We start from the raw sequence: 104,051 nt of genomic DNA on the forward strand, positions 1-104,051 counted from the left end.
CTGTTTCGTCGCCATGGTCGCATCACCTGACCAGGTCGCGCTCGCCGTTGCCATCCAGAGCGCTGTTCCCGTCCTCAGTGGCGTCATCTGCTTACCTTTCATCCTTCCGATTGGGTTCGGCGGCTTCAGGTCCGTGACGCTTTCGACGATTGGAATGCAGCTGCGCAATGGCTGGAGGGGATGCCTCTTCTTAGCCGTGGAGACTGCCCTCGTAACCCTCCCTGTCGCCCTTGTCGGGCATTTCGAAGGTTATGTCGCAGCCGGACAATATTCTGTCGCCGAAAAATTCCTATTAGCCGCGCGGATATTTTTCAAGTTGCTTATGGATACATTCCTACCGAGGGTTTCATACTACGCTCATTTCGACCCTGCTGCCGGGATACGACTGATAAGGAGATCATTATTCACCGTAGCAGGCGGAACGGCGATGAGTGTTGGAATGTTCTTTGTTGCTCCATATATAATATTGATTCTCTTCGGAGATGAATTTTCAGGGGCGATACCTATCGTGCGCGCAATGGCCATTATACCATTGCTAATGAACATAAATACATTCACATCAAATATATTCATGTTTAGCTACGGATATGAAAATGAATGGGCCGCTCTTAACGCATCCGGTCTACTAGTATTCCTGGTGGCCGCATATTTTTTGTCTTTCGTCATGCCGGAGCAAGCCATCGTTTACGCCTTGGTGGCGAAGGAAGTCGTCGTGCTCGTGGTTTCAGCCGGCTTCTTTCTGATTGGCGGAGCGGCCGTCCTTCGCACGGCGGCGGCTTGCGACGCAGGCCGGGTGCGAGGATATCCCCCGGCCTGCCAATCCGCGCCGTTGGAGCACGAGGCCGATCAGTTCCGGTCGTAGGAGAGTCTGCATGTTCGCCACCGATCAATTTGTCGTTCAGCCATCCGGGCCGCCTCACCAGCCGATCCCACCCAAGGATCGCGACGAGCTGACCGCGAAAGACATCTTGAGATTTGTTCGACGCAGTTGGCGCCTTTGCCTCCTCTGGATGGTTGTGAGCCTTGGTGTCGGCGGCGCATATACAGTCCTTTCGCCTGGATACTACACCGCCTATGCAACGATCCTCCTTTCATCTCCGCCCGCTCCGCAACCGGGCGAAGCTCAGGCGGATGAGCGGGTCTATGTAGAGAGCCAGATACAGGTCATTCAGTCGGACGAGGTCGTCGGACGCGTTGTTGACCACACTGGCTTAGCGGAAGACGAAGAGTTTGTGACGGATGACAGCTTGCGCACCCGGATCTCCAGCTATGTGCGGGGCCAATTGGCGTCTCTCTTCGGCACCGAACTGCCGACGGCGGAGCCAAATATTAGGCATGAGGCGATGGACCTTGTGAGGCGCGCATTTTCCGTTCTTCAGATGGGTTCCTCCACCGCCGTCGAGATCGGGGTCACCTCTTCCGATCCTCAGTTCTCGGCCATGCTCGCGAACGCGATCGCCGACGGTTACATCGGAAATCAACGCGAACGCCGGCAGGCGGCTCGCGCGGAAGAAACATCTGATCTGAACAAGCGGCTGGTTGAACTTCGGGAAAAGGCGTTTGTGACCGAACCGCCGACGAAACTTCCATCGGACCCTAAATCTGCGGAGAGGGCAAGAGTCCTTATCCGCGAGCAGCAGAGTGCGGCCGAGGTTTATCGCTCGCTTTACAATACCCTTCTGCAGCGGACCCACTCCGATTTTAGCCCCTCGTCGCTGATCCCGAGCGCAAGGGTCATCACGGCCGCGGAACCGCCTCGCCAACGCAGTTGGCCGCCAACGGTCCTGATGGTAGCGCTCTCCGTTATGGCCGGTGGGGTTGCCGGCGTTGGTCACGCATTGATCAGGCAAGTAATGAACCACCGCCTGATAACGGTCGAGGATGTGCACAGGTCGACCGGCCTTGATCGGATTGTAGGGATCCGCAGAATTCCCCGTCGCAGGTGGAATGTTGTGGGGCCATGCGAGCAGTGTTTGCAGCGCGTCTACTCAAAGGGCGCTCCCGAGCTTTACAGCTCGCTGAGCAAGATTGCCAGCCGTATGCGCGGAGTTCAGGGCCACCAAGGCGGATTTGTAATCGGCGTTGCTTCACCCCTCGCCAAGTCCGGAAGCTCCACGGTGGCGGCTCATCTCGCAAGGGTCATTGCCGCGACCGGGCAAAAGACACTGCTCGTTGATGCCAATTGGCAAAAGCCATCAATGGACAAGCCAATGCTGAACGCGGAGCCAGGTCGCAAGCTCGCCAGAGCGTTTGCCACCATTCCCGCGGATCAGGAAGGGCTGGAAGTTCTGGTTCTCAGGCCCACGGGGTCAGTCCCCGAGTTGAATGCCTCGCTCTCCATCTCCGCTGCACTCCAGCATCTGCAGCAAGAATACAGTTGTATAGTGGTTGATTTTCACAGCACCGACCACACCGCTGATCTGGAAGCGGCCATGGGCGTCATCAGCGAGGTCCTCCTGGTGCTGCAGGCACGCCGCACTTTCGCGGATCACCTCGAGGGAATCCTGCGCATCATCCCTGCAGAGAAACTCTCGGCAGTAATTTTGACCAGGATGAACCGTGCGGCTTTCAGTCCTAACCGCGAATACAGGCCATGACCTCGCCAGCGACATTGTCACGCAGGAAGGGTTCAAAGCCGGTCGACCTCGTTTGCAGCCATTCCCCTGACGTGCTCGACTACACCCTCTTTCTCTCCGGCATTTGGCTGGCCTGCGCCCTCGCAATATCCCTGCGCCTGCTTGGCCTTTTCTTCATAGTGGTCCCGGTCGGTGTCTGTCTGGCCTATGCCTTGCTGCGGCAGACGGTGCCGCCTCGTCTGCTCGCGGTCTACACCGCCTTCTGCCTCTTCATTGCCCTGCTGTCCAGATACAGGCTGATGCCGGATTCCTGGCAGGTTCACTTCCTTCAAGAAGCAGTCACAAGGCAAATTGTCCCGATTGTAGGATTCTTCGCCGTCGCATGGGCGTCCAAGGCTTATTTCCGCCGCAGGCTGATGAGCGGCAATGCCTTTTTTGGTGCACCCGTTTTCCTGTTCCTGTCTCTCGTTGTCGCGCCGGCGGTGATGTTTCAGCAGGACGTGCAATATCCGCGCGCATCTGGGCAAGCCGCGATAGTGATTCTTTATGGTGCGCTGATCAACAACATGGTCATTGCCGTGTTTTTCATTGCAGGCGGTATTTTTCTGACGAACGACTGGCGCCGATACGGCGGCATTTTGCTCCTTTTGGGAATAGCCCTCGCCAGCCCCTTGGCTCAGTTCAAGGTGCTTGCGGTCACGATGATCGTCATTCTAATTGGCGTGCCCGGCCGGTTGATGGCCGCAGCTTTGGCGACCGCACTGACTTCGGCTTATGCCCTCGGGCTCAACTTCATACCTCATACCTTTGCTCTGGACCCGAACTCCGGGATCCGACTCGCGTTCATTTCGGACACACTCGTATCCGTTGCGGATACATACGGGTTTGGCATCGGATTTGGGAAGGAATCTGTCCGATGGCGATACGAGTTTCCCGGATTCGAGGATATTACCTTTCTTCCCGACACCCATAATATTACGCATGCCAGAATGCTTGAGATACTCTCGACAGGAATTCACAATTCGTTCTTTCAAGCCATATTGCGGACGGGGATCATTGGTTTCATTTTGATCGTGTCTGCCATTTTGGTGGCCTTCCCGCCAAATCGATTGCCACGCGGTGTTCGCAATCATGCGTCCACGGTCTTCATGACGATTTTCCTCGCCATGTTCGTCAATCCGGCCCTGGAGAGCCCTCTACAGATTGTGGGAATTGCTTTCTCATACGGCTATTTGATTGCGCTTCGCGCCAGCGTTCCGGCCTTGGCCGTGGAACTTCCTCCAGTTGAACCGGATCGAACGCAGCATGGCGCTTGTTCATACATTGGAACGAACATGGATGCGGCCCACCCGACATAGGCGGGCTATCAGTCTCGGTAGAAAGGGATCGCGTTATAGGATTTTGGCGCAGCTGGAGCAGGAGAGCCGTCCACTGATGTGCCTGCTCATGCGGCGCCGCCGTGCCGGTTCCATGAGGAGTGCCTCGAAAGAGCCAGCGAACAGCCATTTTGCCTCGGCCTCGGCCATGCCTCCTCTGGTAGCATAGGGCCGTCCATTGCGCAGGTTCGCCCGCGCCGGAGAAACCCGTGCTACGTCGCCCGTAGAGATACGGGGGCAACCCCGTTAGGTGACCCATGAAGCTGTTGACATTCGTGTTGTCGGCGCTGTCGATGACCATGGCTTCGACCCGCCTCGCTTCGTTCGCTGGCGCTGTCGCTCTGATTCCGACAGCGGCACTTGCCGGCTACACGCTACAGCCCGGAGATACGCTGGAGATATGGGTCCCCGGTATTCCGGATTTCAGGCAGCGATTGCTGATCGGAGTGGACGGCGAGGTGAATTTGGCGCTGGTTGGAGCGGTTCAAGTCAGTGGCCTTTCCATTCAACGAGCGCAGGAACTAATCGCTGGCAGTCTCGCCAGCAAACAGTATCGGTGGGGGGCCGCGGACGGCCGTGAAATCACCCAGTTGATCCAGACCGACCAGGTCTTCGTTTCGGTTGCCGAATACCGGCCCATCTATGTTTATGGTGATGTGGCCAAGCCTGGAGAGTACATCTTCCGGCCGGGTACGACCGTCCGACAGGCTGTGGCGGTTGCCGGTGGCTACAGCGATACCCAGGTTCGGATCGCCAATCCGCTCATGGAAGCGGCCGATTTCGGTTCCGAGTACAAAGCCCTATGGGCGCAATTTGCAACGGAACAGGCTCGCATTTGGCGCCTTCGCACCGAACTCGGCGAACAAGTCGAATATGTCGAGAACGGGCAGGTGCCTGAGGCGCTTGCCGAACGATTGAAGCAAACGGCAACGGCGCATATCGAAGCTCGTCTGTCAGACAGTGAAAAGGACAAGGAGCTTCTGCGACGTGCTGTGAAGGACACCAGCCTGCAGCTGGGCCTCCTGTCTGAAAAGAAGAAGAAGGACGAAGAGGGAAGCCAGGCCGACACCGAAGATTACGAGAGCGTCAGGACGCTGTTTCAGAAGGGCCTGGCGCCGACCACGCGCCTATCTGAAGCCCGTCGAGCGGTGCTTATGTCCTCAACCCAACTGCTCGACACGATCGTCCAGGCATCGAACATCGAGCGCCAGCGCGGCGAATATGTCAGACAGTTGAACAAGATCGACAGTGAACGACAAATCGCGGCCTTGGGAGAGCTACAGGAGGCCTATATGAATCTGGCCCAGATATCGGCGCGTCTTGAGGGTACTGCGCAGAAGCTGGCGCTTACGGGTCAAGGGCAATCCACCTTGCTGCCAGCCGCGGGTCGGCCCGAGATCTCAGTCCATAGGAAGCGAGAGCAGGGCGCCGAGACGCTCCCCGCCAGCGAAGATCTCGGGCTTGCGCCCGGCGACGTTGTGGAGGTCGTTTTGCCAAAGGCCGACTTTTCCGGAGCCGTCGCGTCGTCGCCCCGGCCGTCCGGGGTGCCGAATTGAGATTCGGACGGGGCGGGACTGCAATGCGCGTCTTAATGGTTCATAATTTCTACCAGATAAGAGCCGGAGAGGACAGCGTGGTTCGGGAGGAGCTCGCGTGCCTCAAGCAGAACGGAATCGACGTCGAGCTGTTCTCCGCCACAAATGACGATATCGTGCGCATCGCGCGGAGGATTTCTACCGCCCTGGGGGTTATCTACAACCCTCATTCCCGGCGGGCCCTGTCCCGAAAATTGGCGGAATTTTCACCGGATATCGTCCATATCCACAATTTCTTTCCTCTCCTGAGCCCCTCCATCCTGGATGCGTGCCGCGAGGCCGGCGTGCCATCAGTAATGACCTTGCACAATTTCAGGATTCTCTGTCCCAGCGCCTTGCTTTATCCCGATGAGAGGCTTCGGGAGCGAAGTCTGCGCCACGCCTGCTGGTGGACTGTTCCGAAGAAGGTCTACAGGAATTCCCTGGCGGGCACGCTCGCCCTTGCCGCAATGGTCGAGTTTCACAAGAGAGCCGGCACCTGGTCCCGCAAGGTCGACCGCTTCATTGCCCTTACCGACTGGGCCAGGCGCAAGCTTGTGGAAGGCGGCCTGCCGGCCGAACGTATTGTCGTCAAGCCGAATGCGGTTGCCAGGCCGCCGACCTTCGGTGACCTTCGTCGCAACGGAGGGCTGTTCGTCGGACGACTGGATGAACACCACAAGGGAGTGGCCACGCTGCTCGAGGCGTGGAAGGAGATCGACTATCCGCTGCGGATTATCGGCGACGGGCCGTTAGCTCCGCTCGTCGAGCAATCTGCGGGCGGGCGCGTGGAATATCTCGGGCGTCAGTCACGCGAGACGGTGCTGAAGGAGATGCAGGCTGCAGCATTCCTGCTCTTTCCGTCGAAAGGGTATGAATTGTTTCCCATGACCGTCATTGAGGCCTTCGCAAGCCGGCTGCCGGTCATCTGCTCGGAGCTGCCGTGGATCAAAGGGGTCGTGGAGCCAGACGTCACCGGCCTTGTCGTTCCTGTCGGCAATGCCGGCGCGTTGGCCGATCAGGTGCGCTGGGCGCTTTCAAACCGATCTGCCTTGGAGGAAGTGGCAGGCCGGGCCTATGCCGCCTATCAGGAGCAGTACACGCCCAAAGCAAACTTCAATCGGTTGATGGCCATCTATGAACCCCTGGTCAGGCGCCCTATCCGGGCTGCGGCCGCCCGCAGGCACCTATTTGTGAGGGTTTGAATGCGCATTGTCTTGACCCGGCGCGAACCTTTGGATTCGCCTGATGGTGTGAGCATCTTCATTGTGGCACTTGCCCAGGCGTTGCTCGAACTGGGCCACCAAGTGCAGATCGTGGTCGGCACCTTCGAAAGCCGCGCAAAATTCCAGCGACTTCTTTCGCCTCGCCTCGAGTTGCCGATAATCGGATTGAGCCGCACGCCGTTGGCCGGACCGGCCTCAGTCGCGGCATGGCTGCGGGCGATCGGTATCATCGATCGGTTCCGGCCGGACCTTGTGCTCCACAGCGAGGCGATGCCGCTACCGCTGCCTGGCACGATCGTCCAGATCGTTCACGATCTCGAGAGGCGGAAAGGGGCGCTCGCGCCAGCATGGCGAGCCATTCGACGCTCCAGCATGCGGCGCTGCCATTACGTCGTCGCCTCAACGACCGAGCTTCAGGAGGAACTGGTGCGAGATCTTGGGCTGCCAAGCGACCAAATCCTGAAAATTCCCAAATGCATTGATCGCCAGTCATATGCGTCTCGTGGGATGTCAGACCGCGAGCGGGCAATCCTCCATGCCGGCACCTCGCCCTACAAAGTGCCGGAGGCGACGATCCGGGCATTCGGCGCCCTCAACGATGCATCCGTAACGCTATACGTGACGGGTGACATCACAGGCCCGGTGCGAGAGGCGGTCGATGCTCTTCCTGAACCGATAAGGGAGCACGTTGTCCTTCTCGGCATGGCAGAGGGAGCACGCGTTCGCGAGCTACACAGCCGCGTTCGCGTCGCCGCTTTCCCCACGCGTTATACGGTTCCTGTCGCCTCAGCAACGGTGATGGAGGCGATCGCCAGCGGCACACCCGTCGTCGGGACCTCAAGGCTCAGCCGGGATCTCCTCGCGGATGGCGTGAATGGGGCAGTTGTCGAACCACAGCCCGAGGTGATGGCCGCAACACTAAAGGCGGTGCTGGACGATGATGACCTTTGGTCGCGCTTGTCGGCAGGTGCCCGCCAGTGGGTGGGACGGTTCGATGCACAGGGAGTCGCAAAGCAATATCTCGAGCTTGCGGATCTCTACGGACATGGGAGATGACAAATGGACTGCCGAGCCGCGGCAGCATTCAGGGCTCGCAGATTCTCGGCGGCTTCGTCGGGCACCTTGGACCCTCTCTGAAAGCTTCTTACGATTGGGGAATGCGATGATCATCGGCTACTGTCGTATCAACACCTTCGAACCCGCTGCCAGACTGGAGGCGCAAAAGCTTTATCTTGCCCGCTTGGGAGCCGAGAACTACTTCTGCGAGAAGACTAGCATATTCGGCTCGACGCCGGAGCTGGAGAGGGCGATCGAATGTGCCAGGAAAGGAGACGTGATTGCGGTCACGAAGCCGTACCGTCTTGCGCGCACAACCCGCGAAGTGCTGGCGCTCATCGAAAGGCTTGGCAGCAGGGATGTCGGTCTTCGCATCGTCGACACACCTATCGATACGAGCACGACGACGGGACGCATGATTCTTGCATCAGCGCCTCTCTGGACGCTTGGGATGTCGCCGTCGCGGTCAATGCTGTCAGACCTGCTGCTCTTTTGGCGTCGTCGTCGGTAACTCGGATTCGACGCACCAGCGCACTCTCTGCTCACTGCCAGTTGAAGGCGAGCCGTAATGCCGGTCTGGGATCAAATGGCTTGCGCTCGATGGACCAACCGGCATGGACGGCCGCCCTTTGCCAGATGATGTTGCGGGGATTGGCGAGCGCGTAGACGCAGCAGTCCCTAACACTGTGCTTTTCAGCGCCTTCTGATATCCGGGTATGGAACGACAGGCCGTTGGATGTCGGGGCGTCCCTGCCGTCCCGTGGCTCATTGTAGGTGTCCCGGGTGCGGCAGCGGTTGAACGCGCAACCGCCACTGCCGACCTTACCCTGGGGAACAGCCGAGAAGGCGCCGTTGCCCTGTTGAACGGCATCGACGTCATCGACCCGACAATTGAAGCTCCCCTCCAGCATGACGCCAACGCCTGTGGGGCTGTTGTTGTAGAAGACGAGTCCACGTCGAATTGTACAGCGGTCCGAGTGAAAGGCGGAAATGTTGTCCTCGGTCCAGGAGGTGGGACCGTTCTCGGCCGAGAATTCTTCCAGGCTCGTATCCGGCGATTGGTGGAACTGCACATTCTGTCCACGGGGGAACGGCCCGCGCGCGTCGTGGAGTTCGAGGAAGCTCATCTGGGTGCCTGGACAGTCGAAGATATAGATGTTGGAGGAGCCGCGGGACGCCTTGACACGGATGATGATCGCATCGGGGCAGCTTTCCAGCTCTATGTTGTTGCGGTTCTGGCTTGGTCCGGTCCCCGAGGGGGGAACGCCGACATGATCGATCTCGAGATCCTGCAAGCGTATTCCGGCGGCTCCGCGGGCGTATATCCCGCTGCCCATGGCATGACGAATGCGGCAGCTGCGGACGATGACGCCCTGATGGAGTGCTGTGATCCCGTTGCCATAGGGGGCGTAAATGTCAAGATTTTCAATGATCTGCCCATCCGCGCGCGTGTGCACGGGTCCGCTTGGACGCGGAAGGGAGACGGCACCCCCGAACCAATTATCGCCCGATCGCCCCTGAGCCAGAGCCACCGCTGCACTAACGGCACCCGAGGCAGGCAGCGCTAGCAGCCCGGCAAGCACACGGCGCCGATTAAGGCGCCGGGGTTCAAGAGACTGCCGGCCGCGCAACATGAAATCTACCAGCCCGCCCAGTTCGGGTGCCAAACGTCGACTCGGCTTGTCTGAAGACGTCGAGGTGGCCAACGCGATGCAGATAAAACCTACCTCTCGGCAAGTCGGCTTCTTCGGTCAGGTTGTCGTCAGGCATCTCCATTTTCTCCCTATGCGCCAGCGGCGCAGGTTCCTGAAGAATGCACATCGGCGGCAGGCTTATGCACGCACAGCACTCCGCACACCATCTCTCCATTCTGCCCGCCGCGAAAGCCCTTCATAAGGCTTAACTCCGATGGGCAAAGTGCCATCGGCCAGATTCCCTGCCATTCTCTGAAGCTGGTAATAAGCGGAGCGCGAAGCGATGTCGGTTGAGGCGGACGTCTTTGACTATGTGATCGTCGGAGCCGGGGCGGGAGGTTGCGTCTTGGCCAATCGTCTGGCGGCTGACGGGACCAATATGGTCTGCCTGCTCGAGGCGGGCCCGGCCGACAGCAGCATCCTTCTCCACATTCCGGCGGGACTCTACAAGACATCCTCGAATCCGAAATATGCCTGGCAGTTCGACACGGAGCCTAGTCCGGGGACGGCCAACCGTTCTATTCCGATGTCGCAGGGCAAGACACTAGGCGGTTCGACCGCAATTAACGGGATGAACTACAACCGCGGTGCGGCTGCGGACTTCGACGAGTGGGCCCACCAGGGCAATCGAGGCTGGGGCTACGCCGAAGTGCTGTCCTATTTCAAGAGAACCGAGCGGAGGCTTGGGGCATGCGATCCCTTCTACCGCGGGACGGACGGACTGCTTCCAGTGACAGATTGCGATTGGCGACATCCACTATGTGATGCATTCATCGAGGCCGCGGTCAATGCCGGCATCCCGCGTAATCCCGACTACAATGCAGCAAGCCAGGCCGGTGTCGGCTACTATCAGCGCTATATCGAGAACGGATGGCGCGTGAGCGCAGCGCGGGCTTTCCTACGGCCGATCGCCAGAAAGAAGAACTTGGACGTCCGCACGAACGCACAGGCCACTGCCGTCCTGTTCGAGGGAAAGCGTGCCATCGGCGTTCGATATGGACGAGGAGGGCGGGGTCATCCCACGAGCTGTGTGAAGGCCCGTCGAGAGGTGATCCTCTCCGCTGGCGCGGCGAACTCACCAAAGCTGCTGCAGCTGTCAGGCGTGGGTGCTGCGAGTATGCTCTCCGGCCTTGGAATTCCGGTTGTGCACGAATTGGCCGGTGTCGGTGCAAATGTTCAGGACCACTACATAGTCCACCTGATCGCCCGGGTGGAGGGCATCGAAACGGTCAGCGGGCACGGCTTCGCCCTCCTGCGCGAGGCAGCGAAATGGATGCTGGGCCGCCCGAACTTTCTCGCGGTCAGCCCGTCGCTCGTCTACGGGTTCGCGAACTCGCGGGATGTTCACTCCACCCCCGATATCCAGCTTGACCTTGCCCTGGGCAATTATGCCGATCACGGCGGCGCGCGGCGGTTGCCGGTCATCAAGCTTGGCTATTATCAGTTGCGGCCGAAGAGTATCGGACACGTTCGGGCGGTCTCGGCAGATCCCTCTCAAGCTCCGCTGATCCAGCCCAACTATCTCGCCGATGATCAGGACCGACAGGTCGTTATCAACGGCATGAAGACTGTGCAACAGCTGTTTCGGGCCCCCGAGCTCAGGCGCTACAACTGCACGGAAGAGCTTCCCGGCCCGAAAATAACGGACGACGCCGACCGGCTGCAGTTTGCCCGCGAAACCGGGCTGACAGCCTATCATTTGTGCGGATCGTGCCGGATGGGCCCATCCACTAGTGTTGAATCTGTCGTGGACGACCAGTTGCGGGTCCACGGCCTCCAGGGCCTGCGGGTCGTTGATGCTTCCATCATGCCCTCCGTTCCCTCGGCCAACACTTCGGCCGCTGTCTTTATGATCGCGGAAAAGGCAGCAGACATGATCCTGGGTCGGCAACCCGTCCCGGCACTGGAGCACTATGCGCCTGCGGCGGCCGAATAGTTGAACGTCGAATGACAAGTGCCGGGAGAATTCCTTGAAGAGACGTACACTGGTTGCCTCTGAATTCAATGCGAAGGACCGGGCTCACTTTGCGTCGGCGTACGAGTTTTGCCGCATCGTTGCGGAATGCGAGGACGCCGATCTGATCGCCCCTGGCATCGACAACTACCTGACGAGACGCTTTCACGCCATCTTGCCAAAGCACGACCCTCACAACGTCCAGCGTGACTTCAATAGACTGACAAACGCGTTTCGCAAAGGGCTGGGGTTAATGAATGCGCCTAGCATTGAACATGTTCGGCTCACGCAAGATTATGACCTTTTCTTCTTCGTCGCCTGGAGTCCGCAAAGCCTTGTAGAATTGTCTCGGATCCACGACTGGCGCCGCCGATGCAAGGTTGCTGTCGCGTATCTGTTCGAGCTCTGGTCGAGCACTCTCGAAGAGGACCGCCGATATCTGAAGCTCCTGGACCAGTTCGATCACGTGTTCCTGTTGCACAGCGCGTGCATACCGCGCCTGCCTCAATACACCCGCACGCCCTGTTCCTTTCTTGCGACGGCTGTCGACGGCCTCATTGCAACGCCGTATCTATCGCCGGTCAAACGCGTGATCGACGTATACTCGATCGGCAACCGAGCCGCGAAGATACACGCACAGCTTCTGAAGCTGGCCGAAGAGCGGGACCTGTTCTATCTCTACGACACGCTCGCAAGCACAGATTCCCGGGTGAGGGCTTGGCATGAGCATCGTTTGCTGCTCGCCAATATCATCAGGCGCACACGCTATTTCATGGCTTTCAGTCCAGCGACGCTTGCAAACTCCAAGGCCGTCACGGTTGCCGGCGAGCAGGTGCTGCCTGCCCGTCTTTTCGAAGGGGCCGCGGGGGGCGCCGTCATGCTTGGGACCGCGCCGCAATGCGCCGAATTCGGCGCGCACTTCGACTGGCCAGACGCCGTGATCGAGGTATCACCGGACTCGAGCCATATCGCAGACGTAATTGGCGAACTCGACGCAAACCCCCGCCGTACGGAATTGTTGCGCAGGACAAGTACGATCCGTTGCCTGGAGATGCACGATTGGGTCTACCGTTGGGATCACATCCTAGCCACGATCGGCATGGAGCCGCTCCCGCGCCTCCACGTTCGCAAGCTCCAGCTGCGACGGATCGCCGCCGATGCTATGGCGCTCGCCTAGGCGATCAGGCCCGAAAATGAGACCCGGTTTCGGGTTCGGCGCTCAGCGGTGCCCAAACAAAGAGAAAGGGCGGCAGTTCGAACCGGTCGCTTCCGTCGGAGCGTCCGCCGCTCCAGGCCTGCACGCGAGAGCATATCATTTCGAGGTACTCGAAAGGCTAACAGGCGCCGGAACCGGGCAAGGAAGGTCAGTGTGTCCGCCGGCTCTACCCTTTGGGGTTAGAGCTTATGCCGAATTGGATTCGCGCAGTGTCGCTGCCATTCTCTGGCCATTCCCCCTGCTACCGCAGCCACCGCAATCGAACTTCGCGTGAAGGGGCAATGATCGCAGGCGACGGGTGCCACGTCACTCTGGGCACTCCGGTGGTTTTCAGCAGAGGAGGGGGTCGTCGCGATGTTGGTCGATGAATGCGGTTTCGAACGCAGGTGAACGTCATGGCACTTCTTCATGAAGGCCCCCGTGCGGGCGCCACGTCAAACGCACCGCGGTGGAACGTGCCCCTCAAGGTCAATGTTCTTCTGCAGTCGTTTCCGCTGATCGAGGCAATGTCCGTCGTGCTGCTCAGCATCGTCTCGGGAATGGTATATGGTCTTGTGAGTTTCGGACATTTCGCTGAGTACGGCCGGAACTTCGGGCTCGGTGTTGTTGTAGCCGCCCTTTTTTCGACTTCCGCATATGCGCGCGGCCTGTATCTGAGTTCCGAGCCGCGGTCGCTGGCCTCTCAGTTCAAAGAGGTCGTGCTGATCTGGACGGCGGTCTTTCTTTGCCTGTCGGTTGTGGCGCTTGCACTCAAAGTGGGAGACATGTTTTCGCGCCAAGCCGTCATGCTGTTCTTCGTGACGGGACTTGGCGGCATCATCTTTGTGCGCTTGGGCGCCGGACGGCTGTTTGCCTCCTTGACCAGGTCGGACATGCTTGCCAAACCGCAAGTAGTGATCGTAACGCAATCGGACGTGCGCGTGCCAAGTGGTGTTGTCGAGGCAATCGAGGCTTCCGGATGCCAGGTCTGCCAAACGATTACATTGCCGGCTGCATCCGGCGAGGGCTCGCTCCTTGAGTGTATGGATAAGCTCATTGAACATGTGCGTCGGCGTTCTGTCGACGAGATAGTCCTTGCTGTCAGTTGGGCTGACATATCCCTGATTGAGAAAATCACGGCCCACCTTTGCGTGGTCGCGGTACCCGTAAGGCTCCTTCCGGACCACGTCGTTAGCGCGCTCTTGAAGCGACCTGTCGTCAACCTGGGGGGGACGAGGGCGATAGAATTGCAAAGCGCGCCCCTGACGGCGCCTCAGCTCCTGATGAAGCGGCTCTTCGATCTTGTGCTGACCACTGGCGCCCTCCCATTTCTTCTGCCCCCTTTGGCCGTTGTAGCGGCCCTGATTGCGCTCGAATCCAGGGCGCCGGTGCTCTTCTGTCAGCGTCGGGCCGGGTTCAATGGCCGCACGTTCAAGATCTATAAGTTCCGAACGATGACGATCCTGGAGGACGGGCCCGTTGTCCCTCAAGCCTGCAGGGGCGATCCCCGCGTCACCCGCGTTGGGCGCATATTGAGAAGGTTCAGTATCGACGAGATTCCACAGCTATGGAACGTGCTGAAGGGCGACATGTCGTTGGTAGGCCCACGGCCGCACGCGCTCGCGCATGACAGCGAATACAGCCAGATCATCTCTCTCTATCCGGCTCGGCACAAGGTGAAGCCGGGGCTCACCGGCTGGGCACAAATAAATGGCTGGCGCGGCGCGACGCCTGATGTCTACATGATGATCAAGCGTGTCGAACACGATATGTGGTACGTCAACAACTGGTCGGTCTGGCTCGACCTAAAGATCCTGCTTCTGACCATCCCCCGCATCTTGACGGGGCGAAACGCCGTCTAGCCCAACTTTGCCGATTCGAGACCGCTGGGAGGCGATTTTGTGTGGCAAGTGATTGATTTGCAAGCAGTGGCGGCTGGCCGACGACCCGTCGAGTAACTGCCAAGCGACACCTCACTCGGAAAAAGCGAACCTCTTGTTCGACGTTATCAATTGAATACGACTTTGGGTGAGGCTCGACACCATGAGAGGTGCGGCTCTACTACAAAAGGCGCTGTTACAGAACAACTGAATGCAAGCGATGGTCAGTGCGAAAAACAGCGACCGCTCAATGCATAACCTGCGACTTCAAGCAAAAGTGCCCGCACGGCAACGCGTTGGCAAGTTACCGCTTTGGGAGCGGAGGGGGAATGCTATGACTCGAACGATTGAAGAAAGATCGTGTCTCTCTGGTCGTGAGTTCCACTCGAATCGAACGATCTCCACGCCCAGACAAACGAGGATGGCGGCTTCTGTGAGCCCGCAACAAACCCGAACCACTGACCGAACCGCGGGGCCTCCCCTTGTCGAGTATGCTACGGCGAGGTTAGTTCCCCAAGGTCGGCTTGCATGCATCAAAGGGCAAAATATCCTGCTCAGTTCAACGCAGGGGGTAGTCTTTGCGCTCAATGACACTGCGGCGGATATCTGGCGCTCGCTTGAAGAAGGCGTGCCGATCCAGGCTATCTTGGGCGAGATGGCAGCCCGTGGCGTTGATAGGCAAGAGGCCTATGGCTATGTCGAGGCTGCCCTTCAAGACTGGGAACGGCTCGGCCTAATCCAGCCTGCTCCACCGCCGTGCCCAACCGCAGCTCATCACCATATCTGCCAAGTCGTTGCTGTTCCAGGCGTGTGTGCGCGCATACTGTATCCGGCTGCCGTCGCCTTTCCGGCCGCGACCGTATTTGAGCATCTCGAAGTTCGAAACAGGGCCGTCGACGTCCTATTCCATCTGGTTGAGCGTGGGCAGCGGATCCACCTGTTCCGGGATGGCCACTGGACTGATTCCTGTGGTCGAGACGAGATACCCATTATGGTCAAAGGGCAATTGCTGGCCGAAGTGCTTGGGCACAGCGAATATGAACTCGCCCTGCATGCGGCAGCGCTGTTCAAGAACGGCTGCGCGCTCCTCCTTTGTGGTAACCCTGGCTCGGGCAAGACGACGCTGACCTTGGCGCTGGTTCAGGCGGGGTTTGGCTTCGCGGCAGACGATGTGACACTTCTCGACTCGGCCGGACAAGGTATCGGCCTTGCTTTTGCGCCTGCAGTCAAATCGGGATCATGGTCCATTCTCGGACATTATTTCCCCGAACTCGGCAGGTCTCCGGTATACCGGCGCCCCGATCGCAGGCGCGTGCGTTTTCTTGTGCCTAAGGATCATGTCCCTCCCGTTCCCCGGCCAGTGGGCTGGGTGGTCTTGCTCTGTCGGACGCAGGATGCCAAACCTTCCCTGCGGGTGATTGACCCGACCGACATCCTGGCTGGCTTGCTGAACGGCGCCTTTGCCCGGAATAAAGAGCTAAGCAGCACCGCGTTCGACGTTCTTTGCCAAGTCATCCGATCGGCACAGGGCTTTTGCCTGACCTATGCCAAATTGGATGACGCGTTGGAACTGCTGAAGGCGGCGTGCCGATGAAGCCCACCGGGGATGCGCTCGAGGCCCTAATCGCGGGACTTAACGGCCGCCTGGTGGTAACGGCCGACTGGCTGTCGGTGATTGCACTCGCCAACCACACTCTGCTTACGCCCGTTTTGTTCGCCAGTCTTGCGCACACGGGCCAGCTTGACCACCTCCCCGAAGACGTGGGCCAGTATCTTCAGTTCATTTACCGCTGCAACCGGGACCGCAATTTGCGCTTGCGCTGGCAGCTGAATGAAGCCGTTGCTGCCCTCAATCAGGGGGGCATCGTTCCGGTCCTGCTCAAAGGGGCCGTTCCCTTGTTCCTTTCGTCGAGCGGCAGGGTTCCCGACAGAATCATGAGCGATCTCGACTTCGCTGTGGAAACGACCAAAGAAGGGGCTGCCCGGGCTTGTCTTGCCAAGCTTGGCTACGCCGAAGTGACGATCGCCGGTGGCATGGCGCGCCCGCAAGATGTCGGTCTCCTGGAGCTCCGGCCGTACCGGGAGATTGACCGCGAGCCCCCGAGGCTTGCACGCCGTCACGGCCTTAGGGCGAAAATCCCCGCCCCACAGTCGAGGGCCCTCCACTGGATCATGCATGATCTCATCAAAGAGGCGGACTACTGGCGCGGAAGGACCGACTTTCGCCACCTTTATGATCTGGCGCGGCTGGTGGAACAGCATAAGCTGGATTGGGCGGTGCTCCGAACATCCTTGCCCGATCAGAGCGCGCGGAATGCGTTCGATACTCAACTCTTGGCCTTGAGTCACTTCTTTGGCGTCAGAGCACCGGCGCAATATGTGCGGCGTCCATTGGTTCGCTTTCAACACTGGCGGCGCGTCTTCCCCTTGTACCATCCCATCCTCGGCGTTCCATTGCGCCTGGTCGGCAATTCGCTGTGGGGTATGTGGCGACTCCTACATGGCGATGGCTTGGGCGGACGGAGTCCGCTCGACTTTGGACGCCGCGCAACCAGCATCCTCCTTGACGGCGATCTCGGGTCAAAAGTGTAGTAATACTTAATTTCCTGAACTGTATCTTGATGGCGCCTTGTCTTCCCGAAAGGCATATGCCAAATTAGAGCGTTGGAGTTGTTACTCAAGGATGGGAGTACATTCGATGAAGAGCGGGAAGTGTTCCAAAGGAAAGACAGGCAACCATGCCCCGGAGGAACAGGCGCGTCGTGAATTTTTAAAGAATGCCGGGCGTTTTGCTGTTGTAACACCTCCCTCCATTGCTCTGTTGCTTGGCACGAGCTTAAACTCGCAAGCTATTGCCGCATCGCATGGCGCACGTCCCGGGAACGGATGGGGCGACACGAACCACGTCCACTCTGGTCCTCCTGGCCGCAATCCTTAGAATGGTTGCTTTGGTCGTTCTGACCGTTCCGCGTCTCTGCGGTCTATCCTGATCCCGTCTAAGAAAGGGTCGACCGCAAGGATGTCAGCAGCGCATGCCGAGACTGAACGCGTCCGTTAGAGGTTGCTCAAGTAGGACAGCACGGTCCGCGCGCCGGTCGCAACGATCACCTCCGCCGGCATGCCGGGCCTAAGTTTCTCGCGGACCTGTTCGGGGAACTGAGAGACCTGCACGGAAACCTTTCATTCGTAGTAGGGCTCACGCGTTTCGACCGGCGGCTCTTCGCCGGACGGTCAGAGTGTCGTCATCAGGGGATGATCTCCATCAAGGTTTCGCCGGCGCGAACCGACGGCTCCTATCGTGTGTACCTTACCGACAACGCTCCCGGTCCGCGGTGCGCGTTCCGTCGGTTGGGCACGTCATCTGCACGTGCAGCTTTTCGCCAGCTTCGGCGAGCTTGGCGACTTGTCTCGGCAGTCGTGACCAGTTGCTGCCGGCGCTCGTCGGCCCGAACGTAGCGCCGGCGCCCGACCAGCGACGCCGCAAACAGGGCGCCCCGCAGATTTCCTGGTTAATAGCCAGGTAGGCACCGACTCCCATAATGGCCGTCTGAATGGGCCATGCGCAGAAACTTGGACATCGCAAGAAGGGTGCCGCCGCGCTTGCCCGCGCTGACGGAGTAACCGAGCCCTTCCTCGGGGATACCGGTGCACCATGACCGTAGCAGCGGGCCTATCCCGAGCCGCCGGCGCTACCGTCGGCCGTTCCCAAAGCGGCCTGACGGCATGCTACGAACGGCTCGCGATGGCGCAAGATGTCGACGAGAGAGCCGAAGTACGATCGGGTAGGCTGCCGTGGAAAAGGCGGGGCTGTGGGCTCTGGTTGCCCGCGCATCTGCCTTCCTGCTGGTTAGGAGAGGGACAGCCCGCCAGGCGGTCAATTGTAGGTTGGCCGATAGACGGGTGCTCCCGCGGCGCAACCGGACGCGTTTGACTGGAGAGAAGCAAGCACCGGTTTCCTGCGGCTATAAGGCTTGCCGCGGCGCATGCCGAATCGGCGGCTCCTCGCAGTGACGATGGAGCTGTTCCCGACCCGCTACGCAGATCTGGGCCTTTAGCGATCCGACCGGATCGTAATGCCCGCATGGATACCGGAACTGCACGAACTTGTCTCAGTGCCGAGGCGTCCGCTGCTTCAAGGATCAGGGTATCCGTTCGATGAGAAGCCAAGTCGCGCAATCGCGACGCCGGCGACCCAGGCGCCGGCAATGACCCAGTCGACACGTCATAGCCCTCGTGCAGCTCCAGGATGAAATCGTGAACGCCGGTGAAAGATGCCCGCACCACGGGCATAACCGGATCGGCGAGCATCGGTCCGCACGGACAACTACGGAAAGCTCACAACTCGAGTCTGTTCCATCCCGACGACATCGGGATGGAAGTCCATACCGGGCTCCCCTTTTGGTACGCTGACCTTCGGTTCGGGATCATGGCTTTGAGGTACTGTGATCCAGTCCTTATTTGGCCAGGGCAGCCCCTCGCCGGATGTTAGTTCCCCTCGCAGTCCTTCAGGTCACATAGAACGAGGCTGCGGTAAGCGACAGATGTGGGGAAAGGGTGGCGAACTGCGTTTGAGATGCGCCGCCGGCTCCGTCACTGTCGAAAGAGACCGCCCCGGTTTCACTGTTGTAGATGATATGATCGGAGCTGTCATGCGCGGCTGCACCAACAAAGAAAGCTTTGAACGGAAGCCCTCCCGACTGAAGCCCGGCAAAAACGGTATCGCTGAGATGGAACGTATCCTGGGAGCGCTTGAAGTCGGTGATCTTGTCGACATTGCCGGCTCCAAGAGCCGTATTGAACGAGAAGGCATCGTGGCCTCCGTAACCGGTCAAGGCGTCGGCGCCGAGCCCGCCGTTGATGACATTGTTGCCGGCATTTCCCTCGATGGTCTGGGCGAACTCGTTGCCGGTGAAGCTCATCGATTTCGTGCCGGACGGGTCGTTGGTGGCGAGATGCTCGATCTCCGAGCCGGCCGAAAGCGCATAGTTCACCGAGGCGATTACACTGTCGTCGCCGCCGCCCACTGCCTCAACCGCCTTCTCGCTGGCATTATCGACATAGTAAGTGTCGTTGCCGCCATAGCCGATCATCGCGTGGCCGCTGGTGCCATGCAATACATCGGCGCCGCTGGTGCCGTACAAGGTGCCATCGCTGGTGTTGCCGGAAGGAGGGATAGTCCCGGTTGCAGACGCAGTATCGGTCCCGGTCGAGCCAGTGGTCGGGGGAGTGACGCTCGCGCCCGTGACCGTGTCGGTCGAGCTATCCCCTGCGTAGTCCCAGGTGAACTGGTTATCGACGTGTGCCACTGGGGTGGCGGTGGGATCCTCGTGCACATCGGCTACGACGGCCTTTGACGCGTCCCAAATGATGTTGTTGGGATTGCCAGGGTTGGTGTAGCTCGAGTTCAGGACGCTGACCCCGCCGGAGCTTACATTCCAGATCAGTCCATTCGACGAGGGAAGCCCGCGGCCTTGATCCTCATCGATACCGTCGAACGACCTCGTGTGATCGAAGGTCACATCGCTCGCGTAGGAAGAAAACGCGCCATTGCCCTGATGGATGGCATCAACGTGATCCACCCTGCCGCCGGTCGATCCGTTCTCGAACATAACGGCCACGCCGGTCTGAGAGTTGTTACCGTCGATCACCCCATTTGAGATCGTCGTATTCGGGCTGCCGTATACCGAGACGATGTCCTCAGGATGCGAACTGCCGGCGTCGTTTACGGCATAGAAGTCGGTTAGCGAACTATTGCCCGAGTTGTTGAACTGGACGAACTGACCGCGCGGCATTGGGCCGTGGAAGTCGTAGCCATCGACGTGTGAAAGATTCGCGCCGGGCGAGTTCACGAGATAGATGCCAGTCGAGCCTTCCCGCACCGTGGTGTTATGAACGGTCAGGTTCGAGGCGTTTTCTGCGTTGATGTTGTTGATGTTCGGGCTCGTCTCGGGGTCGATTCCCGCCGGCGGGTCGGCGTTGATCACCTCGGTGTTCTCGATCGTGACGCCGTTTGCGCCCGATACCATCACCCCGTCACCTTCGACGTGATGAATAAGACAATTGCGCAGGATGACATTGTCGTGCGTAATCGTGACCGCGTCCCCGTTGGTGACGTAGATGTCAAGATTTTCAATCACCTGGCCATCATACTCCGAATGGATCGGTGTGGTGGTGTAGGTAAGACCCGCCGACGTGGAAGCGGTGGAAATGGGAGCCTCGGTCGTCATGTGTTTCTCCAGTTAAACATTAATAACGCAAGTATCTCGAAGGACATTCATCGACAATAAACGAGTAATCTATCGTCTTAACGAAAATTCGGGAAATACAACCAGGAATTTCATTTGGAGATATAATGCTAACATTCATGACCATAATACGGCGCGGATAAGGCTATACTGAGACTCTCCCGGGCGATCGGCGCTGCGTTCAAGCTTGCGCCTACCTCGAATTGCAGATGTCGCCTAGTATCTCGGATCACGTGTGACCTTACCCCCGAGGAGCACAGCTCGAAACAGGTGATCTACGATGGCTAGCCTGAACTCGGCTACAATTACCGAATGACCCACCTGCACGCTGCCATCGGCGTGAGCAACTGCAACGGCTTCCCGCAATCGTCACGCGGGCGGGGGCAGCTTGCGCGCGATTTGGTGAGCGCCTTCGCGACATCGCCGAACTGGAAACGCCTGCCGAGCCTTGCTGGATTCGCAGCAACTGGCGAAGCTACTGTGTGAAATTCGCCCACTGGTTCGACCAGCGGGGCCGTCTGCCCCGGAAGGGCGCGGCGTTTGCCCTATTGCGATACCGAGGCGACGCGGCAGCACCTCGCCGAGATCAGTCGGAGCGCCGACGACGGCGCATGCGGTGCTGATCCTGATCAGGCCCGATCGCATGTGACGCGGAAACTCAAGGTGCCGGACAACATCACCCTGATGTTCATGCCGCCCGCTCACCGGAACTCAAACGTGCGGCAATTCATAATAAGGGGCTCTCCAACCGTATATTCAAGGACTACGACGAGATCCTCAATCATTGCTGCGCCGCAAGGAACAAGCTCCTCGACCAGCCATGGAAGATCATGTCCATCGGACTGCGCGAATGGGCCGCATCGGTCATGATCACCGCTCGTTGGTTTTATGAGCAGCCGTTTGGCGCGCCAATCTTTGCCATTGGAGTTTGGCAAAGGTCCTTCGTTCGAACGTTTGGGCCGGTAACGTCAATTTTCCAACTCGGGAGAACCTGAGGGCAACGCCCTGTGAGCCGACTATGACAATGTGGTTTTTGGCGGCAGCAAAATGTGCGAGACCGTGCCGTCTAGGGGACAATTTTGATATGCGCCCGGGCGGCGTGCTGCCGCCAATCTGACAGCAACTGGGACAGGCTCGATGATCGGAATTGAGAAGCGCGAGCGCAATGCGACTTCCTGCACGGCAAGCGGTCCGCCACCGATGACGATTGCCTCTGCCGCACCCTCCGAGATAGCAGCCTAACACGCGCGAACCAGGCCCGCTTCAAGGCGGACGGGATCCATTAGTCCGACAACGTCGCCTCGTGTAAGTCGCTCGCCGGTAAGAGAGCCTCGTAACCATATTTGGCCACCCGCTCATGAATAGCCAAGACCAGGCCTGGTGTAGTCGTCACGACCGAGAATCGGAGACCGTCGCTTGCCGCTTCGATGATTCCTGCCTCGGCGATCCCGGCAACCGGAATGCACGACTTTAGGCGCAACTGGGTCCATTCCAGGATCCCCGGCGCCGTGGTTCTGCGCCGTCATCTGCTACGTGCACGACCTGATTTACGGCTTGACGCGTCAGATGAATTAGGATGCGAATCGACCAAGCCGTCAGTCTTGGCAATCGTATCGAGGTAACCATAGCGGAACGGGCCGTCTCATGTTTTTCTTTCATCGGCCCGCGGGAAACCAAGCCCGGTTAATCCTCGCGGCCGCGCAATCCTTTGCCACGATGGGCTGAGTCGGTGAAACCACGAGCTCGGGTTCTTGACCAAAAGCCCCAGGTGGAAGATTCGGGATACGCCTCGATGATGCTGCCCTACGCCTAAAGAGGGTATTTTGGTGTACGGTTTTCCTGGCGTAAGGTTAAAAAAGAAACTGTGCGGTTGGCGCGTGGAGCACCTAATCGACGCGTGTATCCCAATCGCGCCGGGTGAGAAGCGATGATGACAAGGCAATCTTTCATAACCGTGCTTGTCGGGCCAAGCGAGTTACTTCGAGAAGGTGTTAGTCGAATCCTGAATGAAGAAGATTTTCGTGTTCTTTTCTCTACGGCTTCTGTTAACGACCTTCTGCAAAAGCCGCTACCGCATCACCGGTCGATCTTGCTAATCATAGAGATCGGCGGTGCTGATGCGGAAGCTGAATTCGCGCAGATTGCTGAGTTTAAGGCGATTTACCCAGCCAGCCATGTCGTTGCGCTAGCTGATCACTGTCGCACGACCGATATAGTCTCAGCTTTTCATGCGGGGGCTGACGGGTATCTGACAAAGATCGCTGCTTACGACACCTTCATCAAAGCCCTCGAATTGGTTATGCTTGGGCAAACGGTACTACCTGCGGAAAACTCGACGGTTATTCAAGATATAAGGCAAGTTTCGAAAGATGAACCGATAGCTGATGAGTTACCAAAGGTGGAAGGTAAAGTGGAGAGTGGCGATCAAGACCTGGTAATTTTGTCAAATCGCGAGAACTGTATTTTGCGCCGTTTGATCCAAGGGGAGTCAAACAAAGCCATCGCGCGCGAAATCAACATTGCCGAAGCTACGGTGAAGGTACACGTCAAAGCCATACTTCGAAAGATTCGGGTCCGCAACCGAACACAGGCTGCAGTTTGGGCGATGAATCATGGTATGCTTACTCCACCGTCTGGCAACGGCGCGCCGGGGAACGATACGGTGGTACCTCAGCAATCTCACGATCGGCATGATCTACTTGAAGCAAAAAATGCATACCTCGTTTTCGACAATGGTCCTCCTATATGACCTGCGACAGATCTTCGTTCTGGCTGGTGCATTCACTTGCCGAAGCCTCGTTCCCGATCAAGAACGCATGGGCTCAAATCATTCCGGGCGATGGCCGAAGAACCGGTGGAAACCGCATCACAGGGGCGTATCGCTTAGATCCGGGTGTTTTTACCCGTTGTCCTCTCTCTGGCTCAACAGCGGTGGATCCCGAATTAGATCGCCTCAAACGGTTTGAACTCTGTGCGTGATTGAGAAAAATCACAAGGATGACGGATCTTTGCTGCCATTTTGAATTCGAAGGGATTTTTCATTAAATGGGCCAGAAAAAAACTGTTTCTGGTTTGTCGTTCAGCGAAACCCGGATAAGAACGGTTGAAGGCGGAGAATCCGGCCTCCTGGTTCGGAAGTGCGACCAACTGGTGGCGGTCCTTACCCAGATCGACGAGGAAGCCTACTCCACTAAAGGGCAATGGTTCCTCGAATAAAGGCAATGGTTCCTCGAAACGGGATTCGGGCTGCTGAGCAGGCAGCACAAGATTTTCGATACGATCGAGGTCTGGCTAGACAGCAGTTCAGCTGCCGATTCTAATTTTATTGGCAGCAGTCGAATGCGGCCGCGGGACTCACGCAAGTTGGGGCAGTGTTACGCTTGGGCTCACTCCTCAGCCAGAGTTCCTTCTGCGAGAAGATCGTTGACCTTGCAGGCGACTTCCGTGCGGTTGGTCGCCTTTAGTTTCTTCATGATATTGCGGATGTGGACCTTCACCGTGCTTTCGCGCAAATTCAGTTCGTAGGCGATCATCTTGTTCGCCTTGCCGCGCCGGAGCGCTTGCGCAACCTCGGCCTGCCTAAGCGTGAACATGCCTGCCAAAAGCTGCGTGTCGCGGCTGCCCGAATCTATCAGGTGCCGCATGGCAAAGACACTGCTCGCCGGCACGAAGATGCCTCCCGCTGCCGCCAGGTTGATAGCCTCGACGCAGACATCGATTCCAACGGAGGTCGGAATGTAACCGCGTGCACCGCATTCGAGAGCGGCCAGTATCTGGGCAAGGTCTTCGGTGGCGGCCAGGACGATCACAGGGACTGATTTGAACTCGCACGAAATATGCCTGATCTCGTCGGCAATGCCACGATCGGTGACCTTCCGACTGCCAAGGTTGAAGAGTATGGCTGCAAGGGGAGGGGCCGAGCTCTTTCTGACGCGCCATTCCTCGATGGAACCCAAGGCGGCGACATCCATGCCGAGTTCGTGGTCCACGAGAGCCGATGCGAGACACTCGCGGTCTAGAGCCCTTCCGTCCAAGATGAGGAGACATTCCCTGCCTGTCTGCCCATGGACGACTCCGGTTCCGCCGGACGGAATTTCTGACTGATTGGCCGAATTATAATTGTGCAGTCCTGCGGTGGCACCCATGTCAATACTCCCTCTTTCCCACACAAGCCGCCTTGCGCTGGCCGACATGATTTCCGCATTCTCTCGCAGTGAAAGTCTGGTACTGCGCGTTTTGAAGGGTCGAGACTCGATTACCCCATTTGCGTCGTTTTCAGTTCCCTAACCCCAGCGATACCCAGCGTGGGTAAGTGTAGGGGTTATTTATAAGCAGTCTCTAACATAGGTTGCTTTTTTCGTAATTTTCAGGGAACCGATGCCATGCTGGTGCCTCCGGCGATTCAGGTAGACCAAAACTCCTGAAGGTGCCGTTGACATGGTCTGGGCACAGCAGCACGCCGTCCTCGGCGCGCCGTGTTACCTTCGGCAATGATGATGTCGCTGTGACGCACTTTGCCCAGCACGAACGGGGTTGCGTTCCGCTCGGCCCAACCTTCGACCGCCTCGGGCCGGATACGGCTGTCCTCGAGACAGCAAGCCCCGCCAGATGTCCCGCGCACCCGCCAACGACAGCCCCCGAAAATGTCTCCTGGACCTGCTCCGGCGACGGCGAACGGTCGTTTTTCAGCGGAAATTGATCGTCCATGCGCTGCCTTAAAGAGAGATAGCCACTACCTGAGATACTCGCCATCGAATCCGGCCATTTCGACCAGCTTCTTGCGGTTGATCACTTCTACATAGCCTGACTTGAAAGAGACGAGATCGGCCTTGCGGAGCTCCCTTAACGTTCGGTTGACGTGAACCGCGGTCATTCCGAGGATGTCGGCTAGTTCATGCTGGGCAAGGGGACACGCATATTTTCCATGGGCCGACAGCCCAACCATGGAGAGCCTCTCCTCCAACTCGAGCAGGAAATGGGCGGTGCGCCTCATCGCGTTCCGCCGCCCGGTACCCATGAGATGTTCGGCAAGGATGGCGTTCAGGCGCGCCAGGGAGCGGGCGATCTTCTTTCCCATTCGGCCTTCCGACAGGATGGCCTCGTCCAGTTCCTTACTGGAAATTTCATAAACAGCGAGCTCGGTTATTGACGCCAGCGACGCAAGATAGGGTCCGTTCAAGCCACGGAAACCGACGACATCCCCCTTGAGGGGAGTGTCTATGATCTGCCGCTCTCCGTCCGGCAGTGCGTGATAAAGTATGGCCCAGCCCGATTTAATAATGAAAATCTCACCGTTGTCGTCCTCCTGGCGGCATATCACCGAATGGGGTTTATAGGTTTTTGCGGTAACACCGAGAAAATCGTTGTTCCCCCACTCGTTCTTCGACAACGTTCCCCCTATGGGATGCGAGCACATGAACTCCAATAGTGTCTGCATGAAGAATCGCGAACTTGCTTCTGTTCCACACGACTTGCAATAGTTTCTCCCGAACAAATCGACAGAAGGACCTCTTACCCTAGGGGAGGGGTGGCATACTGTCCTCGTCTGTTTGAATGAGGTAAACTGCGTTTAACTTGAAGGGGTTCAGTGGCGGTGAACTCTCCGTGCAGCCGGACAACAGGCCCGGGAACGCTAATCGCATTGCGGTCCCAACACTGTGGCTTGGCTATGGAACGCAAAGGCTGACCCGCGATGCGGATGACAATTAAAGATCGAGCAAAACGTCGCCTTGGGGGCGGCTGCAGCACGCCAGGACGTAGCCTGCCGATTTGTCGTCCAATGTCAGCCCGCCCAGGTCATCCATGACGACTTCGCCGGACAGCTTGGCGATCCGGCACGTACCGCAAATTCCTTGCTGGCAAGCGGTGGGGACGTAAACGCCACATTGGCGGGCCGCTTCCAGCAGGGTCTCTCCGGTCGCGCATTGGTGCGCAATGCCTGAACGCGCGAAGCGGACCGAAGACGAAACCTTTGAAGCCAATACCGAACGCGAAACGTTGCCGCCTCCGAAGCTCTCCTCATGATACTGCGAAGGGGCGAGGCCGATTGCGCCGAGGCAGCCGCGCGCCGCCTTCATGTAGGATTCCGGCCCACAGGCGAAAACCGTGCGGCTGTGGAGATCGGGAACCAAGGTCAGCAGCATCTCACTGTTAATTCGCCCGGTTGGACCCGCCCAGGCCGGGTCTTCCTGAGTGCAAATGCAAGTCACTTGAACATTGGAAAAGCGAGCGGCAAGTGCGTCCAGTTCTAGCCGAAAGATGATGTCGTCCGGCGTTCTCGCACTGTGAATGAAGCGGATATCCTGGTCGGCTGCGCGGTCGGTAAGTGCGCGCAGCATCGACATGACGGGAGTTATCCCGCTGCCACCTGAAAGGAAGAGGGACTTTGCGTGCGGCAGATCGTCGAGATTGAACGAGCCGAGCGGCCCTTCGATCTCGATTCCATCGCCCGGCCTCAAATTGTCATGGAGCCAATTCGAAACGAGCCCGCCCGGCGTCCGTTTAACGGTGATCTGCAGGTCGAGCGGTCGCGTCGGCGGTGACGAAACAGAGTAGGAGCGCGTCACCGCGGCACTGTCGATCGTAAGGTGCACCACAACGTACTGGCCAGCGCTGAAGCAGAACATCCGATCTGAAGCGGGTGTGAGAACGAATGTTTTCACATCGTGCGTTTCCTCAATCACGCGCCGGCAGAGCACAAGCTGCGGCGTGGTCTGTGCCCACTGCCGATGACGCTTTGTTGGGGCGAAGCCGGGGGCTCCTAGGGCCGCGTGTGCATTCATCATTGAACTCGGGTTTGAAGTCGAGCCAAGATGCCATTTCAAAACCCGCTGAACAGCCGCGCAATCCCACCTTTATGATCGGCAATTTCGATTAAACTTCCAGTGACATTACGGCCACCTGGAGAGCTCGGATGCCTTTGCGAATAATGGGTTCGTGTTTGCGGCGCGCGAGTATCGCGGTGTGGACTGCCTGATGCAGCGTCGGCGCTCCCTCGACCAGGAACGATGGGAGCTCGGCAGTGAACCTGCGCGCATCGTCGCTACGCATATAGCAGGTGCCGCCGGTTCGTCGGAGCATGATTTCCGCCAGAGTTTCCGATCCCGTCGAAAGCCGGCAGATCGCCAGCTCGGCCAGCAGCTCTGCGTGCGTCTTTTCCAGCACGGCGGTGTAGCCCGGGCGAATGTAGGTTTCAGGGTCGACGTCGGACAGCGTTCTGGCAGCCGTCGAAACCATTACATATTCCTCGACCATCAGATGTTCGTAGGCGATCTCAGGCAGATAGCGAGGCGCATAAAGCACGGCGATATCCAGATTTCCCATGCTTAGATCGCTGACCATCTGGTTCGAATAATCCGACTCGACATGGATCGAGGATTTGGGAAGCGCCTGGCACAGTGTCTCGACCCATCCTGGCAGCACCGAGCGGGTCATGCCCACCTGTGCGGCGATGCGCAACGTGCCCTCGAAACGGTTGAACGCTCGCACATCGTGTCGAGCTTGCGACCAGGTCGACAGCAGGGATCTGGCATAGGCTTCGAACCGCCGCCCGGCGGCCGTCGGCTCAGCGCCGGCGCGCCCGCGCAGAAAGAGCTCGGACCCGATCGCGCTCTCCAGATTCTTGATGCGGGTGCTGATCGTCGACTGGGTCAACCCCAACCGGTCGGCGGTACGATTGAAGTTTCGCGACTCGATGATGTCGAGAAAGGTTTCGATGTGATCTAGCTGCACGTGACCTCCCGATCGAAAAAGTCGATCATATTGCGCAGGATCATAAGCTTGATCAAACAATACTCAAGGCGGAAGCTGCACGCGGTGAAATCGGCCGGCAGATCGGCCAGGCTGAAGCTACGGAGCTGATCAACGTGTTCATAGTCGACTGCGATTGTCACAATTACTGGTCAAGCGCGACCGTATTGGAGCCTTACCTTTCCGGCCTATGGAAGGACATGTTCGTCGAAGGCGAGAAGACAGGTCCCGTTGGCGCCTTCCCGCATGGCCATCGTCCCTGGTTTCATCCGCAGGACTTCTCCCGCAAGGACGTCCGTCCGAAAACGGAAGTCGACAACTATTTCATCATGAAAGACAAGCACCTCGACAAGTACAAGGTCGATGTGGCGATCCTGACCGGCGATGAGCCGATCGAGGCTTCTACCCTCGCCAATCCCTATTATGCCAGCGCGCTCGTCAGCGCCTACAATGATTACCAGATCGACCAGTGGCTGCCGAAGGACGACCGCTTCATGGGCTCGATCATCATCGCGCCACAGGATCCGAAGCTCGCGGCGGCCGAGATACGCCGCCTGGGCAATCATCCGCGCATGGTTCAAGTTCTTGCCTCGCAAGGCTCCGTCAAGCCCTATGGCGATCCGTTTTACCATCCAATCTACGAAGCCTGTGCCGAAGTGGGGCTGCCCTTTGCCATTCATCTGGGCGGCCATGGCGGCGTGAATTCGACCGCGATTGCTCCGGCCCCGACGACATTTTTCTGGGAAACCCATGCCATCCTGCACATGTCGGCGATTTCACATGTCGCGAGCATGATTGCGCATGGCGTCTTTGAAAAATGGCCGGACCTCTACTTCGTGGTCATCGAATGCGGTGTCGCCTGGGTGCCGTCGGTACTGTGGCGCCTTGACGCCGATTACAAAGCGCTGCGCAAAGAGACGCCATGGCTGAAGATGCTGCCGTCGGAATATTGCCGGCGCAACATCCGCTTTTCCACGCAGCCGCTGGAGCAGCCCGCAAACCTCCAGCATCTCTGGTCCACTCTCGAGGCGATGGACGGCGAAAACACGCTGATGTTTGCCTCCGACTATCCGCATTGGGATTACGACGACGCCAACACGCTGCAAATCCCTCCCGCCTGGAAGAGCAAGATCATGGGCCTGAATGCGCTGGAGGTCTACAAGCGCATTCCCCGCGCGCAAGCGGCGAATGCCGCCTGAGGAAGCAGACGATGCCCGAGAAGACATACATTTGCCGCGTCGACGAGATCGAAACAGGGTCTCCCTTCATCGCCAAGATCCGCAGCCTTTCGGTCGGCGTCTTTCGCGTCGGAGACTCATTCCACGCGCTGCTGAACGTTTGTCCGCACCGCGGCGCTCCGCTTTGCGAGGGGCCGCAATGCGGAACAACTGCACCGGTCGAAGAGGCGCAATTCATCTATCACCGCGAAAACGAGATCGTGCGCTGCGCCTGGCATGGCTGGGAATTCGACATCAAATCAGGCGCGGCCCTGGTCGATCCGTCCGTTCGCGCGCGCACATTTCCAGTCACCGTCGAGGCGGGCAGCATCTATGTGACAGCCTGATCGGGGTGCGGATTTGCGCGGTCAGAAGAAAGGGTGATCGCGGCTGAAGAGCAGATTTCTTCACAGGTGCTTGACGAACAATAACGCGGAAAATCCGCAATGGGAGAGTCAAATGTCAGAATCTGAATACAAGCTTGGTATCGCTCAAAGCCACATTGGCCGCGGCAAGATTTCCCGTCGCGACTTCATTCATCTTGGGCTGGCCGCTGGGCTGACGCTCACCGCCGCGGACAAGCTCTTCGTCAGCACGGCCCGGGCCGAACCGCTGCAGGGCGGCTTTGCGAAGCTCGGCATGGCACATGGCGCAACGACGGATTCGATCGATCCGGCCGGTTACCTGGACACATTCACACAAACCGCGTTCTCGGGCTCGATGTCCAACAGCCTCACCGAGGTCGACGCGAAAGGCAACGTCCAGCCGGACCTGGCCGAGAGCTTTGAATCATCCGATGGCGCCAAAACCTGGGTCTTCAAGCTGCGCAAGGGCGCAACCTTCCACAACGGCAAGAATGTGACGGCGGACGATGTCGTGACTTCGCTGCGCTATCATATGGGCGACGAAACCAAATCGGCAGCGAAGCCGCTGCTTGAGCCCGTCGCCAGCGTCAAGGCGGACGGCCCGGAGACGGTTGTCTTCACGTTGAAGAGCGGCAATGCCGATTTCCCTTACATCATGAGTGACTACCATCTGGTCATCATGCCGGCCAAGGACGGCAAGGCGGATTGGGGATCCGGCGTTCGCACCGGTGCTTTCGTGCTCGAGAATTTCCAGCCCGGTGTATCGGCCAAGCTCAAGCGCAATCCGAACTACTTCAAGAACGGCAAGCCCTATCTCGACGAGGTGGAGTTCATCGCCATCACTGATCTCGCCGCTCGCATGGCCGCGCTATCGACAGGGGAGGTGGACTATATTGGCCGCGCCGACCTCAAGACCCTCGGCATGTTGAAACGCAACCCCAAGGTGGAGATCGTCGAGGTCACCGGCTATGGCCACTATACCTTGCCGATGAATGTCACGATGGCGCCGTTCGACAATCCGGACGTCCGAATGGCTTTGAAATGGGCGATCAACCGTCAGGAGATCGTCGATAAGATCTTTCTCGGCCACGCCACTGTGGCCAACGACAACCCGATCGCGCCAGCGATCAAATTCGCTACGAATCCGCAGCCGCAGCACAGTTTCGATCCGGAAAAAGCCAAGCATTATCTGAAAAAGGCCGGGATGGAAAAACTAAAGGTGGACCTCTCGGTCGCCGATGCCGCCTTTGCCGGCGCGGTGGACGCGGCTGCGCTCATCCGCGAGACGGCAGCCCAGTGCGGCGTCGACGTAAACGTCGTGCGTGAGGCCGAGGACGCCTATTGGGACAATGTCTGGCTCAAGAAACCTTGGTGCGCTTCCTATTGGAGCGGTCGCGCGACGGCCGACTGGATGTTCACGCAAGCTTTCGCCGCAGACTCCAGCTGGAACGAGTCGTTCTGGAAAAATCCCCGCTTCAATGAGTTGCTTGCCCAAGCGCGCGCTGAGACGGACGAGGCAAAGCGGGCGGCAATGTATGCCGAGATGCAGCAGCTGACCCATGATGATGGGGGCAGCATCGTGCTGGTCTTCAACAATTTCGTCAGCGCCAAATCCAATAAGCTCGCACATGGCGAAGTGGCGCCGAACTGGGAGAACGATGGATTGAAGATGGCCGAACGCTGGTGGATCGCCACTGCGTGAGAGTGCGGGCCGGACGCGCGACGGTTGCGAGGGTCCGGTTCGTCTCGGCGTGCCCTGCCGGGTGGGGCAGGGCAGCGGCGGCAACGGGAAACGCGTGCAAATGAACCCCGTCGCAAGAACGGTTCTGCAGCGCCTTGGCCTCGGCCTGGTCACGCTGTTCATCGTGTCCATCATTATCTTCTCGGCGATTGCAATGCTGCCGGGCGACTTCGCCAAGGCGACGCTCGGGCAATCCGCGACACCCGAAACGGTCGCCGCCTTCCAGCGAGAAATTGGTATCGACCGTCCGCCCGTCGAGCGCTACCTCGTCTGGGTCGGGCAGATGCTCCAGGGTGATTTCGGCTCTTCGTTCGCGAGCCGCACCGGATATCGGCGCACCGTCGCCGAGATCATCGCGCCACGCCTCTACAATACGATGTTCCTCGCGTCGATGACCGCGCTGATCGCAGTTCCGCTGGCCCTGGGACTTGGCATCCTCGCTGCGCTCTACCGCAATGGCTGGTTCGACCGGCTGGTGAACGCAGTGACGCTGACAACCATTTCGTTCCCGGAGTTTTTCGTCGCCTATATGCTTGCCTATCTCGTCATCTCGCGCGACACGTTCATCGGATCCGAGTTCGCACAATCCCTACCGCACTGGCTCGCAGTGTCACTGAACTGGATACTCAACGCAGTTCCCAAGTTCCCGACATTGTCGAATGTGAACGACCAGACCCCGTTCTGGGAGCATGTCTGGAGAGTGGCCTTGCCGGCGACCACGCTTACGCTCGTCATCGTGGCGCACATGATGAGAATGACACGAGCGGCGATCATCAACATGCTGGCAAGCCCCTACATCGACATGGCGCGTCTCAAGGGAATGTCGCCCATCGCCATCGTACTCAGGCATGCCTTGCCCAACGCATGGGCTCCGATCGTCACGGTGGTGGCGTTCAATCTTGCTTATCTCGTCGTCGGAGTGGTCGTTGTCGAAGTGGTGTTCGTCTATCCCGGCATCGGTCAGCTGATGGTTGACGCGGTCAAATCAAGGGATGTTCCGGTTGTCCAGGCTTGCGCCTTGATTTTTGCGGCGACCTATATCCTCCTCAATCTGACCGCCGATATCATTTCCATCGCCACCAATCCCAGGCTCTTGCATCCACGATGACCAGCTACGAACCCCTCACTCAGGTTCACAGGCTGAGGCGCTCGCGCGCCACCCGGGCCAAAACGGCGCTGAAGAAGGCACCCTTCAGTGCCTGGTTCGGCATCCTTGTGATCATCGGCTATGTCATCGTTGCGGTCTTCGCGCACTGGATCGCCCCATACGGCGAAACACAGGTCTTCAGCGAAGCCTTCGCACCGTGGAGCCAGCAGTTCAAACTGGGAACCGACCAGCTCGGCCGCGATATGCTCACACGCTTGATTTACGGTGCGCGCAACACCATCGGTATCGCTGTGGCGACCACGCTGCTGTCCTTCGCGGTCGGCGTCTCCCTCGGCCTTCTAGCCGCATTGTATAGGGGATGGCTCGACCAGATACTGTCGCGTGCGGTGGACGTGTTGATGTCGATCCCAAGCCTGATCTTCGCCCTGGTGCTGCTTTCGATCTTCGGCTCGTCGATCACCAGCCTGATAATCATCATAGCGCTGCTCGATTCCACCCGCGTCTTTCGGCTCGCGCGCGCCGTCGGGCTTAACGTGGCAGTGATGGAATATGTCGAAGTGGCGCGATTGCGCGGCGAAGGCCCGAAATGGATCATCGCCAAGGAAATCCTTCCCAACGTGATGCCGCCGCTGGTCGCGGAGTTCGGCTTGCGATTTTGCTTCGTATTTCTCACGATCGCGGCACTGTCCTTCCTGGGCGTCGGTATTCAGCCGCCGACCGCTGATTGGGGGTCGATGGTGCGCGAGAATGCGACCCTGATCACCTACGGTGATGTCACGCCTCTGCTGCCGGCCGGCGCCATCGCTCTCCTCACGGTCTCCGTGAATTTCGTCGTCGACTGGTTCCTGCACGCAACAAGCGGGTTGCGCGATGAAAGGTAGCGATCCGGCCTCGCGCGAAAAAGGCAAGGATCTGCTTCAGATCCGCAATCTGCATGTGGAGGGTTTCTCGGACGAGCGGTGGCATCCCATTGTCCGCGGGGTCGATCTGTCGCTGAAGCGGGGGGAGGTTCTTGGCCTGATCGGCGAGTCAGGCGCCGGCAAGTCCACCATTGGCCTCGCCGCGATGGGTTACGCCAAGCCGGGCTGCCGTATTACACAGGGCTCGATCTTGTTCGACGGGATCGATCTTCTGGCACTCAGCGAAACAGGGCGGCGTCGCCTCCGAGGCTCCCGTATCGCCTATGTCGCGCAAAGCGCCGCAGCCTCTTTCAATCCGGCCCACCGGCTCCTCGACCAGACTGTCGAAACTGTGGTGGCGCATGGGATTGCCAGCCGAGAGAAAGCGAACCGGAGTGCCGTCGATCTTTATCGGCGTCTTCAGCTTCCAGATCCCGAGACCATCGGCTTTCGCTATCCTCATCAGGTTTCCGGCGGACAGTTGCAACGGGCAATGACCGCAATGGCAATGGCTTGCCGTCCGGACCTCATCGTCTTCGACGAGCCAACGACGGCGCTCGATGTGACGACGCAGGTCGAAGTTCTCGCCTCCATTCGCAACATCGTGGAGGAATTCAACACCGCTGCAATCTATGTGACGCATGATCTGGCGGTGGTGGCGCAAATGGCGGATCGCATCATGGTTTTGCGCGATGGACTTACCGTGGAGGAGGCAGAAACGCGCCAGATGCTCGCTTCGCCCAGCCAGGAATATACCAAAACGCTCTGGGCCGTGCGCAAGCTCGCCAAGCCCGAAGTTCCGGCTGATGAATATCTGCTTACCATAGACAAGGTCACCGCGGCTTACGCGCGGACGGTCAAGGTGCTCCAGGATGTTTCCATCAAAGTTCCGCGTGGAAGAACAGTGGCTGTGGTCGGCGAATCCGGTTCCGGGAAATCGACGCTCGCGCGCGTCGTTACCGGCCTGTTGCCGCCGCTTTCGGGGTCAATTTCCTTTGCCGGCCAGGCCCTTTCCAAGACCCTGAAGACGCGCCCAAAAGAGGTACTGCGTCGCATACAGATGATTTATCAAATGCCCGACAACGCGCTAAATCCGCGCCAGACGGTCGAAGAAGTCATAGCTCGGCCGCTTGAATTCTATCTTGGCCTCAAGGGAGCGCAGCGGGATCGGCGGATCGGCGAACTCATACACATGGTCGAGATGAGCGAAACTTACCTGGATCGTCTGCCGGCCGAACTGTCGGGGGGCCAGAAGCAGCGCGTTTGCATCGCCCGGGCGTTGGCCGCCGATCCGGAACTCATCATCTGCGACGAAATCACATCCGCCCTCGACCAGATAGTGCAGGAGGAAATCCTGAAGCTCTTGATGCGGCTTCAGCGCGAGCTCGCCATGAGCTACATTTTCATCACCCATGACATTGCCACCGTGCGGGCGATCGCCGACGAGATTGTGGTCATGCACCAAGGGAAAGTCGTTGAGCAGGGGTTAAAGAGCGAAATTCTCACGCCGCCGCATCCCCCCTATACTGAACGGCTTTTATCCTCCGTGCCGGAGATGGATCCGGACTGGCTCACAAAGCTGCTGGCCAGCCGAAGGATGTGATCGTCCGGCAGAGTGTTCTACGGTTTACAGTCTCGCGGAAGGCGCTCGGCCAAACCGCACTTGATCGCAAACGGACAGCGCGTATCGCCCCGTCCATGGGGGGACAGGTGCCCTTTGCCGCCGTTCGATTTTCTGAGAGCATGACTCGGTACGCGCAAACCGGGAGCCGATATTCCATGCCCACAAGAACCCATGCCAGTGAAGCGCGCCGTTGGTTTGCCGAAGACCTGCGTGTCGCGTCACCCGTCTTGCACAATCCTGCGGTCATCGAGGCCTTCGCAAAGATTCCGCGCGAACACTACCTTGGCAACGGACCATGGCGCATCCATTCGCGATTGCAAATCGGGGCGGTCCACACGAGCCCTTCAGCCGCAGTTCATGAGATTTACCACGACGTTCTGGTCTTGCTTGACGAAAAACGCGGACTAAACAGCGGCTTGCCGTCGCTTTGGGCATTGGTTTTCGACCATCTGAATATCACTCCCGGCCAGACCGTCCTTCAGGTGGGCGCAGGTGTCGGCTATTTCACCGCCATCCTCGCTGAACTGACGGGTTCTCAAGGACGCGTGATCGCCTATGAGATCGACGAAGAACTAGCCCGGCGCGCGCAAAGCAATCTTGCTCATTATGCGCATGTCGAAGTGACGTCCGGTGATGCAACGCAGGCGATTGATCTGCCAGACCTCAATGTCGTGGTCGCCTTTGCCGGAGTGACGCATGTGCCGGAACGGTGGCTTTCAAATTTGTCCGACGCTGGCCGGATGGCATTGCCGTTCACAGGTGAAGACCGACGAGGTTTCATGATGCTTCTGGAAAGGGCTGGCGATACGTTTCCCGTACGATCACTTGTGCCATGCGGGTTTTACCCCTGCAGCGGAGCCAGGCGCAGTGACGAAGAAAAGGCCTTGATGGACGCCCTCAAGGCTGCGCGAGGCAAGGTCACCCGTCTCGCGCAATATCACCGAGGGCGACCAAAAAATGGCCTCGAGAACGCTTGGTTGGTGACCGACACATACTGGATTTCGAAAGCCTAGTTTGATGTCGATTGCGTGTCACCGTCGTGGCGTGCGGCACGGCTTTGCACGAGCGCTCTATGCGGTCGGAAGCAGTCCGAAACATCATTGCGTCCGAAATTTCCCCGATCCGCGCGTGGGGATCGCAGCCGCGGTCCTGGCCGGCTGCAGCGCAGGCTTCCTCTTGTCCGAAGACGGACTGGAACCTTCCCGTACAGCACGATCCGCCGCCGAGACGTCTCCGACCAGCGACGCAAGCTCAGTCTCGTCGAGCGTCTCGGTCTCGAGCAGCCTGCGTGCCGCCCTTTCCAGCACGTCGCGCCGCTCGGTGAGCAGGCTGACGGTTCGTTCGAACGCGGCCGCCACAATGTCGCGTATTTCCGTGTCGATGGCATCGGCGGCGGCTTCGCCGTAATCGTGCTCGCGCGGGCCGCCGGCGAGCGGGTTGGGGCTCAGGAACGAGCGTGGGTCCTTTTCCAGCGCCACGTGCCCGAGTTTTGCCGACATGCCGTAACGCGTCACCATGGCGCGCGCTATGTCGGTCACCTTGGCGAGATCATCGGCGGCTCCGGTGGACAGATGGCCGAATACGATCCATTCGGCCGCCCTGCCGCCGAGCAGCACCGCCATCTTGTTGTCCAGCTCCTCGCGTGTCATCAGGAAGCGGTCCTCGGTCGGACGCTGGATGGTGTAGCCGAGCGCGCCGACGCCGCGTGGTATGATCGACACCTTGTGCACCGGATCGACGCCAGGCAGTGCCATGGCTACCAGCGCATGACCCATTTCATGATAGGCGACGATCTCGCGCTCCTTCGGGTTCAGGAGCCGGTTGCGTTTCTCCAGTCCCGCGACGATGCGCTCGACCGCATTGTTGAAATCCTCCATCGTTACTGCATCCGCCTTGCGGCGCGTGGCGAGCAACGTCGCCTCGTTCACGAGATTGGCCAGGTCGGCACCGGTGAACCCGGGCGTCAGCGCGGCGACCTTTTCCGCATCGACATCGGTCGCCAGCTTGGCCTTGCTCATATGCACCTGCAGGATCTTGATGCGACCCTGTTTGTCCGGCCGGTCGACGAGCACCTGGCGGTCGAAACGGCCGGCGCGCAGAAGTGCCGGATCGAGGATTTCAGGACGGTTCGTCGCGGCCAGCAGCACGACGCCGATCTGTGGATCGAAACCGTCGAGTTCGACCAGAAGCTGGTTGAGCGTCTGCTCCTTCTCGTCGTGGCCGCCGACCATGGTCCCGCGGGCGCGGCCAAGCGCGTCGAGCTCGTCGATAAAGATAATCGCGGGAGCCTTGGACCGCGCCTGTTCGAAAAGATCGCGCACGCGCGCGGCCCCGACCCCCACGAACATCTCCACGAACTCCGAACCGGAAATCGAGAAGAACGGAACCTTGGCTTGCCCCGCGACGGCCTTGGCGAGCAGGGTCTTGCCCGTGCCCGGCGGGCCGACCAGCAGCACGCCTTTGGGCATTCGGCCTCCAAGGCGGCCGTATTCGCCCGGGTTCTTGAGAAAATCCACAATCTCCTGCAACTCGGCCTTGGCCTCGTCGACCCCCGCCACATCGTCGAACGTCACCCCGGTGTTGGCTTCGACATAGATTCTGGCCTTGCTCCTGCCAATTTGCATCAAACCTCCGACGCCGCCGTCCATGCGTCTTAGAAGCAGCATCCACAGCCCAAAGAAGACGAGCACCGGCACGACCCAGGAAAGCAGGTCGCTCAGCAAGGTGCTTTCGACCTGGCCGGTCACCGTGACACCATGTTGCTGCAGGTCACGGGCGAGGTTCGGCTCGACGCGTGTGGTGATGAATAGCGGCCTGCCGTCTTGCGGCTCCTTGAAGCGGCCCTGGATGAAGCGGTCCGAAACCTGCACCTCGGCGATTTTGCCGGCGTTCAGCAGGGTCTCGAACTGGCTGTACGGTATCTGGGCGACGTGCTGCGTCGTGGCATAGATGTACTGGACGACCATCACGCCCACGAACGCAGCGATCCAGTACCAGATATTGAACTGCGTCTTTCTGTTGCTCATGTCCATGGCAGCCTCCAGAGGGAAACGGATATAGGTCGCCCAGCCCGCGCGGCATCGGTGTAGACAGGGTCCGGCGCAAAAAAGTGGGGGCTCAGACCAGCCGGCGACGATAATGGGTCAGTCATTGTCCTTTCCTGTGCGGCATGCCCGGCGAACCCGTCATGCCGTTTTCCTCCGCCGGATAGACCCCCTTCAGAACGTCGTTGAAATGATGGCTGACGGCCGCATTGCACTCGCAGGCAAGCGAGCGCAGTCCTTCTGGACTGCGTACCGCAAGCCGGGAGCGCCGGGTTTCGATGACGCCGCGCTGCCGCAGGTCGCGAATGACCCGGCTCAGATAGGAGCGGCCTACTCCCAGCATTGTTGCAAGCTGTTCCTGTGTCACCGCCAGGTCTTCGGCTCCCGTCCGTTCCGTTGCGGCCAGAAGCCATCTCGCCGTGCGCTGTTCGATCGAATGCGCTGCGCTGCAGGCGACGGATTGGAATACCTGCGCCATCAGGCAATCAGCGTAGCGGGCAAACAGGTGTCGCAATGTCAAGGAACGCAATTTGGCCTCTTCGAGATGGTGCAGGTCGATCCTGAAGAATGAACCGCCGAGTTGAACTTCGGCCCGTGCATACGCCGGAAGTCTGCCTTGGCTGACGATGCCGCCGACCGCTCCTTCACGTCCGATGAGCGCAGTCTCGATCGCTCGCCCGTCGCTCAGCACGACGCGGTAGGAGACCAGGGCCGATCCGCGCGGGAAATAGGCGTAGCGGACTGCATCGCCTGGCTCGTGCAGCAAGGTCCCGGCGGGCGCCGACCATTGTTCGAGCCTCCGTTGCAGGATCTCCCAGTCCTCAGCTCTGAGGGCCCGAAGCAGGTTGTTTCCGATCGGGTCCGATCGTTTTCGAGGGTTCTCCATCGCACTCCTCTTCCCCAAAGGGCGGCATTTACAACGACCGGCGCGGAGAAATGTTCACAAGTGCGCAGACGAGGCGGGCGCAGCTATCTACAAATTGCACAGGGGCGCTGATCCAGGCCTCACCGAGCGCGAGCCGCGGGTGCATCGGCTTCCAGGCAGACCGACGGCTGCTCAGGGAAGAAAAATGCCGGCGACTGGATTCCGTGGCGTGGCGCTCGCGCACGCCGAAAACTGCAACTCCCTGCAGCAAGGCGTGAACATGAGCGTCAGTCATCGGTCCAATCCAGGGGCCAACGGCCTGCTTCGCCTGTATGTCGCCGGCGATGCGCCGGGCGCCCGTCGGGCGCTGGAAAGCCGTCTGAAAATAGTGGAGGAGTTGGGCGGCAGTATCGAAATCCAGGTCGTCGACGTCCTCGCGCATCCTGAAGAGGCGGAAAGGGCCGGCATTCTAGCGACGCCGACGCTCTCGGATGAGTCAACCACCCCTCCACGCCGGCTGATTGGCGACATCAGCAACATCGCTCAGGTTCTCGACTATTTCGGTTATCGCAAGAAGGACAGTGGCTATGACCACAGCTGAAGAGATCCTCATCGATCCCGTGCTCGAACGCGTCAGGACCGGTATCGAGGCTTTCGACGATCTTGTGATGGGCGGCCTGCCGCGCGGGCGCACCACTATCGTCGGAGGCACGCCCGGCAGTGGCAAGACTGTATTTGCGACGCAGTTTCTGGCCCACGGCATCACCGTGCTCGACGAGCCCGGCGTCTTCGTCACGTTCGAGGAATCGCCGGTCGAGATCGAGGTCAACATGGCCAGCTTCGGCTGGGACATCCGCCGTTGGCGGGAGACCAACAAGCTGGTCTTCGTCGACGCCAGCCCGCGTGACCACGACCAGATGATTATCGGCAATTTCGATTTGTCAGGCTTGCTGACGCGTGTCCTGCACGCTGCGCGAAACGCCGCGGCGAAGCGCATCGTGCTGGATTCCGTCACCCAGCTCTTCGACCACTTCGTGGCGGAGCAGACGTCGGTGCGTCGGGAGCTCCTTCGCATCGCGACAGCGCTAAAAAGGGAAGGTTTGACGGTGCTGATGACGGCCGAACGCAACAGCGAGTATGGCGAGATCTCCCGCCACCGAATCGAGGAGTTCGTTGCCGACAATGTCGTGATCCTGCGCAACGCGCTCGACCGCGAGCGGCGCAGGCGCACGATCGAAGTTCTCAAAATGCGGGGCAGCCGCCACGTCGAGGGCGAGGTGCCGATCACGCTTGTGGTGAAGCAAGGCATAGTGGCGGTGCCGCTGTCCTCATTGCGGCTCGAGCAGCAATCGAGCACGAAACGGGTGACGAGCGGCACTCCGGAACTCGACAGGATGTGTGGCGGTGGATTCTTCCGCGACAGCGTCACCCTCGTCAGCGGTGCGACGGGCACCGGAAAGACGCTGCTGGTGACAAACTTTCTGGCAGGCGGCGCAGCGGCTGGCGAACGTGCCTTGCTGGTGGGCTACGAGGAGAGCCGCGGCCAGCTATTCCGCAATGCGCGCGGCTGGGGCGTCGATTTCCAGGCCATGGAGGCGGATGGCCGGCTGAAGGTCGTTTGCATTTACCCCGAAGCGCAGAACCTGCCAGACCACCTCTTGATGGTCCGCGAACTCGTTGAGGAGTTCAAACCTGACCGGATCGCTATCGACAGCCTGTCGGCATTGGAACGGATCGCGCCGGAGAACGGCTTCCGGGAATTCCTGATCAGTCTCACTTCCTTCATCAAGAAACACGAGATCGCTGGCCTTTGCACGGCCACCAACAAGTCGCTCGTCGGCGGCCAGAGTGCCAGCGAACAGCATATTTCAACCCTCACGGACTCGATCATCCTGTTGCGGTACATCCAGGAAGGGGATTTCATGCATCGCGGGATCATGGTGCTGAAAATGCGCGGCAGCGAGCATGACAAGCAGATTCGGCGGTTCACAATCGACGGAGCCGGCATGCATCTCGGTCAGCCCTTCGACGGCGCACCCGATGTGTTCGGCGACTTCGCCGCGTCCTCGGCGTGAGGAGCGTTGAGATGGCGCGCGGCGCAGCCGAAATCTCCGACCAATACGGCGACGCAAGTCTGACGGGCATCAGCCAGCTCGACTTTCGACGGCTGATCGAAACCACGGCCGACGGGGTTCTCGTCGTCGATCTGTCGGGAACGGTGCTTTATGCAAATCCGGCGGCCGCCGCGATCTTCGGTTATCCGGCTGCCGATCTCGTCCATATTCCCCTCGGGCGGCCGGTCATATCGGGTGAAACCACGGAAATCACCGTCCACAGACCCAATCGAGCACCAGCCGAAGTGGAAATGCGGACGGTTGAGCTTAGCTGGGACGGTAGGCCGGCGCTGCTTGCCAGCCTTCGCGACGTGTCCGCGCAACGCGCGCAGCAGGAGCGTCGACGTCAATCGCAGAAGCTCGAAGCGATCGGCCGGCTCGCTGCCGGCATCGTTCACGACATCAACAATCTGCTCGCGGTGTTCGAATCGGGGCTGCGACTGCTTCAGAAGCAGCTGCGCGAGGATCCTGCCAATCCGAACACGGCGGTGCTGATCGAAGAGTTGCTCAAACGAACGCAAAACGGCGGTGCGCTCACGCAGCAATTGCTCGCGTTCTCTCGCGGACAGTCGCTGTATCCGGAGACGATCGATCTGAATGGACGAATCGAAGCCGTCACGATGCTGTTGGAGCGGACGCTGGGGAACGGGATCCGCATCAGCCTTGAGCTGGATCCGGCACTTGGCCCTGTCGTCGTCGACGCCAATCAGCTCGACGTTGCCATCCTGAACCTGGCTGTGAATGCCAAGGACGCGATGGCTGGCAGGGGCATGCTGGCTATCGAGACCAGCGATACTCCCGGCGACATCGACGACGCGCCCGCTCTGGGAGCCTCTTTCGTTCGGGTCACGGTCAGCGATACGGGGTGCGGGATGAGCAAGGAGGTTCTGGCCCAGGTGTTCGAGCCGTTCTTTACCACCAAGGCCGATGGCCGGGGAACCGGACTTGGGCTTAGCCAGGTCTACGGCTTCATCAAGCAGTCCGGGGGGCATGTTCGGATCGAGAGTGCGGTCGGCGAGGGAACAAGCGTTCATCTCTTTCTTCCCCGCGCGCCAAGCACAGGAAATGACGAGCTGCAAATGCAGAGCGAGATCCGGCTCAATACACGTTGGTGAAAAAGCGGCCTGGGCTTCGGCTGCCGATGTGCCTGGCCGCAATGTCTACCATGGAAGACCGCATCCATGGCGCTTGAAAAAAGCGGGCCCGGAAACCCGGGCCCGCCGGAGATGCTGGTCAGGCCGTTGAAAGCGGACGATGCCGAAGAACCAGAGGCTTCCGGCAGCCAAGGCCGCCACGATGACACCCACGATCACATGTACCCACATGGCCGTTGCCAGGGCCGAAAAACCGAGGGCCCAAGGCGAGATCAGCGTCCACAGCCCAACCACCAGGTTTGCCCATTCCTCGTAGGCATGGAAAGCAACCAGGGCACCCACGGCGATCAGGGCAATCACCGCACCGGCGATCCAGGCATTCCAGGCCGCATAGGTTTCAGCCGCAAATCCGAGATACCAAGGCGACAGTACCAGCGCTATGCCGGCGATCACATTGACGATATCGATCACCGGACGATTTTCAGTTTTCAGCCATTTCTCCATTGTTCATCCTCCTTTCCTGACATGGTCAGTGCACCGCCCTCTGAGCGAAGGCGGGTGCGGCGGCCAGGGATTGCCCTTCGCCGCGAAGCTTTCTTCGTTGGCCGGGCCGAACCCGGCCATCGCGCGGAACCGAACCGGCCAGAACGAAGGGCTTGACCTCGTCGGGCTGGAAGCGGTTGCCGGCGATCTCGCGCAGGGCAAGTTCGACGGGCGCCGTCACTTTGTCGGTCAGGCGAGGCTCGGCACCCCGGCTGAGCGCACGAGCCCGTCCCGCCGCGGCGACGGCCAGTGCGAAACGGTTCGGCACGGTATTTTCACAGTCGAGCACGATCAGCGGATCCATGACGCCACCTCACATTGCCTTCTGCTTCTGTTCAGGAATGGAAACGGCCAAGTTCGCTGCCGTAGCTGGCTCCAGTGCGAGCAGTGCCAATTCCACTTCGTCGAGCCGCGTCGGACGCGCGTTTTCAGGCATCCCCTCAGCCGTCGCGAGATCTACCAGATACTCGTTCCACGCCCAGTTGCGCAGGATGGCGCGTTTCTCGTCGGCTGTCAGAAGAGGATCGACGACCACTTCCATTGGCGATGCATAAAGCGCCTCCGGGTCCGTCAGCGCCGGTCCATAATGCGGCGCCTGCGAAACCCCGCCGTAGCTGCTCTGCAGCAAGGCCCACTGGAGGCGGTTCCAGACAACGTTTGCGCCGACCTGCAGCCGCTGTTCCGTATGTGAAGATCCGACATCGGATTCTTCGGCCGCCGCGCTTCCTTGAACCGTGTAGGCAAGCCCTTGGCGTTCGGCATAGTCGATGGCAGCCTGAACCGTCGGAAAATCGAGCTCGACCTGGGTCAGCGTGTCACCGCTTCCGGTGTAGCCCATCAACGGTTCGATCACCGGCGCAGTACGCCGCTGGAACGCCAGACGCCAGCCTTTCGGCCGCGCACGGCCCGAGGTCATGACTGAGCGGCAAGGCTTGTAGATCCGCGCCACCGCATCATACGGGAACTCGGATCTACCGAATGACAGCGCTCGCCCGCGGTTGTCGTTTGCCGGTTCGAGATTTTCTACGACTGGTGTGACTTCTCTTTCTTGCTTCTGCATCATTCATCCCTCCCATTTTGGCGAAGGATGCGCCGGAGGCAGCGGCTGCCGCCTCCGACTTGCTCCATGCGTCAGTGCGTGATCGGGATGCGCTTCACCTTGGACTGCGCGTTCGGATTCTTCGGCAGCGTCAGGGTCAGGACGCCATTGGCAAAGGACGCCTTGACCTTGTCATCCTCGACCTCGTAGCCGAGGGGTATGCGCCGCTCGAAGCGACCGTAGAAGCGTTCGGAGTAGTCCTTCTCGTCGGTCTCCGACCGCTTTTCGCCACGCAGGGTCAGCACGTCTTCGTCGAGCAGGACTTCGATGTCCTTCTCTTCCATGCCGGGGACCTCGGCGGTGACGCGAAGCTCATTGTCCGACTCCGAAATCTCCACCTTCGGCCAGCCGCTATCGAAAGGCGAAAGCTGCCCCATGGTAGTAGGCAAGCGCGTCTCGAAGCTCCTCAACATATCGTCAAAGAGCCTGTTTACCTCGCGGTGAAGCGAAAGGAAGGGATCGCCACCGCTATAGATGCTCGGGGCCTGGTTGTTGTTGCGGCCCCACGGGATAAGGTCACGCATGTTCATCTTCATTCACCTCCACGTTCAACCGTGCGGCACCGGACGATTGCCGGTGCCTGTCGCTTCTGATTTGACTTCAGGCTGCGTTCTTTTCGGCTTCGATCTGCCGCGGCGCTGCTTTTGCCGTGCTGCCGGCGATGGCGATCCGGCGCGGTTTCATCTCTTCGGGAAGCTCGCGCTTGAGATCGATATTCAGCAGCCCGTTGTCCAGGCTGGCGCCGACGACCTTCACATGGTCGGCCAGTTCGAACTGACGCTCGAAGGCGCGCCCGGCAATGCCGCGATAGAGATACTGGCCGTTATCGTCGCCAGATTGCGACCCGCTCACAACCAGCAGGTTAGGCTGATGAGTGATGGTCAACTGATCCTGCGAGAAGCCGGCGACCGCCATGGTGATGCGATAGTCGTCCTCACCAGTCTTGGCGATGTCGTAGGGCGGCCAATTGTCTATCGCAGTGACACGGCTCGCATTTTCGAGCATGTTGAAAATGCGATCGAAGCCGATGCTGGACCGGAACAGAGGGGTAAAATCGAGGTTTGTCCTCATAGCCACATCCTCCTTTGAGCAACATGGATACAAGAAGACGCCAAGAGAGCCTTGACGCCTCCTGGACTTACGCCGGCCCCATCTGGCGACCGGCTATTATTGATCTAGAACAGCGTCTTACGCGTTCAAGAGGGGGTAGGAAAATTTTCAGGCGAGATCCGGATATATAGACGAATGGGCGGGGAGAAGCAGCAATGCCGCTGGCGAGTTCCTCGCCAGCGGTCCCTCGGCGAGGGGCGGCGTTTCGCTCAAAGTCAATCGACCGATGCTGTGAAACCGGCGATGCTGTCGACCCCACGACCGCGACCGGCGCCGGGAAGCTCCTCAATTGATCCAATTGGCGCAACGCATCCATGATGGCGTCGAAGCTGACCGGTTCGGTGGCTCCCGGCGGCATACGCAGCGCCGGCACTGATTCCACCGCACAGGCATCCGATGCCCATGACGAAAGGATCGCACGCTTCTCCTGGGCGTCCAGCGTCACGTCGGCCAGCACGTCCTGGGGACGCTCGAAATGCCGTGCCGGATGGAGCAACCGGTCAAGAAAAACATCAGGGCCTTCGTGCCCGATCGGGGGAAAACTCGTCGAAATGGTTCGTTCCATCGATGGTCCTCCGCTTCGAATAGTCTCCTCTGTTGACCTCATTTTGGTGGTTCTCGCGATTTCCACCAGCTGAAATTTTGGAGAGTTTCGACCAAATTTCAATGGCCCCGCAAGGCCACATCTTCTCAGTTCAGCCCGCCATCAACATTTTTTCGAGCCGGTGAAACAATCGGCGTGAATCTCAGTTCTTGCGTCTGGGATAGCAGCGCTAAGGCGGTCGGCAGGAGAACCAATCATGTCTTACATTTCCTCCAGGAAGCGACTGTGCATCGGCCTCGTCGCAGGAGTTTTGATGCTCTCGGCTGGCGGCTTTGCTCCCGTTTCAGCACAGGAAATCCCGAACGACTTCAGCGCAATCGTGCGTCAGAAGCTGCCGGCCGTGGTCGCGATCACGACCAGGCAGATCATCCAGGACCAAACGATGCTCGACGATTTTCTCAATCCCTTCGACAGCCGCGGGCCTGCCCAGCCGCAGGTGCGAGAAGCTCTTGGCTCCGGCTTCGTGATCAGTCCCGAGGGCTACATCGTCACCAACAATCATGTCGTGGCCGACTCCACCGAAATCCATGTCGTATTCTCCGACAAGGAGACTTCGCCGGCGCGACTGGTGGGCCGCGATCCGGCAACGGACATCGCGGTGCTGAAGATCGATCCACGCCCCAACATGACGACCACGGCCTGGGGTGACTCTGACGCAATGCAGCCGGGTGCCTGGACCATCGCGATTGGCAGTCCCTTCGGGCTCGGGGGAACCGTTACCGTCGGTGTTCTGTCGGCCCGCTCGCGCGACATCCAGGCCGGCCCTTACGACGATTTCCTCCAGACGGACGCCTCGATCAATAGAGGCAATTCCGGCGGCCCGCTGTTTAACGCGCGCGGCGAAGTGATCGGCGTCAACACGGCCATCGTCTCGCCGTCAGGCGGCAGCATCGGCATCGGCTTTGCGGTGCCGTCCCGAACTGCACGGAGCATCGCCGATCAGCTGATCCGCACCGGCCGGATCGAGCGCGGTTTCATCGGGGTGCGTCTCCAGGAGGTGACCCCGTCGCTTGCCGAGGCGCTTGGAATATCGGGCATCAAGGGAGCGCTGGTCGCCTCGGTCGAGCCCGGCAGTCCGGCGGAGAAGGCAGGTTTGCAATCGGGCGATGTGATCACCCGGTTCAACGGCAAGGACATCCAGGGCGTCCATGACTTGACGCTGGCGGCAGCGAACGAAAAGCCAGGATCGAAGGCGACGCTGACAAGGAACCGCGGCGGCTCCCAGCAGGAGGTGGAGCTGACCGTCGGCCAACGCAAGGACGAGGAGGTACAGACCGGTGCCGTTCCGAGTCCGGAAGCCGCGGACCAACGCCTCGGACTGTCGCTCAGCCCCATTCCGGACGAAGCGCGCCAGCAACTCGGTCTCCCGCCGGGTAGCACCGGCGTGTTTATCCAGGAAGTGGCGCCAAATAGCCTCGCCGCCGAGAACGGCCTTCGGCCTGGCGACGTCATCGTCTCGGCCAACAACCGCAACGTGACGCAGCCATCGGATGTTCAGCAAGAGTGGACGAAATCCCGTCAGCAGAAAAAGCCCATCTTGTTCCGCATCGAAAGGCAGGGACAATCGCTTTTCGTCGCGGTGGCCGCCTCCTGACGCGGCACCGCGTTAGATTAGGCGCACAGACGACGAAATGGCCTTGATGGCCACCGTCACGGCTGCCCGCTGCAAGATTACCGGTCGCGCGCACCATCATCGAGGGCGACCAGCCAAATGGCGCGAGAATGCCTGGCCGATGACCGACGCATGCTGGATCGAAAGCCTGGCGATCGATATCAATCTCGCGTGACGCCGCCATAGGGTGTGGCACGCATTGAAGGGCGTTCCACGAAGAATCTATACCATTGTTTCAGTCGCGGCCTTCGCTGCAAGAAGTCACGGGACACCCCTCAAGGAGCCTTCGGGGGAACGTAATCAACCTTCGGACTTGCCAGCCTGTAACTTTCTGACCAGGTCGATCAGCTGATCCAGATCCGCACGTGTAAGCGCAAGCATCTCGGCAGGGGGCTTGTGATATTCCCTTGTCAATTCCTCAATGGTTGCAGCACCCTTGGTCGTAAGCTTGACAAGTTTGACACGGCGATCCCTTGGCGACGGAACCCGCTCGGCGAGCCCCGCCTGCTCCAACCGGTCGACCAGCCAGGTCGCCGTCGAAGGGTCGCAGTGCCATTGAGCGGCCAATGCGCCGATCGGCTTGCCCGCATCTTTGTCGAGGGTGAAGAGGGCGCGCGAGTCGTTGGGCGTCAGGCCCAATTTCTGCTGGATCGCCAACCGGTCCGGCGCGGACCGCATCAGGAAATCAAACATCAGGCGCCAGGCCTCGGCGGCGTGCTGCAAGCGATCTTTGCCCGGTCCCATTCCACGCTCCTTCGTGTCTTGACACATACTTGGACCAATCATATGAGTTTATCAATCAAAATATTTTGTTGATCAAAGCAATGAGAGGAGATCCGAGATGACCAACACCACGGTTCTCGTCGTCGGAGGCGGCCTGAACGGTCTGACGGCGGCTGCCCTATTGGCTCACAACGACATTGCGTGCGTCCTCGTCGAGCGCCATCGCGACACGTCAATCCAGTACAAATTTGCCGGCATTTCCCCGCGCAGCATGGAGGTCTTCCGGAGCCTCGGCCTCGAGGATGAGATTCGTGCAAATCGGACGGGGGACCAGCAGGCAGGCGCTATTGCGCGCGCCAGGAATCTCGCCGATCCGCAGGTTCAATGGGGCGGACCGGCGTGGCCGGATGCAAGTGCCCTCAGTCCCACGCAACCGGCGACGTGTGATCAGCACGTCCTGGAACCGATTCTGCGCCGCTACGCCGAGCGGAACGGTGCAGACGTGCGTTTCAGCACGGAGCTGGTGACTTTCGATCAGGACGAGACCGTCGTCCGCGCGGAAATTCGCGATATCGCGACCGGCGCAAAGGACGCCATCTCAGCCGACTATCTGGTCGTCGCCGACGGTGCGAACGGTTCGCTGCGAGAGAGGCTGGAGATCAGCCGCAGCGGGGCAGGCGGCCTTCAGCATTGGATGAATGTCATCTTCGACACAGATATGCCTCCAACGATAGGCGGCAAGCGCTTCACGTCGTGCTTCGTGACGGACCTCAACGGGACCTTCACGCCCAGGGAGGGTGGACGATGGCTTCTGGCGCTCCAGTACTTTCCCGAAAAGGGCGAGAAACTCGAAGATTTCGACGAAGCCAAGTGCAGGGAACTGATCATACGAGGTGCGGGCCGGTCGGACATCACGACGAGGCTTGTCGATGCGCGCTCCTGGGAGGTGGCCGCGTTGACTGCGCGCCAATTCCGCCGAGGCCGCGCGTTTCTTGTGGGGGATGCCGCACATGTGATGCCCCCAACAGGCGCTTTCGGTGGCAATTCAGGTATCCACGACGCCCATAACCTTGCCTGGAAGCTTGCGATGGTAGCACGCGGGCATGCCGATCCCTCGTTGCTGGATAGCTATGACATGGAGCGCCGGCCGGTTATAGAGGCTACTTTGGCGCAAGCGCTCGCCCGCCTGCAGAAATGGTTCGACGATCCGTCGAAGCGGTTGCCTCCTCCTGTTGCGATCGTCGAGGATTACGACGTGGTATTTGGCCAACGCTACACTGCAGGCATCGTGGCTCCGGAATCCACGCCGGACCATCACCCGTTCCAAAAATCCACGGAGCTGTCGGGCCGCCCCGGCACGCGTTTACCGCATTTCGCGGTCGAGTGCGCCGGGTCAGCGGATTTCGAGTCTCGATTTGTGCGATCGCGACCTTCTTCTCCTCTGCGCCGATGAAGCATGGTGTCAGGCCGCTGACGCCGTAAGCCAGCGCCTCGGAATGACGCTGACCTGCCACGCCTTGGGTGCCAATGGGGATCTGATTGACTTGGACCATCGGTGGCCTTCCGCGCTTGAGGTTGAAAGCGGCGGTGCTGTCTTGGTCAGGCCGGACGGCTTCGTCGCGTGGCGGTCAACGCACGGTGTGCCTGATCCCGTACAGGTGCTGACCGAAACACTTGACGGGTTCGGTTTCCGCGCGCGGGCACACGAATACCATCCGTGAGCGGCGCGGATGCCTCCTGCGTTCCGATGCCTAGGGCGCACGTGGCCAGCGCACGGAGGCCGGCGGCTACGACTTCCTTGCCGATCCCATCTCCTGCGGCGATCCTGTAGCTTCGCATGGTCCGGTTCTCCTTGTGGCGCTAAACTCCGATAGATCAGTTGGCCTTGGCAGACCGAATGTCGCTGTTATCGTAAATGGTCAGTCAAACCGTTCAGCAGGAGCAGCAACAGCCCAGCGACGATAGCCGCGGCAGCATCGTCCAGCATGATGCCGGCCCCACCCCTTACCTTGTCATGCATGACACGGATGGGCCAAGGCTTGACGACGTCGAAAAACCGGAAAGCAAGGAAGCCTGCTGCCCACCAGAGTGGGTCGAGTGGCAACATGGAAAGTGTCACGGCGGCGCCGAAGGTCTCATCGATGACGACGATCTGCGGGTCCTCCGTCCCGGTACGGGAGATGACATGCGATGACGCCCATACGCCGACGACGAACAGGGCCGCATACGCAAGCACGGTCAGCCAAGGCGATGCAGTTATCAGAGCTGCCGCAACAGCCACTCCAACCACTGCGCCGGCCGTGCCCGGCCATATTGGAGATAATCCCGCGCCGACAGAGGTCGCGAGCAGATAGGCAAACTTGGGCAGAAATTTATGCATCGAGTTTCGGCCGGCTTCCGACGGAGGGCGAGCAGTCATAGTCACATCGTTCGGGTGCGACCGCCAGACCGGCCGATTTGCTCCGTCAGCTTGGCGAGCACCTTGATCCGCCGGCCGCATTCGCCAAAAGAAATCGCTGTTGCGGCGAGTTGAGAATGTTGCTGAGGCCGGTCTCGGCCCGCTTTGACCAATTGGAACGGTCGCGACGGTGGAACAAACGCGCAAATTGCTGGTAAACCTCGGTGAAACGCCATCATCAGAGGAGCCGCCATGATCGCCGGTCTCATGAAAAGTCGCATCGACCCACTATGGGAGCAGGCCGCTTCTCCCCTGATCGGGATCGGCATGACGCCGAACCAGGTTACGGCCAGCGGACTCGTGCTCGTCGCTTTGTCCTCGGCGGCCTACGTCTACCACCATTCAAGCCTTGTCTTTGGCCTTTGCCTGGCGTTTGCTTTCACCTTCGATGCGCTGGACGGTGCGGTCGCCCGCCGGACAAACATGAGCACCAAGGCTGGTGGCTATTTCGATGCCCTCGTCGACCGTTATCAGGAATTGGCTGTCTTTGCGGCTATCGGCTGGGTCGCCGATCTGTGGGCGATCGCAATGTTCGCGTTCGCCGGCGGGATACTCACGAGTTACGCCAAGGCACGGACGGCGCTGGAAATTCCCGTAGAAAACCATGGTTGGCCGGATTTCTTCGAGCGGATGGAACGTCTGGTGTTCATTTGCGTGCTGCTCGCGGCGGACGGAGTCGCGACCGCCATAGGCGCGGCTTCGCCCTGGATTCTGGCGGGTGGGTTCGGGCTGTACGCAGTGCTGGCCAACGCCACAGCGCTGCAACGGATCAGTCGCGCATTCGCGATGCTGAAACGAGCCGACGGGAAGCAGCCGTGAGACCGCAAGAACGCTTGCGCTCAGCCTCATGTGAGGCTACATAATGCTTCACATGAATGGGAAGCCGAGATGTTAGCATTTGGAAATATAGCCGACGTGCTGGGGCTGTCGCCTAAGGAAACGGCTGCACGGTCGCCATTCGGGCTGATGGCTCGAATTGAAGGCGGATTGCCCATCGGCGCGCTCGAACGCGTCTCACAATTGCTGGCACCGGCCGATGCCCAATTCAAATACCGCCTCGTTCCAAAGGCAACCTATGAACGTCGCAAGAGGGGCGCTCTTCGACTGTCTTCGGAAGAGGGCATGCGGGTGGCACGGGTGGCTCGTGTATGGGACTTGGCCCTCGACGTCTGGAAGATCGAAGATGAGGCTCGTGAATTTCTATTTCGACCTCATCCCATGCTGGAAGACCGGCGCCCGATCGAAATGGTCATCCAAAACGAGATCGGCGCCGAGCTGGTGATCGATATCCTTGCAGGCCTGAAATACGGCACTGCCGCTTGACGGCGCAGATACTCGATCGGACGCTGCTGTGCTTCAGGATCGGCGATCCTGCCGGCGTCTATCCGATCTTTGACGCAACGGGCTCGACGATCGCGCCCGGCCGCTGGAACACGCCTGGCAGCCCGGTGATATACACCAGCGAGCACTATTCGACAGCGTTGCTGGAAAAGCTGGTGCACGGCAGCGGGAGACTGGCGCCCAACCAGCACTACGTCCAGATCATGGTTCCGCGCGGGCTAAGCTACGAGATATTTTCGCAGCCGTCGCTGCCGGGGTGGGACATGATGCCGGCAAAGGTGAGCAAGGAATTCGGCGAGACGTGGTATGTCGAGCGCCGCAGCGCGATCTTGATCGTGCCAAGCGTCGTGGCTCGCCTCGACAACAACGTGTTGATCAATCCGGCCCATCCGGAGTTTGTCTCGATCACAGCCAGCCTGCATCAACCCGTATATTGGGACAGTCGCCTGTTCGGCTCCTGAGCTGGTCAGGAGGGGTAGGTTCCTGCCTGCTGCGTCGATTGCTCAAACTCGTCAGCGCCAGCCCAAGCCAGGGGCGACATGGGTCAGGATCGTCTCGATGACGTGGGCATTGTAATCGACGCCGAGCTGGTTGGGGACGGTAAGCAGCAGCGTATCGGCCTCGGCGACGGCTTCGTCGCCCTTTAGTTGCTCGATCAGGACGTCCGGTTCGGCGGCATAGGAGCGGCCGAACACGGCGCGTCTGTCCGCCTCGATGTAACCGAACTGATCTCCGCTTTGGTTGCCGCCGAAATATGCCCGGTCGCGATCGTCGACCAGACCAAAAATGCTCCGGCTGACCGACACCCGCGGCTCGCGCGTATGCCCGGCCGCCTTCCAGGCCTCACGAAAAGCCCGGATCTGTTCGGCCTGCTGGATGTGAAACGGCTTTCCGCCTTCGTCGAATTTTAGCGTGGAGCTCTGCAGGTTCATCCCCAATTTCGCAGCCCATTCTGCGGTGGCGTTTGTGGCGGCGCCCCACCAGATGCGCCCGCGCAGGCCCTCCGAGTGCGGCTCGACGCGAAGCAGGCCAGGCGGGTTGGGAAACATCGGCCGCGGGTTGGGCTGCGCAAAGCCTTTGCCCAGCAACACTTCGAGCAGCACTCCGGTGTGTCTGCGGGCCATGTCGGCATCGCTCTCGCCCTCTTGCGGGGCGTAGCCGAAGTAGCGCCATCCCTCGATCACCTGCTCCGGCGAGCCGCGGCTGATGCCCAGCTGCAGACGCCCTCCGGCGATTAGATCGGCGGCGCCGGCGTCCTCGGCCATATAGAGCGGGTTCTCGTAACGCATGTCGATCACCGCCGTGCCGATCTCAATTCGGCTGGTCTTCGCCGCAACCGCTGCCAGCAGCGGGAAGGGCGAGGCGAGCTGGCGCGCGAAGTGATGCACGCGGAAATAGGCGCCGTCCGCACCTAGCTCCTCGGCCGCGACGGCCAGCTCGATGGACTGCAAAAGCGCATCGGATGCGGTCCGCGTCTGCGATTGCGGCGAGGGCGTCCAGTGCCCGAACGAGAGGAAACCAATCTTCTTCATGAAACAGCCAGCCTAGAGGGAAGACAGGCGCAGACTATGCTTCGGCTTAGAGCAAAGCATCCCAAAAATTCTCCCCTGACGGCAATCTTCAAAGCCGCTCCGGCCGATTTGGGAGAGGGGGCCAGGGGTGCAGAAGGCCAATGTGCGACCGCAAAATGACGGATGGATACGGGTCCAGCGGTTGAAATCCAAGACGACAGGTAATACCTTGTTGATTATTGCTATTACCGAGGTTCGAACATGACCACCAAAGTCACTGCCAAGGGACAGGTGACCATTCCAAAGCCGGTCCGCGAACTGCTTGGGATCGTCCCGGGCAGCAGAGTCGACTTCCGCCGCGCCGATGACGGCAATGTCGTGATTACGCGCAGTGACAAGAAGCAGCCCGCGAGCCGTTTCGCGAAATTGCGGGGCCATGCCGGCAAGGGTCTCGATACCGACGCGATCATGGCACTGACGCGTGGCGACGTGTGACGCTGGTCGACACCAACGTTCTGCTCGATCTTGTCACCAATGATCCGAGCTGGGCGGATTGGTCGATCGCCCAGCTTGAGGCGCAAAGCCTGAATGGGCCGCTGTTGATCAACGATGCTGTTTACGCCGAGTTGGCCGTCCGATACGGGCGCATCGAGGATCTCGACGCGTTTCTTGACAAGGCTGGTCTCGAAATCGCTTCGATGCCACGGGCAGCACTGTTCCTCGCGGGGAAGGTCTTTACCCAATACAGGAGATCGGGCGGATTGCGCTCCGGCGTGCTGCCCGATTTTTTCATCGGCGCCCACGCCGCCGTCAATGGGCTGCCGCTGCTCACTCGCGATGTTGGTCGCTATCGTACCTCTTCCATCGCTCAAGCTGATCGCACCGAACTCGTGAATAGCCCGCCGAATAAGGGTCCGCTAGGAAGGTGCCGCGAACGCGAGGACTATCGCGACGAGGATCAACAGCGGCCCCATCCATTTAGAATGGCTTCCAAAGTTGGTCCATCATGCCTGCTGTTGGCCGGGGCGAGCTTGAGAGGGGTCCGGGAAAAATCCGAAGCCGACGCCAGCCATCCACAACCCGGCGCAGAACATGATGAACTCGTCGATGTAATCCGCGACCACGCTTCGAAACTTTCGAATTTATGCCGCCGCTACATGCGCCGAATTCGAGCCGATATAGTTACGGATCGTTTCGATGATCCGGTCCTGGTCGGCCTCGCTCAGATAGGGATGCATCGGCAGGCACAGGATGCGCTTCGGCAGCTCTTCCGAAACGGCAAGGCCGGTCGGCGTGCGCGGATAATCGCGATAGGCAATCTGGCTGTGCAGCGGTTTCACATAATAGATGACCGACGGAATGCCCTTTTCACCGAGATGTGCCTTGAGCCCGTCACGTTTCGGCGTTTCGATGGCGTATTGCGCCCAGGCCGAGCGGCCCGCGCCCAGATTGCGCGCCGCCTTGACGACATCGCCTAGACCTTCGGCATAGCGAGTGGCGACCGCTTGCCGCGCCACCATCTCGTCCTCGAGGATGGCCAGCTTCTCGATCAGGATCGCCGCCTGCAGCGTGTCGAGCCGCGAGTTGATGCCGACGCGGACATTGTCGTACTGCGTTTCGCCCTTGCCATGAAAAGCAAACGAGCGCAGCTGTTCGGCCAGCGCATCGTCATTGGTGAACATCGCGCCGCCATCGCCATAGCAGCCGAGCGGCTTTGCCGGATAGAAGCTGGTCGAGCCGACGGTGCCGAACGAGCCGCACATCTTGCCGTCGGCCGAGCCGCCGGTCGCCTGCGCCGCATCCTCGATGACCATCAGGCCTTCGCGATCGGCGATGGCCATGATCGCCTCGTAATCAGCGGCGAGGCCGAACAGGTCGACGGGAATGATTGCCTTCGGTCTCAGCCGGCCCTCCGCCTTAATCATGGCGATTGCCGCCTCGAGGCTGGCGATGTCGACATTGTAGCTGTCGGCATCGACATCGACGAAGACCGGTTCGGCCTTGGTCAGCGCCACCACTTCGGCCGTGGCGGCAAAAGTGAAGCTTGGCACGAACACCGCATCGCCCGGGCCGATGTCGGCGGCAAACAGCGGCAGCAGCAGCGCATCGGTACCGTTGGCGCAAGCGACCACATGCTTGGTGCCGATATAGGCGGCGAGCTTGTTTTCGAATTCGGTGACCTGAGGTCCGAGAATATAGCGGCCCTCATCGACAACCCGGTCGATTGCCGCTTTCAGCCTGTCGCGGATGCGTTCGCGCTGCGCGCCAAGATCGATGAACTGCATGTCGGCCTCAAACGGTTTTAGCGAGATAACCGGCCGCTGGTAGCAGACTTGGCCCGGCCGAGAAAGCCGCAGGGCAAAACCCTGAATTGCTCAAGTGTCGCAGCCTGTTACCTCTTATTTCCGATCTGCCCTCTTAAACGCGGGGAAATCCGGGCTTCGGCCGGCTCGATATGGACTTTCACAGCCGCCCCGCCGGTCGGCGAAACATAAAGTGATCGCGGCGGCCAGGTCCGTGAGCGTGTTGCCAGCCGGTCAGGCGAGTTCATGCCGCCATGGCGGATTGGCGCCGGCCCGCGATACCGTCACCGCCGCGGCCTTGGCGCCGAGCGTCAGCGCCTTTTGGATGGCGTCTTCCGGCAAACTGGCGACTGCCGTCTTCGAGAGCAAACCCTGTTCGTGCAACGAGGCAAGAATGCCGGCATTGAATGTGTCGCCGGCGCCGACCGTATCGACCACCTCGACCTTGTCCGGCACGACCATGACCCGGTGTTGGCGGCTATAACCGACCGCGCCCTCGCTGCCATGGGTGACGACAATCAGCTTCGGACCGCGGTCCAGCCAGTTGCGGACGACGTCCTCATGCGCGCCGGCTTCGCCGAACCAGTTCAGATCCTCGTCCGACAGTTTCACGATGTCGGCCATCGCCATCATGTTGCGGATACGCCTGAGATGCCTAGCCTTGTCCGGAATGAAGTTTGGCCGGATGTTGGGGTCAAGCATCATCACGCGGCGCTCATGCTCGCGTCGCATGAACTCCTCATAGGCCGACCCGGCCGGTTCCGAGATCAGGCTGATGGCGCCGAACAGCATCGCCTCGATCTCGCTGCCGAGTTCCGGCAGCTCCTCGATGGTCAGCATGCGCCCGGCGGTGTTCTCGTCGTAGAAGGTGTAGGTCGCCTGGCCGTTGGTGAGGCGCACGAAGGCGAGCGTGGTTGGCCGCGGCGAGGTGTGCGCATAGGTGGAACTGACTTTGCTGGCTCCCAGCGCCTCCCTGAGCTGGCCCCCGAACAGATCGGACGACAGGCCGGAGAAGAAGGCAGCGGGCGCGCCGAGCCGGCCAAGCGCAATTGCCGAGTTGAAGACGGCACCGCCGACATAAGGCGCAAAAGCCGGCTCGCCCTCCGTCGTGGTCCGCGGCAGCATGTCGATCAGGGCTTCGCCACAGCAGAGGATCATGAAGTCTTGCTTTCCGGCGGATAGATCACGCCCTTGCGAATGATGATGTTGGCATAAAGCCGCGGCTCGCTCGTCGCGACGATTGCGTGCGCGGCCTTGACCCGTGCATAGAAGTCGGCGCCGGCAAGAGCAACCACCTTGCGGCCCGGCGCACGCCTGGCGCAGATCGCTTCCATCTCGTGGTGAACCGGGTCGGCGAGTAGGGGATCGCCTTTGGCCGAGGCGCGAAACAACGCCTGCGGCACGGCGTCGTCTACAGGCAACACGCTCAATATGGCATCGAGCACCGGTACGAGATGATGACCGTCGGCGCGGATCAACCGTTGCGCCTGCTGCTCGGCCGGGTAATTGCCGTCGACCAGGGCAATCTCGTCGCCATGGCCCATGGCGCGCAATATCGCCAGAAGCTCCGGGCCGAGCAGCGCCGGGATGCCGATCAGCATGCTCAGAAGCTCCGGGAAATCGTGGTCGAGCCGATGAGGAAGCGCTCCGATAACGGCAGGCTGGCGCCACCCAGCGCCCGCGCATGGATGCCGACCGTTCCCTCGCGAACGGCCGGGAGCCTCAGGCCCTCGCCGTCGATCCGGCCGATGGCGTGGATGACGGCATCGACAAGCCGCCTGCGCACGGCGAGCGGCATCCATCCGTCGATCACCGCCGCTTCGAAATCGATGACGGAGGACGCCGAAACGATGGCATAGGCGAGCGCCTGCGAGGCGCTGGCGAGCCAGTCGTCGAGCTCGGCGCCGATCTCGCCCCAGTCTTCCGGTGATGTCCACAGATGCGAGGCATCGACGCCGCGGCCGTTGAGCGCCTTTTCCAGCATGGCGATCGACGCCACGTCGATCAACTGCGTCGGCTTGCCGTCCGGCCCGGGCACCGGCATCGAGCCCAGCGCGCCGGCATTGCCCGTCGGGCCGCCAAACAACCGGCCGTTCAGCACGATGCCGCCTCCGGCAAAGGCGCCGATATAGAAATAGACGAAATCGCGTGCCGCACCCGCCGCGTGGCCAAACACGAGCTCGGCACCGCAGGCCGAGGTGGCGTCGTTCTGCAGATAGACTGGAAATTCGCATTGCGCCTGGATGTCGGCGCGGATGTCGCGATGGCGCCATTCGTCCATGATTTCGCGCGGTGCGCCCGCAGTGTCGGCCCAGTTCCACAATTCGAACGGCATGGCAATGCCAAGCCCGGCAATGCGCTTGTCCTGCGCCGGGGTGAGTTCGCCGCGCATCTTCTTCATGCCGCTTGTGACGAATTCCACCGTCTCGCGCGGCGCCGGATAGCGGTAGGAATGCTGCAGCATCGAGCGCACATTGCCGAGGAAATCGATCAGCACCAGCTCGGCGCTGCGGCGGCCGATCTTCAGGCCGATGAAATAGGCGCCATCGGGATTGAGCGCCATAGGTATCGAGGGCTGGCCGATCTTGCCGCGCAACGGCGCCTGGCGGACGAGCAGGTCGTCCTCTTCCAGCTCGCGCATGATGACTGACACTGTCTGCGCCGAGAGGCCGGTCATACGTGCAATGTCGGATTTGGCCAGGCTGCCGTGCTGGCGCACCAGCGATAGCACTAGCCGCTCATTGTGGTCCCGCATGCCGCTTTGATTGGTGCCGCGGTGCAGGCGGCTTTCGGCCGCATCGGGCGAGCCGTGCCTCGTAATGCCGGTCTCCACCCTGTTCCTCCCGTCGTTTCCCCTCAACGCTTTTGGTCTAGAGTGAGTGAACAATCCTGCGTTGTCAATAATAAATAAGAGTGATTTAATTATTGACACTGCTGGCGGACTGGTGTCTCTTGAGATCGGCGCCGACACTGGGAGATTTCGTCGGACGCGCTGCAGATGCCGGTTGGCCGGCATCCTAAATGGTTCCATGGGAGGAAAATCGTGACCACGTCAAAACTGTTGAAATCCACCGTGTTTGCCGCGGCCGGACTGAGCCTGATGGCCTTTGCGTCGACGGCATCGGCCGCCGGTGTCGGCGCCTGCTTGATCACCAAGACCGACACCAATCCCTTCTTCGTCAAGATGAAGGAAGGTGCGACGGCCAAGGCCAAGGAGCTTGGCGTCGATCTCAAGACTTACGCCGGCAAGATCGACGGCGACAGCGAGAGCCAGGTGGCTGCAATCGAGAGCTGTATCGCCGACGGCGCCAAGGGTATCCTCATAACCGCGTCCGACACCAAGGGCATCGTGCCGACCGTGAAGAAGGCGCGGGACGCCGGGCTGTTGGTGATCGCGCTCGACACCCCGCTTGATCCGATCGATGCGGCTGACGCGACCTTCGCGACGGACAATCTGGAAGCCGGCAAGCTGATCGGCGCATGGGCCGCCGCGACGCTTGGCGATAAGGCCAAGGATGCCAAGATCGGCTTCCTCGACCTGACGCCGTCGCAGCCCACGGTGGATGTGCTGCGCGACCAAGGTTTCATGATGGGCTACGGCATAGACGTGAAGGACCCCAACAAGATCGGCGACGAGGACGATGCGCGCATCGTTGGCCACGACGTGACGAACGGCAATGAGGAGGGTGGCCGCAAGGCGATGGAGAACCTTCTGCAGAAGGATAACACCATCAACGTCATCCACACCATCAATGAGCCCGCAGCTGTCGGCGCCTACCAGGCGCTCAAGGCCGTCGGTCTCGAAAGCCAGGTGCTGATCGTCTCGGTCGACGGTGGCTGCCCCGGCGTGAAATCGGTGGCCGAAGGCGTGATCGGCGCTACCTCGCAGCAATATCCGCTGCAAATGGCGGCGCTCGGCATCGAGGCGATCGCCACTTTCGCCAAGGACGGGACGAAGCCGAAGCCGACCGAAGGCAAGAACTTCTTCGATACCGGCGTCAACCTTGTCACCGACAAGCCCGCCAACGGTGTGAAGTCCATCGACACCAAGGAAGGCCTCGCCAAGTGCTGGGGCTGAGCCTGGCCTGACCGGCAACAGATCGCGATCGGCCGGGGGCTTGATCCCCGGCCGCTCAGGGTGGACGATGTGCCGATCTAAACGCCAATAGTCCCGGCGGCAGACCGGAAGGCGTGGACGGCGTCGGCGGTTGGCCGAAGCCCAGGGGAGGAAACATGGCTCAAGCACAAGAATTCGAAAAGGTTCTGTCGAGCAGCGACACAAGCGTCGCCGCATTCGACGAGCATAAATCGGCTGTCAAGCGTGCCCAGCATTTTCTGCATTCCACGCCGGCCGCGGTGCCGCTTATCGTGCTGGTTCTGGCGATCATTATTTTTGGCCTCACCATCGGCGGGCGTTTCTTTTCATCCTATACGCTGACACTGATCCTTCAGCAGATCGCCATTGTCGGCATTCTGGGCGCTGCGCAGACGCTGGTGATCCTGACCGCCGGCATCGACCTGTCGATTGGCGTGATCATGGTGATTTCGGCTGTGATCATGGGCAATTGCGCGGTCAGCTACGGTATGCCGGCCGTGCTCGCGGTAACGATCGGGCTTCTCGCCGGTGGCGCGTGCGGCCTGCTCAACGGGGTGCTGGTCGCCTACATGAAGCTGCCGCCCTTCATCGTGACGCTCGGCACCTGGAACATCGTCATGGCCACCAACTTCATCTATTCGGCCAATGAGACGATCCGCGACACCGACGTCGACGTCCAGGCGCCTCTGCTGCACCTGTTTGCCTTGAGCTTTAAGGTCGGAACGGCCGTGCTGACGCTTGGCGTCATTGCTATGGTCGTTCTCGTGTTGGTCCTCTGGTACGTGCTCAACCACACCGCATGGGGCCGCCATGTCTACGCGGTTGGCGACGATCAGGAGGCTGCGAAACTGTCGGGCATCCAGACGAAGAAGGTGCTGATGACGGTCTATGCCCTTGCCGGGCTGATCGCCGCCTTCGCAGCCTGGGTCTCGATCGGCCGCAATGGCTCGATCTCTCCTTCCGCCGCCGTGACCGACTACAATCTTCAGGCCATCACCGCGACGGTGATCGGCGGAATTTCGCTGTTCGGCGGGCGCGGCTCCATCCTCGGCACGCTGTTCGGCGCCATGATCGTCGGCGTCGTCTCGATGGGCCTCAACATGCTGGGCGCGGATCCGCAGTGGAAGGTGCTGCTCACCGGCGTGCTGATCATCGGCGCCGTGGCGATCGATCAATGGATCAGAAAGGTTTCGGCATAGCCATGACCCAGGAACCCATCCTCATCGCACGAGGTCTGGTCAAACGCTACGGTCGCGTCACCGCCCTCGACAATGCCGATTTCGACCTCTATCCGGGCGAAATCCTTGCCGTCATTGGCGACAATGGCGCCGGCAAGTCGTCGCTTATCAAGGCGATTTCCGGCGCGGTCGTGCCCGACGAAGGTGAGATACGACTGGAAGGCAAGCCCGTCGCCTTCAAATCGCCGATGGAGGCCCGCGAGGCCGGCATCGAGACAGTCTATCAGAACCTGGCCCTGTCACCGGCCCTGTCTATCGCCGACAACATGTTTCTCGGCCGGGAGATTCGCAAGCCGGGGTTCCTCGGCGAATGGCTGCGCATGCTCGACCGCCCGGCGATGGAAAAGCGCGCCCGCGACAAGCTCACCGAGCTTGGCCTGATGACCATCCAGAACATCAGCCAGGCGGTGGAAACGCTTTCCGGCGGCCAGCGTCAGGGTGTGGCGGTGGCGCGGGCCGCTGCCTTCGGCAGCCGCGTGGTAATCATGGATGAGCCGACGGCGGCACTTGGCGTCAAGGAGAGCCGCCGCGTGCTCGAATTGATCCTCGACGTGAAGAAGCGGGGCCTGCCGATCGTTTTGATTTCACACAATATGCCGCATGTCTTCGAGGTGGCGGACCGCATCCACATTCACCGGCTCGGCCGTCGCCTCTGCGTTATCGATCCGAAGCAGTATACCATGTCCGACGCCGTCGCCTTCATGACCGGCGCCAAGGTGCCGCCGGAAGCGGCGCTGGCGGCTTGAGCAAGAACTTGAGCCCATCGCCGAGGGGCCCAAATGCGTTGTTTCCAAATGCCAAATTGCCGCAGGGCAACCCGGCTTGCGGTCACCTGAATCGATTGAACATCCGGTGGGATGCACTAGCATTGGCAGAGATGGTGAAAGCCGTATGATCCTGGCAACGTCACGAGAGGCAGCATGACGCGCGCGATGACAACCGAAGCTCCTCTGCCCACGCTCGAAAACCCGGATCCCAAGACGCTCGCCGAGGAAGTCTTGCAGGCGCTCAAATACAGGGTTGGCAAGGGCACCAACGTTGCAACCCAGTACGATTGGCTCACCGCCTCGATCAAGGTTGTGCGCGACCGCATCGTCGATCACTGGATGCAGGCGACCCAAGAGGCCTACGCCCAGCAGGAAAAGCGCGTCTACTACCTGTCACTGGAATTCCTCATCGGCCGCCTGATGCGCGATGCCTTCTCCAATCTCGGCCTGATGGACAACATGTGCGAGGCGCTGTCGTCGCTTGGCGTCGACCTCGACATCATTGCAGCGCTCGAACCCGACGCTGCCCTTGGCAATGGCGGTCTTGGCCGGCTCGCCGCCTGCTTCATGGAAAGCATGGCGACCGTCAATATACCCGCGCATGGCTACGGCATCCGCTACGCCAACGGCATGTTCCGGCAGGAGATCCATGACGGCTGGCAGGTGGAGCTGCCCGAGACATGGCTCGACCACGGCAACCCGTGGGAATTCGAGCGCCGCGAACGTTCCTTCGAGGTCGGCTTCGGCGGCTCGGTGGAATCGATCACCTCGAAGGACGGCAGGCTTGAGCGCCACGTCTGGAAACCGACCGAGCACGTTCTGGCCGTTGCTTACGACACGCCGGTTGTCGGCTGGCGCGCCAACCGCGTCAACACGCTGCGTCTGTGGTCCGGCATGCCGGTCGACCCGATCCTGCTCGACAAGTTCAACGCCGGCGATCACATCGGCGCGCTCGCCGAAAGCAACAAGGCCGATGCGTTGTCGCGCGTCCTTTACCCGGCCGATTCCCACAAGGCGGGCCAGGAGCTGCGGCTCAGGCAGGAGTATTTCTTCTCCACCGCCTCGCTGCAGGACATCGTCCAGCGTCATCTCAGCCAGTATGGCGACCTGCAATCGCTGCCCGACAAGGCGGCGATCCATCTCAACGACACCCATCCGGCCATCGCCGTCCCCGAGTTGATGCGCCTGTTGATGGATGTCCACGGCATGGATTTCGACCAGGCCTGGAGCATCACCAAGCGCACCTTCGGCTACACCAACCACACGCTGCTTCCCGAAGCGCTGGAAAGCTGGCCCGTGCCGCTATTCGAGCGGCTATTGCCGCGCCACATGCAGATCGTCTACGCCATCAACGCCGAGGTGCTGCTCGAGGCGCGCGCTTCCGACCAGTTCTCGGACGAGCAGATCAGCCGCATCTCGCTGATCCAGGAAAATGGCGATCGCCGCGTGCGTATGGGCAATCTGGCCTTTGTCGGCTCGCACTCGATCAACGGCGTGTCGGCACTGCATACGGAATTGATGAAGGAGACGGTGTTTGCCGACCTCCATAGGCTGTACCCGGATCGCATCAACAACAAGACCAACGGGATCACACCGCGGCGCTGGCTGATACAGTGCAATCCCGGCCTCACTGCACTCACCCGCGAGGCGATTGGCGACGGCTTCCTCGACGACATCGACGAGATAAAGCGGCTTGATCCTTTCGCCGAGGACGCCGCCTTCCGCGACAAGTTCGCCGCCGTCAAACGGGCGAACAAGACGAGGCTTGCCAATCTCGTTGCCGACCGGCTCGGCATCAAGGTGGACCCCTCGGCGCTTTTCGACATCCAGGTCAAGCGCATCCACGAATACAAGCGCCAGCTCTTGAACATTCTCGAAGCGGTCGCGCTTTACGACCAGATCCGCTCGCATCCGGAGCGCGACTGGATGCCCCGGGTCAAATTCTTCGGCGGCAAGGCGGCGCCCAGCTATCACAACGCCAAGCTGATCATCAAACTTGCCAACGACGTCGCCCGGGTCATCAACCGCGACCCCGCGGTGCGCGGTTTGCTGAAAGTGGTGTTCGTGCCGAACTACAATGTCAGCCTTGCCGAGATCATGATGCCGGCCGCCGATCTTTCGGAGCAGATATCGACCGCCGGCATGGAAGCGTCCGGCACCGGCAACATGAAGTTCGCGCTGAATGGCGCGCTGACCATCGGCACGCTCGACGGCGCCAATGTCGAGATCAAGGAATGCGTCGGCGACGACAACATCTTCATCTTCGGCCTGACCACCGATGAGGTCGCCGAGCGGCGCAACAATGGTTATGATCCGCGCGCCGTAATCGAGGGATCGCCTGAATTGGCGCAGGCGCTTGCCGCGGTTTCATCCGGGGTCTTTTCACCTGGCGATCCGGACCGTTATCGCGACCTGATCAACGGTCTCTACCAGAGCGACTGGTTCATGGTCGCCGCGGATTTCGATGCCTACGCCGCCACTCAGCGCGACGTCGATGCCGTTTGGCGCAACAGCCCGGACTGGTACGCCCGAGCCATCCGCAACGTCGCGCGCGTCGGCTGGTTCTCGTCCGACCGGACGATCCGCCAATATGCGAAAGACATCTGGCACGTGCCCGCCTGATGTGATTGCATGAGACCAGGAACAATGTGGCCCTAGTGGAGTGATTTGACCTTCGCATCCCTTGGAAGGTCGGGCGGCCTGCGACTGTCGAATTCAAAACTTCACTAGAAACACACACTTGGTGCCCGGGGAAGGACACTGCCTGATGAGCAAGCCGCGCGCGACCCTTGCGACAAGCGGGCCGGACGGACTGGCGCCAGCCGGCGATGTCGCGGCGATTGTCGCCGGCACGCACGGCGACCCGTTTGCCGTGCTTGGCGTGCATGAGGCGGGGAAGGGCTTTGTCGCCCGCTGCTTCGTCCCTCATGCCGAGTTCGTCACCGCCTACACGCTGACCGGCAAGAAGGCCGGCGAGCTGTCGAGACGCGACGATCGCGGTTTCTTCGAAGGCAAACTGTCGCTGCGCAAACGCCAGCCGCTGCGCTATCATGCCAGGAATTCCGGTGGTGACTGGTGGCTGACCGATCCATATTCCTTCGGCCCCGTGCTCGGCCCGCTGGACGATTATTACATCGCCGAAGGATCGCATCTCAGGCTGTTCGACAAGCTCGGCGCCCATCTCATCGACCATGAAGGTGCATCGGGCGTACATTTCGCCGTATGGGCGCCCAATGCAAGGCGCGTCTCGGTGGTCGGCGACTTCAACGAGTGGGACGGCCGCAGGCATACGATGCGCGTCCGCCGCGACACCGGCATCTGGGAGCTGTTCATTCCCGACATCGGCGCTGGCCGCCCGTATAAGTATGAAATCATCGGGCCGAATGGCGTGAGATTGCCGCTCAAGGCCGATCCGTTCGCCTTCAAGTCCGAACTGCGCCCGGCCACCGCCTCGGTGACGGCGCTGCCGCCGGCGCATGAATGGGGCGACGAGGCGCACCGGAACTATTGGCGCAATGCCGACCACAGGCGCGAAGCCGTATCGATCTACGAGGTCCATGCCGGGTCATGGCGGCTTCACGACGACGGCAGCTTCCTATCGTGGGACGAGCTCGCCGACAGGCTGATCCCTTACGTGGTCGAGACCGGTTTTACCCACATCGAATTCATGCCGATCTCCGAACACCCTTATGACCCGTCCTGGGGCTACCAGACGACGGGTCTCTATGCGCCGACTGCCCGCTTTGGCGATCCGGACGGTTTTGCCCGCTTCGTCGACGGCGCCCACCGTGCAGGCATCGGTGTCATCCTCGACTGGGTGCCGGCGCATTTCCCGGTCGACGAGCACGGGCTGGCAAAGTTCGACGGCACCGCGCTCTATGAGCATGCCGATCCGCGCAAGGGCTTCCATCCCGACTGGAACACCGCGATCTATAATTTCGGGCGCCGCGAAGTGATTTCGTTCCTGGTCAACAATGCGCTGTTCTGGGCAGAGAAATATCACGTCGACGGACTGCGCGTCGACGCGGTCGCCTCGATGCTTTATCTCGATTATTCGCGCAAGGCCGGTGAATGGATTCCCAACGAGAAGGGCGGGCGCGAGAACCTCGAAGCGGTCAGCTTCCTGCAGCGTATGAACAAGGAGGTCTACGGCCATCATCCGGGTGTGATGACCATCGCAGAGGAATCGACCTCGTGGCCGAAAGTCTCGCAGCCGGTGCATGAAGGCGGACTGGGCTTCGGCTTCAAGTGGAACATGGGCTTCATGCATGATACTTTGGAGTATTTCTCCAAGGAGCCGATCTTCCGCAAGCATCACCACAATGACATCACCTTCGGCCTGGTCTACGCTTTCAGCGAGAATTTCGTGCTGCCGCTGTCCCATGACGAGGTGGTGCACGGCAAAGGCACGCTGCTCAACAAGATGGCCGGCGACGACTGGCAGAAATTCGCGACGCTGCGCGCCTACTACGCCTTCATGTGGGGTTATCCCGGCAAGAAGCTATTGTTCATGGGCCAGGAGTTCGCGCAGCGCCGCGAGTGGAGCGAGGCGCGCGCGCTCGACTGGAACCTGCTCGATTTCCGGCTCCACCGCGGCGTCTGGCAGACGGTGCGCGACCTTAACTATCTCTATCGCTCGCGCCCGGCGCTGCATGCCCGTGACTGCGAGCCCGAGGGCTTTTCCTGGCTGATCGTCGATGACAGCGCGAACTCGGTATTTGCCTGGCTGCGCAGCGCGGCGGGCGGCAATCCGGTCGCCGTCATTTCCAACTTCACGCCGGTGCCGCGCGAGAATTACCGTGTGCCGTTGCCGCAGGCCGGAAAATGGCGCGAGATCATCAACACCGATGCCACGGATTATGGCGGTTCCGGCAAGGGCAATAGCGGGGTCGTCGAGGCTCAGGCGGAAGGAGGAGGCATTTCGGCGAAGATGCTTTTGCCGCCGCTGTCAACGATCATGCTCGAATTCGTCCCGGACTGAGCTATGTCTGGAGCATCTAACCTGGGAGGATAGGAATGGCTGAAATAAAGCGAACACAGCCGCTAGCACGCGACGCCATGGCTTATGTGCTGGCCGGGGGCCGTGGCAGCCGGCTCAAGGAACTGACCGACCGTCGCGCCAAGCCGGCGGTCTATTTCGGCGGCAAGACCCGCATCATCGACTTCGCGCTATCCAATGCGCTCAATTCCGGTATCCGCCGCCTCGGCGTCGCCACCCAGTACAAGGCGCATTCGCTGATCCGCCACCTGCAGCGCGGCTGGAACTTCCTGCGGCCCGAACGTAACGAGAGTTTCGACATCCTGCCGGCCAGCCAGCGTGTGTCGGAAACGCAATGGTATGAGGGCACCGCCGACGCCGTTTACCAGAACATCGACATCATCGAGGCCTATGGCCCCGAATACATGGTCATCCTGGCCGGCGACCACGTCTATAAGATGGACTACGAAATGATGCTGCGCCAGCATGTCGAGGCCGGCGCCGACGTCACCGTCGGCTGCCTCGAAGTGCCGCGCATGGAAGCGACCGGCTTCGGCGTCATGCATGTCGACGCCAAGGACACCATCATCTCCTTCATCGAAAAGCCAGCCGATCCGCCGGGCATTCCCGACAAGCCGGATTTTGCGCTGGCCTCGATGGGCATCTATGTGTTCAAGACCAAGTTCCTGATGGAGCAATTGCGTCGCGATGCGGCGGAGCCTGGCTCGAGCCGCGACTTCGGCAAGGACATCATCCCCTACATCGTCGAGCACGGAAAGGCGATCGCGCATCGCTTCGCCAAATCCTGCGTTCGCTCGACCGCCGAGAACGAGGCCTATTGGCGCGACGTCGGCACGGTCGACGCTTATTGGGAAGCCAACATCGACCTGACCGACATCACGCCGGAACTCGACCTTTACGACCGCGACTGGCCGATCTGGACTTACGCCGAGTTGAAGCCGCCGGCAAAATTCGTGCATGACGAGGATGGCCGCCGCGGGTCGGCTGTGTCGTCTCTCGTGTCGGGCGATTGCATCGTTTCGGGCGCTTCGCTGAAGCGAAGCCTGATCTTCACCGGCGCGCGCATCAATTCCTATTCGACGCTGGAGGAAGTCGTCATGCTGCCCGACGTCCATGTCGGCCGCAACGCCAGGCTGAAGCGCGTGGTCATCGATCACGGCGTCACGATCCCCGAGGGTCTGGTGGTCGGTGAGGATCCCGATCTCGACGCCAAGCGCTTCCGCGTTTCGGAAAAAGGTATCTGCCTCGTCACGCAGGACATGATCAACAGGCTGGGATCGTAGTGCATGCAGGTTCTGTCGGTGGCGCCCGAGATCTTTCCGCTGGTCAAGACCGGCGGGCTCGCCGACGTAACCGGCGCCTTGCCCGTGGCATTGGCCGGCAAGGACGTCACCATGCGCACGCTCGTCCCCGGCTATCCTCAGGTGATGGGCGCCTTCAGGAAAAAGAAGGCGGTTCAGCAATATCCATTGCTGCAGGGCGGCAAGGCTTCGGTGCATGCCGTCCAGATCGCCGGGCTCGACCTGTTCGTGCTTGACGCGCCGCATCTTTTCGACCGTCCCGGCGGCCCATACGGCAACGCGACCGGCGCCGACTGGCCGGACAACTGGCGCCGGTTCGCGGCCTTGAGCCAGGTAGGCGGTGATATTGCCGGCGGCGCGATCTCGGGCTACCTGCCCGATATCGTCCATGCCCATGACTGGCAGTCGGCAATGACGCTCGCCTACATGCGCTACGGCAAGGCGGTCGGCACGCCGTCGATGATCACCGTGCACAACCTCGCTTTCCAGGGCCAGTTCGGCGCCGGCATTTTTGGCGAGCTTGGCCTGCCGGCAGCGGCGATGGCTCTCGACGGCGTCGAATATTATGGCGGCGTCGGCTTCCTCAAGGCCGGTCTGCAGGCGGCGTGGGCGATCACCACGGTCAGCCCGACCTATGCGCAGGAAATCCGCTTGCCCGAATTCGGCATGGGCCTCGACGGCCTGATCAACATGCGCTCCGTCGATCTCCATGGCATCGTCAACGGCATCGATACCGAGATCTGGAACCCGGAAACCGACAAGCATCTGGTCTCCAACTACACGGCAAAGACGCTTAAGGCGCGAATGCCCAACAAGGCCGCGGTCGAGGACCGTTTCAGCCTCGATCGCGATGACACCCCGATCGTCTGCGTCGTCAGCCGGCTGACCTGGCAAAAGGGCATGGACATATTGGCGGCTGCCGTCGACGGGATCGTTGCCAGGGGTGCGCGCCTGGCTATCCTAGGGTCCGGCGACGCCGGCCTCGAAGGCGCGCTGCTTGCCGCCGCCGCCCGCCATCGCGGTCGCATCGGCGTCGTCGTCGGCTATGACGAGGGGCTCTCCCACATCATGCAGGGCGGCTGCGACGCCATCATCATCCCGTCGCGCTTCGAACCTTGCGGGCTGACGCAGCTTTACGGCCTGCGCTATGGCTGCGTGCCGATCGTCGCGCGCACCGGCGGCCTTGCCGACACGGTCATCGATGCCAACGAAGCCGCCATCTCTGCCGGCGTGGCGACCGGTTTCCAGTTCGCGCCCGCGGATGCCGGCGCCTTGCTGCACGCCGTCCGCCGCCTTGTCGAGGCGCATGCCAATCCCGCGGTGTGGGCGTCCATGCAGCGGCAAGGCATGAAGGCCGACGTGTCGTGGGACACAAGCGCCGAAAAATATGTCCAACTCTATCGCTTGCTGCTTTCGAAAAGGGCTGCCTGACTGATGATCCGCACCGTCGCCACCAAACCCTATCCCGACCAGAAGCCCGGCACCTCCGGGCTGCGCAAGAAAGTCCCGGTGTTCCAGCAGGAGCACTATGCCGAGAACTTCATCCAGTCGATCTTCGACGCGCTGGACGGATTAGATGGCAAAACCCTGGTGATCGGCGGCGACGGCCGCTTCTATAACCGCGAGGTCATCCAGAAGGCCATCGCCATGGCCGCGGCAAACGGCTTCGGCAAGGTGATGGTCGGGCAGGGCGGCATCTTGTCGACGCCGGCCGCTTCGCATGTCATCCGCAAATACAAGACCTTCGGCGGCATCATCCTGTCGGCCAGCCACAATCCGGGTGGCCCACATGAGGATTTCGGGATCAAGTACAATGCCGGCAATGGCGGCCCGGCGCCGGAAAAGCTGACCGACGCGATCTTCGAAAAAACCAAGGCGATCTCGAGCTTCAAGATCGCCGATATCGGGCCGGTCGACATCGACACGATCGGCACGGTCAAGGCGGCTGACATGACCGTCGAAATCATCGATCCGGTCGCCGACTATGCCGAACTGATGGAAAGCCTGTTCGATTTCGACGCCTTGCGGGCGCTGTTCAAATCAGGCTTCCGCATGCGCTTCGACGCCATGCATGCGGTGACCGGCCCCTACGCCAAGGAGATCCTCGAAAACCGGCTCGGTGCGCCCAACGGCACCGCCCGCAATTTTATCCCGCTGCCGGATTTCGGCGGCCACCATCCCGATCCCAATCTTGTGCATGCAAAACACCTCTATGACGAGATGATGGGCCCGGCTGCGCCAGACTTTGGCGCTGCCTCCGACGGCGATGGCGACCGCAACCTGATCATCGGCAAGGGCATTTTCATCACCCCGTCGGATTCGCTGGCCATGCTCGCCGCCAACGCCCATCTGGCGCCGGGCTACAAGGCCGGGCTGAAAGGCATCGCCCGTTCGATGCCGACTAGCGGTGCTGCCGACCGGGTCGCGGAAAAGCTCGGTATCGGCATCTACGAGACGCCGACCGGCTGGAAGTTTTTCGGCAATCTGCTCGATGCCGGCATGGCAACAATCTGCGGCGAGGAAAGTGCCGGGACCGGCTCCAACCATGTCCGCGAAAAGGACGGCCTGTGGGCCGTGCTTTTGTGGCTCAACATCCTTGCCGTGCGCGGCGAAAGCGCCAGGCAGATCGTCACCCAGCATTGGGCGGCCTATGGCCGTAACTACTACTCGCGCCACGACTATGAAGAGGTCGAGACCGACCGTGCCAACGCGCTTGTCGGCGAGCTGCGCGCCAAGCTTGGCTCGCTGCCTGGCACCAGCGTGCGCGGCATGACCATCGCCAGCGCCGATGATTTCGCCTATCACGATCCGGTCGACGGCTCGGTCAGCAGGAACCAGGGCATCAGGGTGTTGTTCGAAGGCGGCTCGCGCGTCGTCTTCCGCCTGTCCGGCACCGGCACCTCGGGCGCGACGCTACGTCTTTACGTCGAGCGCTACGAGCCGGACAAGAACCGCCACGACCTCGACACGCAGGAGGCGCTTGCCGATCTGATTGCGGCGGCGGACGACATTGCCGGGATTCGCAGCCATACAGGCCGCGCCAAGCCGAGCGTCATCACCTGATGTCGTCTGGAATATCCACCGGCTATCGTCCGCGATTTGGCGGGCTTGCCGGGGAGGGCGGCATTCGCTTCGCCGCGTGGTCCTCGTCGGCTCGGCGCATCTGCGTCTCGATTTTCGACGAACACGGCAACCGCGAAGTCGACCGGCTGGAACTCCAGTCGGAAGGCGAGGGCGTCCACGCACTTTTTGTTGCCGGTCTCGCCGCCGGCACCCGATACGGGTTCCGTGCCGATGGCGACTACGCGCCGGAACAGGGGCTCTGGTTCGATCCCGACAAGCTGCTGGCCGATCCCTATGCCGTCGAGATCGACAGGCCCTATGCCTATGACGGCCGGCTGGCCGCGCGCCGGGGCGAGGGGCCCGACACGGCGTCGCTGATGCCGAAGACAATTGCCGGCGCCTTGCCGCAACCCTTGCTCGCCTTGCCGCCGCTGTTTCGGCCTGGCGGCCTTATTTACGAAGTGCCGGTACGCGCCTTCACAAAGCTGCATTCTGACATTCCCGAGAAGCAACGCGGCACCATTGCAGCCCTCGCTCACCCTCTTGTTGTCGAGCATCTGCAAAAACTCGGCGTCGCAGCCGTTGAGTTGATGCCGGTGACCGCATCAATCGACGAGCGGCATTTGCCGCCGCTCGGTCTGCGCAACGCCTGGGGTTATAATCCCGTGACCTTCATGACGCTCGATCCGCGACTGGCGCCTGGCGGTCTGGCCGAGTTGCGCGGAACGGTCGCCGCGCTGCGCGAGGTCGGCATCGGCACCATTCTCGACCTGGTGTTCAATCACACGGGCGAAAGCGACCGGCTCGGCCCGACATTGTCGCTGCGCGGGCTCGACAACCGCGCCTACTACCGGCACGAGACCGACGGCGCTCTGGTCAATGACACCGGAACCGGCAATACGGTCGCCTGCGATCATCCGGTCGTCCGGGAAATAGTCCTCGACACGCTTCGCCACTTTGTCCAGCGCGCCGGTGTCGACGGGTTCCGCTTCGACCTAGCGCCGATCCTTGGCCGCGTGGACGGCGTTTTCGACGCCGATGCGCCGCTGCTGAACGCCATTCGCAACGACCCTGTTCTTGCCGACCGGGTGCTGATAGCCGAGCCCTGGGACATCGGACCGGATGGCTATCAGCTCGGCAATTTTCCGCCGCCGTTCCTCGAATGGAACGACAGATACCGTGACGATATCCGCCGCTTCTGGCGCGGCGACGACGGCATGATCGGTGCGCTGGCGACGCGGCTTGCCGGTTCGTCCGACGTCTTTGCCAAAGCAGGCCAGACAACGAGCCGCAGCGTCAACTTCATCGCCGCGCATGACGGCATGACACTGGCCGATAGCGTTGCCTATGCGCACAAGCACAACGACGCCAATGGCGAACAGAACCGCGATGGCCACGACGACAACCTGTCCTGGAACAATGGACTCGAGGGCGAGACCGGCGACCAGTCAATCGTTACGGCCCGTTTCGATGACCAGCGCGCGCTGCTGGCGACGCTCTTTGCCTCGCGCGGCACGATCATGCTGACGGCCGGCGACGAGTTCGGCCGCACGCAGCGCGGCAACAACAACGCCTACGCGCAGGACAATGACATCACCTGGCTCGACTGGGCCGGGCGCGACCAGGCGCTCGAGCGGTACACCGCTCTGCTCGCCAAGATGCGTCGTGCCGTGCCGGCGCTTTTGGACACAAGCTTTCTCGCCGGAGAACCGCCTGCGGGGTCGGAAATCCCAGATGTAGCCTGGCTGACTGAAACCGGCGTGCCGCTTGACGAGGCAGCCTGGCACGACGTTAGGCGGCATCGGCTGGTCATGGTTCTCGGTGGCGATGAGGACAGTCGCCTTGCGGTGGTCATCAATGGCGACCGCCGGGCCTGCATGTTCACGCTGCCGGAACGGACGGGTTTTCATTGGCGCCCAGCCATCGAACCGGATGCTGCCGATATCTCACGGCCGGTGCCTGGGCGAACGGTCATGTTCATCATCGAACGCAGGACCGCGCAGGCGGGCGCAGAGGAGAGCCATGATGGCTGACAATGCCGAATGGTGGCGCGGCTGCGTCATCTACCAGATCTACCCGCGCTCCTTCCAGGATACGACAGGCGACGGCAGCGGCGATCTCAGCGGCGTCACCTCGAGGCTGGCCCATGTCGCATCGCTCGGTGTCGACGCCGTTTGGCTGTCGCCTTTCTTCAAGTCGCCAATGGCCGATATGGGTTACGACGTTTCGGATTACTGCGCCGTCGATCCGATGTTTGGCACATCAGAGGATTTCGACGCGCTGATTGAAGAGGCGCACCGGCTCGGCCTGAAGGTGATCATCGACCAGGTCTTGTCGCATTCGTCGGATCGGCACGAATGGTTCGTCGAAAGCCGCGCGAGCCGCGACAACCCCAGGGCCGACTGGTACGTCTGGGCCGATGCGAAGCCCGACGGCACCGCGCCCAACAACTGGCTGTCGCTTTTCGGCGGTCCGGGCTGGGAATGGGACGCAACGCGCAGGCAATATTACCTGCATAATTTCCTCGCCTCGCAGCCAGACCTGAATTTCCACAATCCGCAGGTGCAGGACGCCTTGCTGGAAACGGTGCGGTTCTGGCTCGAGCGCGGCGTCGACGGCTTCCGGCTGGATACGGTCAACTATTATGTCCACGACCGCTGGCTGCGCAGCAACCCGCCTTTGGCGGAAAGCGTCGCCGGCACCAATACCGCAATCAGCACCTATCTCTATCAGGAGCATCTGTTCGACAAAAGCCAGCCGGAAAACCTTGCCTTCCTCAGGCGCTTCCGGGCCTTGCTTGACGAATATGAAGGCCGCGCCGCGGTCGGCGAGATTGGCGACGAAACCCGTTCGTTGCAGACACTCGCCGCCTATACCGGCGGCGGCGACAAGCTCCAGATGTGCTACACCTTCGACCTGCTCGGCGCGCAATTCTCGGCCGCGCATGTGCGCGGCAGCGTTGAGGCCTTCGAGGCCGCCGTTTCCGACGGCTGGGTTTGCTGGGCATTCTCCAACCACGATGTCGTGCGCCATGTCAGCCGCTGGACAAGGCCGGGCGGCGATCCGGACAGGGTGGCGAAATTCTCGATCGTGCTGCTTTCCTGCTTGCGCGGATCGATCTGCCTCTACCAGGGCGAGGAGCTCGGGCTGGAGGAGGCCGAACTGGCGTTCGAGGATTTGCGCGATCCTTTCGGCATCCGCTTCTGGCCGGCAATCAAGGGGCGGGATGGGTGCCGAACACCGATGGTCTGGGAGGCTGGCGCCGACAATGCCGGCTTTTCAACTGGCAAGCCGTGGCTTCCGGTCCCGGCAAGCCATCGCGCCCGGACGGTCGACCTCCAGGACGGCGAACAAACCTCCGTCCTGGCGAGCTACCGGGCGATGCTGGCCTTGCGCAAGCGGCACCCGGCGCTGGTTCGAGGCTCGATCCTGTTCCTCGATGCCGAAGGCGATGTCCTTGCTTTCATTCGCGAAGGCGGTGACGAAAAGCTGCTCTGCGTCTTCAATTTCGCCGACGAGCCGGCCGGCTGGCAATTGCCGCCGGATCTGGAAGCGATAGAGCCGATAGATCTTGGCGGTGCTGACGGGGTCTTGCAGCAAAGAACTCTGTCGCTGCCGCCGCTCGGCTGCTTCCTCGGCCGGATCGGCTGATCTCTATTTCATCATCTCATTGAACGAGCACGGATCGGCCACAAGTCGCGCCGACAACCCGCACATCGGCCTCGCCGACATGCACGCCAAGCGCCGCAAGCACGTTGTAGACCAGTGCGTCGACAGGCGCGGTCACGCCGTTCAGAACCGTCAACACCGCCGGCTTAACCGTTCCGAGCAGCGCCGTCACGTCCAGCCCGAGGCCCAGTGCATTGACCGAGAGCGAGAGGCCGCTGACCACCGATGTCGTGAGCGATTGCGTCAGGTTTTTTGTGGCAACGGTTTTTATCGTCTTGTTGGCGATATCGGTGCTGTCGAACGTCAATTTGGCCGGATCGTTATTGGTGATGGCAAGTGATGAAGAACCCTTCACATCGAGCAGATTGAGGGTGAGCAGCAGAAGCTTTACGCTTACCTGTGCAATCGTGGCATCGGAGAACGATTGCGGATTGCTGAAATCGGCGAACGCCGATGGATTGTTGTCGGCGTCGCTGGCGGCAAGGTGCAGCGAGGCCACGCCAGGCTGCGCGGCGATCGAGACCTTGATGCTATCCGGCCGGCCCGTCGGGCAGTTGATGTCGGATAGCTTGGCTTCCGCATAGGCGACTTCGACATGCAGCGGCAGGTTGACGGACAGCAGACTGATTCCGCCGCCGAGATTGGAATTGCCGATGCCCACTGTGGTGACCAGCTTGATTCGCGTCTGCGCGGTGCGCACCACAGTGCCTTTTTCCCCGACGGCCAGCCAGGGCGAGTATTGCATCGGTTCGCCGATGGCGATGGCAAGCGTGGTGGAGGTAAGTCCCGGAATGGTGGCGCCGAGATCGACCTGGACCTGATTCGAGCCATTGGCCAGCGCCGCAGCGGCGCCGAGCATACCCATCGCGCTTGCGTCGACGGAAAAGCCGGGAGACTTTTGTCCGAGGCCGAGTCTGCCGATGGAGCCAAGATCGACAAGATGATTGAGCGGTATCTTGACCGTGCTGGTGGCCCGGGACGCGATCGTCTGCAGCACAAGTTTGCTGGCGCTGCCCGACCCGGACGCATTGGCCATGGCGGTGGCGATCTGGCCTACCGTCGCTTTTGACGCCAGCACGTCGGAATAGCTGACACCTGTCAGTTGCAACTGCACGGCAAGGGCATCGATGAACGAAAGCACGTTGACGTCGGCCGAGATCAGCGCGTTGTAATCCATGACGCTGAGCGAAATGTTGCCGCCTAACAACTTGCTGAGAAGCGCGTTGAGGATGCCGCCATTGACGCTGAGCAGCCTGGACCCGACCGAGAACATCGCTTGCGGGGTCATGCTGGCAATGGCTTCGGTGCCGACAACCGGAGTAGGGATGAGCGAACTGGCGAAATACCGGGCAGGGATTTTGCGCAGAGTGACGCGAACGGCGTTGTAAGGCGTTTTACCGGCTTCGAAGCGCTTGTCGACACCGACAGACGATGCGGCTGAGTATCGGCCGCCGGTGACCGACACGACGGTTTTGCCGACGGTGGGAACGATTGTGTGACCTGGCTTTTGAACAATGATGCCGGGCATTCGGTTGTCACTGAGCGTGGTTACTGCCGCGGCCTCCATATTGTTGATGTTCGATGCCGCGGTGATCGCCGCCAGATCGGTTATCGCCTGGGCTTCCCTGCGCTCCGTGTAGATCGAACCTTCGTCGACAGCGAAGGCCGCCAGCCCCAGCGCGAATGGCGCTATCAGCGCCGTCATAACGGCAAAGTTCGCCTTCTTGTCGCCAACCATGGAGCGAGCGACCCGCCCGATGGCTCTCAGCAAGAACTGCGACATTTCAGATGCCTCCAATCCTGATGGTCGACCTGCGTGAGATCGTGGTTTGCGGCATCGCAAGGCTGGGCAACAGGTTCCAGATCGGCAGATTGCTGGCATCGTACTGGATCGACACGACGAACTGATTTCCGTCGGCGGTGCTGTCCGTTGCCTGATAGGTCAGCTTGCCGGAATCGACGAACGGTATCCACTGGCATTATTTTTAACGAAACCCGCCACCAGCGCTTGGCGCTCGGTTTGGTTCAATCCGGCAATTGCGGTACGGGCGGCATCGGCGGCGATCTGCTGCAAGGAGTTGCTTGCACCAAAATAGATACCGTATGCAACCATTCCGAGTAGGAGAAGGATGAAAATCGGCGAAAGCAGAGCAAATTCGACGGCAGAAGTTCCAGATTTTTCCCCAATCAGGCGTAGCTTTGTCCTTAATCGGCGTATGTTTTTAGCTGCTAATGAGACAGTTTTACTGTCTGTATTGTCCATTGCCCTTGTCCACGGAACTTAGGAGAGATGTGCCGAACCCGTCCAAATATGTAACCCATGGTTGACTAAGAACTAATTAATACATTCCCGCAAAACTGAACCGATCCGCCAGATTATCTCCACCGACGAGCATTTTCTGGGCGAGGAAACGTGGCCAAGCTCATGGTTTCGATCATTGATTGGCCGCTCGCAAACCGGCTGCCCCTCCGCCTTACTTTGGGTGACCCCGAGAGTCTGTTGAAATAAAAAATCTCCACGTTACTGTTTGGGCACCAGCTGCCGGAAAGGGAACCGGCTGCGCGCTCGAAAGGAACCAGCCAATCGGTTTCGGGGCGTCAACACTTAGAGACGTGGCTGAAGGGCGACGTCATTAGGGAGAACTCCATGCTGAAACATGTGCTGAAGGCGACGGTACTCGCCACGACCATGGTCTTGGCCGCCGGTACGTTCTACACGCCGGCTTTCGCCGAAACCGTCTACAACCGCGGAGCCGCCGCCGAAGCGGAGACGCTCGATCCGCACAAGACCTCGACGGTCTACGAAGCCGATATCATACGCGACCTGTTCCAGGGCCTCGTCATGCATGACCAGAAGACGAACCTCATTCCGGGCGCAGCCGAAAGCTGGACGGTGTCCGACGACGGCACGGTCTACACCTTCAAACTGCGCAAGGACGGCCTCTGGTCGGATGGCAGCCCGGTGAAGGCGGACGACTTCGTTTATTCGTTCCGTCGGCTGGAAGATCCGGCCACCGCTGCGGAATACGCTTCCATGCTCTATCCAGTAAAGGGTGCCGAGGACGTCAACACCAAGAAGGGCAAGCCGGAGGATATGGGCGTCAAGGCGATCGACGCAAATACCCTCGAAGTCACCCTCAAGGCGCCAACGCCTTACTTCCTGGAGATGCTGACCCATCAGGCGACCTATCCAGTTAACAAGGCGTCTATCGAAAAGCTTGGCGCCGACTGGATCAAGGCCGGCAAGCTGGTCTCCAACGGGGCCTTTACAGCGGCGGAGTGGATTCCCAACGACCATCTCAAGCTGGTCAAGAATCCGAAATTCTGGGACGCCGCCAGCGTCAAGTTAGACGTGGTCAATTACATCCCGACCGAGGATCGCTCGTCTGCGATGAAGCGCTTCGAGGCCGGCGAATTCGACAGTTACGGTGATTTGCCGACTGAACAGCTCGCCGATCTCAAGACCAAATTCGGCGACCAGGTCCGTGTCGGGCCATATCTCGGCACCTACTATTATGCGATCAAGACCGACAAGGCGCCGTGGGACAATGTCGAACTGCGCAACGCCATCTCGATGGCGATCGATCGCGACTTTCTCGCCGAAAAAGTCTGGCAGAATTCGATGCTGCCCGGCTATTCGATGGTGCCTCCGGGCATCGAGGGCTACACGCCGGCACTGGCCAAATACGCTGACATGCCGCAGATCGACCGCGAGGATGAAGCCAAGAAAATCCTGGAGAAGCTCGGCTATACGCCCGAGCATCCGTTGAAGATGCAGATCCGCTACAACACCTCGGAAAACCACAAGAACACCGCTGTCGCCATCCAGGAACAGCTGAAGCCGCTTGGCGTCGAGGTCACGCTGCTCAACACGGATACCAAGACCCACTACTCCTTCCTTGAGCAGAAGGGCGACTATGATGTGGCGCGTGCCGCCTGGATCGCCGACTACAAGGATCCGGAAACCTTCCTCGGCATCACCCGCAAGGCCAGCGGCAACAACTATTCGAGCTACGTCAGCCCGAAATACGAAGAGGCCATGGACAAGGCCGCCGCCGCCGGCGGCAAGCCCGAAGAGCGCATGAAGGAACTCGCCAAGGCCGAGCGCATCCTCGTCGACGATGTCGGCAACATCCCGCTCCTCTACTATAGCTATCACGACATCGTTTCCTCGAAACTGCACGGCTTCGACGACAATGTGATGGACATCCATCCGTCCCGCTTCATCAGCAAGGATTGATCCACTAGCTTGGCCGCCGCGCAGCTCAATGCGCGGCGGTGCTGGTTTGCCATCGCATCGGCCCGGGAACCGGATTCGATTTTCGACAATGTCGGTGCGAAGAGTTGAAGGCTAGAGCGCAAACGTCCAGCTGGACGCGCGCTGCTCTGGATCAAGCGGGGCACCGATGCTGCGTTACGTCTTCCGGCGGCTGCTGACCGCCATCCCGACGCTGTTCGTCATCGTGACTGTGGCGTTCTTCCTGATACGCGTCGCCCCTGGAGGCCCGTTCAACCAGGAGCGGGGCCTGAGCCCTGAGATCAGGGCCAATCTTGAAGCCCAGTACGGCCTCAACGACCCACTCTGGTTGCAATATGCCCACTATCTGGGGAGCCTTTTGCGCGGCAATTTCGGTCCGAGCTACAACATGCCGGATTTTACGGTTACCGAGCTGTTTGCCAAGGGCCTGCCCATTTCGATTCAGATCGGTGCCTCGGCGCTGATCCTGGCGCTGTTGCTCGGCAGCATCCTCGGCACCGTTGCCGCGCTTAACCAGAACAGGCTCGCCGACTACTCGGTTATTGCGCTGGCGAGCGCCGGCAGCACTATCCCGACTTTCGTCACCGCCCCGGTGATCCAGCTTTTATTCGGGCTGACATGGAGGCTGCTGCCGATCGGCGGCTGGGGAGACGGCGCCCTCCTCAACAAAGTCGGCCCGGTTCTCACGCTGGCCTTGCCGCAAATCGCTATCGTTGCCCGCCTGATGCGCGGCTCGATGATCGAATCGCTGCGCTCTCACCACATCCGCACCGCCCGCGCGCTTGGCCTGTCGGATTGGTCCGTGGTGGTCAAACACGCGCTGCGCGGCGCCATCCTGCCGATCGTCTCCTTCACCGGCCCCGCGGCGGCAGCACTGCTCACCGGATCGGTCATCGTCGAGACCATCTTCGCCATTCCCGGCGTCGGCCGCTATTTCGTCGACGCCGCGCTCAACCGTGACTATACGCTGGTCATGGGGACAGTGGTGGTCATCGCGCTCTTCACCATCGTGTTCAATCTGATCGTCGATATCATGTACGCGTTCGTCGACCCGAGGGTCCGTTATGACTGATATCGCAATCACCGCTCCTGCAATGATCGGCCGTTCCCTGTGGGGCGATGCCTGGGCGCGCCTGAAGGGCAATCGCGCCGCGATGTTCAGCCTCTATTATCTTGCCTTCATTGCCGTCATCAGCGTGTTCGGGCCTTATTTCGCGCCGCACCAATACACCACCATCTATGCCGACTATGTCCGCACGCCGCCGAGCTTCTCCGCCTATCCGAAGAAAGGCATGATCGAAGGCGCGCTAAACGACGCGATCAAGCGCATGCGCGCCGAAATCAAGGACTGGCGGCAGGAGGGCAGTCGTGTGTTCGTTACCGTCAGATCGTCCAAGCCGATCGACGACCGCAACATTCGCTACCTCGACCGTTCCGATGCGTTCGATGACACAAAGATCGAGGGCAAATCGCCCGACGGTCTCGAAATGACGTTGAGCGCTTCGATCAGGCAGCAGTATTTCCTGTTTGGCACCGACAATACCGGCCGCGATCTCCTATCGCGAACGCTGATGGCCGGGCGCATTTCGCTGGCCATCGGTCTGCTCGCCGGCGTGGTAGCGGGCGTCATCGGCGTGCTCTATGGCGCTACTGCCGGATTTGCCGGCGGCAAGATCGACGAGGTGATGATGCGCATCGTCGACGTGCTCTATTCCTTGCCGTTCATCTTCTTCGTCATCATGTTGGTGGTGTTCTTCGGCAGGAATTTCGTGCTGATGTTCCTGGCCGTTGGCGCGGTGCTGTGGCTTGACATGGCGCGCATCGTGCGTGGACAGGCGCTGTCGATCCGCCGGCAGGAATATGTCCAGGCGGCAGAGGCGATGGGCGTCGGCCAGCGCGGCATTCTGCTGCGCCATGTAATCCCCAATTTGCTCGGGCCGGTGGTGATCTACATGACGCTGCTGGTGCCGCAGGTCATCATCCTGGAGAGTTTCTTGTCGTTCCTCGGGCTCGGTGTCCAGGAGCCGATGACCAGCTGGGGCGTGCTGATCTCGACCGGTGCCCACAACATCGGCAGCGCCAATTGGCTGCTTTTGTTCCCGGCCTTCTTTCTCGTCTCGACGCTGTTCGCGCTGAATTTCGTGGGCGATGGCCTGCGCGACGCGCTCGACCCCAGGGATCGTTGAGATATGCCTGCTCCCGAAACGATCCTCAGCGTGAAGAACCTTCGCGTCCGCTTCCGCACCCTCGATGGCGCGGTGGAAGCGGTGAAGGGGATCAACATCGACGTCAGGTCGGGCGAGACGGTCGCCGTCGTCGGCGAATCCGGCTCAGGCAAGAGCCAGACGATGATGGCGGCGATGAGCCTGCTCGCCTCGAACGGCGAAGCCACCGGCACAGTCGATTATCGCGGCCGCAATCTTTTGACCTTGAGCAAGCCCGAGCTCAACAAGATCCGCGGCCGCAAGATCAGCATGATCTTCCAGGAGCCGATGACGTCGCTAGACCCGCTCTATTCGATCGGCAACCAGCTGATCGAGCCGATCCGCAAGCATCGTGGGCTTGGCGCCGCCGCGGCACGCGAAGAGGCACTCAAACTGCTGCGGCTGGTCCATATTCCCGATCCGGAGCGGCGGATGAGATCCTACCCCCACGAGTTGTCGGGCGGTCAGCGCCAGCGCGTCATGATCGCCATGGCGCTGGCCAACGACCCCGATATATTGATCGCCGACGAGCCGACGACGGCGCTCGACGTGACCATCCAGGCGCAGATCCTCATGCTGCTCGCCGAACTTCAGCGCAAGCTCGGCATGGCGATCGTCTTCATCACTCACGATCTCGGCATCGTCAGGCGCTTTGCCGATCGGGTCTACGTGATGCGTTATGGCGAGGTGGTCGAGGAGGGCGAGGCGGAAGCAATCTTCGTCAATCCGCAGGATGCCTACACCAAGATGCTGCTTGCCGCCGAGCCGACCGGCACCAAGGCGCCGCCGCCTCCGAATGCCCCCGTCCTGCTCGAAGGCAGGAACGTCGAAGTGACGTTCAAGATCGGCGGCGGTTTTCTTGGCGGCGAGCCGCTGCTGCTGCGCGCCGTCGATCGCATTTCGATACGGCTCAAGCGCAACCAGACCATCGGCATCGTCGGCGAATCCGGCTCGGGAAAATCGACGCTCGGCCGCGCCTTGCTGCGGCTCCTGCCCAGCGACGGCATCATCCGGCTTGGCGACCGCGACATTTCCCACGCTGACCGCCAGGCGATGCGGCCGCTGCGGCGCGAATTACAGCTGGTTTTCCAGGATCCATTCGGCTCGCTGTCGCCACGCATGACCGTCGGCCAGATCATCACCGAGGGGCTTCTGGTCCACGAGCCCAATCTGTCGGGCAGGCAGCGTGATCTCCGCGCGGTCGATGCCTTGCTCGAGGTCGGGCTCGACCCGAACACGCGCAACCGTTATCCGCACGAATTCTCCGGCGGCCAGCGGCAGCGCATCGCCATTGCTCGCGCCATGATCCTCAAGCCGAAAGTGGTGGTGCTGGACGAGCCGACCTCGGCGCTGGACCGCTCCGTGCAGAAGCAGATCGTCGAATTGCTGCGCAAGCTGCAGGCCGATCACGAACTGTCCTATCTGTTCATCAGCCACGATCTCGCCGTCGTGCGCGCCATGGCCGACTACATCATCGTCATGAAGCAGGGCAAGATCGTCGAGGAGGGACCGGCCGAGGCGATCTTCAGCAATCCGCAGGCAACCTACACGCAGACACTGATGGCCGCGGCCATCGACGTCACGCGGTTCCGCCTGAGCGCATAGCGCAATTGGTCAGAACTGCGGCGGATGGTGGTTGTTTCGGGAACAAAACAGCTAAGCCGCTGTTTTTTCTGGTCGGAGTGGCAGGATTTGAACCTGCGACCCCATCGTCCCGAACGATGTGCGCTACCAGGCTGCGCTACACTCCGTGACCAGACCGCGGGCTTATAGCCGCCGCGTTTGGTTACTGCAAGCGCCAATGGCAGCGCTTCTATCGCATTTCTTTCGCTTTCGCCGCCACGTCATACAGGTTTCAGTTTCCTGTCGCACAAACACGGCTTAAAGGGCTTCTGGGTAACCGTCCACTTGCCTCGAAGCACCTGATTCAGCAGCCTGGAGTTTGCAGCCTTGTCGATGAAGATCGTTAGCGATGTCAGACCAAATACTTTTGAGTTTGAAACCTCGGCGTTGATCAAGCCATCGGGGTTTCGCGAATATGATGCGCGCTGGTGGTTTGGCCATCCCGGCTCGAACGAGCCGCCGGAACTCAATCTGATCGGCGTCCAGGCGCTCGGCATGGGGCTCGGCACGCTGATCCGCCGCCTGGGTGCCGGACCCGACATCGTCACCGGTCACGATTTCCGCTCTTATTCGCTTGCCATCAAATTGGCGCTGGTTTCCGGGCTGATGGCGGCCGGCGCACGGGTCAAGGATGTCGGGCTGGCGCTGTCGCCAATGGCTTATTTCGCCCAGTTCGCGCTCGACACGCCGTCCGTCGCCATGGTCACTGCCTCGCATAACGAGAATGGCTGGACCGGCGTCAAGATGGGCGCGGCGCGCCCGCTGACTTTTGGTCCGGAGGAGATGAGCGCGTTGAAGGCGATCGTGCTGTCCGGCGATTTCGATGTTGTCGGTGGCGGCTCCTATGATTTCGTTGCGGACTTCCGCAGAACCTACCTTGACGATCTGACCGCGGGAAAGCGTATTTCGAGGAAGCTCAAGGTGGTGGCCGCCTGCGGCAACGGCACCGCCGGGGCTTTCGCTCCCGAGGCACTGGAAAGGATCGGCTGCGAGGTGATCCCGCTCGACGTCGAGCTCGATCATACGTTTCCCAATTACAATCCCAACCCCGAAGACATGCAGATGCTGCACGCCATTCGCGACAAGGTGTTGGAGACGGGCGCCGATGTCGGGCTCGGTTTCGACGGCGACGGCGATCGCTGCGGCGTGGTCGACAATGAAGGCAACGAGATCTTCGCGGACAAGGTCGGCGTCATGCTGGCGCGCGACATCTCGCACCTCTATCCCGGCTCGACCTTCGTCGTCGACGTCAAATCGACCGGATTGTTCATGACCGACAAGGTGTTGCGGGGAAATGGCGCGGTCACCGATTATTGGAAAACCGGTCACTCCTATATCAAACGGCGCGTCGCCGAACTCGGCGCTGCCGCCGGTTTCGAGAAATCGGGCCATTTCTTCTTCAATCCGCCGATCGGCCGCGGCTATGACGATGGCCTGGTCACGGCCATCGCCATATGCCAGATGCTGGATCGCAGCCCGCAAAGCAGCATGGCCGATCTCTACCGCGATCTGCCGCTGACCTTCGGCACGCCGACCATGTCGCCACACTGCGCCGACGAGCTCAAATACGGCGTCGTCGAGCGGGTCGTAGGCGATTTTCGCAAGATGAAGGACGAGGGTACGGTCTTCGCCGGCCAGAAGATCGCCGAACTGATCACCGTCAACGGCGTCAGGGTCGTGGCGGAGGATGGTACCTGGGGACTGGTGCGGGCATCATCGAACAAGCCGGAGCTTGTGGTGGTGGTCGAAAGCCCTGTATCGTCCGAACGGCGCCGGCAGATGTTCGAAGCCGTCGATGCGGTGCTGCGGCGCAGCCCTGAAGTCGGCGCCTACAATCAGACCTTTTGAGCGGGGCTTGTTTTCATGACCCAACGGATCGTCAGTTTTGTGATGAGCGGCGGCGTCGGCTCGCGGCTGTGGCCGCTGTCGCGCGAGGACAATCCCAAGCAGTTCCATGATTTCTCGGGCGACGGCTCGATGCTGGCCAAGACGCTGCGCCGGCTGACCGCGCGGCCGGAGGGCGAAACGCCGGTTTTCCTGATTGCGTCCGAAAGACATGCCGACCGCGTTCATGCCGATATTGCCGGTCACGAGCTTTCCGGCGGCGGTCCGCTGTTCGAGCCGACCGGACGCAACACTGCCGCGGCCGTCGCTTTGGCAAGCCTGCGCACGCTTTCGGAATTCGGCGACAGCCTGGTGCTGGTGGTGCCATCCGACCATGAGATCGCGACGCCACAGCAATTCTGGCGGAGCATCGAGGCCGGCACGGCGGCCGCGCGCCAAGGCAGGCTGGTGGTGTTCGGCATCAAGCCTGCCCAACCCGAGACCGGTTATGGCTACATCGAGGTGGCGGGCGAGCGCGATGGCATCTGCGATGTCTCGCGTTTCGTCGAAAAACCCGATCTCGCCACGGCGCAGAGCTATCTCGAGGCCGGCAATTTCTACTGGAACACCGGCATCTTCCTTTTTCGCGCCAGTGCCATGCGCGACGCGTTCATGGCCTTCCAGCCCGACATCTGGAGCGCCACGGAGACTGCCTACCAGGCTGCGACATCGGACCTTTCCGGCCTCTACATGCCTCTGGAGCTCTATGCCGCCATCCCGTCGACATCGATCGACTATGCGATCATGGAGCGCGCCAGCGGCATCGCCATGGTGCCGGCCGGCTTTCGCTGGAACGATCTCGGCTCCTGGCAATCGCTGCTCGACGTCGGCCCCTCCGACACGCTGGGCAATGTCATTGTCGGCGATGTCGTCGCCATCGATTGCGAGAACTCCTATATCCGCAGCGATGGCCGCCTGCTGTCGGCCATTGGTCTGAAGGACGTCGCCATCGTGTCGACCGCCGACGCCACTTTCGTCGCGCCGGTCAGCCACAGCCAGAACGTCAAGAAGATCGTCGAGCAGCTCGAAAAGAGCGGCCGCCTGGAGACCAGGTTCACACCCGCCGACGACCGCGTCATCGAAAGCGGCGCCTGGCAGCGCCGCGTGCACCATTGGCTGTTCGAGGAGACGGTGCCGCTGTGGTCGACGGTCGGCGTTGACGAGCGCCATGGCGGGTTCCACGAGGCGCTCGGCTTCGATGCCGCCCCGCTGATGAAACCCAAGCGCATGCGCACGCAGGCCAGGCAGATCTACGCCTTCGCCGTCGCCAAGGCGCGCGGCTGGAACGGCCCGGCCGATCGGCTGATCAGCCACGGCCTCGAATTCATGGCCAGGCACGGACGTACCGACGACGGCGGCTGGGTGCGCACGCTCAACATCGACGGCACCGTCGCCGACGCAGCCGAGGATGCTTACGACCATTCCTGCGTGCTCCTGGCGCTGGCGCATGCCCATATGTGCGGCAACCCCGATGCGTTGCGGCTCGGCGAGGAGACTTTTGCGTTCATCGACGCGCATCTCGAGGACGAGCGCCTGACCGGCTTCCGCGAGACCTCCAGCGGCGAGGGCGAGCGCCGCTCCAACCCGCACATGCATCTGCTCGAGGCGTTCTTGGCCTGGCATCATGCGACCGGCGAGCGCGCCTATCTTCGCCGCGCCGCGCGCATCGTCGATCTGTTTCGCAGCCATTTCTTCGACCCGGAAAGCTGGACGCTGGGTGAGTATTTCGACCATGAATGGCGTCCGTCCCCTGGCGAGAAGGGCACGTGGACCGAACCGGGCCATCATTTCGAATGGGCCTCGCTGCTGGTCGACTTCGCCGGCCGCAGCGGCCAGAGCGGCTTGACCGGACTCGCCCGGAAGCTTTACGCGTCGGCGATTGCCAATGGCCTGAACCGCGCAACGGGCCTCGCCTACGGCGCCGTCTCGCGGCAAGGACTTCCGCTAGACCGCGTCTCGCGCAGCTGGCCACAGGCCGAAGCGATCAAGGCAGCGATCGCGCTGGACGGTTCGGGCGGTCCCGACCTGAAGCCGGAGATCGAAGCCAGGGTCGGCCGGCTGTTCCGCTGGCACATCAATCCCGCACCGCTCGGCCTGTGGATCGACCGCATCGACGAGCGTGGCCGTTCGCTGGCAAACGAAGTGCCGGCCAGCATCTTCTACCATCTGGTCTGCGCGCTGACGCAGTATCTGGATGGTACGGCCCGCAAGGATCAGTACGGGCTCACCACATCCCCGGTCTCGACATAGACCGACTTCAGCTGCGAATAGAGCGCCAGTGCGGCGAGCGAATTCTCGCGGCCGATGCCGGACTGCTTGAAGCCGCCGAACGGGATTTCGACCGGCGTCAGATTGTAAGCGTTGATCCAGCAGGTGCCGGCCTGCAGTTCAGCGATGACACGATGGGCGCGTGCCAGGTCGTGTGTGAACACGCCGGCGGCGAGGCCGAATTCGGTGTCGTTGGCGCGCTCAATCACCTCGTCCTCGCTGTCGAATTTCAGCACGCTCATGACTGGCCCGAAAATCTCCTCGCGGGCGATGCGCATCGTGTCGGTGACACCGGTGAACACCGTCGGCTCGACGAAGAAGCCGCCCTCGAAGCCCTGCAGCGAAGGCATGTTGCCGCCGCAGGCGAGCACCGCGCCATCCTGCTTGCCAGCCTCGATATAGGAGATGACCTTGTCGTGCTGCGCCTTCGAGACCAGCGGTCCCATCTGCGTGTCCGGATCGAGCGGATCGCCGATGCGGATCTTCTTGGTCCGTTCGGTCAGCCTCTCGACGAAACGGTCATGGATGCTGCTCTGCACGAAGACCCGCGTGCCGTTGGAGCAGATCTGGCCGGTCGAATAGAAATTGCCGAGCATCGCGCCGCCGATGGCATTTTCGAGGTCGGCGTCTTCGAAGACGATCAGCGGCGACTTGCCGCCGAGCTCCATCGTCGCGTGCTTCATCTTCGAGCCGGCCAGCGACAGCACCTTGCGGCCGGTCGGCACGGAGCCAGTCACCGAGACCTTGGCGACGACCTCATGGCCGACAAGGCCGGCGCCAACATCGCCCAAACCCTGCACGACGTTGAACAGGCCGTCTGGCAGCCCGGCTTCGGTGTAGATTTCGGCGAGCGCCAGCGCTGACAGCGGCGTGTTTTCCGAGGGCTTGAACACCATCGCATTGCCCATGGCGAGGGCGGGTGCGGATTTCCAGCCGGCGATCTGGATCGGGTAGTTCCAGGCGCCGATGCCGACGCAGACGCCGAGCGCCTCGCGCCTGGTATAGGCAAAGGGTCCGCCGAGATCGACGGCCTCGCCATTAAAGGCGACGACCGCACCGCCGAAATATTCGAGGCAGTCGGCCGCCGACGGGGCGTCCGCAACCAGCGTCTCCTGGATCGGCTTACCGGTATCCAGCGTCTCGATGCGTGCCAGATCGGCATTGCGCGCGCGCAAAATGTCGGCGGCACGGCGCAGGATGCGGCCGCGTTCGACCGGCTTCAGCCGCGCCCAAGCCGGTTGTGCCGCCCGCGCTGCCTCGATCGCGAGTTCCAGCACGTTGGGTGTCGCCGAGCGCAGCCTGGCAATGGTCTCGCCGGTCGCAGGATAGATGACCGGCAGCGGCGTGCCGCGCTCGTCGTCGATATAGCGGCCGTTGACATAGTGCGATGCCGTTGGCTGGGCGCGCATGTCTGTTCTCCGAATCGTCGTGTAGCGGCATGCGGAATATGCGTCCGCCGGATCATGGCCTATCTGTCCGACACCTGCCAGCGCGGATTGATCCATGGTTCCTGGTTGGACGGCGCCAACGGCGTGCGGCCGAGAATGTGGTCGGCAGCCTTCTCGCCGGTCATGATCGACGGCGCGTTGAGATTGCCGTTGGTGACACGCGGGAAGATCGAGGAATCGGCGACCCGCAGCCCTTCGACGCCAATGACGCGGCATCCCGGATCGACGACGCTCATCGCATCGTCGGCACGGCCCATCTTGCAGGTGCCGCAAGGGTGGTAGGCGCTTTCGGCGTGGTCGCGAATGAAGGCGTCGAGCTCCTCATCCGATTGCACGTGCGAGCCCGGCGACAGTTCCTTGCCGCGGTAGGGATCGAAGGCCGCTTGCCCGAAGATCTCGCGGGTCAGCCGGATGCAATGGCGGAACTCCGTCCAGTCGTCGGGATGCGACATGTAGTTGAAGCGGATCACCGGCTTCGATTTGGGATCGGGCGAGCGCAGCGTGACCGAACCTCGCGACTTCGACCGCATCGGCCCGACATGCGCCTGGAAGCCATGCGCCTTGGCCGCCGCCTTGCCGTCATAGCGGACCGCGGCCGGGATGAAGTGATACTGGATATCGGGATAGTCGACGCCGGCGCGCGAGCGCACGAAGGCGGCCGCCTCGAAATGATTGGTGGCGCCGAGGCCGGACTTGAAGAACAGCCATTGTGCCCCGATCAGCGCTTTCGAGAACGGGTTCAAGACGGAGTTCAGCGTGATCGGCTTTGTCGATTCCTGCTGGATGTAGAGCTCCATATGATCCTGCAGATTGCGGCCGACACCCGGCCGGTCGGCGATCACCGGAATACCGTTCTCCCTAAGGTGCTGGCCGGGGCCGATGCCGGACAGCATCAGGATCTTGGGCGAGTTGATCGAGGACGCAGCCACGATCACCTCACGCCGCGCTCTGACCACCTGAATCCGTTTGCGCACTTCGATCTCGACGCCGGTGGCGCGCTGATTCTCGATGATTACCCGCCGGGCGAAAGCTTTGACCAGGTTGACATTTTTCCGCCTCAGCGCCGGCCTGAGATAGGCGCTCGCCGCCGACCAGCGGCGACCTCCGCGAATGGTCTGCTCCATCGGCCCAAAGCCTTCCTGCTTCGCGCCGTTATAGTCGTCGGTCAGCTCAAAGCCGGCCTGACGGCCTGCCTCGACGAAGGCGCCGTAGAGTGGGTTCGTTCTCGAGCCGCGCTGCACAGTCAGCGGGCCGCCATGGCCGCGCCAGCCATCCTCGCCGCCGGTGCTATCCTCCATGCGCTTGAAATAGGGGAGCACGTCGGCAAAGCCCCAGCCGGCCGCGCCCTGTTCGGCCCAATGGTCGAAGTCGTGGGCATGGCCGCGCACATAGACCATGCCGTTGATCGATGACGAGCCGCCGATCACCTTGCCGCGCGGCGTCGCCAGCACGCGGCCGCCGAGATGCGGCTCCGGCTCGCTGGCAAAGCCCCAGTCGTAGAGGCTCATATTGAGCGGGATCGACAGCGCCGACGGCATCTGGATCAGCGGCCCGATATCGCTGCCGCCATATTCGATGACGATCACCGAATGCTTGCCGTCCTCCGACAGCCGGTAGGCCATGGCCGAACCGGCCGAGCCGGAGCCGATAATGACGAAATCCGCTTCAAGCATGATCATGTGCGCCCGTGGTTCATATGCGCAATGAAATCGGCGAGTGAGACGTTGCCGCCGGTTGCTAATACGAGAACGGTCTTGCCGGTCACGTCGACCTTACCGCCGAGCAACGCCGCCAGCGAAGCAGCGCCGGATGGTTCGAGCACCAGCTTCATCCGCTCGAAGGCGATGCGCATGGCGCGGCGCACCGAAGCATCGTCGACGGTGACGCCGCGGACGCCGGCGGCCTTCACCGCTGCGAACGGCGCGTCGCCGGGCCGCCGCGACATCAGCCCGTCGCAGATCGATTTCGGCCCGATCGGCATGGTTTCGATGGCGCCATGCGCCAGCGACGAGCCCATGCCATCAAAACCTTCCGGCTCGACCCCGATGATCTTCGTGGCTGGCGACAGGTAGTGGAAGGCCAGCGAAACACCGCCGATCAGGCCGCCGCCGCCGACCGAGCAGAACAAGAGATCGGCCTCGGTTTGCCTGGCGGCGAGCTGGTCAAGCGCCTCCAGCCCCGCACCGGCCTGGCCGGCTACTATCTCCGGATCGTCGAACGGGTGCAGCAGCGCCAGGCCTTCGCCCGCGGCGATCTCGCGCGCCTTGGCGGCGGCGACTTCCTCACGCGCGCGCTCGCCATGGTCGGTCAGCACGACACGGGCGCCATAGCCCGACGTGGCACCGCGTTTGGCGGCTGGCGCGTCGATCGGCATGACGATGGTGACGGGAATGCCAAGCGCCTGGCCTGCCGCCGCCAGCCCTTGCGCGAAATTGCCGGAGGAGTAGGCGACGACGCCCTTTTTGGCTTCATCGGGCGACAGCCGCTTGAGCCGCCAATAGGCGCCGCGCACCTTGAATGATCCGGCCCATTGCAGCGACTCGGCCTTGACGAAGACGCGGGCGGCGCCGGTCTCGCGCGCGAGTGCCGCTGATTCCAGCAACGGCGTGATCTGCGTCGCCTTGGAGGTGACGGCATAGGCCTGCCTGAGATGGTCGAGCGAGGGGACGAGACTATCTGCCATCATTCGCCTCGCGGAAAGCGCTTCTGCTCTTCGAGCAGGTCGAGGTTCATGTGGTTTCGCATGTAGCGCTCCGATGCTTTCTGCAGCGGCTGGAATTCCCAGGGGTAATGGGTGCCGTTGCGCAGCGCCGGGTAGACCACCCAGCGGCGTGCCTGGCTGGCACGCACCGCTGCGTCGAAGGCCGCCATGTCCCAGCGCGCCCGCACCTTGTCGGTGAAAGCAGCCACCAAAGCCGCATTGGCCGGATCGGCGGCGAGGTTGGTCAATTCCAGCGGATCCGATTCAAGATCAAACAGTTGCGGCGGATCGATCTCGCAATGGACGAATTTGTAGCGGCCCTCGCGGATCGCCACCATCGGCGCATTGGAGCCTTCGGCCGCATATTCCATCAGCACCGGCGCGGAGCGTTTCTTTCCGTTCAGCAGCGGCAGCAGCGACTGGCCGTCGGTCCACGGCGCAATCGCGCTGATGTCGATGCCGGCGAGCTCGCAAAGCGTCGGCGTCACGTCGAGGTTGGAGACCGGCGTCTCGATCAGCCCGGCGGCGATGCCCTTGCCGGCGATCATCAGCGGCACCCGCGCCGAACCTTCGAAAAAGCACATCTTGAACCACAGGCCGCGCTCGCCAAGCATGTCGCCATGGTCCGAGCAGAACAGGATGACCGTGTCGTCGAGCATGTGCGTGCGCTCGAGCACCGACAGCAATTCGCCGAGCTTGTCGTCCAGATATGAGATGTTGGCGAAATAGCCGCGCCGCGCGCGGCGGATCTGCTCCGTGGTGATGGCGAACCTGTCATAGTCGCTGGCGCGGTAGAGCCGCTGCGAATGCGGATCCTGCTCGTCGTAGGGGATGAAGCCGACCTCGGGCTCGAGCGCCGGGCAATCCTCGTAGAGGTCCCAGTAACGCCGCCGTGCGACGTATGGATCGTGCGGATGGGTAAAGGAAACCGTCAAGCACCAGGGCCGATGTGCGGCATCGTCGGAGACGCGGGCAAAATCGTAAAGCTTCTGCATTGCATGGAAGGCGACCTCGTCGTCATATTCCAGCTGGTTGGTGATCTCGGCAGTACCGGCACCGCTCACCGAGCCGAGATTGTGATACCACCAGTCGATGCGCTCGCCGGGTTTGCGATAGTCGGGCGTCCAGCCGAAATCGGCCGGATAGATGTCGGTGGTCAGCCGCTCCTCGAAACCGTGCAACTGGTCCGGCCCGACGAAATGCATCTTGCCGGAGAGGCAGGTGTGATAACCTGCGGCGCGCAGATGATGGGCAAAGGTCGGGATCGAAGACGCGAATTCGGCGGCGTTGTCGTAGACCCCGGTGCGTGACGGCAACTGGCCACTCATGAATGCGGCCCGGCCCGGCGCGCAGAGCGGCGAGGCGGTGTAATTGTTGCAAAAACGCGCCGAACGCGCGGCGAGCGCCTTCAGATGCGGCGCGTGCAGGAAGTCCGCCGGCCCATCCGGGAACAGCGTGCCGTTGAGCTGATCGACCATCACGAGCAGGATGTTGGGTCGCTTGGATGTCACTGCTTCTGCCGTCCGCTGAGCTTCGTTTCGAGATAGTCCTCGACCAGTGCAATCGCGGTCGCGGCATCGGGGACGCCGTCCTTCAGCGCGCGCCTGATATAGAGCCCGTCGATCAGCGCCGCCGTCGCTTCGGCGACCCGGTCGGCCTCGCTTCTCGGCAGGATGCCGGTCAGCCCGCTGAGCAGATTGGAATGCAGCCGCCGCGCATAGACCTTGAGCAGCCGGCGAAGTGCTGCCGATTTCTGCGCCTCGACATAGAAGGCGAGCCAGGCGGCGATCGTTTCGGGCTGGAACTGGATGTCGGAGAAATTGACCGCGACCACTGCCGAGACGCGCTGCCGCGCTGTGCCGGCCGCGCGAAGTACACGGCGCGTGTCGGCGGTGAGCTCGCTCAGGATGTGCCGCATCGTCGCCAACAGCAATTCGTCCTTGGCGCCGAAATAATGGTGGGCAAGCGCCGAGGACACGCCGGCGCGCCCGGCGATTTCCGACATCGTCACATCAAGCGAGCCGCGTTCGCCGATCGCCGAGATCGTTGCGTCGATGAGCGCCCTGCGGCGCAACGGTTCCATTCCGAGTTTCGGCATTCCTGCTCCGGCCTGTTGGGAGAAGATTATTTTTTATTGACGCATCAATCAATAAAAATCCGGCCTGATTTGCTGGCAAAAACCAGGCACTATGACCAGATATCAAGATCAAGCGATTGTGCGGGTCTGGCCCCTTCACGAAGCCGGCGGGACGGTTCATGCTTGAACAATGCTGAAGCGCGCCGCAGTATCGCGTAGCCCGGATCCACAGGATGGAGATCGCCATGACAGCATGCATAGTCGGTTGGGCGCATTCGCGCTTCGGCAAGCTCGAAGGCGAGACGCTAGAGGGCCTGATCACCAAGGTGGCGATCGAGGCGCTCGATCATGCCGGCATCGGTCCGGATGACGTCGACGAGATCGTGCTCGGCCACTTCAACGCCGGGTTTTCCGCCCAGGATTTCACCGCGAGCCTGGTCCTCCAGGCCGATGACCGGCTGCGGTTCAAGCCGGCGACCCGCGTCGAGAACGCCTGCGCCACCGGCTCGGCGGCGGTCAGGCAAGGCATCCGCGCCATCGACGCCAACGCCGCCCGTATCGTGCTGGTGGTCGGCGCCGAGCAGATGACGACGACATCAGGTCCCGAGATCGGCAAGAACCTGCTCAAGGCCTCGTATCTGCCGGAGGACGGCGATACGCCGGCAGGTTTCGCCGGCGTCTTCGGCAAGATCGCACAAGCCTATTTCCAGCGCTATGGCGACCAGTCGGATGCGCTGGCGATGATCGCCGCCAAGAACCACAAGAACGGCGTCGACAATCCCTACGCGCAGATGCGCAAGGATTTCGGCTACGACTTCTGCCGGCAGGAAAGTGAAAAAAACCCCTTCGTCGCCGGTCCGCTGAAGCGCACAGACTGCTCGCTGGTTTCGGACGGCGCCGCCGCGCTTGTCCTTGCCGACACGGCCACGGCGCTGAAGATGCGCCGCGCCGTCGCCTTCCGCGCCAACGAGCATGTGCAGGATTTCCTGCCGATGTCGAAGCGCGACATTCTCGCCTTCGAAGGCTGCGAGCAGGCCTGGAACCAGGCGCTGAAGAAGGCGGGCGTGACGCTCGGCGACCTGTCCTTCGTCGAAACGCATGACTGTTTCACCATCGCCGAACTGATCGAGTATGAGGCGATGGGATTGGCCAAGCCGGGCGAGGGCGCTAAGCTCGCCTTGGATGGCGAGACGGCGAAGGATGGACGGCTGCCGGTCAATCCGTCCGGTGGACTGAAGGCCAAGGGCCATCCGATCGGCGCCACCGGTGTATCCATGCATGTGCTGAGCGCCATGCAGCTCGTCGGCGAGGCCGACGGCATCCAGGTGCCGGGAGCAAAGCTCGGCGGCATCTTCAACATGGGTGGTGCCGCTGTCGCCAACTACGTTTCCATTCTCGACCGGATCAGATAAACCCGCCCGCATTTGCGCGAGGTGACATGGCAAATCCGGTTCTGGTCGAAGTTTTGCGCGGCGCAATCGTTGAGAGCGCGCATCGCGGCGCTGTTGCCGTATTCGAGGCCGACGGCAAGGTCGTCTGGGAGATCGGCGACACGGCACAGCCGGTGTTCCCGCGCTCGGCCGTCAAGGCGATCCAGGCGTTGCCGCTTGTCGAGAGCGGCGCTGCCGACGCTTACGACTTCGGTGACCGGGAACTGGCGCTGGCCTGCGCGTCGCATTCCGGCGAGCCCGCGCATATCGAGCTGGCGCGGGCCATGCTGGCGAAGGCCGGCCTGGACGAGACGGCGCTCGAATGCGGCGCCCATTGGCCGTCGAACCATGGGGCGACGCTGGCGCTGGCGCGCGCCGGCCGTGCGCCGAACGCCTTGCACAACAATTGTTCAGGCAAGCACTCGGGCTTTCTCTGCACCTGCGTTCACGGCGGCATCGCCCATCGGGGTTATGTCAAGCCCGGCCATGCTTCGCAGGAGATGGTGCGCGAAGCGATGCAGGCGGTCACCGGTGCAGCCCATGACGCCGATCATCGCGGCACCGACGGCTGCTCGATTCCGACCTATGCCGTGCCGTTGCGCAGCTTTGCCCTTGGCTTTGCCCGCATGGCGACAGGTGCCGGCTTCGAGTCGGTGCGCGCCCGGGCGGCGAAGCGGCTGCTTTCCGCCTGCATGGCCGAGCCATTTTTCGTCGCCGGCACGGGCAGGGCGGATGCCGCACTGATGGAGGCCGCACCCGGCCGGATCTTCGTCAAAGGTGGCGCCGAGGGCGTCCATTGTGCCGCCCTTCCGGAACTTGGCCTTGGCATCGCCCTGAAGTGCGACGATGGCGCCGGCCGCGCCGCTGAAGTGATGGTCGCGGCTGTGCTGGCAAAGCTTTTGCACGCCGACCACGCGCTGGCGGCGAAACTGATCGAACAGGCAAATGCGCCTATCGAAAGCCGGATCGGCGCCAAGGTTGGCGCGCTCCGGCCCACCGCCGCCCTCAACTGACGTGGTTGCGCTCGACAGTTAGATGCGCATAGCCGGCATTGCCTGACCCGGCGAGCTCGCCGGTTACCGGCTCGGCCCAGCGCTGGCCGACGATCGCGCCGTTCTGGACCCCGTCGATGACATTGTCCGAAATGATTGCCGTCCCGGCACCTTCGACCACGCTGACGGCGATACCGGTCCCCGCCTTGCGGATGACGTTTCCCGTGGCGGCCACATTGCGCATGAACGGTCCCCAGCCGATCTGCATGCCGTAGAGCGGCGCATTCTCGACGACATTGCCGCAAACGGTGGTGTCTGCCTCGACGCTGATGCCGACACCGAAGCCGGGCGCATCGGCGGGGTAGGGGCCGCTGGTCGACAGATTGCGGACGACGTTGCCGGAGCAGACGCCCATCCGGCCGCCTTCGTTGAAATTGACGATCGAGATGCCGTTGGCGGCGCCATCGACGACGTTGTTGCCGATGATCGCCCCTTCGAATGAGAATTCGGAATAAACGGCCGTTTCGCCGGAGCGCGAGCAGGTATTGCCGGTGATTTGCAAATTGCTGGCACTGTTGGCGCGGATCGCGGAGAACGCGCAGTCCGAAACAATATTGCCGGAGATGATGACGTTGCCGGCGCGGAAGGCATTGATGCCGTTGCCGTTCTGGCCGGTTCCGCCGCCGCGCGCCCGGATGCGTTCGATCCGGTTGCCGCTGACGATGGTGCCGTCTTCCGCCGCCTGCCAGCGGTGCACGAGAATACCGCCATTGGCGCAATCGGAGACGCTATTGCCTGATATTTCCAGCCCATCGGCCTCGACCGAATAGATGCCGGCATCGGCCGCGCCGGATATCTGCGAGCGCTCGATGCGGCCCGAGGCGTGTTCGAGCGCCAGACCGTTCTTGCCGCTGCCGGTCATCTGGCAGTTGTCGATGACCAGATGGGCGATGCGGCGCAGATCGAGCAGGCCTTGGGTGTAGTCGCCCATCGAGCGGTTGCTGCCGTCGAACACCAGCCCGCTGAGTTCGATATGCTCGGCTTGTTCGGCCATGACGAGATGGCCGTTGCCGCCATAGATGATCCGCGATGCGCCCGGCACGCCGGACAGGCGCACGCGGCCGGGCAGCGACAGGTTGGAAACGACATAGCTCCCCGGTGGCAGGAACACTGGCATGTCGCGGTCGTGCGCATCGCGCAGCAGCTTGGTGAAAGCCTTGCTCTGGTCGTAAAGGGCGCCGGGCCGGAAGCCGAGCTCGGTCGCGTTGATCGCCCCGCGCATCGCGGGCTTCTCGATGCCGGGCAGGTTTTTCGCCGCTGCCTTGCCGAGCGAAAGCCCCATGACGGCAAAGCCGGCGGTCTGTGCAAGCAGCGTTCGTCTGTTCAACATCGGCACAGATTCCTTGCGTTCAACCGTCGCGCCGCAGGTTTCGTGCCAGACGGGATCGGCCCCGATATCGGTTCGCCGGCTACGGCTTGTGGAGTCGTCGCGTCAGGCATAAGTTCGATAAATGAGCAGGGCCTTCACCCGCGAAGAAGACAGCGAAAACGCCATCGCCGGCATCGGCGAGCGGCCGATCAGCCATCACCGCAATCTGGTGACGGAACGTGGCCTGGCGCTGATCGATGCGGAGGTGGCCGCTCTGCGCGACGAACTTGGCAGAGCCGAAAAGAGGGCCGACCGCGAGCGAATCGCGCTGGTGTCGCGTGATCTCCGCTATTGGACGGCGCGGCGTGAAAGCGCCGAGCTTTCGGTGCCGGAACCGGGCAGCGACATGGTTCGTTTCGGCATGGGTGTCACCCTGGAGAGCGAGGACGGCAAGAAGGTGCACTGGAAGATCGTCGGCGAGGATGAAGCAAATCCCGCCAAGGGGACAATTTCCCATATGTCGCCGATGGCGATGGCGCTGTTCGGTAAGAAGGTCGGCGAAGTTGCCGTGGTCAATGGCAAGGAATGGGAGATCGTCAAGCTCTCCGACAGTTAGTCTTCGAGCTTGACGACATGGTCGCGGAAGAACGCCGCAGCACCGGCCTCGTCGATTTCGCCGGCTGCGACACCCATGACAAATTCGTAAAGCATGCCGTTATTGGCGGTCAGGACATACCCATTCACGATCAGAAACGCGCCGGCTGCGACAATCGCCGTGCGCTTGTTGCCGTCGACAAAGGCATGGTTTCTGGCAATGCCGAAGACATAGGCGGCTGCGAGTTCTTCAACCGACGGGTCTCCGTAGTTGGCCTTGTTCTCGGCGCGTGCGAGCGTCGATTCAAGGGCATTTTCATCCCTCAAGCCTTGTGCTCCGCCGTGCCGGCGCAACTGCTCCGCGTGCATCGCCTCGACTGCACGCCGCGTCAGAAACTCCGAGCTCATTCGGCGAGCTTCTGAAGCGCGACCTTGTATTTGTCCATGACCTCGCGGGCAGCTTTCATTTGCCGCTCGAAGCTGTCGTCCACCGGCTTCAGCGCAAGGCCGTCACCGGTTTCAACGATTTGAAGCTGGTCGCCGGCCTTCAGGTTCAGGCGGTCGAGAAGCTCCCTCGGCAGGATCACGCCTTCGGAATTGCCGATCTTGCGAATGGTCGTATTCATGGTGAGACATCCTGTTGCAACGCTGATTATAACTCAGGGTGTTTTTCGTTACAACAGACATTATAACAAAGCGTCAGCCGGCCTGCAGCAGCCCGTCCATCAGCCGGTCCGCCGCTTCCGGGATGACGGTGCCGGGCGGGAAGATTTCAGTGGCGCCTGCCTGCCGGACTGCGTCGTAATCCTGCGGCGGGATGACGCCGCCGGCGACGATCAGCATGTCGTCGCGGCCGAGCTTCTTCAGCGCAAGTTTGAGTTCGGGAATGAGCGTCAAATGGCCCGCCGCCAGCGACGAGGCGCCGACGATGTGCACGTCATGCTCGACGGCCAGCCTGGCGATCTCGTCCGGCGTCTGAAACATCGGCCCGACAGTGACGTCGAAGCCGAGGTCGGCAAAGGCGGTGGCGATCACTTTCTGGCCGCGATCATGGCCGTCTTGGCCCATCTTGGCGACCAGAATGCGCGGCCTTCCGCCCGACTTCTCCTCGAACGCCACGATCTTGTCCTGCAGCCGGTCGACCACTGGACTGTGACCAAGCGCGTTGCGATAGACGCCGGAGATCGTCTGCACCGAGGCGACATGGCGGCCGAAGACTTTCTCCAGCGCCAGCGAAATCTCGCCGACCGTGGCGTTGGCGCGTGCAGCCCGGATGGCGAATTCCAGCAGGTTTCCGTTACTCCCGGCAGCACGGGTCAGTGCATCGAGCGCGCTCTCGACGGCGGCGACGTCACGCGTGCCTTTCAGCCGCTGCAGCTTCGACAATTGCCGTGCTCTGACTTCGGCATTGTCGATCCTCAGCACGTCGACATCGATATCCGTCCCAGGGCGGTGGGCATTGACGCCGACCACGATCTGTTCGCCGGAATCAATGCGCGCCTGGGTGCGCGCGGCAGCCTCTTCGATGCGCAGCTTCGGTAGGCCCTTTTCGATCGCCGCGGCCATGCCGCCGAGGTTCTCGACCTCCTCGATATGGGCAAGCGCGCGCGCCGCCAGATCATGCGTCAACCGTTCGATATAGGCGGAGCCGCCCCACGGGTCGATGATGCGCGTCGTGCCGGATTCCTTCTGCAGGATGAGCTGTGTGTTGCGGGCGATGCGGGCCGAATGGTCGGTCGGCAGCGCCATTGCCTCGTCGAAGGAATTGGTGTGCAGCGACTGCGTATGCCCTTGAGTCGCCGCCATCGCCTCGATCATGGTGCGGATGATGTTGTTGTAGGGATCCTGCGCCGTCAGCGACCAGCCCGAAGTTTGGCAATGGGTGCGCAGCGACAGCGAGCGCTCGTCTTTCGGCGAAAAGTTCTTCAGCATCAGGCTGGCCCACAAAAGGCGCGCTGCTCTCAGCTTCGCGACTTCCATGAAGAAATTCATGCCGATCGCCCAGAAGAAGGAAAGGCGCGGCGCGAAACGGTCGATGTCGAGGCCGGCCGCTACGCCGGCGCGGGCATATTCGATACCGTCGGCAATCGTGTAGGCGAGTTCGAGGTCCGCCGTCGCTCCCGCCTCCTGCATGTGGTAGCCGGAGATCGAGATCGAATTGAATTTCGGCATGTGCGTCGAGGTGTAGGAAAAAATGTCCGACACGATCCGCATCGAAGGTTTTGGCGGATAGATGTAGGTGTTGCGCACCATGAACTCTTTCAGGATGTCGTTCTGAATGGTCCCGGCGAGGTCCTTCTGCGCGACGCCCTGTTCCTCGGCCGCCACGATATAGAGCGCCATGATCGGCAGCACCGCGCCGTTCATCGTCATCGATACCGTCATCTCGTTAAGCGGGATGCCATCGAACAGTTGGCGCATGTCGAGAATGGAATCGATGGCGACGCCGGCCATGCCGACATCGCTGGCGACGCGCGGATGGTCGCTGTCGTAGCCGCGATGCGTGGCGAGGTCGAAGGCGACCGACAGGCCTTTCTGGCCGGCGGCAAGGTTGCGCCGGTAGAAGGCGTTGGACTCTTCGGCCGTCGAGAAGCCGGCATATTGCCGGATCGTCCAGGGTTGCTGGACATACATCGTCGGATAGGGGCCGCGCACGAAGGGCGGCAGGCCCGGATAGCTATCGAGATGCGGCAAGCCCTTGAGATCGCCCTGGTTGTAGAGATGCTTGACGGCGATGCCTTCCGGCGTCATCCGCTGACCTTTGACCTCGACCGGCACCCGCCGTGGCGGCGACCAGCCGATCTGGCTGAAATCCGGGATCATGGCGCGGCTCCGATCGACTGATCGATGCGGATCGGAAACAGCGGCTCGCACACCGCAACGCCTTCGGTCAAGGCTGGCCGCCGCTCCGCCGCCAGCGTCTCGACAGGACGCTCGGTTTTCGACGGGTGCAGCGTCGTGCCGATGATTGCCCGTTCGCCCGCCTGGTAGGCAGCGTTGCGGCGGGCGGAAGCTGCCTGGACGCGTTTCTGGATATCGCCTTGCTCGAGGCTGGACAGCACGCCGCCTTCCGCCTCGATCTGCTGGAATTCCTGCCAGGCCGCCGCGCAGAGCTCCGCAGTCAGCGCTTCGACGGCGCCCGAACCGCAAGCCGGATCGGCGACGTGGTCGATGTGGCTTTCATTGGCCATGATCAGTTGCGCGTTGCGGGCAACGCGGCGGGCAAAACCCCCGGGCAGGCCGTGCGCGATGGTGTGCGGCAGGATGGCGATCGAATCAGCGCCGCCGGCCGCAGCCGCAAAAGCAGCGATAGTGGTGCGCAGGATGTTGGTTTCCGGGTCGGCCGCCGTCATCATCCTGAAGGAGGTTTCGGCATGGATGCTGGCGGTCGAGGGCGGTATCGAGCAGGCCTCCTGGACACGCGCCCACAGCCTGCGCAACGCCCTGACCTTGGCCGTCGACACGAACTGGTCCTGGTCGACGCTGAGCGCAAAACCGATGTGCGGCGCCGCGTAGACGAGCGGCTGGCGCGCCTTCTCGAACAGCCTCAGATAGGACACCGCCGACGCGAGCATGGTGCCAAGCTCCTGCGCCTCTGTAGCACCGGCATTGTGGAATACCCGCCCGTCTGCTTCCAGCAGCACGCCGGGCACGCCCATCGAAAAGAAATGCGCCAGCGATTGCGGCATCGAAGCCTGCAAAGCCTCGATCGACATGCGCAGCCTGCCGGTCCCGGCAAAGATCGCCGCCGGATCGATGCCGAAGGAGAGATTGAGCTTTGCCGGGTCGGAGCGGCGCTTGGTCAAGAACGCCACCAGCCAGTCGGCCACGGCGCGGCTCCAGGGATGGGCGTCGATGCGGATCTGGATGCGGTTGAGCGGCACGCCGTCGAGCACGCCCTCCAGCGCCTCCGCTGTCCTCGGCAAGCCATAGCCGAAGGCGTTCGGCGCGCCTTCGAAGACAAGCGACAGTCCGGTAGCACCCTGCGCGACGTCTTCCAGCGCCTGGGCACTGGCGCGGCCTATGTCCGGATCGTCGATACGCTGGCTGACGATCCAGGGTGATCCCGGGTTGGCGCGCACGACAGGCTCGGCGGTTACCGAACGTTCGTAGAGCGGCTCGATGCGGATGGCGTCGTCCGTATGCGAGACGAGCTTTTGCTCGAAGGACCCGCCGGCCAGCGCCTTCTCCGCCAGCGCCAGCCATCGTTGCCGGTCGGCGTTCGGAAGTTCGGCATCATGGGTCAAGGCACCGGCGCCCATCCGTTCTCCTCATTCTAGCGGCCGCAGCGGCCTGCTATGTCAGTCTACGGTCCTCGGCCCGATATCACAATGCAGCACACATGCCGTGCAACTCGCCTTCCGTGACGGCGACCGTCAACCGATTGCCAAACATGGGCAGGTTCCGCAAGCTCCAAAAGCCATTTTCGAGGACGCCCATTGTCGCTGCGCAATGGCCTCACTATACCTGCGGCGGGGTTCCCTTTTCTTCAAGGGATCAGGGCATTCAACCCTATAGGTTTGCGGAGACCGGACACATGGCCGACGATACCAGTATCTTCATAGGAGCCAGCCGCAAGCCGGACGACAGCTATCAGCGGCCCGAACAGCTTTTGCTGCAGTATGGCAATCGTCACGGCCTGGTCACCGGCGCGACCGGCACCGGCAAGACGGTGACCCTGCAGATATTGGCCGAGGGTTTCTCCAATGCCGGCGTGCCGGTATTCTGCGCCGACATCAAGGGCGACCTGTCGGGCATCGCCATGATGGGCACAGCGCAGGATTTCCTGGTCAAGCGGGCCGAGCAGGTCAAGCTCGATCCCTATGAGTTCCAGGAATTCCCGGTCATCTTCTGGGATCTGTTTGGCGAGCAGGGCCATCCGATCCGCGCCACCATCTCGGAGATGGGGCCGCTGCTTCTGTCGCGGCTGATGAACCTCTCCGAGGCGCAGGAAGGCATCATGAACATCGCCTTCCGCATCGCAGACGAGGAAGGCCTTTTGCTGCTCGACTTGAAGGACCTGCAGTCACTGCTTGCCAACATCGCCGAGCGCGCCGAAGAGATCGGCGCCCGCTACGGCAATGTGACGAAGCCCTCGGTCGGCGCGATCCAGCGCACGCTGCTGGTCCTGGAGCAGCAGGGCGCGGCCAATTTCTTCGGCGAGCCGGCATTGCGGATCGCCGACATCATGCGCACCACGCGCGATGGACGCGGCGCCATCAGCGTGCTCGCCGCCGACAAGCTGATGATGAATCCGCGGCTTTATGCGACGTTCCTTCTGTGGCTGATGTCGGAACTGTTCGAGGAACTGCCCGAGGTCGGCGACCCGGACAAGCCGAAGCTCGTCTTCTTCTTCGACGAGGCGCATCTTCTGTTCGACGACGCGCCGAAGGTGCTGATCGACCGCGTCGAGCAGGTGGTCCGGCTGATCCGCTCGAAGGGCGTCGGCGTTTATTTCGTCACGCAAAATCCGCTGGATATCCCTGAAACGGTGCTGGCCCAGTTGGGCAGCCGCGTGCAGCACGCACTGCGTGCCTATACGCCGCGTGAGCAAAAGGCGGTCAAGACGGCCGCCGAGACGTTCAGGCCCAATCCCGATTTCGACTGCGCAACCGTGATCACGCAGCTTGGCACCGGCGAGGCGCTGGTCTCGATGCTGGAAGCCAAAGGCGTGCCGTCCATGGTACAGCGAACGCTGATCCGCCCGCCGTGCTCGCGCCTTGGCCCGATCACGCCCGAAGAGCGCCGCAAGCTGATCACTGAGAGCCCGGTTGCGGGACAATACGATCAGACCATCGACCGCGAATCGGCTTTCGAGATGCTGCAGAAAAAGGCCAAGGACGCCCAGGAGGCAGAGGCGCAGCAGCAGGACGCAGGTCGTTCGCGCTGGACCATTCCCGGCTTCGGCAACGACGATCCCCAGCCGACCGGCGGCCGCCGCGCGCCGCGCCCGTCCAACCGCCAGACGGTGGCGGAGGCGGCGATCAAATCCGTCGTGCGCTCGGTCGGCTCGTCGGTCGGACGGGCGATCGTGCGGGGTATACTGGGGAGTTTGGCCAGGGGCAGGTGAGGCAGGGCGCGAATATCAGCTTCGCGCCGATTGTGTTGAAAAACTCCGGCTTGAAGCAGCTCTGAAGCACTGATTCAATCTCCTTGGTAAAGGAGATTGA

84 protein-coding genes, 1 tRNA gene and 3 pseudogenes (1 of these 88 only partly in view) are annotated in these 104,051 nt (G+C 61.2%); 52 read left to right on the forward strand and 36 right to left on the reverse strand.

Features of this window, described 5'->3' with window-relative positions; all coding sequences use genetic code 11:
* The 7 genes from AC0L2P_RS12365 to AC0L2P_RS12395 all read left to right on the forward strand — a co-directional run.
* On the forward strand, nucleotides 1-862 hold the 3' portion of the coding sequence (locus AC0L2P_RS12365) for an oligosaccharide flippase family protein (RefSeq protein ID WP_473501492.1). 458 nt of this gene lie to the left of the window's left edge; only the last 862 of its 1,320 coding nucleotides appear in the window; the start codon falls outside the window, past its left edge; the stop codon is at nucleotides 860-862.
* 10 nt (nucleotides 863-872) lie between these two features.
* Entirely contained in the window at nucleotides 873-2,597 is a 1,725-nt protein-coding gene (locus tag AC0L2P_RS12370; protein WP_473501493.1) for a GumC family protein, read from the forward strand.
* Nucleotides 2,594-3,934: a hypothetical protein gene (locus tag AC0L2P_RS12375; protein ID WP_473501494.1), complete on the forward strand. Its 1,341-nt coding sequence runs from the start codon at nucleotides 2,594-2,596 to the stop codon at nucleotides 3,932-3,934. The genes AC0L2P_RS12370 and AC0L2P_RS12375 overlap by 4 nt, the downstream gene beginning before the upstream one ends.
* A gap of 275 nt (nucleotides 3,935-4,209) precedes the next feature.
* Nucleotides 4,210-5,508, forward strand: coding sequence for a polysaccharide biosynthesis/export family protein (locus tag AC0L2P_RS12380; protein ID WP_473501495.1), 1,299 nt, complete (start codon nucleotides 4,210-4,212; stop codon nucleotides 5,506-5,508).
* Between the two features lie 23 nt (nucleotides 5,509-5,531).
* Nucleotides 5,532-6,731 carry a glycosyltransferase family 4 protein gene (locus AC0L2P_RS12385; RefSeq protein ID WP_473501497.1) on the forward strand — a complete coding sequence of 400 codons (1,200 nt, stop codon included), beginning with the start codon at nucleotides 5,532-5,534 and terminating at the stop codon, nucleotides 6,729-6,731.
* On the forward strand, nucleotides 6,732-7,808 hold the full coding sequence (locus tag AC0L2P_RS12390; RefSeq protein WP_473501498.1) for a glycosyltransferase family 4 protein: 1,077 nt from the start codon (nucleotides 6,732-6,734) through the stop codon (nucleotides 7,806-7,808). It abuts the gene before it with no gap.
* 106 nt (nucleotides 7,809-7,914) lie between these two features.
* On the forward strand, nucleotides 7,915-8,319 hold the full coding sequence (locus AC0L2P_RS12395) for a recombinase family protein (protein WP_473501499.1): 405 nt from the start codon (nucleotides 7,915-7,917) through the stop codon (nucleotides 8,317-8,319).
* A gap of 31 nt (nucleotides 8,320-8,350) precedes the next feature.
* Here the strand turns inward: AC0L2P_RS12395 and AC0L2P_RS12400 are convergent, their stop codons facing one another.
* Nucleotides 8,351-9,442, reverse strand: coding sequence for a hypothetical protein (locus AC0L2P_RS12400; RefSeq protein WP_473501500.1), 1,092 nt, complete (start codon nucleotides 9,440-9,442; stop codon nucleotides 8,351-8,353).
* A gap of 343 nt (nucleotides 9,443-9,785) precedes the next feature.
* Between AC0L2P_RS12400 and AC0L2P_RS12405 the strand changes: the two genes are divergently transcribed.
* The 5 genes from AC0L2P_RS12405 to AC0L2P_RS12425 all read left to right on the forward strand — a co-directional run bounded on the left by AC0L2P_RS12405 (nucleotide 9,786) and on the right by AC0L2P_RS12425 (nucleotide 17,123).
* Nucleotides 9,786-11,438 (forward strand): GMC family oxidoreductase, encoded by a 1,653-nt coding sequence (locus tag AC0L2P_RS12405; protein ID WP_473501502.1) that lies wholly within the window; start codon nucleotides 9,786-9,788, stop codon nucleotides 11,436-11,438.
* Between the two features lie 34 nt (nucleotides 11,439-11,472).
* A complete protein-coding gene (locus AC0L2P_RS12410; RefSeq protein ID WP_473501503.1) occupies nucleotides 11,473-12,633 on the forward strand; it encodes a glycosyltransferase in 1,161 nt (386 codons plus the stop codon).
* 434 nt (nucleotides 12,634-13,067) lie between these two features.
* The gene (locus AC0L2P_RS12415; protein ID WP_473501504.1) at nucleotides 13,068-14,513 is read left to right on the forward strand and encodes an undecaprenyl-phosphate glucose phosphotransferase; all 1,446 of its coding nucleotides are present in this window, start codon (nucleotides 13,068-13,070) and stop codon (nucleotides 14,511-14,513) included.
* A 439-nt stretch (nucleotides 14,514-14,952) separates the two neighbouring features.
* Nucleotides 14,953-16,125: a PqqD family peptide modification chaperone gene (locus AC0L2P_RS12420; RefSeq protein ID WP_473501505.1), complete on the forward strand. Its 1,173-nt coding sequence runs from the start codon at nucleotides 14,953-14,955 to the stop codon at nucleotides 16,123-16,125.
* A complete protein-coding gene (locus AC0L2P_RS12425; protein WP_473501506.1) occupies nucleotides 16,122-17,123 on the forward strand; it encodes a nucleotidyltransferase family protein in 1,002 nt (333 codons plus the stop codon). Before AC0L2P_RS12420 ends, AC0L2P_RS12425 begins: the two co-directional genes overlap by 4 nt.
* A 1,913-nt stretch (nucleotides 17,124-19,036) precedes the next feature.
* On the opposite strand, the gene AC0L2P_RS12430 is transcribed toward AC0L2P_RS12425, so the two are convergent.
* Nucleotides 19,037-20,758 carry a right-handed parallel beta-helix repeat-containing protein gene (locus AC0L2P_RS12430; protein ID WP_473501507.1) on the reverse strand — a complete coding sequence of 574 codons (1,722 nt, stop codon included), beginning with the start codon at nucleotides 20,756-20,758 and terminating at the stop codon, nucleotides 19,037-19,039.
* A 1,300-nt stretch (nucleotides 20,759-22,058) separates the two neighbouring features.
* Nucleotides 22,059-22,256, reverse strand: a complete 198-nt coding sequence (locus tag AC0L2P_RS12435; RefSeq protein WP_473501508.1) for an aspartate/glutamate racemase family protein — start codon at nucleotides 22,254-22,256, stop codon at nucleotides 22,059-22,061.
* 447 nt (nucleotides 22,257-22,703) lie between these two features.
* Here AC0L2P_RS12435 and AC0L2P_RS12440 point away from each other — a divergent pair, with 447 nt between their 5' ends.
* The gene (locus tag AC0L2P_RS12440) at nucleotides 22,704-23,525 is read left to right on the forward strand and encodes a LuxR C-terminal-related transcriptional regulator (protein WP_473501509.1); all 822 of its coding nucleotides are present in this window, start codon (nucleotides 22,704-22,706) and stop codon (nucleotides 23,523-23,525) included.
* A 194-nt stretch (nucleotides 23,526-23,719) separates the two neighbouring features.
* Here AC0L2P_RS12440 and AC0L2P_RS12445 read toward each other — a convergent pair whose 3' ends face one another.
* The 5 genes from AC0L2P_RS12445 to AC0L2P_RS12465 form a co-directional block, all read right to left on the reverse strand.
* Nucleotides 23,720-24,040: a hypothetical protein gene (locus tag AC0L2P_RS12445; protein ID WP_473501510.1), complete on the reverse strand. Its 321-nt coding sequence runs from the start codon at nucleotides 24,038-24,040 to the stop codon at nucleotides 23,720-23,722.
* Nucleotides 24,041-24,162: 122 nt separating this feature from the next.
* Complete coding sequence (locus AC0L2P_RS12450; protein ID WP_473501595.1) at nucleotides 24,163-24,921, reverse strand: LuxR C-terminal-related transcriptional regulator; 759 nt, start codon at nucleotides 24,919-24,921, stop codon at nucleotides 24,163-24,165.
* 587 nt (nucleotides 24,922-25,508) lie between these two features.
* Nucleotides 25,509-26,165, reverse strand: coding sequence for a Crp/Fnr family transcriptional regulator (locus AC0L2P_RS12455; RefSeq protein WP_473501511.1), 657 nt, complete (start codon nucleotides 26,163-26,165; stop codon nucleotides 25,509-25,511).
* Between the two features lie 316 nt (nucleotides 26,166-26,481).
* On the reverse strand, nucleotides 26,482-27,558 hold the full coding sequence (locus AC0L2P_RS12460; RefSeq protein ID WP_473501514.1) for an FAD-binding oxidoreductase: 1,077 nt from the start codon (nucleotides 27,556-27,558) through the stop codon (nucleotides 26,482-26,484).
* A 91-nt stretch (nucleotides 27,559-27,649) separates the two neighbouring features.
* Nucleotides 27,650-28,507 (reverse strand): LysR family transcriptional regulator, encoded by an 858-nt coding sequence (locus AC0L2P_RS12465; RefSeq protein ID WP_473501515.1) that lies wholly within the window; start codon nucleotides 28,505-28,507, stop codon nucleotides 27,650-27,652.
* Between the two features lie 134 nt (nucleotides 28,508-28,641).
* Between AC0L2P_RS12465 and AC0L2P_RS12470 the strand changes: the two genes are divergently transcribed.
* The 7 genes from AC0L2P_RS12470 to AC0L2P_RS12500 all read left to right on the forward strand — a co-directional run bounded on the left by AC0L2P_RS12470 (nucleotide 28,642) and on the right by AC0L2P_RS12500 (nucleotide 36,492).
* Entirely contained in the window at nucleotides 28,642-29,724 is a 1,083-nt protein-coding gene (locus AC0L2P_RS12470) for an amidohydrolase family protein (RefSeq protein ID WP_473501516.1), read from the forward strand.
* Between the two features lie 11 nt (nucleotides 29,725-29,735).
* Nucleotides 29,736-30,089, forward strand: coding sequence for a Rieske (2Fe-2S) protein (locus AC0L2P_RS12475; protein ID WP_254819866.1), 354 nt, complete (start codon nucleotides 29,736-29,738; stop codon nucleotides 30,087-30,089).
* A 112-nt stretch (nucleotides 30,090-30,201) separates the two neighbouring features.
* Nucleotides 30,202-31,809, forward strand: a complete 1,608-nt coding sequence (locus tag AC0L2P_RS12480; protein ID WP_473501518.1) for an ABC transporter substrate-binding protein — start codon at nucleotides 30,202-30,204, stop codon at nucleotides 31,807-31,809.
* Between the two features lie 100 nt (nucleotides 31,810-31,909).
* Nucleotides 31,910-32,956: an ABC transporter permease gene (locus AC0L2P_RS12485; protein WP_473501519.1), complete on the forward strand. Its 1,047-nt coding sequence runs from the start codon at nucleotides 31,910-31,912 to the stop codon at nucleotides 32,954-32,956.
* Nucleotides 32,953-33,837 carry an ABC transporter permease gene (locus AC0L2P_RS12490; protein ID WP_473501520.1) on the forward strand — a complete coding sequence of 295 codons (885 nt, stop codon included), beginning with the start codon at nucleotides 32,953-32,955 and terminating at the stop codon, nucleotides 33,835-33,837. Before AC0L2P_RS12485 ends, AC0L2P_RS12490 begins: the two co-directional genes overlap by 4 nt.
* Complete coding sequence (locus tag AC0L2P_RS12495; RefSeq protein ID WP_473501521.1) at nucleotides 33,827-35,458, forward strand: ABC transporter ATP-binding protein; 1,632 nt, start codon at nucleotides 33,827-33,829, stop codon at nucleotides 35,456-35,458. The genes AC0L2P_RS12490 and AC0L2P_RS12495 overlap by 11 nt, the downstream gene beginning before the upstream one ends.
* 176 nt (nucleotides 35,459-35,634) lie before the next feature.
* Complete coding sequence (locus AC0L2P_RS12500; protein WP_473501522.1) at nucleotides 35,635-36,492, forward strand: protein-L-isoaspartate O-methyltransferase family protein; 858 nt, start codon at nucleotides 35,635-35,637, stop codon at nucleotides 36,490-36,492.
* Nucleotides 36,493-36,576: 84 nt separating this feature from the next.
* On the opposite strand, the gene ftsH is transcribed toward AC0L2P_RS12500, so the two are convergent.
* Both ftsH and AC0L2P_RS12510 read right to left on the reverse strand, forming a co-directional pair.
* A complete protein-coding gene (gene ftsH / locus AC0L2P_RS12505; RefSeq protein ID WP_473501523.1) occupies nucleotides 36,577-38,511 on the reverse strand; it encodes an ATP-dependent zinc metalloprotease FtsH in 1,935 nt (644 codons plus the stop codon).
* Nucleotides 38,512-38,626: 115 nt separating this feature from the next.
* Entirely contained in the window at nucleotides 38,627-39,409 is a 783-nt protein-coding gene (locus AC0L2P_RS12510) for a Crp/Fnr family transcriptional regulator (protein WP_473501524.1), read from the reverse strand.
* A gap of 184 nt (nucleotides 39,410-39,593) precedes the next feature.
* On the opposite strand from AC0L2P_RS12510, the gene AC0L2P_RS12515 reads away from it, so the two are divergent.
* From AC0L2P_RS12515 to AC0L2P_RS12525, 3 genes are read left to right on the forward strand one after another with little or no spacing between them, the layout of a single operon-like run.
* Nucleotides 39,594-39,989 carry a circadian clock KaiB family protein gene (locus AC0L2P_RS12515; protein WP_473501525.1) on the forward strand — a complete coding sequence of 132 codons (396 nt, stop codon included), beginning with the start codon at nucleotides 39,594-39,596 and terminating at the stop codon, nucleotides 39,987-39,989.
* Nucleotides 39,976-41,463 (forward strand): circadian clock protein KaiC, encoded by a 1,488-nt coding sequence (gene kaiC, locus AC0L2P_RS12520; RefSeq protein ID WP_473501526.1) that lies wholly within the window; start codon nucleotides 39,976-39,978, stop codon nucleotides 41,461-41,463. The genes AC0L2P_RS12515 and kaiC overlap by 14 nt, the downstream gene beginning before the upstream one ends.
* Before the next feature lie 11 nt (nucleotides 41,464-41,474).
* Entirely contained in the window at nucleotides 41,475-42,617 is a 1,143-nt protein-coding gene (locus tag AC0L2P_RS12525) for a two-component system sensor histidine kinase NtrB (protein ID WP_473501527.1), read from the forward strand.
* A 118-nt stretch (nucleotides 42,618-42,735) separates the two neighbouring features.
* Here AC0L2P_RS12525 and AC0L2P_RS12530 read toward each other — a convergent pair.
* From AC0L2P_RS12530 to AC0L2P_RS12555, 6 genes and pseudogenes are all read right to left on the reverse strand, one after another.
* Nucleotides 42,736-43,100, reverse strand: a pseudogene (locus AC0L2P_RS12530) (SPW repeat protein).
* Nucleotides 43,101-43,125: 25 nt separating this feature from the next.
* Nucleotides 43,126-43,443 carry a DNA-directed RNA polymerase subunit omega gene (rpoZ, locus tag AC0L2P_RS12535; protein ID WP_473501529.1) on the reverse strand — a complete coding sequence of 106 codons (318 nt, stop codon included), beginning with the start codon at nucleotides 43,441-43,443 and terminating at the stop codon, nucleotides 43,126-43,128.
* A gap of 9 nt (nucleotides 43,444-43,452) precedes the next feature.
* Nucleotides 43,453-44,202 (reverse strand): NADH dehydrogenase ubiquinone Fe-S protein 4, encoded by a 750-nt coding sequence (locus AC0L2P_RS12540; protein WP_473501530.1) that lies wholly within the window; start codon nucleotides 44,200-44,202, stop codon nucleotides 43,453-43,455.
* 68 nt (nucleotides 44,203-44,270) lie between these two features.
* On the reverse strand, nucleotides 44,271-44,768 hold the full coding sequence (locus tag AC0L2P_RS12545; protein ID WP_473501531.1) for an Hsp20/alpha crystallin family protein: 498 nt from the start codon (nucleotides 44,766-44,768) through the stop codon (nucleotides 44,271-44,273).
* A 70-nt stretch (nucleotides 44,769-44,838) separates the two neighbouring features.
* Nucleotides 44,839-45,309 (reverse strand): Hsp20 family protein, encoded by a 471-nt coding sequence (locus AC0L2P_RS12550; protein ID WP_473501533.1) that lies wholly within the window; start codon nucleotides 45,307-45,309, stop codon nucleotides 44,839-44,841.
* Nucleotides 45,310-45,376: 67 nt separating this feature from the next.
* A complete protein-coding gene (locus AC0L2P_RS12555; RefSeq protein WP_473501534.1) occupies nucleotides 45,377-45,913 on the reverse strand; it encodes a hypothetical protein in 537 nt (178 codons plus the stop codon).
* 235 nt (nucleotides 45,914-46,148) lie between these two features.
* Here AC0L2P_RS12555 and AC0L2P_RS12560 point away from each other — a divergent pair, with 235 nt between their 5' ends.
* Nucleotides 46,149-47,546 carry a Do family serine endopeptidase gene (locus AC0L2P_RS12560; protein ID WP_473501535.1) on the forward strand — a complete coding sequence of 466 codons (1,398 nt, stop codon included), beginning with the start codon at nucleotides 46,149-46,151 and terminating at the stop codon, nucleotides 47,544-47,546.
* Between the two features lie 46 nt (nucleotides 47,547-47,592).
* Nucleotides 47,593-47,739 (forward strand): hypothetical protein, encoded by a 147-nt coding sequence (locus tag AC0L2P_RS12565; protein WP_473501536.1) that lies wholly within the window; start codon nucleotides 47,593-47,595, stop codon nucleotides 47,737-47,739.
* 125 nt (nucleotides 47,740-47,864) lie between these two features.
* On the opposite strand, the gene AC0L2P_RS12570 is transcribed toward AC0L2P_RS12565, so the two are convergent.
* The gene (locus tag AC0L2P_RS12570; protein WP_473501537.1) at nucleotides 47,865-48,308 is read right to left on the reverse strand and encodes a MarR family winged helix-turn-helix transcriptional regulator; all 444 of its coding nucleotides are present in this window, start codon (nucleotides 48,306-48,308) and stop codon (nucleotides 47,865-47,867) included.
* A 97-nt stretch (nucleotides 48,309-48,405) separates the two neighbouring features.
* Here AC0L2P_RS12570 and AC0L2P_RS12575 point away from each other — a divergent pair, with 97 nt between their 5' ends.
* Both AC0L2P_RS12575 and AC0L2P_RS12580 read left to right on the forward strand, forming a co-directional pair.
* Nucleotides 48,406-49,740, forward strand: a complete 1,335-nt coding sequence (locus AC0L2P_RS12575; protein WP_473501538.1) for an FAD-dependent monooxygenase — start codon at nucleotides 48,406-48,408, stop codon at nucleotides 49,738-49,740.
* Nucleotides 49,703-50,008 (forward strand): aromatic-ring hydroxylase C-terminal domain-containing protein, encoded by a 306-nt coding sequence (locus AC0L2P_RS12580; protein ID WP_473501540.1) that lies wholly within the window; start codon nucleotides 49,703-49,705, stop codon nucleotides 50,006-50,008. Before AC0L2P_RS12575 ends, AC0L2P_RS12580 begins: the two co-directional genes overlap by 38 nt.
* 185 nt (nucleotides 50,009-50,193) lie before the next feature.
* On the opposite strand, the gene AC0L2P_RS12585 is transcribed toward AC0L2P_RS12580, so the two are convergent.
* The gene (locus AC0L2P_RS12585) at nucleotides 50,194-50,667 is read right to left on the reverse strand and encodes a phosphatidylglycerophosphatase A family protein (protein WP_473501541.1); all 474 of its coding nucleotides are present in this window, start codon (nucleotides 50,665-50,667) and stop codon (nucleotides 50,194-50,196) included.
* Nucleotides 50,668-50,937: 270 nt separating this feature from the next.
* Between AC0L2P_RS12585 and AC0L2P_RS12590 the strand changes: the two genes are divergently transcribed.
* The 3 genes from AC0L2P_RS12590 to AC0L2P_RS12600 all read left to right on the forward strand — a co-directional run bounded on the left by AC0L2P_RS12590 (nucleotide 50,938) and on the right by AC0L2P_RS12600 (nucleotide 52,547).
* Nucleotides 50,938-51,564, forward strand: coding sequence for a CDP-alcohol phosphatidyltransferase family protein (locus AC0L2P_RS12590; RefSeq protein WP_473501542.1), 627 nt, complete (start codon nucleotides 50,938-50,940; stop codon nucleotides 51,562-51,564).
* Nucleotides 51,565-51,633: 69 nt separating this feature from the next.
* Nucleotides 51,634-52,068, forward strand: a complete 435-nt coding sequence (locus tag AC0L2P_RS12595; protein WP_473501596.1) for an antitoxin Xre-like helix-turn-helix domain-containing protein — start codon at nucleotides 51,634-51,636, stop codon at nucleotides 52,066-52,068.
* A complete protein-coding gene (locus AC0L2P_RS12600; protein WP_473501544.1) occupies nucleotides 52,065-52,547 on the forward strand; it encodes an RES family NAD+ phosphorylase in 483 nt (160 codons plus the stop codon). The genes AC0L2P_RS12595 and AC0L2P_RS12600 overlap by 4 nt, the downstream gene beginning before the upstream one ends.
* A 51-nt stretch (nucleotides 52,548-52,598) precedes the next feature.
* Here AC0L2P_RS12600 and AC0L2P_RS12605 read toward each other — a convergent pair whose 3' ends face one another.
* Nucleotides 52,599-53,618 carry an LLM class flavin-dependent oxidoreductase gene (locus AC0L2P_RS12605; RefSeq protein ID WP_473501545.1) on the reverse strand — a complete coding sequence of 340 codons (1,020 nt, stop codon included), beginning with the start codon at nucleotides 53,616-53,618 and terminating at the stop codon, nucleotides 52,599-52,601.
* Between the two features lie 240 nt (nucleotides 53,619-53,858).
* On the opposite strand from AC0L2P_RS12605, the gene AC0L2P_RS12610 reads away from it, so the two are divergent.
* Complete coding sequence (locus AC0L2P_RS12610) at nucleotides 53,859-54,092, forward strand: AbrB/MazE/SpoVT family DNA-binding domain-containing protein (RefSeq protein WP_292653638.1); 234 nt, start codon at nucleotides 53,859-53,861, stop codon at nucleotides 54,090-54,092.
* A pseudogene (locus tag AC0L2P_RS12615) lies at nucleotides 54,089-54,491 on the forward strand (type II toxin-antitoxin system VapC family toxin). Before AC0L2P_RS12610 ends, AC0L2P_RS12615 begins: the two are co-directional and overlap by 4 nt.
* Before the next feature lie 248 nt (nucleotides 54,492-54,739).
* Here the strand turns inward: AC0L2P_RS12615 and AC0L2P_RS12620 are convergent.
* From AC0L2P_RS12620 to AC0L2P_RS12635, 4 genes are all read right to left on the reverse strand, one after another.
* The gene (locus tag AC0L2P_RS12620) at nucleotides 54,740-55,882 is read right to left on the reverse strand and encodes a DegT/DnrJ/EryC1/StrS family aminotransferase (protein ID WP_473501546.1); all 1,143 of its coding nucleotides are present in this window, start codon (nucleotides 55,880-55,882) and stop codon (nucleotides 54,740-54,742) included.
* A 252-nt stretch (nucleotides 55,883-56,134) separates the two neighbouring features.
* A complete protein-coding gene (locus tag AC0L2P_RS12625; RefSeq protein ID WP_473501548.1) occupies nucleotides 56,135-57,058 on the reverse strand; it encodes a carbohydrate kinase family protein in 924 nt (307 codons plus the stop codon).
* Nucleotides 57,055-57,501, reverse strand: a complete 447-nt coding sequence (locus AC0L2P_RS12630; protein WP_473501549.1) for an RbsD/FucU family protein — start codon at nucleotides 57,499-57,501, stop codon at nucleotides 57,055-57,057. Before AC0L2P_RS12630 ends, AC0L2P_RS12625 begins: the two co-directional genes overlap by 4 nt.
* A 2-nt stretch (nucleotides 57,502-57,503) precedes the next feature.
* Complete coding sequence (locus AC0L2P_RS12635) at nucleotides 57,504-58,733, reverse strand: ROK family transcriptional regulator (RefSeq protein WP_473501550.1); 1,230 nt, start codon at nucleotides 58,731-58,733, stop codon at nucleotides 57,504-57,506.
* Between the two features lie 267 nt (nucleotides 58,734-59,000).
* Here AC0L2P_RS12635 and AC0L2P_RS12640 point away from each other — a divergent pair, with 267 nt between their 5' ends.
* From AC0L2P_RS12640 to bglA, 10 genes are all read left to right on the forward strand, one after another.
* Nucleotides 59,001-59,978, forward strand: a complete 978-nt coding sequence (locus AC0L2P_RS12640) for a substrate-binding domain-containing protein (protein ID WP_473501598.1) — start codon at nucleotides 59,001-59,003, stop codon at nucleotides 59,976-59,978.
* A gap of 155 nt (nucleotides 59,979-60,133) precedes the next feature.
* A complete protein-coding gene (locus AC0L2P_RS12645; protein ID WP_473501552.1) occupies nucleotides 60,134-61,195 on the forward strand; it encodes an ABC transporter permease in 1,062 nt (353 codons plus the stop codon).
* Between the two features lie 2 nt (nucleotides 61,196-61,197).
* Nucleotides 61,198-61,980, forward strand: coding sequence for an ATP-binding cassette domain-containing protein (locus tag AC0L2P_RS12650; protein WP_352470952.1), 783 nt, complete (start codon nucleotides 61,198-61,200; stop codon nucleotides 61,978-61,980).
* A gap of 174 nt (nucleotides 61,981-62,154) precedes the next feature.
* Nucleotides 62,155-64,623, forward strand: coding sequence for a glycogen/starch/alpha-glucan phosphorylase (locus tag AC0L2P_RS12655; RefSeq protein ID WP_473501554.1), 2,469 nt, complete (start codon nucleotides 62,155-62,157; stop codon nucleotides 64,621-64,623).
* A 145-nt stretch (nucleotides 64,624-64,768) separates the two neighbouring features.
* A complete protein-coding gene (gene glgB, locus AC0L2P_RS12660; protein ID WP_473501555.1) occupies nucleotides 64,769-66,982 on the forward strand; it encodes a 1,4-alpha-glucan branching protein GlgB in 2,214 nt (737 codons plus the stop codon).
* Between the two features lie 35 nt (nucleotides 66,983-67,017).
* Nucleotides 67,018-68,283 carry a glucose-1-phosphate adenylyltransferase gene (gene glgC / locus AC0L2P_RS12665; RefSeq protein ID WP_473501556.1) on the forward strand — a complete coding sequence of 422 codons (1,266 nt, stop codon included), beginning with the start codon at nucleotides 67,018-67,020 and terminating at the stop codon, nucleotides 68,281-68,283.
* Nucleotides 68,284-68,286: 3 nt separating this feature from the next.
* Nucleotides 68,287-69,732, forward strand: a complete 1,446-nt coding sequence (gene glgA, locus AC0L2P_RS12670) for a glycogen synthase GlgA (protein ID WP_473501557.1) — start codon at nucleotides 68,287-68,289, stop codon at nucleotides 69,730-69,732.
* Nucleotides 69,733-69,735: 3 nt separating this feature from the next.
* The gene (locus AC0L2P_RS12675; protein WP_473501558.1) at nucleotides 69,736-71,364 is read left to right on the forward strand and encodes an alpha-D-glucose phosphate-specific phosphoglucomutase; all 1,629 of its coding nucleotides are present in this window, start codon (nucleotides 69,736-69,738) and stop codon (nucleotides 71,362-71,364) included.
* The gene (gene glgX, locus AC0L2P_RS12680) at nucleotides 71,364-73,397 is read left to right on the forward strand and encodes a glycogen debranching protein GlgX (RefSeq protein WP_473501559.1); all 2,034 of its coding nucleotides are present in this window, start codon (nucleotides 71,364-71,366) and stop codon (nucleotides 73,395-73,397) included. Before AC0L2P_RS12675 ends, glgX begins: the two co-directional genes overlap by 1 nt.
* Nucleotides 73,387-75,015: a beta-galactosidase BglA gene (gene bglA, locus AC0L2P_RS12685; protein WP_473501561.1), complete on the forward strand. Its 1,629-nt coding sequence runs from the start codon at nucleotides 73,387-73,389 to the stop codon at nucleotides 75,013-75,015. Before glgX ends, bglA begins: the two co-directional genes overlap by 11 nt.
* Nucleotides 75,016-75,031: 16 nt before the next feature.
* On the opposite strand, the gene AC0L2P_RS12690 is transcribed toward bglA, so the two are convergent.
* On the reverse strand, nucleotides 75,032-76,816 hold the full coding sequence (locus AC0L2P_RS12690) for a pilus assembly protein TadG-related protein (protein ID WP_473501562.1): 1,785 nt from the start codon (nucleotides 76,814-76,816) through the stop codon (nucleotides 75,032-75,034).
* Nucleotide 76,817: 1 nt separating this feature from the next.
* A pseudogene (locus AC0L2P_RS12695) lies at nucleotides 76,818-77,296 on the reverse strand (TadE family protein).
* A 384-nt stretch (nucleotides 77,297-77,680) separates the two neighbouring features.
* On the opposite strand from AC0L2P_RS12695, the gene AC0L2P_RS12700 reads away from it, so the two are divergent.
* The 4 genes from AC0L2P_RS12700 to AC0L2P_RS12715 all read left to right on the forward strand — a co-directional run bounded on the left by AC0L2P_RS12700 (nucleotide 77,681) and on the right by AC0L2P_RS12715 (nucleotide 83,100).
* Complete coding sequence (locus AC0L2P_RS12700) at nucleotides 77,681-79,273, forward strand: peptide ABC transporter substrate-binding protein (protein WP_473501563.1); 1,593 nt, start codon at nucleotides 77,681-77,683, stop codon at nucleotides 79,271-79,273.
* A gap of 166 nt (nucleotides 79,274-79,439) precedes the next feature.
* Complete coding sequence (locus AC0L2P_RS12705) at nucleotides 79,440-80,363, forward strand: ABC transporter permease subunit (RefSeq protein WP_473501564.1); 924 nt, start codon at nucleotides 79,440-79,442, stop codon at nucleotides 80,361-80,363.
* Nucleotides 80,356-81,477: an ABC transporter permease gene (locus tag AC0L2P_RS12710; RefSeq protein WP_473501565.1), complete on the forward strand. Its 1,122-nt coding sequence runs from the start codon at nucleotides 80,356-80,358 to the stop codon at nucleotides 81,475-81,477. Before AC0L2P_RS12705 ends, AC0L2P_RS12710 begins: the two co-directional genes overlap by 8 nt.
* A 3-nt stretch (nucleotides 81,478-81,480) precedes the next feature.
* Nucleotides 81,481-83,100: an ABC transporter ATP-binding protein gene (locus AC0L2P_RS12715; RefSeq protein WP_473501566.1), complete on the forward strand. Its 1,620-nt coding sequence runs from the start codon at nucleotides 81,481-81,483 to the stop codon at nucleotides 83,098-83,100.
* A gap of 69 nt (nucleotides 83,101-83,169) precedes the next feature.
* Here the strand turns inward: AC0L2P_RS12715 and AC0L2P_RS12720 are convergent.
* Nucleotides 83,170-83,246: transfer RNA gene (locus AC0L2P_RS12720), tRNA-Pro, on the reverse strand.
* 199 nt (nucleotides 83,247-83,445) lie between these two features.
* Between AC0L2P_RS12720 and AC0L2P_RS12725 the strand changes: the two genes are divergently transcribed.
* Complete coding sequence (locus tag AC0L2P_RS12725) at nucleotides 83,446-84,966, forward strand: phosphomannomutase/phosphoglucomutase (protein WP_473501568.1); 1,521 nt, start codon at nucleotides 83,446-83,448, stop codon at nucleotides 84,964-84,966.
* Nucleotides 84,967-84,981: 15 nt separating this feature from the next.
* Nucleotides 84,982-87,252: an AGE family epimerase/isomerase gene (locus tag AC0L2P_RS12730; protein WP_473501570.1), complete on the forward strand. Its 2,271-nt coding sequence runs from the start codon at nucleotides 84,982-84,984 to the stop codon at nucleotides 87,250-87,252.
* On the opposite strand, the gene betB is transcribed toward AC0L2P_RS12730, so the two are convergent.
* From betB to betI, 5 genes are read right to left on the reverse strand one after another with little or no spacing between them, the layout of a single operon-like run.
* Nucleotides 87,216-88,679 (reverse strand): betaine-aldehyde dehydrogenase, encoded by a 1,464-nt coding sequence (gene betB, locus AC0L2P_RS12735; RefSeq protein ID WP_473501571.1) that lies wholly within the window; start codon nucleotides 88,677-88,679, stop codon nucleotides 87,216-87,218. The two genes, AC0L2P_RS12730 and betB, sit on opposite strands and share 37 nt — an antisense overlap.
* Nucleotides 88,680-88,738: 59 nt before the next feature.
* Entirely contained in the window at nucleotides 88,739-90,391 is a 1,653-nt protein-coding gene (gene betA / locus AC0L2P_RS12740) for a choline dehydrogenase (RefSeq protein WP_473501572.1), read from the reverse strand.
* Between the two features lie 2 nt (nucleotides 90,392-90,393).
* The gene (locus AC0L2P_RS12745; RefSeq protein WP_473501574.1) at nucleotides 90,394-91,401 is read right to left on the reverse strand and encodes a threonine/serine dehydratase; all 1,008 of its coding nucleotides are present in this window, start codon (nucleotides 91,399-91,401) and stop codon (nucleotides 90,394-90,396) included.
* Nucleotides 91,401-92,930, reverse strand: coding sequence for a choline-sulfatase (gene betC, locus AC0L2P_RS12750; RefSeq protein ID WP_473501575.1), 1,530 nt, complete (start codon nucleotides 92,928-92,930; stop codon nucleotides 91,401-91,403). The genes AC0L2P_RS12745 and betC overlap by 1 nt, the downstream gene beginning before the upstream one ends.
* Nucleotides 92,927-93,517, reverse strand: coding sequence for a choline-binding transcriptional repressor BetI (gene betI / locus AC0L2P_RS12755; protein WP_473501577.1), 591 nt, complete (start codon nucleotides 93,515-93,517; stop codon nucleotides 92,927-92,929). Before betI ends, betC begins: the two co-directional genes overlap by 4 nt.
* A 224-nt stretch (nucleotides 93,518-93,741) precedes the next feature.
* On the opposite strand from betI, the gene AC0L2P_RS12760 reads away from it, so the two are divergent.
* Nucleotides 93,742-94,908 (forward strand): acetyl-CoA acetyltransferase, encoded by a 1,167-nt coding sequence (locus AC0L2P_RS12760; protein WP_473501579.1) that lies wholly within the window; start codon nucleotides 93,742-93,744, stop codon nucleotides 94,906-94,908.
* Between the two features lie 26 nt (nucleotides 94,909-94,934).
* Entirely contained in the window at nucleotides 94,935-95,939 is a 1,005-nt protein-coding gene (locus AC0L2P_RS12765; RefSeq protein WP_473501580.1) for an asparaginase, read from the forward strand.
* On the opposite strand, the gene AC0L2P_RS12770 is transcribed toward AC0L2P_RS12765, so the two are convergent.
* Nucleotides 95,932-97,308, reverse strand: coding sequence for a TIGR03808 family TAT-translocated repetitive protein (locus tag AC0L2P_RS12770; RefSeq protein ID WP_473501581.1), 1,377 nt, complete (start codon nucleotides 97,306-97,308; stop codon nucleotides 95,932-95,934). The genes AC0L2P_RS12765 and AC0L2P_RS12770 overlap by 8 nt on opposite strands.
* Before the next feature lie 121 nt (nucleotides 97,309-97,429).
* Here AC0L2P_RS12770 and AC0L2P_RS12775 point away from each other — a divergent pair, with 121 nt between their 5' ends.
* Entirely contained in the window at nucleotides 97,430-97,903 is a 474-nt protein-coding gene (locus AC0L2P_RS12775; RefSeq protein WP_473501582.1) for a GreA/GreB family elongation factor, read from the forward strand.
* Here the strand turns inward: AC0L2P_RS12775 and AC0L2P_RS12780 are convergent.
* The 4 genes from AC0L2P_RS12780 to AC0L2P_RS12795 form a co-directional block, all read right to left on the reverse strand.
* A complete protein-coding gene (locus AC0L2P_RS12780; protein ID WP_473501584.1) occupies nucleotides 97,900-98,289 on the reverse strand; it encodes a type II toxin-antitoxin system death-on-curing family toxin in 390 nt (129 codons plus the stop codon). The genes AC0L2P_RS12775 and AC0L2P_RS12780 overlap by 4 nt on opposite strands.
* Nucleotides 98,286-98,507, reverse strand: coding sequence for an AbrB/MazE/SpoVT family DNA-binding domain-containing protein (locus tag AC0L2P_RS12785; protein WP_095496758.1), 222 nt, complete (start codon nucleotides 98,505-98,507; stop codon nucleotides 98,286-98,288). Before AC0L2P_RS12785 ends, AC0L2P_RS12780 begins: the two co-directional genes overlap by 4 nt.
* A gap of 73 nt (nucleotides 98,508-98,580) precedes the next feature.
* On the reverse strand, nucleotides 98,581-100,704 hold the full coding sequence (gene scpA / locus AC0L2P_RS12790; protein WP_473501586.1) for a methylmalonyl-CoA mutase: 2,124 nt from the start codon (nucleotides 100,702-100,704) through the stop codon (nucleotides 98,581-98,583).
* Nucleotides 100,701-102,143 (reverse strand): methylmalonyl-CoA mutase subunit beta, encoded by a 1,443-nt coding sequence (locus tag AC0L2P_RS12795; RefSeq protein ID WP_473501587.1) that lies wholly within the window; start codon nucleotides 102,141-102,143, stop codon nucleotides 100,701-100,703. Before AC0L2P_RS12795 ends, scpA begins: the two co-directional genes overlap by 4 nt.
* Before the next feature lie 275 nt (nucleotides 102,144-102,418).
* On the opposite strand from AC0L2P_RS12795, the gene AC0L2P_RS12800 reads away from it, so the two are divergent.
* Nucleotides 102,419-103,951, forward strand: coding sequence for a helicase HerA-like C-terminal domain-containing protein (locus AC0L2P_RS12800; RefSeq protein WP_473501588.1), 1,533 nt, complete (start codon nucleotides 102,419-102,421; stop codon nucleotides 103,949-103,951).
* The last annotated feature ends 100 nt before the right edge of the window (nucleotides 103,952-104,051 follow it).

It is taken from the genome of Mesorhizobium sp. WSM4836 (assembly GCF_055811815.1).

Bases quoted from the DNA above. Each gene is read 5' to 3' on its own strand.
- AC0L2P_RS12395 (WP_473501499.1), top strand. From the start codon at position 7,915: ATGATCATCGGCTACTGTCGTATCAACACCTTCGAACCCGCTGCCAGA.
- AC0L2P_RS12415 (WP_473501504.1), top strand. From the start codon at position 13,068: ATGGCACTTCTTCATGAAGGCCCCCGTGCGGGCGCCACGTCAAACGCA.
- bglA (WP_473501561.1), top strand. From the start codon at position 73,387: ATGATGGCTGACAATGCCGAATGGTGGCGCGGCTGCGTCATCTACCAG.
- AC0L2P_RS12560 (WP_473501535.1), top strand. From the start codon at position 46,149: ATGTCTTACATTTCCTCCAGGAAGCGACTGTGCATCGGCCTCGTCGCA.
- AC0L2P_RS12590 (WP_473501542.1), top strand. From the start codon at position 50,938: ATGATCGCCGGTCTCATGAAAAGTCGCATCGACCCACTATGGGAGCAG.
- AC0L2P_RS12460 (WP_473501514.1), bottom strand. From the start codon at position 27,558: ATGAATGCACACGCGGCCCTAGGAGCCCCCGGCTTCGCCCCAACAAAG.
- AC0L2P_RS12595 (WP_473501596.1), top strand. From the start codon at position 51,634: ATGTTAGCATTTGGAAATATAGCCGACGTGCTGGGGCTGTCGCCTAAG.
- betB (WP_473501571.1), bottom strand. From the start codon at position 88,679: ATGCGCGCCCAGCCAACGGCATCGCACTATGTCAACGGCCGCTATATC.
- AC0L2P_RS12390 (WP_473501498.1), top strand. From the start codon at position 6,732: ATGCGCATTGTCTTGACCCGGCGCGAACCTTTGGATTCGCCTGATGGT.
- AC0L2P_RS12800 (WP_473501588.1), top strand. From the start codon at position 102,419: ATGGCCGACGATACCAGTATCTTCATAGGAGCCAGCCGCAAGCCGGAC.
- glgC (WP_473501556.1), top strand. From the start codon at position 67,018: ATGGCTGAAATAAAGCGAACACAGCCGCTAGCACGCGACGCCATGGCT.
- AC0L2P_RS12785 (WP_095496758.1), bottom strand. From the start codon at position 98,507: ATGAATACGACCATTCGCAAGATCGGCAATTCCGAAGGCGTGATCCTG.
- AC0L2P_RS12440 (WP_473501509.1), top strand. From the start codon at position 22,704: ATGATGACAAGGCAATCTTTCATAACCGTGCTTGTCGGGCCAAGCGAG.
- betI (WP_473501577.1), bottom strand. From the start codon at position 93,517: ATGCCGAAACTCGGAATGGAACCGTTGCGCCGCAGGGCGCTCATCGAC.
- AC0L2P_RS12420 (WP_473501505.1), top strand. From the start codon at position 14,953: ATGGCGGCTTCTGTGAGCCCGCAACAAACCCGAACCACTGACCGAACC.
- AC0L2P_RS12525 (WP_473501527.1), top strand. From the start codon at position 41,475: ATGGCGCGCGGCGCAGCCGAAATCTCCGACCAATACGGCGACGCAAGT.
- AC0L2P_RS12655 (WP_473501554.1), top strand. From the start codon at position 62,155: ATGACGCGCGCGATGACAACCGAAGCTCCTCTGCCCACGCTCGAAAAC.
- AC0L2P_RS12715 (WP_473501566.1), top strand. From the start codon at position 81,481: ATGCCTGCTCCCGAAACGATCCTCAGCGTGAAGAACCTTCGCGTCCGC.
- AC0L2P_RS12375 (WP_473501494.1), top strand. From the start codon at position 2,594: ATGACCTCGCCAGCGACATTGTCACGCAGGAAGGGTTCAAAGCCGGTC.
- AC0L2P_RS12605 (WP_473501545.1), bottom strand. From the start codon at position 53,618: ATGAAGAAGATTGGTTTCCTCTCGTTCGGGCACTGGACGCCCTCGCCG.
- AC0L2P_RS12495 (WP_473501521.1), top strand. From the start codon at position 33,827: ATGAAAGGTAGCGATCCGGCCTCGCGCGAAAAAGGCAAGGATCTGCTT.
- AC0L2P_RS12400 (WP_473501500.1), bottom strand. From the start codon at position 9,442: ATGTTGCGCGGCCGGCAGTCTCTTGAACCCCGGCGCCTTAATCGGCGC.
- glgB (WP_473501555.1), top strand. From the start codon at position 64,769: ATGAGCAAGCCGCGCGCGACCCTTGCGACAAGCGGGCCGGACGGACTG.
- AC0L2P_RS12705 (WP_473501564.1), top strand. From the start codon at position 79,440: ATGCTGCGTTACGTCTTCCGGCGGCTGCTGACCGCCATCCCGACGCTG.
- AC0L2P_RS12690 (WP_473501562.1), bottom strand. From the start codon at position 76,816: ATGTCGCAGTTCTTGCTGAGAGCCATCGGGCGGGTCGCTCGCTCCATG.
- AC0L2P_RS12485 (WP_473501519.1), top strand. From the start codon at position 31,910: ATGAACCCCGTCGCAAGAACGGTTCTGCAGCGCCTTGGCCTCGGCCTG.
- ftsH (WP_473501523.1), bottom strand. From the start codon at position 38,511: ATGGACATGAGCAACAGAAAGACGCAGTTCAATATCTGGTACTGGATC.
- AC0L2P_RS12625 (WP_473501548.1), bottom strand. From the start codon at position 57,058: ATGATCCTCTGCTGTGGCGAAGCCCTGATCGACATGCTGCCGCGGACC.
- AC0L2P_RS12760 (WP_473501579.1), top strand. From the start codon at position 93,742: ATGACAGCATGCATAGTCGGTTGGGCGCATTCGCGCTTCGGCAAGCTC.
- AC0L2P_RS12610 (WP_292653638.1), top strand. From the start codon at position 53,859: ATGACCACCAAAGTCACTGCCAAGGGACAGGTGACCATTCCAAAGCCG.
- AC0L2P_RS12675 (WP_473501558.1), top strand. From the start codon at position 69,736: ATGATCCGCACCGTCGCCACCAAACCCTATCCCGACCAGAAGCCCGGC.
- AC0L2P_RS12385 (WP_473501497.1), top strand. From the start codon at position 5,532: ATGCGCGTCTTAATGGTTCATAATTTCTACCAGATAAGAGCCGGAGAG.
- AC0L2P_RS12425 (WP_473501506.1), top strand. From the start codon at position 16,122: ATGAAGCCCACCGGGGATGCGCTCGAGGCCCTAATCGCGGGACTTAAC.
- AC0L2P_RS12585 (WP_473501541.1), bottom strand. From the start codon at position 50,667: ATGCATAAATTTCTGCCCAAGTTTGCCTATCTGCTCGCGACCTCTGTC.
- AC0L2P_RS12370 (WP_473501493.1), top strand. From the start codon at position 873: ATGTTCGCCACCGATCAATTTGTCGTTCAGCCATCCGGGCCGCCTCAC.
- AC0L2P_RS12710 (WP_473501565.1), top strand. From the start codon at position 80,356: ATGACTGATATCGCAATCACCGCTCCTGCAATGATCGGCCGTTCCCTG.
- AC0L2P_RS12645 (WP_473501552.1), top strand. From the start codon at position 60,134: ATGGCTCAAGCACAAGAATTCGAAAAGGTTCTGTCGAGCAGCGACACA.
- scpA (WP_473501586.1), bottom strand. From the start codon at position 100,704: ATGATCCCGGATTTCAGCCAGATCGGCTGGTCGCCGCCACGGCGGGTG.
- AC0L2P_RS12630 (WP_473501549.1), bottom strand. From the start codon at position 57,501: ATGCTGATCGGCATCCCGGCGCTGCTCGGCCCGGAGCTTCTGGCGATA.
- kaiC (WP_473501526.1), top strand. From the start codon at position 39,976: ATGACCACAGCTGAAGAGATCCTCATCGATCCCGTGCTCGAACGCGTC.
- AC0L2P_RS12550 (WP_473501533.1), bottom strand. From the start codon at position 45,309: ATGAGGACAAACCTCGATTTTACCCCTCTGTTCCGGTCCAGCATCGGC.
- AC0L2P_RS12780 (WP_473501584.1), bottom strand. From the start codon at position 98,289: ATGAGCTCGGAGTTTCTGACGCGGCGTGCAGTCGAGGCGATGCACGCG.
- AC0L2P_RS12700 (WP_473501563.1), top strand. From the start codon at position 77,681: ATGCTGAAACATGTGCTGAAGGCGACGGTACTCGCCACGACCATGGTC.
- AC0L2P_RS12570 (WP_473501537.1), bottom strand. From the start codon at position 48,308: ATGGGACCGGGCAAAGATCGCTTGCAGCACGCCGCCGAGGCCTGGCGC.
- AC0L2P_RS12730 (WP_473501570.1), top strand. From the start codon at position 84,982: ATGACCCAACGGATCGTCAGTTTTGTGATGAGCGGCGGCGTCGGCTCG.
- glgA (WP_473501557.1), top strand. From the start codon at position 68,287: ATGCAGGTTCTGTCGGTGGCGCCCGAGATCTTTCCGCTGGTCAAGACC.
- AC0L2P_RS12475 (WP_254819866.1), top strand. From the start codon at position 29,736: ATGCCCGAGAAGACATACATTTGCCGCGTCGACGAGATCGAAACAGGG.
- AC0L2P_RS12540 (WP_473501530.1), bottom strand. From the start codon at position 44,202: ATGATGCAGAAGCAAGAAAGAGAAGTCACACCAGTCGTAGAAAATCTC.
- AC0L2P_RS12650 (WP_352470952.1), top strand. From the start codon at position 61,198: ATGACCCAGGAACCCATCCTCATCGCACGAGGTCTGGTCAAACGCTAC.
- AC0L2P_RS12380 (WP_473501495.1), top strand. From the start codon at position 4,210: ATGAAGCTGTTGACATTCGTGTTGTCGGCGCTGTCGATGACCATGGCT.
- glgX (WP_473501559.1), top strand. From the start codon at position 71,364: ATGTCGTCTGGAATATCCACCGGCTATCGTCCGCGATTTGGCGGGCTT.
- AC0L2P_RS12430 (WP_473501507.1), bottom strand. From the start codon at position 20,758: ATGACGACCGAGGCTCCCATTTCCACCGCTTCCACGTCGGCGGGTCTT.
- AC0L2P_RS12510 (WP_473501524.1), bottom strand. From the start codon at position 39,409: ATGGAGAACCCTCGAAAACGATCGGACCCGATCGGAAACAACCTGCTT.
- AC0L2P_RS12490 (WP_473501520.1), top strand. From the start codon at position 32,953: ATGACCAGCTACGAACCCCTCACTCAGGTTCACAGGCTGAGGCGCTCG.
- AC0L2P_RS12450 (WP_473501595.1), bottom strand. From the start codon at position 24,921: ATGGGTGCCACCGCAGGACTGCACAATTATAATTCGGCCAATCAGTCA.
- AC0L2P_RS12775 (WP_473501582.1), top strand. From the start codon at position 97,430: ATGAGCAGGGCCTTCACCCGCGAAGAAGACAGCGAAAACGCCATCGCC.
- AC0L2P_RS12620 (WP_473501546.1), bottom strand. From the start codon at position 55,882: ATGCAGTTCATCGATCTTGGCGCGCAGCGCGAACGCATCCGCGACAGG.
- AC0L2P_RS12765 (WP_473501580.1), top strand. From the start codon at position 94,935: ATGGCAAATCCGGTTCTGGTCGAAGTTTTGCGCGGCGCAATCGTTGAG.
- AC0L2P_RS12565 (WP_473501536.1), top strand. From the start codon at position 47,593: ATGGCCACCGTCACGGCTGCCCGCTGCAAGATTACCGGTCGCGCGCAC.
- betA (WP_473501572.1), bottom strand. From the start codon at position 90,391: ATGCTTGAAGCGGATTTCGTCATTATCGGCTCCGGCTCGGCCGGTTCG.
- AC0L2P_RS12555 (WP_473501534.1), bottom strand. From the start codon at position 45,913: ATGGAACGAACCATTTCGACGAGTTTTCCCCCGATCGGGCACGAAGGC.
- AC0L2P_RS12545 (WP_473501531.1), bottom strand. From the start codon at position 44,768: ATGAACATGCGTGACCTTATCCCGTGGGGCCGCAACAACAACCAGGCC.
- AC0L2P_RS12770 (WP_473501581.1), bottom strand. From the start codon at position 97,308: ATGTTGAACAGACGAACGCTGCTTGCACAGACCGCCGGCTTTGCCGTC.
- AC0L2P_RS12480 (WP_473501518.1), top strand. From the start codon at position 30,202: ATGTCAGAATCTGAATACAAGCTTGGTATCGCTCAAAGCCACATTGGC.
- AC0L2P_RS12500 (WP_473501522.1), top strand. From the start codon at position 35,635: ATGCCCACAAGAACCCATGCCAGTGAAGCGCGCCGTTGGTTTGCCGAA.
- AC0L2P_RS12745 (WP_473501574.1), bottom strand. From the start codon at position 91,401: ATGGCAGATAGTCTCGTCCCCTCGCTCGACCATCTCAGGCAGGCCTAT.
- AC0L2P_RS12640 (WP_473501598.1), top strand. From the start codon at position 59,001: ATGGCCTTTGCGTCGACGGCATCGGCCGCCGGTGTCGGCGCCTGCTTG.
- rpoZ (WP_473501529.1), bottom strand. From the start codon at position 43,443: ATGGATCCGCTGATCGTGCTCGACTGTGAAAATACCGTGCCGAACCGT.
- AC0L2P_RS12515 (WP_473501525.1), top strand. From the start codon at position 39,594: ATGCCGGCGACTGGATTCCGTGGCGTGGCGCTCGCGCACGCCGAAAAC.
- AC0L2P_RS12795 (WP_473501587.1), bottom strand. From the start codon at position 102,143: ATGGGCGCCGGTGCCTTGACCCATGATGCCGAACTTCCGAACGCCGAC.
- AC0L2P_RS12405 (WP_473501502.1), top strand. From the start codon at position 9,786: ATGTCGGTTGAGGCGGACGTCTTTGACTATGTGATCGTCGGAGCCGGG.
- AC0L2P_RS12575 (WP_473501538.1), top strand. From the start codon at position 48,406: ATGACCAACACCACGGTTCTCGTCGTCGGAGGCGGCCTGAACGGTCTG.